This is a genomic window from Oribacterium sp. C9 (assembly GCF_002007235.1).
GTDB lineage: Bacteria > Bacillota > Clostridia > Lachnospirales > Lachnospiraceae > Oribacterium.
In genome coordinates, this window is record NZ_MUHW01000003.1 from 1 (window position 1) to 115343 (window position 115343).

106 protein-coding genes, 5 tRNA genes, 1 other RNA gene and 1 riboswitch (1 of these 113 running past the window's edge) are annotated in these 115343 nt (G+C 43.4%); of the genes, 15 read left to right on the top strand and 97 right to left on the bottom strand.

Features of this window, described 5'->3' with window-relative positions; genetic code table 11:
• Positions 1 to 374: 374 nt before the first annotated feature.
• From BXO88_RS02705 to BXO88_RS02710, 3 genes are all read right to left on the bottom strand, one after another.
• Positions 375 to 575: a hypothetical protein gene (locus BXO88_RS02705; protein WP_078036240.1), complete on the bottom strand. Its 201-nt coding sequence runs from the start codon at positions 573 to 575 to the stop codon at positions 375 to 377.
• Between the two features lie 136 nt (positions 576 to 711).
• On the bottom strand, positions 712 to 885 hold the full coding sequence (locus tag BXO88_RS16425; protein ID WP_168171596.1) for a hypothetical protein: 174 nt from the start codon (positions 883 to 885) through the stop codon (positions 712 to 714).
• A gap of 242 nt (positions 886 to 1127) precedes the next feature.
• Positions 1128 to 2084: a transposase gene (locus BXO88_RS02710; protein WP_330395065.1), complete on the bottom strand. Its 957-nt coding sequence runs from the start codon at positions 2082 to 2084 to the stop codon at positions 1128 to 1130.
• 2 nt (positions 2085 to 2086) lie between these two features.
• Between BXO88_RS02710 and BXO88_RS02715 the strand changes: the two genes are divergently transcribed.
• On the top strand, positions 2087 to 2719 hold the full coding sequence (locus BXO88_RS02715; protein WP_139355486.1) for a hypothetical protein: 633 nt from the start codon (positions 2087 to 2089) through the stop codon (positions 2717 to 2719).
• 35 nt (positions 2720 to 2754) lie between these two features.
• Here BXO88_RS02715 and BXO88_RS02720 read toward each other — a convergent pair whose 3' ends face one another.
• From BXO88_RS02720 to BXO88_RS17215, 22 genes are all read right to left on the bottom strand, one after another.
• The gene (locus tag BXO88_RS02720; RefSeq protein ID WP_078036243.1) at positions 2755 to 4953 is read right to left on the bottom strand and encodes an ATP-binding cassette domain-containing protein; all 2199 of its coding nucleotides are present in this window, start codon (positions 4951 to 4953) and stop codon (positions 2755 to 2757) included.
• 8 nt (positions 4954 to 4961) lie between these two features.
• Entirely contained in the window at positions 4962 to 7190 is a 2229-nt protein-coding gene (locus BXO88_RS02725) for an NHLP family bacteriocin export ABC transporter peptidase/permease/ATPase subunit (RefSeq protein WP_078036244.1), read from the bottom strand.
• Positions 7191 to 7211: 21 nt separating this feature from the next.
• Entirely contained in the window at positions 7212 to 7424 is a 213-nt protein-coding gene (locus BXO88_RS02730) for a hypothetical protein (protein ID WP_078036245.1), read from the bottom strand.
• A gap of 304 nt (positions 7425 to 7728) precedes the next feature.
• Positions 7729 to 9048 (bottom strand): IS3 family transposase, encoded by a 1320-nt coding sequence (locus BXO88_RS02735; protein WP_078036246.1) that lies wholly within the window; start codon positions 9046 to 9048, stop codon positions 7729 to 7731.
• A gap of 35 nt (positions 9049 to 9083) precedes the next feature.
• Positions 9084 to 9539, bottom strand: a complete 456-nt coding sequence (locus BXO88_RS02740) for a hypothetical protein (protein ID WP_078036247.1) — start codon at positions 9537 to 9539, stop codon at positions 9084 to 9086.
• Positions 9502 to 11475 carry an IS3 family transposase gene (locus BXO88_RS02745; RefSeq protein WP_168171597.1) on the bottom strand — a complete coding sequence of 658 codons (1974 nt, stop codon included), beginning with the start codon at positions 11473 to 11475 and terminating at the stop codon, positions 9502 to 9504. The genes BXO88_RS02740 and BXO88_RS02745 overlap by 38 nt, the downstream gene beginning before the upstream one ends.
• A 540-nt stretch (positions 11476 to 12015) precedes the next feature.
• Positions 12016 to 13557 (bottom strand): glutamine-hydrolyzing GMP synthase, encoded by a 1542-nt coding sequence (guaA, locus tag BXO88_RS02750; RefSeq protein WP_078036249.1) that lies wholly within the window; start codon positions 13555 to 13557, stop codon positions 12016 to 12018.
• Between the two features lie 322 nt (positions 13558 to 13879).
• Entirely contained in the window at positions 13880 to 15253 is a 1374-nt protein-coding gene (locus tag BXO88_RS02755) for an NCS2 family permease (RefSeq protein WP_078036250.1), read from the bottom strand.
• Positions 15254 to 15840: 587 nt separating this feature from the next.
• Positions 15841 to 17199, bottom strand: a complete 1359-nt coding sequence (locus BXO88_RS02760) for a phage tail tip lysozyme (protein ID WP_078036251.1) — start codon at positions 17197 to 17199, stop codon at positions 15841 to 15843.
• A 116-nt stretch (positions 17200 to 17315) separates the two neighbouring features.
• Positions 17316 to 17642: a ribonuclease gene (locus BXO88_RS02765; RefSeq protein ID WP_078036252.1), complete on the bottom strand. Its 327-nt coding sequence runs from the start codon at positions 17640 to 17642 to the stop codon at positions 17316 to 17318.
• Positions 17639 to 17953, bottom strand: a complete 315-nt coding sequence (locus BXO88_RS02770; RefSeq protein WP_078036253.1) for a hypothetical protein — start codon at positions 17951 to 17953, stop codon at positions 17639 to 17641. The genes BXO88_RS02765 and BXO88_RS02770 overlap by 4 nt, the downstream gene beginning before the upstream one ends.
• The gene (locus BXO88_RS02775) at positions 17934 to 18221 is read right to left on the bottom strand and encodes a ParB N-terminal domain-containing protein (protein WP_139355487.1); all 288 of its coding nucleotides are present in this window, start codon (positions 18219 to 18221) and stop codon (positions 17934 to 17936) included. Before BXO88_RS02775 ends, BXO88_RS02770 begins: the two co-directional genes overlap by 20 nt.
• A 172-nt stretch (positions 18222 to 18393) precedes the next feature.
• Positions 18394 to 18651, bottom strand: a complete 258-nt coding sequence (locus BXO88_RS02780) for a hypothetical protein (RefSeq protein ID WP_078036255.1) — start codon at positions 18649 to 18651, stop codon at positions 18394 to 18396.
• Between the two features lie 85 nt (positions 18652 to 18736).
• Entirely contained in the window at positions 18737 to 19021 is a 285-nt protein-coding gene (locus BXO88_RS02785) for a hypothetical protein (RefSeq protein WP_078036256.1), read from the bottom strand.
• Positions 19022 to 19023: 2 nt separating this feature from the next.
• Entirely contained in the window at positions 19024 to 19473 is a 450-nt protein-coding gene (locus BXO88_RS02790; protein WP_078036257.1) for a helix-turn-helix transcriptional regulator, read from the bottom strand.
• A 23-nt stretch (positions 19474 to 19496) separates the two neighbouring features.
• The gene (locus BXO88_RS02795) at positions 19497 to 19943 is read right to left on the bottom strand and encodes a hypothetical protein (protein WP_078036258.1); all 447 of its coding nucleotides are present in this window, start codon (positions 19941 to 19943) and stop codon (positions 19497 to 19499) included.
• Between the two features lie 151 nt (positions 19944 to 20094).
• Positions 20095 to 20259: a hypothetical protein gene (locus BXO88_RS16430; RefSeq protein ID WP_168171598.1), complete on the bottom strand. Its 165-nt coding sequence runs from the start codon at positions 20257 to 20259 to the stop codon at positions 20095 to 20097.
• Between the two features lie 156 nt (positions 20260 to 20415).
• Positions 20416 to 20730: a hypothetical protein gene (locus BXO88_RS02800; RefSeq protein WP_078036259.1), complete on the bottom strand. Its 315-nt coding sequence runs from the start codon at positions 20728 to 20730 to the stop codon at positions 20416 to 20418.
• A 175-nt stretch (positions 20731 to 20905) separates the two neighbouring features.
• Positions 20906 to 21250, bottom strand: coding sequence for a DUF5688 family protein (locus BXO88_RS02805; protein ID WP_168171599.1), 345 nt, complete (start codon positions 21248 to 21250; stop codon positions 20906 to 20908).
• Between the two features lie 4 nt (positions 21251 to 21254).
• Entirely contained in the window at positions 21255 to 21548 is a 294-nt protein-coding gene (locus BXO88_RS02810) for a hypothetical protein (RefSeq protein ID WP_078036261.1), read from the bottom strand.
• A gap of 20 nt (positions 21549 to 21568) precedes the next feature.
• On the bottom strand, positions 21569 to 21799 hold the full coding sequence (locus tag BXO88_RS02815; RefSeq protein ID WP_078036262.1) for a hypothetical protein: 231 nt from the start codon (positions 21797 to 21799) through the stop codon (positions 21569 to 21571).
• A 309-nt stretch (positions 21800 to 22108) separates the two neighbouring features.
• A complete protein-coding gene (locus tag BXO88_RS17215) occupies positions 22109 to 22333 on the bottom strand; it encodes a helix-turn-helix transcriptional regulator (protein WP_078036263.1) in 225 nt (74 codons plus the stop codon).
• Positions 22334 to 22496: 163 nt separating this feature from the next.
• Between BXO88_RS17215 and BXO88_RS02825 the strand changes: the two genes are divergently transcribed.
• The 3 genes from BXO88_RS02825 (at position 22497) to BXO88_RS02835 (ending at position 25010) form a co-directional block, all read left to right on the top strand.
• Positions 22497 to 23126 carry an XRE family transcriptional regulator gene (locus BXO88_RS02825; protein WP_078036264.1) on the top strand — a complete coding sequence of 210 codons (630 nt, stop codon included), beginning with the start codon at positions 22497 to 22499 and terminating at the stop codon, positions 23124 to 23126.
• Between the two features lie 15 nt (positions 23127 to 23141).
• The gene (locus tag BXO88_RS16690; RefSeq protein ID WP_206099954.1) at positions 23142 to 23888 is read left to right on the top strand and encodes a toxin regulator; all 747 of its coding nucleotides are present in this window, start codon (positions 23142 to 23144) and stop codon (positions 23886 to 23888) included.
• Positions 23889 to 24005: 117 nt separating this feature from the next.
• Entirely contained in the window at positions 24006 to 25010 is a 1005-nt protein-coding gene (locus BXO88_RS02835; RefSeq protein WP_078036265.1) for a site-specific integrase, read from the top strand.
• Between the two features lie 180 nt (positions 25011 to 25190).
• Here BXO88_RS02835 and ssrA read toward each other — a convergent pair.
• Positions 25191 to 25536, bottom strand: a transfer-messenger RNA (tmRNA) gene (ssrA, locus tag BXO88_RS02840).
• Positions 25537 to 25764: 228 nt separating this feature from the next.
• Between ssrA and BXO88_RS02845 the strand changes: the two genes are divergently transcribed.
• Positions 25765 to 26259, top strand: a complete 495-nt coding sequence (locus tag BXO88_RS02845; RefSeq protein WP_078036266.1) for a helix-turn-helix domain-containing protein — start codon at positions 25765 to 25767, stop codon at positions 26257 to 26259.
• Between the two features lie 136 nt (positions 26260 to 26395).
• Here BXO88_RS02845 and uvrA read toward each other — a convergent pair whose 3' ends face one another.
• The 27 genes from uvrA to BXO88_RS02975 all read right to left on the bottom strand — a co-directional run bounded on the left by uvrA (position 26396) and on the right by BXO88_RS02975 (position 51699).
• Complete coding sequence (gene uvrA / locus BXO88_RS02850) at positions 26396 to 29227, bottom strand: excinuclease ABC subunit UvrA (protein WP_078036267.1); 2832 nt, start codon at positions 29225 to 29227, stop codon at positions 26396 to 26398.
• 138 nt (positions 29228 to 29365) lie between these two features.
• Positions 29366 to 29839 carry a Gx transporter family protein gene (locus BXO88_RS02855; RefSeq protein ID WP_242945141.1) on the bottom strand — a complete coding sequence of 158 codons (474 nt, stop codon included), beginning with the start codon at positions 29837 to 29839 and terminating at the stop codon, positions 29366 to 29368.
• A gap of 230 nt (positions 29840 to 30069) precedes the next feature.
• A complete protein-coding gene (locus tag BXO88_RS02860) occupies positions 30070 to 30267 on the bottom strand; it encodes a cold-shock protein (protein WP_044996063.1) in 198 nt (65 codons plus the stop codon).
• Positions 30268 to 30432: 165 nt separating this feature from the next.
• Entirely contained in the window at positions 30433 to 31449 is a 1017-nt protein-coding gene (gene hslO / locus BXO88_RS02865; protein ID WP_078036269.1) for an Hsp33 family molecular chaperone HslO, read from the bottom strand.
• Entirely contained in the window at positions 31449 to 32000 is a 552-nt protein-coding gene (locus tag BXO88_RS02870; protein ID WP_078036270.1) for an SEC-C metal-binding domain-containing protein, read from the bottom strand. Before BXO88_RS02870 ends, hslO begins: the two co-directional genes overlap by 1 nt.
• 229 nt (positions 32001 to 32229) lie before the next feature.
• Positions 32230 to 33075, bottom strand: coding sequence for a 5-dehydro-4-deoxy-D-glucuronate isomerase (kduI, locus tag BXO88_RS02875; protein WP_078036271.1), 846 nt, complete (start codon positions 33073 to 33075; stop codon positions 32230 to 32232).
• A 230-nt stretch (positions 33076 to 33305) separates the two neighbouring features.
• Positions 33306 to 34622, bottom strand: coding sequence for an AI-2E family transporter (locus BXO88_RS02880; protein ID WP_168171600.1), 1317 nt, complete (start codon positions 34620 to 34622; stop codon positions 33306 to 33308).
• Between the two features lie 513 nt (positions 34623 to 35135).
• Positions 35136 to 35870, bottom strand: coding sequence for a thiamine diphosphokinase (locus tag BXO88_RS02885; RefSeq protein WP_078036273.1), 735 nt, complete (start codon positions 35868 to 35870; stop codon positions 35136 to 35138).
• The gene (locus BXO88_RS02890) at positions 35867 to 36388 is read right to left on the bottom strand and encodes a nucleoside deaminase (protein WP_139355490.1); all 522 of its coding nucleotides are present in this window, start codon (positions 36386 to 36388) and stop codon (positions 35867 to 35869) included. Before BXO88_RS02890 ends, BXO88_RS02885 begins: the two co-directional genes overlap by 4 nt.
• 5 nt (positions 36389 to 36393) lie before the next feature.
• Positions 36394 to 37167 carry a uridine phosphorylase gene (udp, locus tag BXO88_RS02895; RefSeq protein WP_078036275.1) on the bottom strand — a complete coding sequence of 258 codons (774 nt, stop codon included), beginning with the start codon at positions 37165 to 37167 and terminating at the stop codon, positions 36394 to 36396.
• Position 37168: 1 nt separating this feature from the next.
• Positions 37169 to 37870: a purine-nucleoside phosphorylase gene (gene deoD / locus BXO88_RS02900; RefSeq protein WP_078036276.1), complete on the bottom strand. Its 702-nt coding sequence runs from the start codon at positions 37868 to 37870 to the stop codon at positions 37169 to 37171.
• 112 nt (positions 37871 to 37982) lie between these two features.
• On the bottom strand, positions 37983 to 38402 hold the full coding sequence (gene cdd, locus BXO88_RS02905; protein WP_078036277.1) for a cytidine deaminase: 420 nt from the start codon (positions 38400 to 38402) through the stop codon (positions 37983 to 37985).
• A 182-nt stretch (positions 38403 to 38584) separates the two neighbouring features.
• A complete protein-coding gene (locus tag BXO88_RS02910) occupies positions 38585 to 41065 on the bottom strand; it encodes an AAA family ATPase (protein ID WP_078036278.1) in 2481 nt (826 codons plus the stop codon).
• Between the two features lie 13 nt (positions 41066 to 41078).
• Positions 41079 to 41990, bottom strand: a complete 912-nt coding sequence (locus BXO88_RS02915; RefSeq protein ID WP_139355488.1) for a hypothetical protein — start codon at positions 41988 to 41990, stop codon at positions 41079 to 41081.
• A gap of 51 nt (positions 41991 to 42041) precedes the next feature.
• Complete coding sequence (locus BXO88_RS02920; RefSeq protein WP_078036280.1) at positions 42042 to 45116, bottom strand: HD domain-containing phosphohydrolase; 3075 nt, start codon at positions 45114 to 45116, stop codon at positions 42042 to 42044.
• A gap of 410 nt (positions 45117 to 45526) precedes the next feature.
• The gene (locus BXO88_RS02925; protein ID WP_078036281.1) at positions 45527 to 46366 is read right to left on the bottom strand and encodes a hypothetical protein; all 840 of its coding nucleotides are present in this window, start codon (positions 46364 to 46366) and stop codon (positions 45527 to 45529) included.
• A 2-nt stretch (positions 46367 to 46368) separates the two neighbouring features.
• Positions 46369 to 46800 carry a Panacea domain-containing protein gene (locus BXO88_RS02930; RefSeq protein WP_078036282.1) on the bottom strand — a complete coding sequence of 144 codons (432 nt, stop codon included), beginning with the start codon at positions 46798 to 46800 and terminating at the stop codon, positions 46369 to 46371.
• Between the two features lie 294 nt (positions 46801 to 47094).
• Positions 47095 to 48453 (bottom strand): phage tail tip lysozyme, encoded by a 1359-nt coding sequence (locus BXO88_RS02935; RefSeq protein ID WP_078036283.1) that lies wholly within the window; start codon positions 48451 to 48453, stop codon positions 47095 to 47097.
• Between the two features lie 116 nt (positions 48454 to 48569).
• Positions 48570 to 48896 carry a ribonuclease gene (locus BXO88_RS02940; RefSeq protein WP_078036252.1) on the bottom strand — a complete coding sequence of 109 codons (327 nt, stop codon included), beginning with the start codon at positions 48894 to 48896 and terminating at the stop codon, positions 48570 to 48572.
• Positions 48893 to 49396, bottom strand: coding sequence for a hypothetical protein (locus BXO88_RS02945; RefSeq protein WP_078036284.1), 504 nt, complete (start codon positions 49394 to 49396; stop codon positions 48893 to 48895). The genes BXO88_RS02940 and BXO88_RS02945 overlap by 4 nt, the downstream gene beginning before the upstream one ends.
• Before the next feature lie 31 nt (positions 49397 to 49427).
• Positions 49428 to 49616 carry a hypothetical protein gene (locus BXO88_RS02950; RefSeq protein WP_078036285.1) on the bottom strand — a complete coding sequence of 63 codons (189 nt, stop codon included), beginning with the start codon at positions 49614 to 49616 and terminating at the stop codon, positions 49428 to 49430.
• A 3-nt stretch (positions 49617 to 49619) separates the two neighbouring features.
• Complete coding sequence (locus BXO88_RS02955) at positions 49620 to 49757, bottom strand: XkdX family protein (protein ID WP_078036286.1); 138 nt, start codon at positions 49755 to 49757, stop codon at positions 49620 to 49622.
• Positions 49758 to 49769: 12 nt separating this feature from the next.
• Entirely contained in the window at positions 49770 to 50126 is a 357-nt protein-coding gene (locus BXO88_RS02960; RefSeq protein ID WP_078036287.1) for a hypothetical protein, read from the bottom strand.
• Positions 50074 to 50907: a reverse transcriptase domain-containing protein gene (locus tag BXO88_RS02965; RefSeq protein WP_168171601.1), complete on the bottom strand. Its 834-nt coding sequence runs from the start codon at positions 50905 to 50907 to the stop codon at positions 50074 to 50076. Before BXO88_RS02965 ends, BXO88_RS02960 begins: the two co-directional genes overlap by 53 nt.
• A gap of 107 nt (positions 50908 to 51014) precedes the next feature.
• On the bottom strand, positions 51015 to 51146 hold the full coding sequence (locus BXO88_RS16930) for a hypothetical protein (protein ID WP_256363636.1): 132 nt from the start codon (positions 51144 to 51146) through the stop codon (positions 51015 to 51017).
• Between the two features lie 90 nt (positions 51147 to 51236).
• Complete coding sequence (locus tag BXO88_RS02970; protein WP_078036289.1) at positions 51237 to 51440, bottom strand: helix-turn-helix domain-containing protein; 204 nt, start codon at positions 51438 to 51440, stop codon at positions 51237 to 51239.
• Between the two features lie 70 nt (positions 51441 to 51510).
• Positions 51511 to 51699, bottom strand: coding sequence for a helix-turn-helix domain-containing protein (locus BXO88_RS02975; protein ID WP_078036290.1), 189 nt, complete (start codon positions 51697 to 51699; stop codon positions 51511 to 51513).
• 121 nt (positions 51700 to 51820) lie between these two features.
• Here BXO88_RS02975 and BXO88_RS02980 point away from each other — a divergent pair, with 121 nt between their 5' ends.
• The 3 genes from BXO88_RS02980 to BXO88_RS02990 all read left to right on the top strand — a co-directional run bounded on the left by BXO88_RS02980 (position 51821) and on the right by BXO88_RS02990 (position 53675).
• Positions 51821 to 52261 carry a helix-turn-helix domain-containing protein gene (locus tag BXO88_RS02980; RefSeq protein ID WP_330395063.1) on the top strand — a complete coding sequence of 147 codons (441 nt, stop codon included), beginning with the start codon at positions 51821 to 51823 and terminating at the stop codon, positions 52259 to 52261.
• A gap of 106 nt (positions 52262 to 52367) precedes the next feature.
• A complete protein-coding gene (locus tag BXO88_RS02985) occupies positions 52368 to 52601 on the top strand; it encodes a hypothetical protein (RefSeq protein WP_078036292.1) in 234 nt (77 codons plus the stop codon).
• A gap of 126 nt (positions 52602 to 52727) precedes the next feature.
• Positions 52728 to 53675, top strand: a complete 948-nt coding sequence (locus tag BXO88_RS02990; RefSeq protein WP_242945138.1) for an Abi family protein — start codon at positions 52728 to 52730, stop codon at positions 53673 to 53675.
• A 129-nt stretch (positions 53676 to 53804) separates the two neighbouring features.
• Here the strand turns inward: BXO88_RS02990 and relB are convergent, their stop codons facing one another.
• Positions 53805 to 54026, bottom strand: coding sequence for a type II toxin-antitoxin system RelB family antitoxin (relB, locus tag BXO88_RS02995; protein ID WP_078036293.1), 222 nt, complete (start codon positions 54024 to 54026; stop codon positions 53805 to 53807).
• A gap of 134 nt (positions 54027 to 54160) precedes the next feature.
• On the opposite strand from relB, the gene BXO88_RS03000 reads away from it, so the two are divergent.
• The gene (locus tag BXO88_RS03000) at positions 54161 to 55159 is read left to right on the top strand and encodes a site-specific integrase (RefSeq protein ID WP_078036294.1); all 999 of its coding nucleotides are present in this window, start codon (positions 54161 to 54163) and stop codon (positions 55157 to 55159) included.
• 162 nt (positions 55160 to 55321) lie between these two features.
• Here the strand turns inward: BXO88_RS03000 and BXO88_RS03005 are convergent.
• From BXO88_RS03005 to uxuA, 10 genes are all read right to left on the bottom strand, one after another.
• Positions 55322 to 55402: transfer RNA gene (locus BXO88_RS03005), tRNA-Leu, on the bottom strand.
• A gap of 168 nt (positions 55403 to 55570) precedes the next feature.
• Positions 55571 to 57283: a GGDEF domain-containing protein gene (locus tag BXO88_RS03010; protein WP_078036295.1), complete on the bottom strand. Its 1713-nt coding sequence runs from the start codon at positions 57281 to 57283 to the stop codon at positions 55571 to 55573.
• 298 nt (positions 57284 to 57581) lie between these two features.
• Positions 57582 to 57654 (bottom strand) — tRNA-Lys (locus tag BXO88_RS03015).
• A gap of 5 nt (positions 57655 to 57659) precedes the next feature.
• Positions 57660 to 57731, bottom strand: a tRNA-Gln gene (locus BXO88_RS03020).
• A gap of 20 nt (positions 57732 to 57751) precedes the next feature.
• Positions 57752 to 57825 (bottom strand) — tRNA-His (locus BXO88_RS03025).
• A gap of 58 nt (positions 57826 to 57883) precedes the next feature.
• Positions 57884 to 57957 (bottom strand) — tRNA-Arg (locus tag BXO88_RS03030).
• Between the two features lie 189 nt (positions 57958 to 58146).
• Positions 58147 to 58779: a bifunctional 4-hydroxy-2-oxoglutarate aldolase/2-dehydro-3-deoxy-phosphogluconate aldolase gene (locus BXO88_RS03035; RefSeq protein ID WP_078036296.1), complete on the bottom strand. Its 633-nt coding sequence runs from the start codon at positions 58777 to 58779 to the stop codon at positions 58147 to 58149.
• A gap of 237 nt (positions 58780 to 59016) precedes the next feature.
• Positions 59017 to 60201, bottom strand: a complete 1185-nt coding sequence (gene rdgB, locus BXO88_RS03040; RefSeq protein WP_078036297.1) for an RdgB/HAM1 family non-canonical purine NTP pyrophosphatase — start codon at positions 60199 to 60201, stop codon at positions 59017 to 59019.
• 178 nt (positions 60202 to 60379) lie between these two features.
• Positions 60380 to 61990: a mannitol dehydrogenase family protein gene (locus BXO88_RS03045; protein WP_078036298.1), complete on the bottom strand. Its 1611-nt coding sequence runs from the start codon at positions 61988 to 61990 to the stop codon at positions 60380 to 60382.
• A 1-nt stretch (position 61991) separates the two neighbouring features.
• Positions 61992 to 63098 (bottom strand): mannonate dehydratase, encoded by a 1107-nt coding sequence (uxuA, locus tag BXO88_RS03050; RefSeq protein ID WP_078036299.1) that lies wholly within the window; start codon positions 63096 to 63098, stop codon positions 61992 to 61994.
• A 352-nt stretch (positions 63099 to 63450) separates the two neighbouring features.
• Here uxuA and BXO88_RS03055 point away from each other — a divergent pair, with 352 nt between their 5' ends.
• Positions 63451 to 64179 (top strand): GntR family transcriptional regulator, encoded by a 729-nt coding sequence (locus BXO88_RS03055; protein ID WP_078036300.1) that lies wholly within the window; start codon positions 63451 to 63453, stop codon positions 64177 to 64179.
• 226 nt (positions 64180 to 64405) lie between these two features.
• Positions 64406 to 65179, top strand: a complete 774-nt coding sequence (locus BXO88_RS03060; RefSeq protein WP_078036301.1) for an SDR family NAD(P)-dependent oxidoreductase — start codon at positions 64406 to 64408, stop codon at positions 65177 to 65179.
• Positions 65180 to 65335: 156 nt separating this feature from the next.
• On the opposite strand, the gene BXO88_RS03065 is transcribed toward BXO88_RS03060, so the two are convergent.
• Entirely contained in the window at positions 65336 to 66352 is a 1017-nt protein-coding gene (locus BXO88_RS03065; protein WP_078036302.1) for an SPFH domain-containing protein, read from the bottom strand.
• A 378-nt stretch (positions 66353 to 66730) separates the two neighbouring features.
• Here BXO88_RS03065 and BXO88_RS03070 point away from each other — a divergent pair, with 378 nt between their 5' ends.
• Positions 66731 to 68416 carry a sensor domain-containing diguanylate cyclase gene (locus BXO88_RS03070; RefSeq protein ID WP_078036303.1) on the top strand — a complete coding sequence of 562 codons (1686 nt, stop codon included), beginning with the start codon at positions 66731 to 66733 and terminating at the stop codon, positions 68414 to 68416.
• Positions 68417 to 68761: 345 nt separating this feature from the next.
• Positions 68762 to 68861: riboswitch (glycine riboswitch) on the top strand.
• A 350-nt stretch (positions 68862 to 69211) separates the two neighbouring features.
• Entirely contained in the window at positions 69212 to 70591 is a 1380-nt protein-coding gene (locus tag BXO88_RS03075; protein WP_078036304.1) for an alanine/glycine:cation symporter family protein, read from the top strand.
• A 49-nt stretch (positions 70592 to 70640) separates the two neighbouring features.
• Here the strand turns inward: BXO88_RS03075 and carB are convergent, their stop codons facing one another.
• From carB to BXO88_RS03140, 13 genes are all read right to left on the bottom strand, one after another.
• Positions 70641 to 73958 (bottom strand): carbamoyl-phosphate synthase large subunit, encoded by a 3318-nt coding sequence (carB, locus tag BXO88_RS03080; RefSeq protein ID WP_078036305.1) that lies wholly within the window; start codon positions 73956 to 73958, stop codon positions 70641 to 70643.
• A 139-nt stretch (positions 73959 to 74097) separates the two neighbouring features.
• Entirely contained in the window at positions 74098 to 75111 is a 1014-nt protein-coding gene (locus tag BXO88_RS03085) for a TRAP transporter substrate-binding protein (RefSeq protein WP_078036306.1), read from the bottom strand.
• A gap of 63 nt (positions 75112 to 75174) precedes the next feature.
• Positions 75175 to 76461 carry a TRAP transporter large permease gene (locus tag BXO88_RS03090; RefSeq protein WP_078036307.1) on the bottom strand — a complete coding sequence of 429 codons (1287 nt, stop codon included), beginning with the start codon at positions 76459 to 76461 and terminating at the stop codon, positions 75175 to 75177.
• A complete protein-coding gene (locus tag BXO88_RS03095) occupies positions 76458 to 77195 on the bottom strand; it encodes a TRAP transporter small permease (protein ID WP_078036308.1) in 738 nt (245 codons plus the stop codon). The genes BXO88_RS03090 and BXO88_RS03095 overlap by 4 nt, the downstream gene beginning before the upstream one ends.
• A 38-nt stretch (positions 77196 to 77233) precedes the next feature.
• Positions 77234 to 78094 (bottom strand): shikimate dehydrogenase family protein, encoded by an 861-nt coding sequence (locus tag BXO88_RS03100; RefSeq protein WP_078036309.1) that lies wholly within the window; start codon positions 78092 to 78094, stop codon positions 77234 to 77236.
• Positions 78095 to 78282: 188 nt separating this feature from the next.
• Positions 78283 to 79458, bottom strand: coding sequence for an iron-containing alcohol dehydrogenase (locus tag BXO88_RS03105; RefSeq protein ID WP_078036310.1), 1176 nt, complete (start codon positions 79456 to 79458; stop codon positions 78283 to 78285).
• Positions 79459 to 79858: 400 nt separating this feature from the next.
• Positions 79859 to 81460, bottom strand: coding sequence for a xylulokinase (locus tag BXO88_RS03110; protein WP_078036311.1), 1602 nt, complete (start codon positions 81458 to 81460; stop codon positions 79859 to 79861).
• A 102-nt stretch (positions 81461 to 81562) separates the two neighbouring features.
• On the bottom strand, positions 81563 to 82261 hold the full coding sequence (locus BXO88_RS03115; protein ID WP_078036312.1) for an L-ribulose-5-phosphate 4-epimerase: 699 nt from the start codon (positions 82259 to 82261) through the stop codon (positions 81563 to 81565).
• 150 nt (positions 82262 to 82411) lie between these two features.
• Positions 82412 to 83842, bottom strand: a complete 1431-nt coding sequence (araA, locus tag BXO88_RS03120) for an L-arabinose isomerase (RefSeq protein ID WP_078036313.1) — start codon at positions 83840 to 83842, stop codon at positions 82412 to 82414.
• 93 nt (positions 83843 to 83935) lie between these two features.
• Positions 83936 to 84973, bottom strand: a complete 1038-nt coding sequence (locus BXO88_RS03125; RefSeq protein WP_442944900.1) for an ABC transporter permease subunit — start codon at positions 84971 to 84973, stop codon at positions 83936 to 83938.
• Positions 84970 to 86037 carry an ABC transporter permease gene (locus BXO88_RS03130; RefSeq protein ID WP_078036315.1) on the bottom strand — a complete coding sequence of 356 codons (1068 nt, stop codon included), beginning with the start codon at positions 86035 to 86037 and terminating at the stop codon, positions 84970 to 84972. Before BXO88_RS03130 ends, BXO88_RS03125 begins: the two co-directional genes overlap by 4 nt.
• Entirely contained in the window at positions 86037 to 87557 is a 1521-nt protein-coding gene (locus BXO88_RS03135; protein ID WP_078036316.1) for a sugar ABC transporter ATP-binding protein, read from the bottom strand. The genes BXO88_RS03130 and BXO88_RS03135 overlap by 1 nt, the downstream gene beginning before the upstream one ends.
• A gap of 178 nt (positions 87558 to 87735) precedes the next feature.
• Positions 87736 to 88887: an ABC transporter substrate-binding protein gene (locus BXO88_RS03140; RefSeq protein WP_078036317.1), complete on the bottom strand. Its 1152-nt coding sequence runs from the start codon at positions 88885 to 88887 to the stop codon at positions 87736 to 87738.
• 380 nt (positions 88888 to 89267) lie between these two features.
• Here BXO88_RS03140 and BXO88_RS03145 point away from each other — a divergent pair, with 380 nt between their 5' ends.
• Positions 89268 to 90380: a GntR family transcriptional regulator gene (locus BXO88_RS03145; RefSeq protein WP_078036318.1), complete on the top strand. Its 1113-nt coding sequence runs from the start codon at positions 89268 to 89270 to the stop codon at positions 90378 to 90380.
• A 43-nt stretch (positions 90381 to 90423) separates the two neighbouring features.
• On the opposite strand, the gene BXO88_RS03150 is transcribed toward BXO88_RS03145, so the two are convergent.
• From BXO88_RS03150 to BXO88_RS03240, 19 genes are all read right to left on the bottom strand, one after another.
• On the bottom strand, positions 90424 to 92025 hold the full coding sequence (locus tag BXO88_RS03150) for a response regulator (RefSeq protein ID WP_078036319.1): 1602 nt from the start codon (positions 92023 to 92025) through the stop codon (positions 90424 to 90426).
• 126 nt (positions 92026 to 92151) lie between these two features.
• Positions 92152 to 93246, bottom strand: a complete 1095-nt coding sequence (locus tag BXO88_RS03155) for an ABC transporter substrate-binding protein (protein ID WP_078036320.1) — start codon at positions 93244 to 93246, stop codon at positions 92152 to 92154.
• Positions 93243 to 94670: a sensor histidine kinase gene (locus BXO88_RS03160; protein ID WP_242945139.1), complete on the bottom strand. Its 1428-nt coding sequence runs from the start codon at positions 94668 to 94670 to the stop codon at positions 93243 to 93245. Before BXO88_RS03160 ends, BXO88_RS03155 begins: the two co-directional genes overlap by 4 nt.
• Positions 94671 to 94926: 256 nt before the next feature.
• A complete protein-coding gene (locus BXO88_RS03165; protein WP_078036322.1) occupies positions 94927 to 95292 on the bottom strand; it encodes a hypothetical protein in 366 nt (121 codons plus the stop codon).
• 362 nt (positions 95293 to 95654) lie between these two features.
• On the bottom strand, positions 95655 to 96206 hold the full coding sequence (locus BXO88_RS03170; RefSeq protein ID WP_078036323.1) for a flavin reductase family protein: 552 nt from the start codon (positions 96204 to 96206) through the stop codon (positions 95655 to 95657).
• 39 nt (positions 96207 to 96245) lie between these two features.
• Positions 96246 to 97103: a DUF3737 family protein gene (locus BXO88_RS03175; protein WP_330395064.1), complete on the bottom strand. Its 858-nt coding sequence runs from the start codon at positions 97101 to 97103 to the stop codon at positions 96246 to 96248.
• Between the two features lie 12 nt (positions 97104 to 97115).
• Entirely contained in the window at positions 97116 to 97511 is a 396-nt protein-coding gene (locus BXO88_RS03180) for a MerR family transcriptional regulator (protein ID WP_078036324.1), read from the bottom strand.
• Positions 97512 to 97903: 392 nt separating this feature from the next.
• Entirely contained in the window at positions 97904 to 98335 is a 432-nt protein-coding gene (locus BXO88_RS03185; RefSeq protein WP_168171602.1) for a phosphatase PAP2 family protein, read from the bottom strand.
• Between the two features lie 113 nt (positions 98336 to 98448).
• Complete coding sequence (locus BXO88_RS03190) at positions 98449 to 99927, bottom strand: nitrilase-related carbon-nitrogen hydrolase (protein ID WP_078036326.1); 1479 nt, start codon at positions 99925 to 99927, stop codon at positions 98449 to 98451.
• A gap of 27 nt (positions 99928 to 99954) precedes the next feature.
• Positions 99955 to 101676 carry a carboxylesterase/lipase family protein gene (locus tag BXO88_RS03195; protein WP_078036327.1) on the bottom strand — a complete coding sequence of 574 codons (1722 nt, stop codon included), beginning with the start codon at positions 101674 to 101676 and terminating at the stop codon, positions 99955 to 99957.
• Positions 101677 to 101801: 125 nt separating this feature from the next.
• Positions 101802 to 102593 carry a 5'-methylthioadenosine/adenosylhomocysteine nucleosidase gene (locus BXO88_RS03200; RefSeq protein ID WP_242945140.1) on the bottom strand — a complete coding sequence of 264 codons (792 nt, stop codon included), beginning with the start codon at positions 102591 to 102593 and terminating at the stop codon, positions 101802 to 101804.
• Positions 102594 to 102701: 108 nt separating this feature from the next.
• A complete protein-coding gene (locus tag BXO88_RS03205; RefSeq protein WP_078036328.1) occupies positions 102702 to 104153 on the bottom strand; it encodes a histidine-type phosphatase in 1452 nt (483 codons plus the stop codon).
• 959 nt (positions 104154 to 105112) lie between these two features.
• Entirely contained in the window at positions 105113 to 106309 is a 1197-nt protein-coding gene (locus tag BXO88_RS03210) for a THUMP domain-containing class I SAM-dependent RNA methyltransferase (RefSeq protein ID WP_078036329.1), read from the bottom strand.
• 188 nt (positions 106310 to 106497) lie between these two features.
• Positions 106498 to 107166 (bottom strand): HAAS signaling domain-containing protein, encoded by a 669-nt coding sequence (locus BXO88_RS03215; RefSeq protein ID WP_078036330.1) that lies wholly within the window; start codon positions 107164 to 107166, stop codon positions 106498 to 106500.
• A 161-nt stretch (positions 107167 to 107327) separates the two neighbouring features.
• Positions 107328 to 109142: an aspartate--tRNA ligase gene (gene aspS, locus BXO88_RS03220; protein ID WP_078036331.1), complete on the bottom strand. Its 1815-nt coding sequence runs from the start codon at positions 109140 to 109142 to the stop codon at positions 107328 to 107330.
• 146 nt (positions 109143 to 109288) lie between these two features.
• Complete coding sequence (gene hisS / locus BXO88_RS03225; protein ID WP_078036332.1) at positions 109289 to 110560, bottom strand: histidine--tRNA ligase; 1272 nt, start codon at positions 110558 to 110560, stop codon at positions 109289 to 109291.
• 310 nt (positions 110561 to 110870) lie between these two features.
• A complete protein-coding gene (locus BXO88_RS03230) occupies positions 110871 to 112136 on the bottom strand; it encodes a diaminopimelate decarboxylase (protein WP_078036333.1) in 1266 nt (421 codons plus the stop codon).
• Positions 112137 to 112343: 207 nt separating this feature from the next.
• Positions 112344 to 113774, bottom strand: a complete 1431-nt coding sequence (gene pyk / locus BXO88_RS03235) for a pyruvate kinase (RefSeq protein ID WP_078036334.1) — start codon at positions 113772 to 113774, stop codon at positions 112344 to 112346.
• A 42-nt stretch (positions 113775 to 113816) separates the two neighbouring features.
• Positions 113817 to 114464 carry a hypothetical protein gene (locus BXO88_RS03240; protein WP_078036335.1) on the bottom strand — a complete coding sequence of 216 codons (648 nt, stop codon included), beginning with the start codon at positions 114462 to 114464 and terminating at the stop codon, positions 113817 to 113819.
• A 374-nt stretch (positions 114465 to 114838) separates the two neighbouring features.
• Between BXO88_RS03240 and BXO88_RS03245 the strand changes: the two genes are divergently transcribed.
• A protein-coding gene (locus tag BXO88_RS03245) for a 2-hydroxyacyl-CoA dehydratase (RefSeq protein WP_078036336.1) crosses the window boundary here: on the top strand, positions 114839 to 115343 show its 5' end (the start). The gene runs 3875 nt beyond the window's last position; only the first 505 of its 4380 coding nucleotides appear in the window; its start codon is at positions 114839 to 114841; the stop codon falls past the right edge of the window.

The window sequence follows — 115343 nt, forward strand, 5'->3', positions numbered from 1 at the left end:
TGCCGAACGGCACGTACGGTGGTGTGAGAGGGGGATTATATTCCCCCTACTCGATTTCAGATCAGACACAATTTACCGTTCGCGGAGTTTTTCATACCGAAAAGGGAGAAAATCGACCGTTCGCGGAGTAATTGTCGCGGCTTTGGAAACACTTCGCAAAAGACGCATTTTGTGAAATATATTATCGGTATACTTATGGACGACTCGTTTTATAGCTTTTTATCGATATATGCCCGCCTGCTGCCACCTGATCCAGTTTTTGCAATCAAAAAGCCGATAAGATTTGACTCCTACCGGCATTGATATTATAACAAGAATGGTCTTTACCTCTTCTTCGGATTTTGCCCCATAAATCTTATTTTGAAGCTTCTCCGTCAATGAAAATTCATTCCTTTCATTAAAAAATCATTCATGAATTGTTTAGTTACTCCACCAGACACCTGATCCAGTTCCGCATCATCAAGGATGACACCCGCTTCTTCTACATTCTGCTTTGTTTCACCGAGGATCTTCTTTACTTCGTCCTCAGACTTTGCATTCCCTATCTTGTTTTGCAGTTCATCAGTCAACTTCATAGTGCTACCTCCATGGTTTGCGGTTAACTATCACTCTATGATTATATACGAACGGAATCCGGAAAGGGCAACAATCCCGCAAAAAATTTTACGCAAAATTTGTTATATTCCGTCAAGATTTTTTGGGTTTGAAGAATTACCCGTGGATAAGCCTATTGATCTCTGATAAAGATCCCATTGTTCCACCGCCTGCTACCTGATCCATCTCTTCGTCCGTAAGCTCCATCCCGGCTTTTTCGATTATCTTCTTTGCTTCTTCCTTTTTCTCAGCCTTTTCTACATCCTCTTTAAGTTTTCCGATAAGTTTCATTAGCACTATCTCCTTGATTTCCGCGGGCATTGAGCCTCTTTCTTCAACCTGTTCTATTTATTTATACGATGAATCCGGAAAGAGGGCAACATGAAATTTAAAAGTTTTTTCAAAATGTCTTCTGTATCTTCTGTATCTTCATACTTAGCGGTTACTGCTATTTCAGAAATGCCAATATCATACATACCAATTTACCTCCGGAAAGAATTATACACCTTTCCCACAGGTAATTCCGCATACCCCTATATTTCATCATCGCCAATTAAGGTTTCATCGAAGATTTCACCGGTTTCCGGATCGAAGTTTACTCCGGGGATCAAGCCTATCATTGGATCGTATTCAAAGCTGTCAAAGCGAATATCCTCTTGTGCATCAGGCGTGGCGGGTATGCCTTTAACCTCTTCATAATGGAAAAGAGGTCCCCTGGACGCAATCGGCGGCCCGAGAAGCATCGTGTTCTGTTCAATTTTTTCAAGATTTGCGTGTCTGTAAAGTGTTCTCCCTCGAAGTATTTCAAAGGAGTTTCCACGTCCACGTACGTTGTTTTCCCGAATTATGCGGTTTGAACACTCTGTAAATCCATTCGTGATTGAAATCGGACAATCCCAGTAATTAAATATCTGCTCATAGAAATTATGAACGGTGTTGGCCAACTTGCGGAAGTCTTCATAAATCGCTTCTGCCGGGATGCTTTTCTCCCATTCAACAAAAGCCTGTTGTGCATCTGATTTAGAATTACGATGTTCATCATAGATATTGAAAAAATCTTCTTTCAGGTCATATGCAACGGCAAGCGGCCCGTACACTTCATCCCCTCGACAAGCCCTGATCTGAGACGCCTCTTCGTCTGTCAAATCCCTTAATCTTGTCCGTAATGTATACGCCATACCTTTTTTTGTTGTTATACGATCTTTCTTTGTAAGCTTGCTCTGTACTTCTATGCGCACCTTATCCATAGCTCTGTTGGCATACGCTACCACATGGAAGTGATCAACCACCCATCTTGCATTCGGAAGAGCGGTATTGATGCTTTTTTCAAAGGGACGGTACATATCTGTACATACCCACAGAACATCGTCCGCATTCGGCATATTAGAAAAGTATGCAGTAAGTGATGGCTGATTTCGGCCAAGCATCATATCATACAATGTGCGGTGTTCGAGATCCGTTACAACTATACTGGTTCGAAATGACGTGATATATGAAAACTGTTAACACTCAAAGGGCTCTTATGAATGAGCTCACAGATGAAAAAACTCTGGTTATTTACAGACGAAATGGCTGTCTGGGATGTATTTATGTCTCTAAGCTCCTTGATTTTATCGACACACCTGATGCAAGGATCATCGCCTGTGAATGTGATAATACAAAAGAAAAATATCCGGAATTCGGAATAAAAAGTACACCCCTATGGGCTGTCTTTGAACATGGTGAAAAACTTTCAGAGATGAATCCGGCATCTGACAGAGAGGCTCTGTTTAGATTCCTGAATGAAACTGCGAGAATTGAAATACTGAGGCTTTTTTTTGATATGCAGCTCGATCTCGGACGTGAATACGCTGACAGAATGCAGGATGTGTTCGCAGAACTTATTGTGCGTAAACAGAAAGAGGATGCAAATGCCATCATATCGGCCACAAGGCTCAAAGTCATGAAAGCATGCATGTCAAAAAGCTATCCTGAACGTGAGGAATGTATCGATCAGGTTCTTAATCGCATTCATGTTATACTCAAAGAAAGAATGTCTGAACCGGACGGTGACACAGAAGTCAGGAGAAAAGCGATTGAAGAACTTCCTCGGTTAAAAGAAGAATTATTAAATTATACAGTATGAGCAGCTATCTTCTGATAGCTGCTCTGTTTTTAGTATCAACATTCTTCAGTCTTCTTCAAAACCTGCTGGCGTTTAACCAACTCTGCAAATGCCCCATCCTTTTCCATAAGCTCTTCATAGGTTCCGTCTTCTACGATTTTCCCACCATCCAGAACTATAATCCTGTCACAATGTTTAACGGTTGAAAGTCTGTGAGCTATGACTATCCTGGTGCATTTCAGATTGTCGAGAGACTCTGCTATCTGCTTCTGGGTTATGTTGTCAAGGGCACTGGTAGCCTCATCAAACATAAGTATCTTTGGCTTTGTGGCAACAGCCCGTGCTATCATAAGTCTCTGGCGCTGTCCTCCCGAGATACCGCCCATTCCATCCGTAATGAGTGTAGACATTCCCATGGGCATAGCACGGATATCATCGGCTATATGCACCATCTCTGCCGCCTCCCAGGCATCCTCCATGGTAAGCTTTGAATCCGAAACAGCAATATTGGAAAAAATGTCTCCGTAGAAAAGCTGACTGTTCTGAAGCACAGTACCTATCTTTGAACGGACAGACTTAAGGTCCAGACTTTCAAGGTCTCTCCCGTCGTAATAAACAGCGCCCTTTAAAGGCTTCTCGAATCCAAGCAAAAGTCTGAAGAGTGTACTCTTCCCGCATCCGGTTTTTCCTGTTATCGCCACATATTGTCCCGGTCGTATCTTCAAGCTGAGATCATCTATGATCATAGGCATATCATCATTGTAGCGGAAGGAAACATGGTTTAGCTCGATGGCTCCGTTCAGCTTATCCACAACCTGTTTTTCTTCAGCCACTTCCGGAAGGGTTTCGGTTATAGGCCGCACCATCTCAAGACATGGAAACACCTTAGCCATAGGCTCTATAATCATCTGCAAAGTTGCGTAAGCTCCAGTCAAAAAACCGAAGGCAGCATTAAACGCATAGAACTCACCTATGGTTACACCTGATTTTATTGCACAATAATAAATGATGATCAATCCTATGATGGGAAATGCCTCAGCTATCACCCTGCTTACTTTCACAAAAAGCGGCGGAGAGTAAAGCAGTTCAGCCTGTTCTGCATAACTTCTTCCCCATTTTGCAAATGCTCTTTTCTCGGCACCTGAAAGTTTTATTTTTTCAATGCCGGCTACAATTCCCACAGCCAGACCGCTTTCCTTTGCTTCGAGATCCATCTGAATAAGATTTATTTTTGCTTTTTCCCGGATAGCCATGATATCAACCAGCAGTACCAGAACCGTCACAACAAGACCGGGCCAAGCAAGAGCCGGAGAAAAAGAAAATATCTGAACTATATAAATAAAGGAAAACATAAATGTAACAAAGCCTGCCAGCCCGATTTCCACCAGCTGCTCAACCAGTATCGTCATATATTGCACACGTCTTGACAGATCTCCGGAAGAATACCCCCTGAAAAAAGATGTCGGGAGCGATAATACACGCATCATGGTTGCAGCTTCTATCTGAAGGTTCAGACTCATAGACAGATTTTTCAGATAAAATTCCTGCACTATCCCGAACAGAACCTTTCCCAGAGAAGCAGAAATCATGAATGCAAAAATGGCAAGAAGCCCCGAATACTGCCCCGAGGGTTCCACATCGGAAAAAAGACTACTTGCCAGATAAGGCAGTAAAGCCCCCACCAGAGTGGCTATCAATGCAAATACAAGATATCCAGCCAGTGATTTCCTGCTTACATTCTCAAAAATATAATCATATAACTCCCTTACCCCCATTATTACATTGGGGAAGGGCTTATAAAATACTATAGCTTCCTCCGAAAAAATAGCCTCATTTTTCCGGGTTATCCGCATCATGGATCCTGATACAGGATCGGTATAGTGATATCCTGTTACACTCTTAGGTATGAGAGCAACAGGTTCTCCTCTCTCCTTTAATGTCGTAAGCATTGCCCCATGGGCGCCTTTTATCCAACCCTTTTGCAGCTTTACATCTCTTGCAATGATTCCTGACGGGCGCAAAAGATACTCCATTACTTCTTCGAAGGTGTTCAGACTATCGGGAACCTCACGTTTCTTCACATGATAGTACTTAAGGATGGCTTCCACTGCATCCTCTGCCCGACCTCTTTCCTCATTAAGGGCACCGGAAAGCTTTTTTCCAATGACAGAACCTGCTATACGAAGACAAGAATCTTCAAATGCATCCTGATCATATTTTTTTCTTTGATTTATTTGTTCTTCAAACAGGCTCATTTGCTACCTCAATCGCTGGATACAAGATTTGTGTATAATCCATTTTTCGCCATAAGCTCTTCATGAGTTCCTCTTTCCACAACTTTTCCGTGATCAATGACAAGAATCTCATCGCAATCACGAATAGTAGATAAACGATGGGCTATCACTATACTGCTGATGCCTCTGTCCCGTATTGAACGGACAACCTCATGTTCTGTCTGAGCATCAAGGGTATTGGTGGCTTCATCAAGTATGATGAGAGTCGGATCCTGAGCAAGAACTCTTGCAATCTCCATCCTCTGTTTCTGCCCACCCGAAAAATCACAGCCTCCTTCAGACATCTGATACTGATAACCGCTTTTTCGCTGCATGATGTCATCATGAATCCTTGCATCTCTTGCAGCCATAATGATGTCAAAATCTTCTATGGAGCGGTCCCACATCCGTATGTTATTGGAAATTGTATCCTCAAACATAATGATATATTGATTAACAACCGCAACGGATCCGGCAAACACATCCCTGTCTATTTCATTTATTCTTTTACCATCAAAAAGGATATCTCCACTCCATGGCTGATACAGTCCTGATATCAGTTTTCCTATAGTACTTTTCCCGCAGCCCGAGGCTCCCACGAAAGCAATGCTTTTTCCGGGATAAAGCTCCAGGTTAAGATTTTCTATGGTAGGAGGCGAAAGTTTAGAATATCCGAAGGTGACATCACGGATACTGAGCTTTCCGGACAGTTTTTGTACTGATTTTCTGCTTTCGGCATCCATTGTGGATTTCACAGACTCCGTAACCTTGACGGGTTCTTTGTTTGTAAAGAACGGATCCAGGGGATAGCTCATCACGTCATCAATACGTTCCATCTCGGTACGCATTTCCTGCAGTTGCTGTCCTGCCATAACAAAAGACTGTGCGGGAGCAAAGAACTGTGTCAAAAGACCTGCAAAAGCGAGTACCATACCCGGAGTAAACTGACCTTTCATGACCATATAGGCGCCCATTACAAGTATGATGTCATTAACCAGCGAAATGATAAGCTCCGGCATTTTCAGGAGATAAATATCAAGCTTGTTGTAACCGGTTTTTTGTGAATTGACTCCTGCCTGATATCCTGCCCATCTTTTAAAATATCCGTTTTCTGCTCCGGCAGCTTTTAAAGTTTCTATGATCCTTATTCCCGCTATGGTTGATGAATACATCTTTGAAGAATCCCTCATCATCACACGGGTGATATTGATCCTCTTGTTACTGCTCCACCAGACCACAGCCATATTGATCATCACTGAAACGATCCCAATGACAGTCATGATAACTGAATGCTTAAGCATTACCACAAGATAAAACAGTAGCATAAAGGAATTGATCACAAATGGAGCCAGCAGATATATCAGACGATTTGCGATATTGGCACTTTGAGTCCTTCTTTGTTCAATGTCTCCTACCATACGCTGGGAAAAGAAGCTCATGGGAAGTCTCAAAACATGCCAGAAATACCGGGTATTTTCTGCAGCTGCAAATTTCCCGATGACTCTATAGGAGTAGATAGCCTGTACCCATCCCGCAGTGATTTCGATGATGGCAAATACCGTTAAAGCTGTGATGAAAGGTCCCACCAGATCAGGATTTTCACCTCCCAGCATATGATCCATAAAAAACCTGGAAAAACCTGTCATGATAAGCTTCACCAGAGAAATTATGGCTGTCATGGAGGCAACAAGTATTAAAGCAGGACCTGTTCCTTTCAGATGTTTAGCTGAAAATTCCATGATACTTTTCTTCTTTCCCGAAGGAGAAAAGTTTTCACCCGGAGAACAGATTATGGTAACACCTGTATACTCTTTATCCATTTCCTCTGCCGACACAACGATATCACCTTTTGCAGGGTCGTTGATATATACCTTATTATCACGAACTCCTCTAAGAACCACAAAATGATTAAATCCCCAATGAATGATACAGGGGAATGTGCCGTCGGTTTTTAGCTTATCAGGCTCAAATAAGTACCCCTTGGCCTCAAGTCCGTAGGCTCTCATGGTTCGTGCAAGGTTACCTGCTTTTACGCCGTCACGTGATACTCCGCAATCAACTCTCAGCTGTTCCAGCGGAATCCATTTATCATAATAGGCAAGGATCATGGCAACACAGGCTGCACCACATTCCAGGGATTCCATCTGCATGATAACAGGAACCCTTGCAACTTTTCCTTTGACAGGCTGCCTGATTTTTTTCTTAATGTCTTTTCCCATACTTTTGTCCCTTTAGAATCTTCAATGCAACAGATACTGTATCGGAGCAACATACTGTACTCCTTCCGAAGTATTAACAGCGATGGTTCCCAAAAAGCTCCAAATCAGGGTTCCGATAAGAATGATAAGTATCGCAATAAGAATCAGCCATACGGAAGGTGAAGAAATCTTTATGTAGTCATCTATATCATCGGGATTTGAAATACGATCGAGACTTTTTTTACGAAAAAGCATGTTATCCTCCATGTTGTCAAAATTATCTACTTATACAATATTATAATGATTTTGTTTGCGTTTTACACTTCGGAAATGATGATAGATTGACAAAAAGAAAACCTGCAGCAAGATACAGAATGACCCCTATCATTATAAGTACAACAAAAAGATCAGAGAGCCTCTGATCTAAAAAACTGTACCGTCAGAGGGTGAGGTGAACTCGCATTAGCGATAGGCCAGGCCCTTACTGCCACGATACAGCTGATTACATTATACAGTTGTAGATCGTTTTAAATAATTGGATTCTGAAAAATATATAGTTTTAGAACAGTTCGTTCATCAGGAACACATAGCTGAGTTCAGTATATTTCCTCCATGCAAGCGGCTCCCTTAATTCAGATAGTTTCTCTTCTGTAAGAGTTTTTATAAACTCAAGTGCCCTTTTTGCTTTTTCAAGGGCATCCTGCATTTTTGTGATCTGTATTGAGGCGGTTGTTTCCTTGTCCTTCCACTTATCTATCACAGCCTTAAGAACTCGCTGATCCCTTATTATCACCTTCTTCGGATCAACAAGACGTTTCCCTTCTCGTTTCTTCCTTGAAGCCTCTCTGCGGACCGCAGCTTCCTCATCTGCATATCTGCGTCTGATGCTTTTTAGATCACCACCAGTCATCATTACCGATGCCGGAACTCCAAAATAATTATCAAGAGGATATACTCCGGTTGTGGCATACTGGTAGAATTCCTCCGGAGTAAGACCGGCGAGATCATACTGATAATGTTCAGAATTATATGCATTAAGGTATCCGTTAACAAGCTTCCTTGCAGAAGAGAAGTCTCTGCACATAGCGACCATATCAAGGATTGCCGTCTTAAGTCTTCCAAAAAAACTCTCCATTGGAGCATTATCCTGGGAGTTCCCTCTGGCAGATACCGACTGTACAAATCCGTCATTATGTAACAGCTCTGTGAATGATGAAGCGAGATACTGACTTCCCTGGTCATGATGTACGTATACCTCATTGGCCTTCATTACTTCATCAAGCTCAGTTCCGTGACTCTTCATCATATACCGGTAAGCTTCTTCCACGAGCTGCAGCGACATATATCTCCCAATACTCCATCCAAGGTTTTCCCTGGTATATGCATCTCTGAACACACAAAGATAAAAGGGAGATCTGTATTCACCATAGTACAGATAGGTTATATCAGAAAGTATGACCCTTCTCGGTCCAATAAAGAAGTTCTGGTTAACTGCATTTGGTGGAGCTGCGCATACATGGTTATGTGAGGCCTGATGCTTATAGGCATCCTTATGGGGCATCTGTGCCTGAACGTTCATTTCTGCCATGAGTGAAGCTATCTTCTTAGTGTTTACGATCTTGTCAAATCTCCTAAATAGTTCCACCCGGAAAGTTCTCTTGCCGGGAACCACACCATTCCTTGCGATGATGATCCTTCTCATGAGTTCCTTGATAGCATCACGTTCAGACCTTTTCTCAGCCTGTTTTCCAAAAACATCTTCCCTGCGCCCCTTCCATGCATAATACCCGGAATCAGATACTCCAAACATTCGCAGACACTGGGATGTGTTGTAACCACTTTTGCTTACCTTTTGCTTATTTATAAATGAATCCACCATAACAAATCTGTCTGCACAGATTTCCTTTTCTTCGATCAGGTAAAGTACTCCTCCAATTCGGATCGGATTTTTTTTTGAGCCAAAAGCATCTCTTCAAGATAATGATTGCGTGCTATGAGATATGCACGTTCCTCTTCGGGAGTCAGGTTTCCCATCTGTTCCCGAGACACCGAGCCATCATAATTAGTCTCATCTATAGTGAAAAGTTTATTGTCCCTTGCCTTCTGCATGACACGTTTGCCTGCAGCGTTGGCACGGTCAACTCCTAGGATGTTTGTATCAAAGCCCAGAGCATTGTAAGCCTGTACATAAGTCATCCCTTCTTCTTTGATTTTCTTGTACAATGCAATATCAAAGTCCCTGGAATAGAAGAGTCTGTCCTCTTTAAAACCTGTGACAAACTCATTGTCAAGGAATGGGATTATCTTATCATCCGGTCTGTCAGTCCCGTCCTCATACTTGTACTTCTTCGAATGATCCACCAGCTTCATTATTCAGTCCCCCAATGCTTTTCTCTGTGAATTCCTTATAGCTCTTTGCTGCATTATGAGCTTTTTCTGCAGATTTTACCTTCATATCCGCAAAACGTTTTTCTTCTCTTGCCAGATAATCAGAAAAGTCTGCTTCACTCATCCCCTCAAGGAATCTTTCATACTCTGTGGGTGTCATTCTTCCCCTGTCCCACATGCCTCTCTCATTATTATAATAAAAGCTGTAGTCATCAATACATTTCTGCAATTCTTTAAGAGTTTTGCATTTTTCATAGTGACACTCATCCTTAAAGTGTCCAAAAAATGACTCCTGGACTGCATTATCCCAGCAGTTTTCACGCCTTGACATTGACTGTGTGAGTTCCTTTTCAACTACGGCAGTCTGAAAGTCATCAGTCATGTAAAGTATACCTTGATCACTGTGAAGGATTGCTCCGCTTTTGGCCGCATGGGAATCCATTGCCTCCAGTGTATCGAGTGCAAGCTGAAGATCATTATTCTCACTGACTATAAAGCATATGAGTCTGCCGGTAACAGGATCCACGGAAGCAGATCCATAAGCACGTTTTTCATCCCCATAATCGAGATATGTAACATCAGTAAGCCTTACTTCATTAGGTCTGTGAAGTTTAAATCTCCGCATCAGAAGATTAGCTTTCCTGTTACGTTCCATGAGTTCCCTCAATGCTTTCCTGTTCCTGCTTGGTCTACGGATATCTGTTCTGATGCCGTACTTGTTCATAAGTCTGCGTATTCTATATATGCTGAATGAATGCTCTGTTATCTTTGGCATAAGCATGTAAACCTGCATTATCCCTTTTTCAAATCCTTTATAGTTTAGAACATGTCTTATCACAGATATATCTATTTCATCCTGATCACGCTTTCTTATACCCTGCATGCCATAGTTCTTATTATTAAGAAGAGCATAGTAACGACTTTTTGAAAGCCCTATTAATGTGATTATCCTCTTGCATGTAAAATATCCATATGGATCTCGCGGAAGTTCATCAATCCATCTGCATATCTTTCTCTGTATCATTATCGGAGCAGCCTTAAAAGTATCGGCAACTTTTGAAAAATCATTCATCACAGCATTGTGCATTGCTGCAATCCGTCTGTTTTGTATCTTCAAAATCTCTTCACACACAGAAAAGTTAATCGAATCAGATGGTTTCCATTCCTTTATTTTTAAATGTATTCTGATCAGACTTTCCTCGCTTACCAGATTTGGTTCTATACCATAGATTTCGAGAAGTTTAGTAACTTTGTAAGGAAGCATATATACCTCATTATAAAAAGCATCGGTCATATATAGTATTCCGTGGTCAACCGTTTTTACATAGGGATTTCTCACTAGAACGGAGGGAGTTGTGAATCTTGGTATTGATTTCCTATCAACGGCTTCAGAAGCACTATACTCCTTAGCCAGCTCACTATTGAACTGATGTATCAACCGACGTAGTCTGATATATCCAACGTCTAATGGATTAACTCCCAATTGTTTCATCCTTGTCTCGATTGAAACATTCGGATATGTTTTTTTCAATTCCTGCTGAAATTCCGTATCTATCTCTAAGCCCCAACGCCTTATGCTCCTATGGAATCTTCCCGAAAGAATAAGAGGATTACTTTCATTGTAATTGACATCATTTTCAAATTCTTTCCTGTTCTTATGTCTAGGGTATCCACAGTTAAGAAACTTTTCGTTTATATTTTTGCTGAGCCATAAAGTGACATCATTAACCAGAATATTTTCCTCAGCAAGTACCATGGTTATAGTTTCTGGGCAAGGGGCCTCTTTCCATCTCTCAAAAAGCCGGATAGTGAACGATAACTTAAATTCAATGTTTCGACTATCGACTGTTTTGACCACAGGGTTTTGCTCTAACTTTTTTACGTTATTATCATGATACTTAAAACTTGATTCATCCAATTTGACATCCTCCTGATTGACAATAAAAAACACCCAGACGATGGGTATTTCAACTGTCATGTTGAAGTCCATCATCTGGGTATCAGTTTAATCCTTATATATATATTTGGGGTGATAAAAGTCGTATTACTAAAGCAAGGTAAAAATTTTTTGATAAAAATTGAATTAAAATAAAGATATAAAACAGAAATGGACATTATTCTTTGATAAATCCGATTCCATTTTATTTTAAAAAATAGAATCATTTTAGAATCATGCACAAAAAAAGGCCCGAAGTTGTGTGATTTAACACAACTTCAAGCCTTGAAATTACTATATTTGTGAGACAACCTCCAAGCCTGTGGTAGTGTCCCCGGGCAACCTCTTTTACCCTCAGAACCGTCTTTCGGTCCCAACCTATTTTTACCTGGATTTAGTTACCTAAGATTCATACAACGCCCGCTACTGCAAAGAAAAAGACCCTATAACCTGATGAAGGTTATAAGGTCTATTTTAGTTGGGTCTATTTAGGTTAGACGGTATTGCCCGGGGACAGGTAGGTCACTCGAGCTCTATCGTTCCAGGCGGTTTACTCGTAAGATCATAGAATACGCGGTTTACGCCCTTAACTTCATTTACTATTCGGTTCATGCACTTCTCGAGAACCTCAAAAGGAATGTTTGTGACTTCAGCAGTCATGAAATCATCTGTTTCTACTGCACGAAGAACCACTGCATAGTCATAGGTTCTGAAATCGCCCATAACACCTACGGAACGAACATTTGTAAGTGCTGCGAAGTACTGGCTGATCTGTCTGTCGAGACCTGCATTGGCGATTTCCTCGCGGTAGATAGCATCAGCTTCCTGAACTATACGTACCTTCTCAGGAGTAACTTCGCCGATGATTCTTACTCCGAGACCCGGACCCGGGAATGGCTGGCGATAGACCAGATACTCAGGAAGTCCCAGCTGAAGACCTACACGTCTTACCTCATCCTTAAAGAGAAGTCTCAGAGGCTCGATAATGTCTTTGAATTCTACCTTCTCAGGAAGACCGCCAACATTATGATGTGACTTGATCACTGCGCTCTTTCCGAGACCAGACTCAACAACATCAGGATAGATGGTTCCCTGACAGAGGAAATCAACGGCACCTATCTTCTTGGCTTCGCGCTCGAATACTCTGATGAACTGCTCGCCGATTATCTTACGCTTCTGTTCAGGCTCTTCTACACCCTGAAGCTTCTCGAAATACTCAGGACCTGCATTTACACGAATGAAATTAAGGTCATACTGTCCTTTCTCACCGAAGATAGCTTCGACCTCATCACCCTCATCCTTACGAAGAAGGCCATGATCTACAAATACACATGTAAGTTGCTTTCCTATAGCCTTTGACATAAGGGAAGCGGCAACAGAGGAATCAACGCCACCACTGAGAGCAAGGAGAACCTTGCCGTCTCCTACTGTCTTATGGATCTCTTCGATCTTGTCCTGTACAAATGTCTCCATCTTCCAGCTGCCTTCACATTTGCAGACATCATACAGGAAGTTATGGAACAGTTTACTACCCTCTACAGAATGCTGTACCTCAGGATGGAACTGGACTGCGTAAATCTTACGCTCAGAATCTTCCATGCCTGCTACCGGACAGTTTGCAGTATGTGCGATGATCTCAAATCCCTTAGGTGTCTCTGCGATGTAATCTGTGTGAGACATCCACATGATAGTGCTATCGGATGTTCCTGCAAGAACTGAATCCTGTCTGTCAATGATTACATCAGTGCGACCATACTCGGATACAGGTGCAGTCTTTACAACTCCGCCAAGCTCATATGCGATAAGCTGTGCACCGTAGCAGATACCAAGGATCGGTATACCCATCTCGAAGATAGCCGGGTCGATGTGCTGGGACTCCTCTTTATATACAGACTGAGGTCCGCCTGTAAAGATGATACCCTTTGGATTCAATTCCTTAATCTTATCTAAACCAATAGATGAAGCATACACCTCGGCATATACGCCAAGGTCACGTACGCGTCTTGCAATCAACTGGTTGTACTGACCGCCAAAGTCAAGTACTACAACAAGTTCTTTTGCCATGATTCCTCCAAACCTTAAAAGCCTTTAGATACTGTAATTCAATGTATAAAAAATCCACAAATAAATCAATATGCATTTGCCATAATATTTTCAATGTTTAAACTAAAAAAGCTGTGATATGCACTCCATTTTAATTTATTCTGCAATTTCTATAGAATATATCGGGGCCTTTGGCTTATAAGTACGGTATTCCAAAATCAATATTTTCTTAAACTGATATCCATGTTTTTTTCATGTAAATGCAGTATCAGACATAAATCAGGCATAAAAATAGAATAAGCCCTGAGAAGGATCTCAGAGCTTATTCCTATCTTATATTTTATTACTGGAAGTTTGTAACCAGAGTTACGATTCTCAGGCAGAAAAGAACGAATACTACCCACATGATAGGGCTTACGTCCTTTGCCTTCTTCTCGAATACCTTTACGATAACCCATGCAAGAATAGCAAACATGATACCTGTAGCGATTGAGTATGAAAGAGGCATCATAAGCATTGCAAGATAAGCACCTACAGTATCGGCGATATCACCGTCGAAAGTGATCTTCTTTGCTGAAGAAACCATGAGCATACCAACATAAAGAAGTGCCGGAGCTGTAGCGAATCCCGGGATTGCAAGGAAGATAGGTGAAAGAAGAATTGAAACAAGGAACATGCATCCTGTTGTGAATGCTGTAAGTCCTGTCTTTCCGCCTGCAGCAACACCTGCAGAAGACTCTACGAATGAAGTGATAGTTGATGTTCCGAGACAAGCACCTGCAACTGTTCCGACTGCATCTGCCATAAGAACGTTACCTACGCGAGGAAGCTTGCCATCCTCATCAAGAAGTCCTGCCTTATCGGCAACACCTACTACTGTACCTACAGTATCGAAAAGATCTACATAAAGGAATGAAAAAACAATAGCAATGAACTGAACGATATGTGAAGCAACCCAGCCGAAATTGAACTTAAAAGCTGTGTTTGCGATACCGCTGAGCTGTAAGCCCTGTGAGAAGTCAGGGATAAGGCTGTAAACACCTGCATCGATGTCAACCTTGTACCATCCTGTCATCTCTGCACAGATTCCAAGGAGCCATGTCGCAAGTATACCGATGAGAACTGAACCCTTGATATTATAATGAGTAAGAACGATTATAAGGAGGAAACCGATAAGAGCAAGTGCTACTTCAGGCTTTGCGAAGCTTCCGAGACCGATAGTTACACCGCTGTCGCTAGGTGTCAATGTTACGATGCTTGCACCCTGAAGACCGATATAAGCAACAAAAAGACCGATACCTGCTGAAATACCATTCTTGAGGTTCTGAGGGATACCGTTGATCATCTGCTCTCTCGCCTTGAAGAATGAAAGAATGATGAAGATAAGACCTTCCGCAAGAACTGCAGTAAGTGCGATGGTAAATGCATTCTCAACATCCGCAAGCTCACCGAGACAAACAGTGTATGCAAAATATGCGTTAAGTCCGAGACCTGCTGAAAGAGCGATCGGGTAGTTTGCGAAAAATGCCATGATGAATGTAGCAAATGCTGATGCAATAGCTGTAGCTACAAATACACCGCTTCTGTCCATGACTGAACCCAGGATGTTAGGGTTTACTGCAAGAATGTAAGCCATGGTCAGGAATGTTGTGATACCTGCAATGACTTCGGTCTTTACATTAGTACCGTGTTCTTTGAGTTTGAAAAACTGTTCCATAAAAATATAGCCTCCTTGTTTTGAAAACGTCATCTCGGTGGATTTTTCTTTGAGTGACGTCACATGTATGACTTCTCAAAAATCATACATGGTCTTTCAGAGATGATGATATGCATTGGTAGTTTGGCAAATAAAACAATACATATTCTCTTTTGAAAAGCATGGATAATTTTAACACATTAAATTTTAGAAGTCTTATTAAATAGGTTGACTTCTTACAACTTTGTTATTTTTTTATAAAATGAAATGTTTAGAAAGATAATCTTAGGTTATTTTTATTATTCTTGGATTTTAATAAAAAAAGACGTTAATCTACGGAGGTAAACCCTCTTTGAGATCAACGTCTTTTATAGTAGCTATGGACCAGACGGGAGTCGAACCTGTCTCGTTTTTCGTTTCTATATAGTGTTTATGCGGTTCTCCTCCCTTGGTGGGCAATCCGCTGGGCAATTTTCAATTTGCTTTCGGAATTATAGCAAATGCTATCTTCTTTTGCAGTAAAAAATAAGGTAGCGCCGAAGCGCCCCCATCATTATCGAGTGAAAATCGAGTGAAAATCGAGTGGAACTCGAAAAAGCTCGATCAAATCACTCCACATACCATACCGACTGTACTCCGGATCCGTCGGACTTCCAGCATGCGCCTTGAAGGTTATTGTCTTCCGACTCCTGAAGATAGTACTTCTTTCCGTCGATAGTCTGCCAGCCTTTCAGCATGTAACCTTTCTCGTCGAAATAGTACCAGTGGTGATTGATAACCTTCCATGTCTTCTTGAGGTATGTGTTTGCAGTATCCGCATACCACCATCCTTTATCGTCCTTGTGCCAGCCTACTGTGTACTTGCCTGCTGCCGGTTCAGTGTTTGTGCTTGTATCGTTTGTGTTTCCGGTTTCTTTTCCGGTCGTTCCGTCCCCATTTGTAAGAGCTACTACTGTGTGCCCCTTGGTCTTTGTTACCAGGATATCGCCGCGGAGCAGTCCGTACGGAAGACTTACTGATACCTCTTCAAAGGCTCCTGTTGCTAGGAGCGCATCTGCTTCGGTTGCGGTGTAGAAGTCTTTCACTTTAATTCCGGCATAGAGCACGCATACTCTCATGAGTCTTGCGCAGTCTGCTTCACATGGAGTTGTTACGAGGGAACAGTTAAACCCTAAAGGTGCCACCACGTTGTAAAGAGTCTGATTCTGTCCCTGATTATACCCTATATAATCATTAGCGCAGGCCCATTCCATGTTTTGGGCTATAGCCTCGCGGACTGCTGCATCCTTTGCCCTTATGACTCTCCATCCTTTTTTATGGGTGTAGTATTCCTGGATGCTCACTTCATTCCCTGTCTGATCTCCGGCTTTTCCTCCGGATGCATTGCCGTTTTCGTCAATTCTTGCTGATCCGATAATCACCATCTTTGCACCTCCGTACAATTTATAAAACTCCTCACTGTATCCTCTCCTAAGTTCCTTGTAGCTTTCGGCATTGGCCGGAGCTTCGAACTTAAGCAGAACAGCGTCGGACGCTGCGTTTATATCGTTAGTTCCCGTGAGAACCTGGTAGACATTTTTAAAACTTGTCTGTAGTTCATAGAGCAGATACTCGCACTGAGCCTGAAGGTCTCCGATTGAGACACCTTTTGATTTGATGTATTCATAGAGTCCCGTCTTTCTTCCTGTGGCTGTCCATTGAGCGAGGCCGTAGCCGTAGTGCTTGCCCATAGGACTTATGAATTCACTCTTGCTGATAGAACCGTCATCGACAGCATTGGTATAGGTGCTGTCCGTGTATATGATGCCTTGTTCGCTGTACCTCTTCCTGCAGAGCCTTTCCAGCACTTTTGAACCCACTCCGCTCTCTGCGTAAAGATTTCCCATTAATCCGGCTGTGCCTTCTTTTGTAAGTCCTGCCGCCGTAAAGAAATCCCACACATATCTTCTTTCATACGAATCAGTCATATTCAGCTCCTTTTTTATACTCAAAAGCCCCATGTCCACACGGACACAGGGCTATCACACAAGATTTATAGTTCATCCTATAACGCCAGGACTGCGAGATAAAGGATCACCTCCTTTCACTTGCTGTATTTAGTACGTTCCCAGATGTTTCTCAGCTTTTCCCATCCGCCTGTCGCTATCATGTATACGAAAAAGCCGGCGATTACTGCCGCAACTACGTAGTACCAAAGGATTAAAATCTTAAAATAATTGCACCCGGCAAGCGTCGCCACTATCGTGACAAGCTCTGCGATCACGAGAGCGATGAGCTCTGTAGGGACATCCTTCAGTCCCGGCATCTCTTTGATGCTCTGCACAATGACGCTTGTGACGAACGCAAGCACGCCCACCACGATAAGGGCCGTGGTTAAATACTCCATTACATTCTGGATGACTTCATTCATGATTCATTACCTCCTATGAAAGTGCTCTGCCTGTTATACCTGCGGTAGGCGTCTTTTACTGTAGACTCTGCCATCACCGCTTTTGAGTTCACAAACAATGGATGAAGTTTGCAGTAGTTGTCGTAGCTTGTAACGTCATCCATTGCGTTGCTTATCATTTCCCCGTCGTAATCTGCGCCGTGAGATATCTCGTAACTGGCTCTAAGTATGCGCCGGCGTGCGTCCAGTGCGTCGCTCAGCTCTCTTCTGTTCTTCTCATCTTCTTTCAGGGTGTCGAATTTTGTGTCGAGCTCACTTATCTTTGTTTGCATTTTCGACAGCTCTGTTTTGATCTCCGGAACGCCTATGATCCGGCTCATCCATCGGCCAAGCGCGGTCCATGGATTTATCTTTATCGGACTCACCTCTATCAAGGATGTGATTATGATTAACGCAACTAAGATTCTGCATGACTCCGTTCTTTTTTATGGAGTCCGCAAGTTCTTCTACATTACCTATGCCTTTTCTTGGGTTCTGAGGATGTCGGTGCAGGACGTCCACGCTGAGCATCACGCTCTCTCCGGTGCATTTTCCTTTCATTTGGTTTACCCTTTCTTTCTTTTATCTTTTCTTCCGCCCTCTGCCGGTGCATGCACTGGTGTATGCGTATGCTGGTCTCCGTCCTATCTCTGCAACCTTTTTCTGAGCTTCGGTAGGTACGCATTTCTCAAGACGCCATCTTTTATTCCTGTACGCTTGAATATATTTAGGGTCATATTCGGTGATGATCATTTTTTCTTTCCTCCCTCATGTAATCGAACATGGAGATCTGACCTGACGTCTGTTTTTTCCTGTACACTCTGGGAGTGTATTTATGTCCGGTTCCCAGTGCGTCTTCCGGAGTAAATTCGAATAGCTTGCAGTTGTTGGATGCCACCACCTGCTTTTCTGTCATTTCTTTCCTTTTCTGCTGGCAGAAACATGTATCTCCGCAGATCATGAATGCACAATATCTGCAGTATTGCCTCATTTTATCGACCTCCACATGAACCATACGACCAGGATCCAAACAAATACCGGCATCAGAGCAATGACCTCCATAGTGTTACCTTCTTCTATCTCATGCTCTGCATCCTGTGCAGACTTTCCTGCGCTATGTCATCCATGCTCCAGTTGTGAGCGGTGCAATACTCTGCAAAATACCAGAACATATCTCCCATTCTGTTCCTTTTGATCTGTTCCTGGTTTTCGTTCGTTCCCTGCTGCTCTCGAAGACATAAAGCATTTAGCTTTCCGAGTTCCGTGGCCATGCCATGAAGCGCATGGTCTTCCATAGCATTATTGAAAAAATACCGATCTATAGATTTTCCCGCTTCCACCTGATATTCGTTTAACCTCATAATTACCCAGCTTTCCTTATCTCGCCGATGTAATATCGGACAATGTATCTTTCTATGCCCATGTCCCTGGCAATGTCTTTCTCATCCATTCCTCTCGCGTACATCTGCTCTAGCATGTCTCTCTGACTTGGCTTCAGGATCTTTTTGACCTTATCCATGGTCATGACCATAGCCTTCGCATCGATCTTGGCTTCCTCAGTGAGCTCGTCTTTCTTCTCGGATACAAATGTCTCTAAATCCATATTGTGATGTGCGAACTCCAAGATCTCCTGCATGCACTTCTCGCAATAATCCCTCTCACAGTCATCCATCAGAGCCTTTTTGATTCCTTCCGAGATCTTCTGGTCTACCCTCTTCTCGTCTGCCCTCTCAACGTAGTCCGCTGTTAGCTTCATGGGATATCCCTTTATCTCAGCTCCGCAACGGTCGCAAATGATAACTATTTTTTTCATCCTTCCGTCCCCTCGTATAAGTCTCAGGCTTCAAGACTTCCTTCTGATATTTTCTTTACACTCACAACGATGTTTATTTTGCTTTTCTTTTTGATCGTTATCTTTTTTGTTCCGGATGTGATTACCTGACTCTCTATCTCTCCTGCTGCAATCAGGTCGATAGCCTTTTCGCAAAAGTCCAGAACCTTCTCCGAGAAATGCGTTTTTATTTGCTCATTCAGAGTCTCAAGATTCTTTTTTGATTCTTCAGCCGATTTTTGCATCCACTGCCACTCTCGTGCGGAAGGGCAATCGCATACCATCACTGCATCGTCATTCATCTGAGCGTCCGTCTCCGGCAGCTCGTTGTACTGTAGTGCATGTACCTGCCCGCAGAATCGGCACTCTACATACCTTGTGATCATTCCTGCGACGGTTCGCTTTACATCAGCCGGAACGACATCATCCTCTTTGGTTTTTACTAGTTCCATGGGTTTTACCTCTCTTAGATTTGGTTTCCTCCGGACTGGTCCTCCGGAGGCACCGATGAACAAATAGATATGCGGCACGTATCAGTATCTATCACCGCAAGCTTCCCGTTTTGGATGGGATTCCGTGATTTATTGTGATCTCTTTCGAGTATCAGCCTTTATTTGGTACGAGCTTATTGATATCGTCTATGATCTTGTCCATCTGAGGGATAAGATCTTCTACCTCTCCCTCGATGGGCTGTGGTACCTGGCCACAGAACAGTACAAGCTCAGACCGTATCTGCACGGCTTTTTCAATCTGCTGTTTTTTATTCATATTTTTCCTTTACCGCTCTGCTCATGCACCCCCTCGACCCATATGTATTCATTTGAGGAGGATGAAAAAAATATGTACTGCTGCATTCACGTACTATGTCAGACTTTTTTAGGGAGACCGAGCCGAGGAGATGCATGAGCGGAACGGATCTAATTATCAGGAGCGCATCCAGTTGAGTATTTTTACGCCCACCGTCAATGAGATGAGCCCGAATATCATTACAGCGGACAATGTATTGAGACTCTCGGTCGGTACGCTGTCAGCACATGCGGCACCGATTACCATCATCAATGCTCCGCCTGCTGCGAGTATTCCACCTATGATGTCTCCTGTCCCCTTTATCACCCTGTCGAGCTTATGATCCAAAGCGTCCAGATTTCTGTATATGTTCCTTTTGGCCATCCTTTTGATGGTCCTTAGCTCCCGTTCTGTGATATCCAGTGTCATATCCTGCCTCTTTCCTTTGTTCATACCGTTGACCCGCCGTATCGATCCCGAATTGAAGGAGATTCTTATTTTTTAACCTTATTGTTTAGGGACTCATGTCCCGAGTTGCAGTGGGTAAACTTTATTTATGACGTTAGCATCGTATTACGTCGCCCTTAGGAGATTGATCCGGTAGGTCAACGGTATGCCGTAATTTGACTCAACTTTCTAGTGCCTCAAGCTTTTTTAATGCAGCATCATATCTGTATGCATGATCCGAAAGGATTTCGCTCTGCTCCATACAGCTTTTATTTACGTCCCTGATATGCTCCCCGATCGGGACATCGTCATTTATCTCGCTTTCTCTCAGGACAATCACCTCATGTATGCTTGACGGGATGATGATGAGATTGTCTTTAAGTCTCTCGGCCATCTCTTCCAGAAATCCCGGATAAGCGATCACTGCTGCACCGTTGTTGTACATTGCGTTTGTCAAAATGAACATGTGAGCGTCCGCGGTATCCATTCCGAATTCTGAAGCAGCGATACCCATCTGACTTGCCATGAATTCAAGCATTGTCTCGACATGGGGGGGGATAGCCGACTATAGTGTTATTCAGCGCATCTTCCATGATCTGTTTCTCACTCACATCCATCTTTTCGCATATATTTTTCTTAATGTACCCGATCATCTTTACTTCTTCGCTGTTATCGTCCCTCTCGGCTTTTATCTGGATCACCGGAAGTAATGCCATATCACACAGCTCTGTGTGTATCGTATTGTCCAGCTTCTCGCCCTGTGATGCCTTACTTCTCAGCACCACTTTAAGATGTGGTTTCAGTTCTTTATATGCTTCATTCATATATCCCTCTCCTTTCCGTATCACCTCATCACTTCCAGCACTTCCGCGTCCGTATAATGCAGACGCTTAAACAGATCTCTAAGCTCCACAAAGTCAAAATTCATTTTGTTGACTCTGCTCCGGAAATTACGTTCCTCGTATCCGAGATATCGTCCTACTGCTGATATGCTTGTTAAATCCATGTTGACGCCATGGCTCAGTATCGACCTCCGGAGCTTATCCGGAACTTCAGTTGAATTAATCTTGCTCATGGTTTCCTCCTTCTATAGCAGCGCACATACGGCAATTCCTAATGCAGTAATTGATATGACCAGCGGAATAATCCATTTGATTTTTTCGTTGGTCGTTTTAATGTCAATCTCCAACTGCTCAACTTTGTATGATTTGACGTGAGTAACATTATTTATTTTTTGTTTAAGGTACCCATTCAGTCTCTCCAGCTCTGTTATCTTTTTTCCAGCTTTTCTATCTTCTTTTCCAGCTTTTTATAATCTTTCCTCGTGAGTATCATTTTCTTTGCCTTTCAACAGTTCATGCGTTCCTTCACTTTATAATCCCATTTATTGGGATACCTTGGGTATAAAAATAAAATCCATCGGTATTCCCGACAGTCTGCTTATCTCTTGCAGTTGTGTCGCACTAGGCTCAGTATTTCCTGCTTCCCAGCTACCAATAGTATTGAGAGTTACTGAGAGTAAGTCTGCCCATTCTCGCTGGCTCTTATCTGCATTTACTCGACAGGCTTTCAGTGAGATTCTTACTTTTGGATATAATTCTGATAACACTTATGTGCTCCTTTCTTAAAAATCCTTAAATTTGGGATTCCGTTGTAATCAACTATAATCCCACCATTTGGGATTGTCAAGAATAAATCCCATTTTATTGGTTATTTGTTGTATTTTTCTGTTAAAAGTATTATGATATGGGATATAAAGGAGAATAAATCCCATGTCAGACAATGAAGTAAAACAGATTTTTGCATCTAATTTGCGCAGGCTTTTAGCCACCTACAACCTTTCTCAGAAGGATGCCTCTCACACTCTTGGCATCGCTTCGCAGACATTTAATAACTGGTGCAAGGGCAATTCAATCCCATCTATAGATACGATAGATAAATTGGCTGAATTTTTTCATTGTACCCGCGCCGATCTGATCGAAAGCCCAGGATCATCTTCAATCAGAATGAGTGTCAGTATTCCAGTGTTAGGAAGAGTCGCTGCAGGAATACCTATTGATGCCATCAGTGAGATTATCGATCGTGAAGAAATCCCTTCGGAACTCGCTAAGACCGGTGAGTTTTTTGGTCTCCGGATTAAGGGCGATTCCATGGAACCTCGTATATATAACGGTGACACTGTCATAGTTCGCCGGCAGGATGATGCCGAATCAGATCAGATTGTTATTGCCTTGATAAACGGCAATGATGGAGTATGTAAGAGGCTCAAGAAGCTAGATAAAGGGCTTATGCTTATATCGCTCAACACCAAATATGATCCCATGATCTTTACTTCCCCGGAAATTGATACTATCCCTGTTAAAATCCTGGGGCGTGTTGTCGAGGTCAGAGGAAAATTATAATAAATGGAGGCTAATATGAAAAAACCATTTTATCTACTTTTCGCATTACTCTTGGTCGCTTGTTCCTCAGAATCATCTACCTCGGAAACCGAACCTCAAAAATATGCGTGGTTTAAGGAATCTAATGGGGAATGGGTAAGCAAAGCATATGAAGAACCAGAAACTCGTTCCTTGGAAGAAGAGATTGAGTTTCTAAAGGAGAAAAACGCTTCACTTAACAGTGAATTGCGAGAAAAAGATTCTGAGATAGAATCTCTCGAAGCCGTTTCTGAAGCATATCATGAATTCTATAAAGAGATGGAGCCCTACAGAGAACTTGCAGACGCCGAGATTGAAGCCCGCAAGATTGAGGCGGAATCTATTGTTGCAGAATCAAAAAAGGCGGAGGAAGAATCCATTGCCGCTGAGAAAGCTGCTGCCGAAGCAAAAGAAAAATTAGGATATGATACAGGCATTACTTATGAGCAGCTGGCAAGAAACCCCGAAGATTATAGAGGTGAAAAAATTAAGTTCACCGGAACAGTTCTGCAGGTAATTGAGTCTAGCAGTGAAATACAGCTCAGGTTAGCAACTTCCAAGGGCTATGATGACGTAATTTACTGCAAGTATTCTCCCGATATTGTTTCATCGCGAATTTTGGAGGATGACCGTATCACTGTTTATGGTAAATCATCAGGAACCGTATCATATCAATCAACGCTAGGCGGTAAAATTACCATTCCAGGTATGCATGTTGATAAAATCGATCTAAAAAACAAATAAAAAAGAGCTCCCTGATTTTGGCGAATCAGAAAGCCCTAAAAGGAGCATTGCTATAATGTCCCCCCCCCGAACAAGGCCATTATACCATGATGCTCCGCCACAAAAAAGGAGATTATCATGGCTACTATCGAAAAAACCGGACCGTCAACATGGCGGATATCCAAATACTACCAAGGTCGCCGCTATCGTTTAAGTGTCAGCAGGAAGCCGACTAAGAGCGAAGCTGAGCGGCTGATCTGGTCAATCATTGAAAAGGAACCTGAACAGGGCGCATATCAGAGCTTTGAGACTGCTGCCAGGAAGTACATGGATTCAAAATCTTCTGTTCTGTCCCCTTCCACCATCAACGCTTACGGCTCTATATTAAAGAACATGCCCCAAAAGCTCAAAAACAAGCCTGTAATGTCTGTTACGCGTGAAGACATACAAATATCCATCAATGATTATTCCAAGTCACACAGCGCTAAATCTGTGCGTAATCTGAGCGGATTTATCAGCACTGTTATGAAGTCTGTCAGACCGTCATTTTCTACCGCGGTCACTCTCCCACAAAAAGATAAAACTGATTTTTATGTGCCTGAGGATGAGGATGTAAAAAGAATCCTGGAATATGCCAAGGGTTCCCGCTACGAAATCCCTCTATGGCTTGCGACTTTCGGACTTCGCCGAGGCGAGATCTGCGCACTGCTCACATCCGATCTGTCAGAAGATAACATTTTGACGGTAAATAAATCAAAAGTGCTCAACGCCGACAGAACATGGACAATCAAGCAGACTAAGACAGTGGAATCCAACAGAAAGATAAAGATAGCCGACTATGTAGCCGAGCTGATCAGGAAGCTTCCGGAGGGTGAGGTGTATTCGCATTCCCCCGGACAGATAAACGAATATCTGCAGGCTGCTCAGAAGAAGTTAGGCATCGAGAAGTTCTCCCTCCACAAGCTCCGCCATTTTTTCGCAGCTACAGCCAGAGAGCTCATGGGCGATGCTTACGTTGAAAAGATGGGCGGATGGAAGCCTGGCTCTGAGATCATGAAAAAAGTATATGACTACACCAAAGAGAAACAAGCCAAAGAGGCTCAGGAAGCCTTCGCCCAGAAGATGGGCAAGATGATATCCTGATGGTAAAAATAATAATCGCCCGGTGGATTTTCCACCGGGCTTTTACTGGGCAATTTACTGGGCAATTTTTGGACAAAATATTGTTTTTTGACGGTATTTTATATTCCGCAAACAGCAATAAAAAAGACGCATAACCCTAGTAAAATCAACGTTCTACACGGCTTTGCGTCATTCTTGAAAATATGGACCAGACGGGAGTCGAACCCGTGTCCGAAAACAAATTCCCTCTCCTTCTACTATCATAGTACACTTCCGAGATTCCCCACCGTGTAGAAGATGTGCACGTCTTTACACGACCGGTATCCTCTTATACGCCCATCAGGTAGAGGAGTTCCTGAAGTCGTTTCTCACATGATCGAGGCCAGATTCTCAAAGTGTGAGTGCAATGAGGCTGACCACACAGCGATTAGGCTGCGTATGCTAATTCTGTTTTGTTAGCGTTTATATTTAAGTTTGAAGTTTAACGCGACTGTCTTTCGGATAGCTTCTAAAGCTGCATCGTCCCCGTCGAAACCGGTACTAGCCCTTATATCCACACATAATAGCTGATTTGATCACATTTGTAAATAAACCGCTGGTTTAAAAGTCCCTTTTTTTCTTATTTATACTTCTGATGTATATATAAAAGCGATATATTTAGCGGATAGATAAATTAATTTGCCCTAAATATACCTAATAGCTATATGACTATACCCATTAGAAAATGTTTTATTTCTCCATCTTCACTTAAAATTCTGACATAAGGAGAAAACATATGGGTATCATAAAAAGACGAGCTAAGCATATTAAAACATATACAGAAGACCCGATATACAATAATGCAAGTTATCGCTTTGATTGGAAGATTCTTGGGAAGAACATCGCGAGACGCAGGCTGGAGCTTGGGTACACTCAACAGGATCTCTCTGATATCACTGGTATCCCTGCGGTTATGATCTCACAGTTTGAGAATAACCTGAACGGTAAACATCCAAATAACAGTCAGATAGTCATACTTATGCATGCTTTAAATATGGATGCAAATGCTATATATAGCGGAAATGCGGATTCAGGTACATTGAGTACTACCGATAAAAATCTGGCTGAGCTGATGGAAAACATACGTGCAGAGATATATAAATCCGACATATATAAAAGTGCCCAGATAAATGACAGAAGAAATATACCTAAGCCTCTGGGACTTAAAAAAGCAGAGTATACACCTCCTGAACCTAATGTGGCAGAGAATAAAAGAGACAGCTACTGGTAAAAAGGAGGGGTTAGAAGGCCGAGAATTGATTTAACAGATATTAAACTCTCGGTTAATGTATAATCTTTCTTTTCTTGATAAAGCAAAGGTGAGCGGTTTGTCCGCTCACCTTTTAGTATTATACCATCAATGTGGTTTACTTTTTAAGGTACTGCTTTATATACCTGCCTGTATGAGATTCCTTAACCTTTGCGACCTCTTCAGGGGTTCCCTTTGCAATGAGAGTGCCTCCCTTGTCTCCACCTTCAGGGCCCATGTCGATGATATAATCCGCACATTTGATAACATCCAGATTATGTTCGATAACTATAACAGTATTTCCGGTTTCCGCCAGCTTATCCAGCATAACTACCAGCTTATGAACATCTGCGAAATGTAATCCGGTAGTTGGCTCATCTAGTACATAGATAGTCTTACCGGTAGGTCTGCGGCTAAGCTCTGTTGCCAGTTTTATACGTTGTGCTTCACCGCCACTGAGCTCGGTACTGGGTTGACCAAGCTTCACATAACCGAGACCCACATCATAAAGAGTCTGGATCTTACGTGTTATGGAAGGAACGTTCTTGAAGAAGTCCAGAGCTTCTTCTACAGTCATCTCCAGAACATCGTAAATGCTCTTGTCTTTATACTTAACGTCAAGAGTTTCTCTGTTAAATCTCTTTCCGTTACATATCTCACAAGGGACATATACATCCGGAAGGAAGTTCATCTCGATTTTTACTATACCGTCTCCCTGACAGGCTTCACAACGACCGCCCTTTACATTGAAAGAGAAGCGCCCTTTACTGTAACCGTGAGCCTTGGCATCCGGTGTTCCCGCAAACAGGTCTCTGATCAGATCAAACACACCTGTGTATGTAGCAGGATTGGAACGTGGAGTACGTCCGATTGGTGACTGGTCTATGGCGATGATCTTATCAAGCTGCTTTATACCTTCGATTCGTTTATGCTTTCCTGCGATGGTTCTGGCTCTGTTAAGCTGTTTTGCCAGAGATTTGTATAATATCTCATTTACAAGAGAAGACTTGCCTGAGCCTGAAACTCCCGTAACACAGGTAAATACGCCAAGAGGAAAATCCACGTCTACATTTTTTAGGTTATTTTCCTCGGCTCCGACAACCTTTATCCAGCCCGTAGGTTTTCTTCTTATCTTAGGTACTGCGATCTTAAGCTTTCCGCTTAAGTACTGCCCGGTTACACTTCGCGGATTCGCCATGATCTCTTCCACATTTCCGGTAGCAACCACTTCACCGCCCTCTGACCCGGCTCCAGGACCTATATCTACAATGTAGTCAGCAGCACGCATGGTGTCTTCGTCATGCTCTACAACCAGAACTGAATTGCCGAGATCACGAAGATGCTTGAGAGTAGCGATAAGACGGTCGTTGTCTCGCTGGTGCAGACCGATGCTTGGCTCATCAAGTATATAAGCTACTCCCACCAGTCCAGAACCTATCTGTGTTGCAAGTCTGATACGCTGTGCTTCGCCTCCTGACAGAGTCCCTGCAGAGCGCGCAAGTGTCAGATAGTCTAGCCCCACATCCAGCATGAATTTGATACGGTTTCTGATCTCCTTTATGATCTCGTCGCCTATCTTGTGCTGCATGGCTGTGAGCTTAAGTTCGGTTATCCACTTGTAGAACTTTTCTATAGACAGGGTAGTTGCATCGTAAATGTTCAGATCACCGACAGTTACCGCAAGGCTGGTCGGCTTCAATCTGGCGCCATGGCAGCTTGGACATGGTGTTATACGCATGAACTGTTCGTACTCCACCTTCATCTTATCGGAGAAGCACTCCTTGTAACGACGGGCTACATTGGCAACAAGTCCTTCAAATGCAACGGTATGAACATTACCCTTACCGAACTGTGACTCGTAGTAGACTGTAACTGTTTCAGTACCTGTTCCGTTTATGATGATGTCTCGTGCCTTTTCACTTAATTCGCAGAATGGAGTATCTAGACTGAAATCATATCTTTCTGCCAGTGCCTTCAGCATAGCGTGAGTATAACTTCCTTCGTCCTTTGAATTCATCCATCCCATTACAGAAATGGCACCCTGATTTATGCTGAGTGTTTCATCAGGTATCATCAGTTCGACATCAAACTCCATTTTGTATCCTATACCGAAGCACTCAGGGCAGGCGCCGAAAGGGTTATTGAAGGAAAAGCTTCTTGGTTCAATTTCTTCTATAGATACACCGCAGTCAGGACATGCAAAGCTGGTTGAAAAATTGATGGGTTCACTTCCTATCACATCTACAGTCAGTTTTCCATCACTTAACTGCATGACCTGCTCGATGGAATCCGCAAGTCTCTTCTCTATGCCTTCCCTGATGACCAAACGATCCACTACTATCTCGATGGTATGTCTGATATTTTTTTCGAGCTTTATTTCCTCTGATAATTCATAGAGGTTGCCGTCGATTCGTACACGTACATATCCTGAACGTCTCGCACTGTCCAGAACCTTCTCGTGCATACCCTTCTTTCCTTTGACGATGGGGGCGAGAAGCTGTATACGGGTTCCTTCTTCCATAGTGAGAAGCTGGTCGACTATCTCGTCCACAGTCTGTCTCCTGATCTCCCTGCCGCAGTTGGGACAATGAGGCACACCCGTACGGGCGTATAAAAGTCTCATGTAATCATAGATTTCTGTTACTGTACCTACAGTTGAACGAGGGTTACGGTTAGTTGATTTCTGATCTATGGAAATCGCCGGACTGAGTCCTTCTATCATATCGACTCTCGGTTTTTCCATCTGACCCAGGAATTGACGAGCGTAGGATGAAAGAGACTGCATATATCTTCGTTGTCCTTCGGCATAGATGGTGTCGAACGCAAGCGAAGACTTTCCGGAGCCTGACAGACCGGTCATAACTACCAGTTCTTCTCGTGGAATGTCTACATCTATATGCTTGAGATTATGTTCACTTGCACCGCGAATTTTTATGTAATTCTTACCCATAGTGACCTCATATTCTATATAATTAAATCCAATGAAAAATGATTATAAATTAACCCGACAAACATTTGTTTGCCGGGTTAATTTTATCATGACTGTAATTTTAAATCAATAACACGAATGTATGTTTCAATATATTTATCAGTTGACCGTTCTCAGATATGTCTGAATCCTTTCTGTGATAAGACCTGATACCAGACCGATAACAGCACCAGCCGCAACACCTGCAATCATAAGTACGGGAAGATAAAGAAACAGTATTTCGCTGTGAAGCAGTAATATTGCCGCCATAAGCTGACCTACATTATGCATCACACCTCCGGTTACACTTACCACTGTCATATGGAAGCCACCTATTTTTAAGAGAATGAGCATGGTAAGAAAGCTGAGCCCAAAGCCTGCGAGAGAATATGCGAGTGTCATGGTATTACCGAACATGAAGCTTACCAGGATGATTCTCAGAAAGCTGATGATAAGTGTCGGTACAGGTCCCAGTGAGTAGAGACCGATGACCGTAACTATATTCGGTAATCCCAGTTTGACTCCGGGAACTCCTATATTGATTGGAATAATTGCTTCTACGTAACTGAGTATCATAGCAAGGGCCAGAAGCATGCCATACAAGCTAGTCTTTTTAGATGTCATTTTCATAACGGTTATTATAATTGACGGTACGGTTATCTGCAAGGTAATGTGCATCCGACTCATACCGCATAAAACATTAAAAACAAAAATGTAAAGTAAAAGCGGTATCCAAAAGGATACCGCTTGCTTTTATTTAGTTCTCTATACTTTTCTTGCAAATAATATATTAATTACAATTAAGGTACTGTGAAATCTAAAAATTAAAGCTTAATTACGTTTACTGCCTGAGGTCCCTTAGCGCCATCCTGAACGTTGAACTCAACATTCTGACCCTCTTCAAGTGACTTGAATCCATCACCTGTAAGTCCTGAATAGTGAACGAAAACGTCCTTTCCTGCCTCATCAGAAATGAAACCATAACCCTTCTGATTGTTGAACCACTTAACTGTACCCTTCATTGTGTATACCTCCATAAAGTACCTGCAGAATTATTTCTGCAACAGGGTCAATCTTAGCATAAACAAAAATCGAGGTCAATCAAATGTCGTACAACTTGACATACATTTTTTATTTAGCCAGCTATAATTAAAAAAGATATCTGATTTTTTGGGCTAAAATTCAAATCATTTGGCGTTGTCATACAAATTCTGGAGTTCAGCGGTAGAGAAGCTATAATGCTTCTCACAGTAATCACAGAATACATCCTGTGGTTTTCCGTCTTCGATCAGCTGTTCAAGCTCCTTTTTGCCAAGTGATATAAGGGCTTTTGAAACCTTGTCACGGCTGCAGTTGCAGTGGAACCGGACAGGAATATGATCATTTATCTCCAGATCCATATCTCCGAGAATGAACTGAAGCATCTCTTCAGGAGTCATTCCTTCATCCAGCATGCTGGTAACGGATTTTATACCGCTGAGCTTTGCCTCGAGCTTGGATATAACCTCATCTGTTGCATCAGGCATAAGCTGAATGATGAAGCCTCCAGCCTGTCTTACTGTGTTGTTTTTGTTCATGAGAACTCCAAGACCTACTGAAGAAGGTATCTGCTCAGACACAGCGAAATAATATGTGAGATCCTCTGCGATCTCGGATGTCTGAAGGTCTACGGATCCGATATATGGTTCCTTGAGACCGATATCCTTGATGACGCTGAGTTTACCCTGCCCTATGGCACCGCCAACATTGAGATGTCCTGCCTCGTTTGGAGGGAGGAGTACATTGGGATTTGAAACAAATCCCTTAACGTTACCCAGATTATCTGCTGTTGCAGTAAGTCCCTTTACAGGACCTTCGCCCTTTATAGTCAATGTGATCACAGATCTTGCACCCTTCAGGTCTACACCCATCATCAGAGCTGAGCTCATTAGTCTTCCGATAGCTGCTGTACATATAGGGAAAGTGTTGTGAGTTTTTCTGCACTCTTCCACCAGATCTTTTGTTGTGCATGCAAATGCACGAATCAGTCCATTGGAGGCAGTTGCTCTGACCACATAATCATGACTGCCCTCGATTTTTAATCGAGGGAGCCTCGCGGCTTTGAGCGGTTCAAAAGAATCCGTAAGGATTCTATCCTGATAAATGCCGGTGGAAGCATCAGCTTCCGAACCGGCACTTGTATTTACGCGAATCTTGTCAGCCATTACTGAACTCCGGCCATTGCCTTGAGCTCATTTTCCTGGTCGATACGCATATGACACTTCTTGTACTTCTTTCCAGAACCGCAAGGACACTGATCGTTAGGGTAGATCTTCTTGCCTTCACGACGGATGGTGCCTGATGCCTTCTGCTGACGATAAAGCTCGTGGCGCTTCTCCTCTGAAAGGATAGACTCCCATGCAGGAAGACCATAGAGCCAGCTTGCCTTAGCCTCAACCATGTTGTAGTAAAGCTTCTCAGGATCGATCTCGATCTTAACCTGAGTGTTTTCATCCATTGAGTCGATAGGATTGTGATATCCCTTTAAAGACTCGTCGATACCGTCAAGTACACCTGTGAAGTGGAATACGTCGATATGGAAATGATCAGCAAGTTCCTTTACTGTTCCCTCATATACGTGTGATGGATCCTTGAGGATCTCCTCATAGAAGCCCTTCTCAAGTGCAAAATATTCCTGCCAAAGCTGCTCCTGCTCTGCCTTGGAAAGTCCGTCGCCGTAAGCCTGGGTTCTCCAGGTTTCAAGTAATGTTGCCATAAATTTCTCCTTACCCCTTGTAGGGGATCTTTTTTTATAATATGCGAATATCCGAAAAGTCCGGACAATCTTTAAAAAGATGTACGTACAAAGTATCAGATTTTCTAAAAAAATCAATATCCATACGGATATTGATTTTTAAATATATCTATTTTTATAGGACATTCAGACACGGAAGTCAATGAAGAAAATGTATGAAAAAATCTTAATTCTGTATACCTGTGGCATGTTATCTTAAATCAGGTGTATAGATATTGTCCATATCGTCAAATTCCTGATTTTCACCGCCCATAGCCCAGATAAATGTGTAGTTGTGTGTAGCTGATGCGCAGTGGATAGACCATGAAGGTGAGATCACAGCATCGTAGTTATGCATAACGATGTGACGTGTCTCCTGAGGCTCTCCCATGAAATGGAAAACTACCTGATCCTCCGGTACCTCGAAATATGTATAGATCTCCATACGTCTCTCATGGGTATGACATGGCATGGTGTTCCATACAGATCCCGGTTTAAGCTCAGTCATGCCCATGCTGAGCTGAGCTGTCTTCAGTACATCCGGATGGATGAACTGATTTATCACACGCTGGTTGGCAAGCTCCGCTTCACCGCAGGGTCTGTGATTTGCTTCTGCCATGGTGATGAGCTTAGTCTCATAGCTTACATGTGCAGGGGCAGAAACCATATAGAACTTCGCCGGCTTTTGCTTGTCATCAGAAGAGAAAAGAACTTCCTTTGCACCCTTTGTTATATAAAGACAATCCTTATATCCGAGCTTATACTCCGTTCCGTCTACACTGATCCTTCCGGAGCCTTCGCCTATATTGAAAATGCCTATCTCACGGCGCTCCAGCACATAATGTGTGCCGAAATTATGCCAGCAGTCGATGCCTTTGTCCAGTGGTACAGTTTCTTCTACAGGCATACAGCCAAAAGTGACCATTCGGTCAACATGTGAATAAACGGCTACTACTTCATCAGGCTTATATAGACCGGTGATCAAAAACTCATTCCGGAGTTCTTCAGTTGTATATCTCTTTACGTCTTTCTGATTAGCACTATAACGAATATCCATAAATCTCCATTTCTCCCCCGGTGTTGGGTGGAATAACAGGTGATGAAAAATATCTGTTCATACCTTTTTCTGCAAAACTAAATCACCTCATCAATTATACATGAGAATCACGGTTTTGCAACGTGTAAACCGGTTTTTCTTCTATCCGTTGATGAGAAGAAAAACCGGTTTTCTTAAAGATTTATTTGTGGATGTCAGAAGCCGATATAGAATCGTTTTACACTCTTATTTTATACTTCAGTCTGGGTCTGAACCTCGTCCGAAGACTCTTTCACGGGATACCCCTTATCGTCCAGTACTATCTTTCGTTTATTCCGAAGATATGCTGTAAGTTTGTCTGTCATCTTAAGTATGATTCCCCATATAGGAACACCTACTATCATTCCGATGAAGCCGAAAAGTCCACCGAAAAGAAGGATAGAGAAAAGGACCCAGAAGCTGCTTATACCTGTGGATCCGTGAAGGATACTTGGACCGATGATATTACCGTCTACCTGCTGAAGAATAAGGATGAATATCGCAAAGTACAGTGCCTGTATAGGACTGGAGATAAGGATCAGTATGATAGAAGGTATAGCTCCGATGAAAGGTCCGAAAAAAGGAATGATATTGGTAATGCCTACAAACACGGATACAAGCATGGTGTATGGCATGTTCATGATAGAGAGTACTATGAAACATATCACTCCCACTATCAGGGAATCTATTATCTTTCCGAGGATGAATCCGCCGAACATGCTGTCTATTTCATGGAAGGTCACAAGCATGTTTTCTGCAAATTTTTGCGGGAAGATCGCAAATATGATTTTTCTTGCACCTACTGCAAGGGTTTCCTTAGTATTAAGAAGATATATCATGACGATTACGCCAATGATGAAATTCTTTACCCAGTTGATCATGGACCAGATACCTGAACCCAGTGGAGCAAGGGAGGCAAGCAGCGAAGCGAAATTACGGAAATTAGGCATAAGCTGCTCAAAAGAAAAATTGGTCAGAAACTTATAAAAATCATTAAAAGACTGGCTTAAATACCCTTCTATCTCAGGATAATCATTTATAAGCTTCATAACATTGCTGTATATTTTAGTCAGATTTGATGGCAGGGAATTGGACAGACTGATGAGAGATCTGTGCAGTTCAGGGATGATCATCGCTACCAAACCGAAAATCAAAAGCAGGAGACATAGCACGGTTACTATGGTTCCGGCTGTTTTTGAAAGGCTGACAGCCCATACAGGAACAGCTTCAGATTCTTGATTCCCGATATTACCGTTCGTTTTAGAAAGGCTGACAGACTTCCTCACTTTCAGCTTTTTCTTGGTCAGAAGATTAATTGTATTTCTGTAAATAAAATCATATACAGGGTTTAAAAGGTAGGCCATAACTATTCCATATATGATAGGTGTAAGTATATCCAGAAGCTTGTTTACACCCTCTCTGACAGCTCCGAAATTATGCAATGCCATGATGATAAGGGCGCTGCATACCAATACAAGGAATGATGTCGTTCCCCAGCGTATCTGAGTTTCCCATTTTTCTTTTTTCAAAACTACCCTCCTGAGATGCAAATGAATATATATACTAATCATTATACTATAGTATTTTGGGTGAGACTATGAGGAATTGTATCAGACTTGAAGATGTTGAAAGAAGGAATCCATCGTAGAAAACTGATGTCAAAGCGCAATTATTTCACAAAAAAAACCGGTGATCACTCACCGGTCTAAAATCATACGATTTTTATGGAGTAAGACCAAAACGCCGTACCACACGCTTGACTCCTAGCCTGTATGCTAGGTGGGAGACCTCACGAATACCGCTATAGTCCTTGACCAAATGGAAGGCATTATATGAGCATTCAAATGTTGGAATCCCGTAGGTCTTATTTGTAGGTTCAATTTGTGCGGCCTCGAACGTTCCAGTTATTTACTTCTTGAATGGATTATATCAAAGCAGCTTTATCTATTCAAGTATAGTATAGATGTCTCATAGAAAATTTATAAATGAAGATTATTTTTTTATTTTATGGATTATTTTTAAGGATCCGGAATAAATCTTCCTTAAATTCCGTACACCAGTATCAGTGTTCCATCCTCAACGCTTATCTCAGCCTCTGTTCCCACAAATTCATTACTGAGTCCTGTGGGTGTGAGACTGTTCAGAGTCACATCGTTGATGATGTATTTAAAGCCCTTCTCCGTCACGCCATAGGAGTGATCTGAATATGAAAATGCCGAGAAATAACCCTTCATGGTGTCAGGGAACCGAACAGAGGTATTCTTTATGGCTGTTGTGACCTGAGAAACATTGTACAGATATCCTCTTGCACCCTGATCAGCCAGAAAAGCAAGTATCTGAAGATTTGCAATGCTGTGGTCTATCCGTTTTCCTGTCCCGCCGATGATATGAAACTCTCTTATCCCCAGCTCGAGGCCTATTCTCACACATGCCATCATATCCGGATCGTTTTTTACAGGGTCGATCACCCTTGTTTCTACCCCATCCAGATCGAGCTTTTTCAGGTGATGTATGTACTCGGCTTTCTCTGCGTCATCGTAAATATCCAGATCCTTTACATTCCCTGTGGTGCCTTGTACTCCGTCTACATGCATGGAATCAAAATCTCCAACGATGAGATCAGGTACGATTCCCATGATTTTCAGATTTTCATATCCTGCATCTGCCGCGATGATGTAATCACATTTCGCAGGCTTTACCGGCATTCCGAAAAAATCTCCGGCTCCGACTATTATACATTTTCTCTGCTGTTCTGTATCTTCTGTTTCCTGCATCATCCCTTGTTCTTTTCCCGTAATCCCTTAAAAAAATCCGTCATTAGTCTGGTGCAATCGTCGTAAAGGACATCCTTCTTCACTTCACACTGATGATTGAAGCGGCTTTCATGAAGCATGTCCAGCACCGAACCGCAGCATCCCGCCTTCTGATTCATGGAGCCCATGACAACTCTCGGCAGTCGCGCCTGAACTATGGCTCCGGCGCACATGGGACAGGGTTCCAATGTCACATACATGGTGCAATCCTCAAGCCGCCAGTCCTCAAATGCCTTACATGCCTTTTTTATGGCGATGATCTCCGCATGCATGAGAGAGTTGTGTTTTTTATTTCTTTGATTGTAACCTCGTCCTATGATCGTACCGGGTTTAATGTTGTGTGCTTCTGCATTTTTATCAGCCTTGCTGTCCGGTTTAGTCCCATCATAAACGATGACGCACCCTATAGGTACGTCACCGTTCTTATGTGCTTTTTGGGCTTCCCGAATGGCAAGCTGCATATATTTTTCATCCTGAGTCAGTTCAGTCATTTCGCATCCTGCTTTATAAGTAGTTTTATGGCCTCGATGGCTGTCTTTATGGCCTTGTCGGTGTCATGCTCTATCTCATTACTGAGACCCTGTTTTACACGTTCCTGGTTGGACATGATGAAAAGGACTGAGCCTACTCTTACTTTGAGATAGGCTCCAACCGTAAAGAGGGCTGCTGATTCCATTTCGGAAGCCTTACAACCGAGCCTGAGCCATGACTGCCATTTGTTAAGCAACTCATAGCTGACAGGAAGGTCCTCAGGCTTATGCTGTCCGTAAAAAGCATCCTTACATTCAACTACTCCCACATGATGCCGGAAACCAAGCTTCTCCGCTGCCTGATTAAGAACAGAGGTGATCTCAAAATCCGCAGCCGCCGGCCACTCTATAGGAGCATATTCCTTTGAAGTTCCTTCCATACGTATGGCAGCGTTTGCGATGACCACATCTCCTGCCTGAACATCCAGATCCATGCCTCCGGCAGTGCCGATGCGGATGAATGTATCAGCTCCGCACATCTTCAGCTCCTCCATGGCGATGGATGCGGAAGGACCGCCTATGCCTGTTGATGTCACAGACACAGGTACGCCATCTATTTTTCCTGTATAAGTCACATATTCGCGATTGTCAGCTACAAAGACAGGATCATCGAAATATGCAGCGATTTTTTTACATCGTTTCGGGTCTCCGGGAAGAAGGACATATCTTCCGACCTGTCCCGGTGCCACTCCGATGTGATACATGGTCTTATCTTCACTGTAATTGATCATATCATGCAAGCTCCAGCGCAATGCGCATCATGTCATTGAAACTCTTTTCACGTTCTTCAGGTGTAAGTTCACCCTCCTTGAAAAGATGGTCTGAAATAGTAAGGATACAAAGGGCATGCTTGTGAGCGGCTGCAGCATTCATGTAGAGGCCTGCTCCCTCCATCTCACACGCGAGACAGCCCATGTCTCTCCACTTCTCGTTTCTTTCCTTGCGTCCATCATAGAATACATCTGATGAGACAATGTTTCCGACGCGGACATTGACTCCTAACCTATCAGCGGCTTCCACTGCCTTTGAAAGAAGGCTGTAATCTGCGATAGGTGCAAATGTACCGGGAAGCTCAAACTGTGCTGCATAGTTTGAATCTGTGCAGGCGCCCATGCCGATGATAACATCGTTGACATTGACATCCTCCTGCAAGCCTCCGGCTGAACCGATACGGATGATGTTATCGACATCATAGAAGTGGAAAAGCTCATAGGAATAGATGCCTATGGATGGGATACCCATTCCGCCTCCCATGACTGAAACCTTCTTGCCCTTATATGTTCCTGTGTATCCGAACATGTTTCTGACTGTATTGAAGCATACAGGGTTCTCGAGATAGGTCTCGGCGATGTACTTCGCACGGAGAGGGTCTCCCGGCATAAGGACTGTTTTGGCAATGTCTCCAAGCTCTGCTCTGTTGTGTGGTGTTGACATAATATTTCCCTCCAAATTTAATATCAGTTAATAAGTTTTTAGGTGTTAAATGGTGTGATGTGTGAAAGTGAGGATTGCTTCGTTGCTTCGCAACTTCCGCAGCGCAACACTTTCATAATAGATTTTCAGGGCCGAAGCTTTCCGGAAGAAGCTGTTCAAGCGTATAGGTCTTGTAATCCTCTGTGCTCTTTGCGAGTATGATCTCAAAAGTGGCAGGATCACAGAATTCCCTCATGACCTGACGGCATATACCGCAGGGTGAAGCATACTGAAGTTCCCCGTCGTCAGCTCCTCCGGTGATGACTATCCGTCTGAAATCATGGACTCCTTCACTGACAGCCTTGAAAAAAGCGGTTCTCTCGGCACAGTTGGCTGCACCATAGCTTGAGTTTTCCACGTTGCAGCCGGTGAAGATCTGTCCGCTTGCAGCTTCCAGAGCTGCTCCTACTCTATAGTGTGAATAAGGCGCATAGGATGAATTACGCATATCCAGAGCCTTTTCAATAAGTTTTTTTAAATCTTTCTCTGCCATAATATGTCCTTTGTTTTAATATGTGTCTGAGAATTATAGCACATTCTCAGACACTTTTCAGTTCCAAAGAAACACTGATTGATCCAGTGCTTCAAAAGAAGCTCCGGCGCATTAACGGATCACTGGGGAAAACAGACGAATTATCCGAAGATAAGACTGTGAAATGATTTGATCGGCTGCTTCTAATCCGCGGACTCCAGCCTGAATCCCAATGGGTATTTTCTTGGCTCCTTTTTATTCAGAAGTTCGGCACTCTCTGCGGCTGCCAGCCTGAAATCCTGAAGATTTATCTCTCTTCCGTCATTCTGGTCTATCTCAGCGCGAAGCAGCGTCTTTGACCAGGTTCTGTCAAAAAGATTTCTCACGTATCTGGCATTGGTGAATTTACCGGACTTGGTTACATTTTCAGGAAGCTGTTCAAAATAGTTCATTATCTCCTGCCTGAGACCTTCGTCCAGATGGAATCTATTCCGCCTTGCCATGCGAAGGAAAATCTCTCCCAGCTCCTTTCTGCTGAAATCCTTGAACTCTATCTCTCCGGGCATGAACTTGTCGATATCCGGCGCATCCTTACGGACCTTTTCAAGTTCCTCTCTGGTCAGGGACAGGATCACCAGTATGTTCTCATTTGCCTGCATCTCAGAGATGAGTGTTTCCAATGCTTCCTTATGAAAATCATAGTCAGGCTTCTGTTTGTAATCCTCCGGTGCGTCATAGTCGTCGAAATCCTTACCCATTTCATCCTGATCCGGAACTATCTCTTTTATCTCAGGATAAGGCTCATCAATGAACAGAACAGAATCCGTTGCGTCTCTGCATATACTCAGAGTCTTAGGGACTGTCTCACCCGGAACCGTTCCCATGAGATCCTTCATGCTGTGTTCAATGATATCTCCTTTTTTGAGTATACCCTTTTCTCTCAGGATCTCACCCAGTATCCTCGCGATGACTGTTCTTCCCGTTCCCGGATTTCCTACGAATCTGAGGCATCTTGGTTTTCCTTCAGCTGTCATTTCCTGTATGAGGGCATCCAGCTGCTCTCTCACTTCCTTAACTCCTATCATATCCGATAGCTCGTTCTCGGGAGCTGTATGGTCATGGTGTCTGTTGGAAATAAGGCTTTCCAGATCTGAATCAGTGATTTCCTGTAGCTGAAGTTTTTCCTCATTTTGTGATTCTGCAGCATCAAGGGACGTTAGGGCCCCCTTTTCTGGCTTAACAGTATCACTTTTCGCGGGTTCTGCTGACTCACCCTGTTCGCCGATGCTCTTTTCAAGCTTTTTCAGTACCATCTCCTTTACTACCTTGCTTATGGTGTTCATACCATAAAAACGTCCGTCGGATTTTTCTTCAGCGATTCTTTTCCTGAAAAGCTCCAACGCCTCCGGCGATATGCTGTAACCATAGCGCTTAAGCTGTGACACCGCTGTTTCTTCGAGAAGTGCCTGGTTAAGGGGCGGCAGTGTCACTACCTCAACAGTGAAAATATCACCTATGACATCAGCCACCTGATTAAGGACCTTTTTTTCCACATAAGGAATCCTGAATACATATCTGTACATATCCTTTTGTCCGTAGAGGAAAAGCAGGAAATCCCTGAACTCCGGATCATCGATCTGACCGACCCATGAGCTGATGTCGATACAGAACATGCTCGCTTCTGTCTGGGCTATGAACTGCTTCGCCATGGAGGTTGGTAGCCCCAATGATCTGCCGCAGGCAAGCTGTATCTCACAGCCTCCGAACTCAGAAGGAAGAAGATCAGAATCTCTCATGAAATCAAAGAACATTGATACTCTGGCGTTGATCCCGATATCCTGTTCTGCCGAGAAAAGAAACGCCCTGTCTTCAAGTACATCCACAAATTCCTCCGTTTGCAGCACAGGTGCGATCTTTCTCAGCCTTTCACATAAATGAATGAGACTGTCGCTGCCTTTCAGTTCCTTTATTCGCTGGAATGCGGGAGCTACATCATCCTTTTCATCCTTCTTTCCACCGAAGGAAATAGGATTCTGCCCCAGCTTTTTCTCGCCCTTCTTTTTACCTGTTTCCTGCTCCCTGTTCTTTTTTTGATGCTTTCCCGAGGAAGTTCCTCCCTCCTCTCCTATGGTAACTATATCTATATCTTCATTCGATTCATCCTCAGAATCCTTTGTGGATATATCGGGAGCTGTTCTCATACGCTTTCTTGCCGGCTTTTCACTATCCTTCCTTTGATGATTTTCAGAAACAGTGCCTGTTTTACCATGCCCCTCATCTCCGGCTGCTTTTCCGGGGCCTCTGCTGAATGCCTCCTCTATACCTGTACTGTCAATGTCTACCGCCTCGGATGATGGATGCCCGACTGAAACATTGGCATCGGAAAGCTCTTCGTCATCCGTATCCGACAGGATGCTTATCCGGTAATTTACGATTGCCTCCTGAACCTCGTAGCTCATTTCAAATCGATTTTCCAGAACCTTCCGGAGGTAGTAAACCAGCTTTTCTTCGTCAATCTCATTTTCGTCGTAGACAAAAGTGGTCTTTGTGACGCCCAGATACTGCACTTCCACAGGAAGCTGATCTGTCATGTCTTCTGCGATGATGCTGCAGGGGACGCTCATATCCTTTTCTGATACGGCGGCCAGCCATTGCTCATCGATGAAAATGGTTAATGCTCTCATGAGCCCCCCTTTCTCAGCTTATTTTCATAAGCTGTCCGGCGAGAGTGCCGTCATAGTTGTAATAAACTATTGAGTTATATCCGTAAAACAGCAGATGATCGCCGGTTTTTCCTTTTTTGGGTTTCCACATAGTGACACCATTGTGGAGAGTATTGAGCCCTTCATATTCATAATCTGTGGTTGTAGCTCCTTCGTTGTCACTCACAGTGACGCTAAGCTCTGTCACTGACTTTTGAGCGACCGTTACTGTAAGGTATTTCTTCGTTGGAACAGTCTGTATCACTTCTTTCATCCCGGTTTTCGTCGCACGTTTACCCGTGACTTTTTTCTCTGTTGTATCGATGATCCCGGAGTAGATTCCATCGAAGCTGTTTCCGTGGAGAACTGCTGCTCTTTGTATGGCTGCCTGAACTGCATTCTGATCGTAAGCCATGCGGTGCATGATCATTCCGTCCACAGTCCACTGTCCATATTCGTTGACAGTTCGTCCGTCGGGTGTTATTCCGTTTGTGATGTATACATTTGGTCTTATAAGATAATATCTTTCTGCCACGCCATCATTATCCTGATCGATCCATGCCCATGCTCCCTTAGAATCCTCTATCTGTTGAAGAGTGAGATCAGATGCCTCTACGCCGATTGAACCGGCAGAGGAACCTGTGGGAAATTCCGGGGCAGAGGAAGCTTTGCTGGTATATCTAGGCGTCACACCTTCTCCGGCTATGGAATATGCATACATATGTCCGGGTACTGCTGCTGTAAGCAGAGATATGATTATAACTGTTCGGAGAAACTTTCCGGAGAAGCTCATATTCGTACCTTTCGGGAAGACATCCACGTGTTTGATACTATCTCTGATTACTGAGAATAATAGTGGATGATCATTATTTTTCTTTTTAATGTTTAAGTGTGAATTCGTCCTCATTCTGTCTGTTGTTCTCCTAATTAAAAATAATATAGCTTTATGTCATGGAACTTATTTTTTGATGTTGACTATATCTTCCGTGCTTCCGCCGCCGTCGTCTTCAGGATCCTTGAATTCACCCTTTTCCACAAGTCTCAAAAAGGCATCCACTACATCACTCGTAAGCTGCGTTCCTGAAACGTCCTTTATTATAGAGACTACTTTTTCAAAATTCATACGGTTTCTGTATGGACGGTTAGAGTACATGGCGTCAAAGCAGTCAGCTACTGCTATGATCTGAGCTACTCTGGGTATCTCCGTACCCTTGAGATGATTTGGATAACCCTTTCCGTCGGGTCTTTCGTGATGAGCCTGGGCTCCGATGGAAAGCTCCGGCATGATACTGATGTCTTTCAGAGCTTCATAGCCCTTTGTGGTATGAGACTGGATTATCTCGAACTCTTCATCGGTTAACTTCCCGGATTTGTTGAGTACCGTTGAGGGAACACCGATCTTTCCTATGTCATGAAGCAGAGCTATGCGGTAATATTTTTTCACTGTTTCATCATCATATCCAAGTTCCTTTGCAAGCATCGAGGTGTAATGCGCTACTCTTGATGAATGACCGTTTGTGTACCGGTCCTTCATATCGATAACCTTCGCAAATGCTTCAGTTATTTCTTCAACGAGAGTCATGGTTTCCTGATTTTTCTTTTCCAGTGCCCTCATCTTGCTGCGTATGTACAGTCTGACCATAAGTGCCAGAAGCGTAAAAACGACTACTGCGAAAAGGATATAGAACCATGGCTCCTCGTAATAGGCTTTTTTCTTGGTTATCGAAATGGATACTTCCTTATCGCCTCTGCCCATGGAATCCTTTATGTGCATGATGAAGTTATAGGTTCCTCCTCGGAGGTTCGTGTAGTCCACCGGAACGAGATTACTCCTTTCAACAGTCTTTCCTACGATATCGAATCCGTCCAGCTGGTAGGTGACCTGAGGGTTGATCAGAGAGTAATTGTACACGAAGCTGTTAACTGTGATCTTGTGGGTATCCGCAGGAAGTATGAAGGAACCGTTCTTTTCCGGATACAGTCTGACACCGTCGGCATCAATGAAAGGAACCGCTGCTTTCAGCTCGGAAACATTTTCAAAAGGAGTGTCGATGTTTACCTTAACAACACACTCTGAAGATGCTATATACAGCTCTCCTTTTTCAGTCAGTTCACTGTAGGAGTTGGCAGTGGTGATGGATGGAAGACCGCTGTCCAGACCGTAATATACCGGATTTATGCTTTCGTTTTTAACGAGTTCATCCACAGGAACAACATATATACCGTTACTTGACAGTATCCACATATCCCCGTTTTTGTTTTCATAAAGATCATAGTTATTGGAATACGGGAAGTTCTTTATGGTATGTACTTCATAGTCCTCGGTCATGTACTCTATAGAGTTGCTGGTGACCATCCAGTAAAGCTTCCTTTTATCGTCTCGCTTTATGCGCATAACTATTCCGGAACTGAGCCCGTCCTGAGTGGTTATGTGCTTTGTTTTGCCGTTATTCAGGACAAATATTCCCGCTCCATTGGAGCCAAGCAGTATCTCATCGTTGAAGCCCTGGACAACAGAGAGGTTTTCGGAAATGCTTATACCTGAGGATTTGTCATAGGTTTCAGTTACCCTGTCGTCTCTTATAACACTGATGCCACCTGTGTTAACTACCAGTATAGAGCCGTCCTTTGTCTCGCAGGCAGTCCTTATCCGACCTGACATGAGCCCGTCCTTTTCTGTAAAGGCCATCAGCTCTCCGGCGTCATAACGAAGAAGTCCGTCGCTGCACCAGGTGGATATCCACAGTCTTCCTTTACTGTCGCGAATGATAGAGCGAATACGTATTCCGTTGAGATACTCAATAAGATCCGTTGCTTGAAAGACATTCCCTGAGGCTGTCACCGCTTTTTTTAGAGGCAGCGACGATATAGGACCGTTATTGTCCATAACGATTAGTCCAGTGTCCGAACCTACAAACAGCTGATCTCCGTAGAAGCAGGTGGTGTTTACTACTGCATGAGGAAGGTCATAAGGTTCAAACAGATCGGTGAACTGATTGGGAACGATCTTCATGACTCCCTGTCTGGAGGATGTGAACCACAAATTACCGGAGTAGTCTGTGATCATGTTCTCTACAGAATTACTGAGGGGGAGATTTTTTATTTGTGTGAATCTGCCGTGATCGATGACTCCGATGCCGTTTTCGGTACATAGCCAGAGCTGGCCTTGGATATGCTCCATACTTGCGGTTCCTGACAGAGGCGATATGTCATAGACCGACCTTTTCTTTGCGATGCTGTTTAATTCGCCGTAATATACAATAGATCCTTCGGTTCCCAGATATACATAACCTGGATTTGCCTCATCAGGAAGAACATATGTGATACCTTCAAATCCGCTGGTTTCATGATCTATGAAATTCGTGATCTGACCGTTTTTTAATGTAAAAATATCGCTCGTACTTGTTGCACCGTAAACTGTGCCGTCAGAGCCTTGTCTTATTTTCTCGACTGAACTGTCTGCTATACGTTTATCATCCACATAATGAAGAGTCAGATCCTCTCCTACCATGGCTATGCCGGAATCTGTAGATGCATAAACATTGCCCTGAGCATCCTCGGAGATCGACATGATCCTGAGATATTTGAGGCCTTCTTTTTCACCCCACTTATGTATCTCATCGTGATCCAGCATGGCCAGACCGGCATCGTTGGTGCCTGCCCAAAGACGTTCCTTGCTGTCTACAAACAGACTGATGACGCTGGATATACCTGTTGTAGAGTCGAAACGAACAAAAGTGTTGCCGTCATATCGTATCAGTCCACTGTAGCTTCCGATCCAGATAAAGCCTTCGCTTGTCTCTGCTATGGTATTGGCCTCTGATGTGGGGAGACCGTTAGTGTTGTTATAGAGAACTGCGGAGAATTCCTGATTGATGCCGGCAGGATCTACGGATAAGTGAAGGTTTACCGTTCCGCTTTCACTGAAGGAAGTATCCGTATTACCTAAGGCTGAAAAAGTCGCAGTAATACACATGGTAAGAACTAAATAAAAAAGAATCAGTTTCCTGTTTTTGACGAATGGTTTTAACATGGCTGATCTCCTTTTATAAACAATCAGTCACTTGGTGTTTGATGTTTTTAGGTATAATACAATAATTACGTCGACGTTTATTTAACTTTAATTATACAATTTTTACAGGGTGATTTCACTAAAACCGTAAGAAAATAAAAAAGAGAAGGTTCCTGATTTCAGTTAAATCAGGAACCTTCTCTTTTCTGTATGGGGTCGAAGGGACTTGAACCCTCAAAATTGCGTTATAAAAGCACGCATTTAAGCAGATTGGTTTGCTTTTGGCGTAATTTTTGGCGTAATTTTGCAAAATATAATGATGTAATAAAAGTAGAATACAGCCTTTCCGTTTCTACTGCGTGAAGCCAAAGTCCTTAGTCTTTCCGAAATACCGGAATACCCGATCATCCTTATCAGAGAGACTTTTTATTTTAAGCCACTGTGATAATAAATACCAAAAAGATTATAACGTTGAAGAAAACTATATATGGGTATCTCCTTGTAAACTTGCTTATAAAGTCCTTATTTTGATATTCGTCAGGTAGCTTTGCTCCTATATCTTTGTCAATCATCCGGCTAACTATAAACAGAAACATGAATATCAAATTGAACATTATAAATCCAACAGCGCATATTACCGGCATTACTGCAAGCCATTTTATTTTATCCAAATTTGCAAAAACGTTTGAAAATACACTTGCTCCGCCGAAGAATACGATTACTATTGCTGCGAATATACCTAATATTCCAATAATCTGTGTATAGATATTATTTGTAGATTCTTTTATATGGTTATCGAAAATTCTTGCTTCTTTTTTTAGTGTATTGATACTGCGTTCGCTTATCTTATTTAACTCTTTTTTTCTATCGTTATTTTCGCAGATTCGTACAATTTCTAATTGTATATGATCGTATAGTTTTCTAACCCCTGCATATGTATCTGTATCATTTTTATTGATTTTTTCTCTTATAAGATTCATGCCTGTGGTCAGGTTATATAATTGCTTTTCGTCCATCATATACAATCTTAAAGAGATCGAATAATAGGAATGCCTGTATTTTCCTCCGTATATGTCTTTAAGGCTTATCATGATATTATTTAGATCTTGGGATATATCTTCGCTGTTAGAAATTGAATTTAATATCCGGATTAATTTTCCATCCTTGCCAGCATCTATTTGCGCCATCTCATTTGAATCAAAAAGAGGAGACTTGCTCGCCCCCTCTTTTTTGCTATTTGAATATATTACATTGTCTACACTTGAATCCATAATTATCCAATCCCATTTATAGCATAATCGCGAACCAGACTCATTTCAATTTCTGATTCCAGTTTTGTTTTCGACCATGGTCCGTCTGGTACATGACTTTTTGCAACAAGCTCCCATGGGTTCAAGGACCTGCATCTTTCTATAACCCAATCTGCAACTGTTTTCTCTTCGGAAGTGAACTCTGCCACATCATCATATAAAAGGCAAATCGGCATTGCTCCGTATATCTTATACTCCGCATATACATCGGAAACAACTGGCCCGTATTGCTTAGCTATCATTTTGTTATTAAAAGCCGGTGAATTAAACTGTCGGATAAAATTAACTTGGATAAAATACAATATCTTCTGGAGCTGTAAGTCAGAGATAGGCATTTCATCCAACGTGCATTTGTTAATGATATATTTTGCAATATCTAATGCATTATGAATCACAAAAACCACCTCCTCTTATACTTAACTATATTGTAGCATGATAATGATATTTTGAACTATTTTTTGTGAATTTAGCTATATAATTTATCACTGCCGCATAATCTTTGCAATAGGTAATTCATAATTTCTGTCGGTCGACTACTCAACGGTTGATTGTTTAGGAACTTCAGAATACAGCAGATTACGATGATCTAAAATAAAAAATAGGCGCAGGATTTCTCCTACGCCCAAAGTCTAAATGGCCGCATAGCTCACAGCCTCATGCGGTTCCTCTCTTCTGCTTATATCATGTTCTCACTCTACATACCACGCCGACTGTGCTCCGGATCCGTCAGACTTCCAGCATGCGCCCTGAAGATTGTTGTCTTCCGACTCCTGGAGATAATACTTCTTGCCGTCGATTGTCTGCCAACCTATCAGCATATAACCTTCCTCGTCGAAATAATACCAGTGGTGATTGATCACCTTCCAGGTCTTCTTCAGGTATGTGTTTACAGTGTCAGCATGCCACCATCCGTTGCCGTCCTTGTGCCAGCCTACTGTGTACTTGCCTGCTGCCGGTTTCTGATCTGGAGTTGTGCCTGCTGCGGTACCGGTCTCTTTTCCGGTGGTTCCGTCTCCGTTTGTGAGCGATACCACTGTGTGTCCCTTTGTCGGTGTTACCAGGATATCGCCGCGGAGTAGTCCGGATGGAAGCGGAATAAACACCTCCTCGAATGCTCCTGTTGCAATAAGTGCATCAGCCTCGTCTACTGTGTAAAAGTCGCTTACCCTTATACCGGCATAAAGTACGCACACTCTGACGAGCCTTGCGCAATCCGTATCACATGGAGTGACAACGAGCGAACAGTTAAATCCTACATACTGAGCTACATTGTACAAGCTCTTATTCTTTGCCTGATTATAACCTATGTAGTCATTTGCACAGGCCCATTCCATATTCTGAGCGATAGCTTCGCGTACTGCTGCATCCTTTGCTCTGATGACTCTCCATCCTTTTTTATGGGTGTAGTACTCCTGGATGCATACTTCGTTACCGGTCTGGTCCCCGGCTTTTCCTCCAGATGCATGTCCATTCTCATCAATCCTTGCTGATCCAATAATTACCATCTTTGTACCTCCGTATAGTTTATAAAACTCCTCGCTGTATCTTCTTCGGAGCTCTTTGTAACTCCCCGCGTTATCCGGAGCTTCGAAGTCCATCAGAACTCTGTCTGATGCCGTGTATATGTTCTTTGTGTTGCTTAAAATCTCATATATTACTCTGAAGGATGTCTTAAGCTCGTTTAAAAGATACTCGCACTGAGACTGTAAATCCCCGATGGATTTACCTCTGCCAACTGTATAATCGTAAAGTCCTGCCTTTCTTCCGGTCGATGTCCACTGAGCGAGTCCATAGCCATAGTGTCTCCCCATAGGCTTAATAAACTCGTCTCTGGTGATTGAGCCATCATTTACAGCATTTGTATAAGTGCTGTCCGTATAGATGATTCCTATCTCGCTGTACCTCTTCCTGCAGAGCCTTTCCAGCACTTTTGAACCCACTCCGCTCTCTGCGTAAAGATTTCCCATTAATCCGGCTGTGCCTTCTTTTGTAAGTCCTGCCGCCGTAAAGAAATCCCACACATATCTTCTTTCATACGAATCAGTCATATTCAGCTCCTTTTTTATACTCAAAAGCCCCATGTCCACACGGACACAGGGCTATCACACAAGATTTATAGTTCATCCTATAACGCCAGGACTGCGAGATAAAGGATCACCTCCTTTCACTTGCTGTATTTAGTACGTTCCCAGATGTTTCTCAGCTTTTCCCATCCGCCTGTCGCTATCATGTATACGAAAAAGCCGGCGATTACTGCCGCAACTACGTAGTACCAGAGGATTAAGATCTTAAAATAATTGCACCCGGCAAGCGTCGCTACTATCGTGACAAGTTCTGCGATCACGAGAGCGATGAGCTCTGTTGGGACATCTTTAAGCCCCGGCATCTCTTTGATGCTCTGGACTATGACGCTTGTCACAAACGCCAGCACGCCCACCACGATAAGGGCTGTCGTTAAATACTCCATTACATTCTGGATAACTTCATTCATGATTCATTACCTCCTGTGAAATTTCTCTGCCTGTTGTACCTGCGGTAAGCGTCTTTTACTGTAGACTCTGCCATCACCGCTTTTGAGTTCACGAACAACGGATGAAGTTTGCAGTAGTTGTCGTAGCTTGTAACGTCATCCATTGCGTTGCTTATCATCTCCCCGTCGTAATCTGCGCCGTGAGATATCTCGTAGCTCGCTCTAAGTATCCGCCTTCGTGCATCCAGGGCATCGCTTAGCTCTCTTCTGTTTTTTTCGTCTTCTTTCAGTGTATCGATCTTTACATCGAGCTCACCTATCTTCGCTTGCATTTTCGACAGTTCTGTTTTAATTTCCGGAACACCTATGATTCGGCTCATCCATCGGCCAAGCGCGGTCCATGGATTTATCTTTATAGGACTCACCTCTATCAAGGATGTGATTATGATTAACGCAACTAACATAAAACCTCCGCCATAATCCACTCGTGTTATTAATTCCCAGATCTCTTTTAAGCTCATACTCTTCCCTTCTTCTGTTTGAACTCTTCACTCAGGATATATTGTCTAGTTGTCTCTTTGCTTTTGAACCAGCAGCTCTCGCACGGCTCCTGGGAATACGGGATGATGCTATGCGTACAGTTCTGGCATGCATATTTAAGACTGCAGTCTTTCTTGCATCTGCACGCGTTTCTGTCGCATCTCCCGTCTCCCCGCCTGTGCCGGCATGTGAAATTGTCATTCATCATTCCTCACCGGGGTAGTCCTCTCCGGAGATCAGCTTGTATTCATCCTCTGTAAGCCAATGCTTCTTTACTGCATTCTTGAGTCCGTTCTTGGAAAGCCTTCCCTCGTCATAGAGCTTCTTTAGTCTTTTAAACATATCCCTTCCTCCTTATTCCAGTGCGCCCAGGAGTAGGTCTGTGATGACGCTGTCCTGTTCTTTTATGAGAGTTTCCAGTTCCTTGATACGTGTCTTCATGGTCTTTGGGTCTTCGCTTCCCTCATTCTCCATTGCCTTTTCAAGCCATTCGCTTCTATTGGCTTTCACAAGATCAAGAAGTCCTTCACGGTAACGGGTCTTAACGGTGTAGTGGTCTGCTTCGAATAAGGTTATGACGTTTCCTTCTCCGTCATCCTCATCCACTGTCGTGATGTTCTCACAAAAGTGGAGCGTGCACTCTGCTCCGGGCTTCTCGTTAAGCGCTTCGAGCCATGTTGCCTCGGGTCTTACTGAGTATTTTTCCTTCATTGCTAATTATCCTCCTTAATTTTTTGATGCTTAATTTGCCTGTCAGGTACTTCTTTGTGAAGAAATGAGAATCCGATCTCTTTATCCATCCCGTATAAGAGATCATGCTTGATGCATTCCTTACCGATATCTCCGGTGCCCGGATGAGCTTCCTGATCTTACGCTTAATGCGCTTCATGATGGTCTTCCGCATCTCCGTATGCGCGTCCTTATAGAATTTGAATCCAAGAAAATCAATAGGACGTTTATCCAGTCTGAATATCTGCCAGTTGCTCTTTATATGCAGCTTCAGTTCCAGAAGACGTTTATCAAGGAATTTCTTTAACCTGCTGAGCTTCCTCTTATTAGGACCTATCACCACGATATCGTCTATATACCTTGTACAGAAGTAGTCTTTCCCGAGCATCTTCCGTATATCATGGTCAACCTCTTCAAGATAGAGATTGCAGAGCCAGCGTGACGGGTCTATGCCTATCGGAATGCCATAGCCTTTCCGGAATACCTCATGCTTCTCGGTGGATACTTCCGGATCTATCGCGTCATAGCTGTCAAGGATAGTGTGGTAAAGCCAGAGCACTTCCCTATCTTTTATCTTTCTTTCAAGGATCTCCATCATCTTTTCATGGCATATGGAATCGTAGTATTTCCGGACATCCATTTTGAATACATACTTAGATTTCTCCGGATGCTTCTTTATGTAGCGTTCTATCCCTTTCTTTGCCCGGGCAGGTCCTCTTCCTTTAACTGAGCCACAGCAATAGTAGTCCATTCCTTTCGTCATGATCCTTTCCATCACTCCGTCCAGTGCATGATGCACGCACTGATCCGGCCAAAATCTGGCTTTCGCAAGGCGTCTCCGTTTCAGTTTTATCCCGTCATTGATGTATCTCACGGAATAAGGCGAGGGTAGCCTGAACCCGTTCCGGGATTCCCGATCAGGACATTGAGCCCTTTGCTCTGGTAGTCGATATCCCTGAGATCTCTCAGCAATGTCTTTTTGAATTCTTCATAGTTCATCATGATTTAGTCCTTTCTGTTCACACCTTCAGACTATCATTGCCATTTTTTTGTCAAGCGATATTTTTACATTCTCCTGCTGCTCGGTGTTTCTTAATCCTTTAGGAAGTCTTCGATTTTGCATCCGAAATAAATTGCGAGTTTCAAAAGCTTATCCATCTTTGGGTGGGTGCTTCCATGCTTCCAGCCGGAGATGCACGACTTGGCAATGCCCGTATCTCTTGCAACCTGAATATCCCTCACTCCGTGCCGATCACGAATATCTGCATACTTCTCATAGCTAACTGTTGCTTCCATATTCACTTCCTTCCCGGCATCCTTTCCGGTGCCAATGCTTCACTGATACATCATCTCTGAACGTTGACAATTAATCTTTTAGGAAGAACTCGATAGAGACGCCGAAGTACTCTGCAAGCTTCATAAGCTTGTCGGCTTTGGGCTTGTACTTTCCATTCTTCCATTCACTGAACGTCGACTTCGGTATTCCTGTGTCTTGAGCCACTTTGTAATCAGTCAGTTTTTGAGTTTCCCTCAGCTGTACATACTTCTCGTACATTTTTCCTCCTTCTGATTCTTATTGTGTATGGTTCGGATTTCCGTTATAATGTTATTGCTAAAAGTCATTATAGAGTACTGAAACCCGAACCTTGATTTTATATTAAGACGGATAACAGTACTTGTCAACACTTAAAGTTCACAATGCCGAACTTTTTTATAAACGTGGGGAAGGAATTGTTATGAACGCTTACGAAAGATATTGTGAAATCAGAGATTCTTTAGGGTTTAAGGACTCAGATGTAGTAAAAAAAACAGGGATTGGAAAATCTACATTTTCAGATTGGAAATCAGGGCGCTATGTCCCTAAAGACGAAAAAATGCAAAAAATAGCGGAAGCTCTGGGAACTACCGCTGATTTCATTAGATATGGAGTTGAGTCTCCAGTAGATGATTGCAATGCTTATTATGTCAACGAAGAAACTGCCAAGGCCGCACAGGAAATATTTGAGAATAAGGATCTTCGCATACTGTTTGACGCCGCACGTGATGCAAAGCCTGAAGATCTAAAGATGGCGGCTGAAATGCTCAGAAGATTTAAAGAAACTAATCCGGACGGCTGATGACTGATACCTGCTGCCGCGATAGGACATTTTAAATGTCTGGACATAAAAATCCCCCGGATCTCTCCGAGGGTACGGGATGAACAATATAAGGAGACGTGTTTGAATGGCTAGTTTTGAAAATGCTTATGTATACTTTACATCCTTGCCGGACGGCATCAATGAAATGGTGGTGCCCTGTACCGATGGCTACACGATCTATATCGATGAGAGCCTCAACGATGATGACCGCATGCGTGCATACAAACACGCATTGAAACATATTGATAACAGAGATTTTGAAGGAGGTGACGAAAAGAGCGTCCAGAAAATAGAAAGCAGAGCACATAAAAAGAACTAAAAGAAGATATTTGGGGGGCGAATATGATCAGGCAAAAATTCAGTTGTTGCAAATTCTGCAATAGCTGAATTGAAAGGAGCTAATGAAAATAGGATCCAAAGCGCATGAGCAAAGGAGGCGAAGCCATTGGGCAATACAATATTAAAACCTAAATTAACTATAGATGAGCAAATCGAGCACATGAAAAAGAAGGGGATAACTTTTTCGTGTGGTGTTTCCGAGGATGATGCAAAAGAATTTCTCCGGAATAATAACTATTATATGAAGTTAAGCTCTTATAGAAAAAATTTTTATAAACGATCAGAAGGAAAGAAAAAGGGACAATACTCTAATCTGGATTTTGCTTATCTCAAAGAACTGTCTACCTTGGACATGCATCTCAGATATTTAATTATTGAGATGTGTTTGGATATAGAGCACTCCATTAAGGTTGTACTTTTGAATCATGTATCTTCTGACCCTAACGAAGATGGTTATAGTATTGTGAATAACTTTCTCTCGTTTAATCCAAATAATATGAAGATACTTAGCCGTATTCAAACACATAAGTCCGGAGAATATTGTAAAGACTTAATAAAAAAGTATTATCCCAATTTCCCGGTATGGGTATTTTTAGAATTAATATCTTTCGGAGATTTGATTTTCTTTTGCGATTACTATGCCCAAACTACTGGAATCCGTATTGTCGAAAACAAATACATGAATGTTGTTAGAGATCTGCGAAATGCTGCCGCACATAGCAATTGCATTCTTAACAATATTACAACCCGCATTGATCCTTCAAAGCAAATTGATTCAACAATTGTGGCTTTCATACCTGATAATAGAGGTATTTCAAAAGCTTCAAAAAGGAATAACTTAAATTACAAATTTGCATATAATTTCACAACATTATTATATGTGTATGATAGCATTGTTGGAAAATCTCTAAAATCAACACGGTATTCTGAATTGACCGAATTCTTAAAAACGCGTGTATGCCGCAACAGATCTTATTTTTTAAAAAATGATAAATTAACGGGGACGTATCACTTCATTGATAAATTGGTTGACATTTTATCTTCCAGAGTGTAATGTTAAAGCACAATTGAAAAGCATTTTTGCTTTTGTACGGAGTGATTCGTCCCACAAGGGAAGTTTCGCTCCTTATTTTTTTATCTGCGAATTTCTCCCAACCTAGTCTCAATCCACTCCTATATTACCCTAACAGAGCCCAAGCTCCTTTTCAACTTCACCCAGAGTATAGGTTGTAGGATCGGACTTGCGTGACTGCATAGCTCTTTCATAGCACTGCAGGTCATGCTCATCCTCTATCTTCTCCATGACAGCCTGGTGGAACAGCTCAGATATGCTTATGTTGTGGAGCGAAGCATAGTTTTTTATTAATGATGTATCTTCGTCGCTGAGCGTTAATGTAATAGTCATAGCACAATCCTCCGTATGTAATACATTTTATTACATCTTATTCTTTCATCCATTAATTTTTTCTAAAACATCGGGTTTTACTCTATTAATTCAGACATCTGCTGCACATTCGGAATTTTAGAAAGGATATCGTCATGTCAACTATCAGAAAGCGCGGTAGTTCTTACCGCATAGAAAAGATGTATAAGGGTGAGCGCTATAGTCTCACCCTAGACCATAAGCCGACTAAATCAGAAGCCGACAGGCTCATGTGGGAGCTTATAGAATCCACTGACGCTTCCATGCCTCCGGATTCATTCGAGGCTGTCGCAAACGACTATATCAAATCAAAGGACTCTATCTTATCTCCTGCCACTATCCGGGGATACAGGTCCATGTTAAAAAATCTTCCTCACGAATTCAGAAATGCCCGTTTAAAGGCTATTGACCGCAAAAGGGTACAATTGTTGCTTAATGATGTTTCGAGTCGCTCCAGCCCTAAATCCGTTCGAAATCTGAGCGGTTTTATCTCATCCGTGATAAAGTCTGTAAATCCCGAGTGGAACAATAACGTCACTCTGCCCCAGAAGAAAGTTGAGTTATTTTACGTTCCCGAAAAAGAAGATGTGAAAAAGATCCTGGAAGCATCAAAAGGCACGCGCTACGAGATACCTTTATGGCTTGCCGTATTTGGTCTCCGCCGTTCCGAGGTCCTTGCTCTTGAGACCACTGATCTGAGAGATAACATAATTACGGTGAATAAGGCGCTTGTTCCGGACGGCAACCATAACATGGTGCTAAAGACTACAAAGACAACAGCTTCCACCAGAGAAGTCACTATCACGCCTTACGTCGCCGATCTGATACGTGCTCTTCCCGAAGGGCGTATATTTAACGGTAATCCCGACACCATACTAAACTATCTGCACAAGACTCAGGATAAGTTAGGCGTACCGAGATTTAAGCTGCACTTCTTCCGGAGGTTCTTTGCTTCTACTGCAAGGGAATCCATGGGTGACGTATATGTGGAACAGATGGGCGGATGGACAAAAGGCAGTTCTGTCATGAAGAAGGTATATGACTATGCTCAGAAACGTGAAGCTGAAAAGCATCGAGAAGAGTTTGCGAAGCGCATGGGAAACATGTTTGACTGAGCAGTGAAACCTCTGGCGTAATCTTGGCGTAATTCTTGGCGTAATTTTTTTCTAAAACCGTATAAAATACTCTCTTTTGGTAGAGTAACATAGGCAAAACAAAACGGCTAAATACCTAGTATTTTCTAAGGAAATAAGGTATTTAGCCGTTCTTTTGAATTATGGGGTCGAAGGGACTTGAACCCTCACGTCATGGACACAGGAACCTAAATCCTGCGCGTCTGCCAATTCCGCCACAACCCCTTATAAAAAGATGAATCATCTTATTGTCAGCCTCTATATAATAGCAAATGACAATAAGATAATCCACCATTAATTGATATATGATGATGCCTTCAAAGATAGATACCTGAGCATTCAGGTTTTATTTCGCTCTATTTGAGAGCCTTTTGCGTGTTTTCCTCCGTTCAGTCATATGATGCTTTCCGACTTGTATATACGGCTGTACTTTGTCTCGAAATCCATGACGGAAACCGGCTTTGAATAAAGGTATCCCTGATAGATATCGCAGCCCATGGAGCTGAGTTCCTCATACTGCTGAGGAGTTTCTATGCCCTCTGTAACTGTGCTCATACCGAGCCGCTTAGCCATATATATAACTGAATCAATAATTATCCTGCTACGGTCTTCGTTATCAGACTTGCTGAGGAAGCCCATATCCAGCTTTACAATATCAGCCCTTATATCCTTAAGCATATTAAGTGATGAATAGCCGCTTCCGAAATCATCGATTCCGATTATAAATCCATCTTCCTTAAGCCGGAGTATCATCTCGCTCACACCGCTCGGGTTACGCATCAGGGCGGTTTCTGTGATTTCAAGATGAAGCTTTTCCGGATCGATGCCATATTTCCTCACAAGACCGGTTATGACTTCGTATACATCCATGAATTCCATGTCTCTGGGAGAAACATTGATCGATATGTACAGGTCTCTGAATTCAGTATGCTTCCACTCCCTTAGTTTAAGGGCAGCCATCTCCCATACATATGCATCCAGATGACTTATGAGGTTTGATTTCTCAAGCACCGGTATGAAAGCATTGGGAGGAATAACTGTATTGTCATCTCTCTTCCATCTTACCAATGCTTCGCATCCTATAAGTTCCTCATTCTGATTTACCTGAGGCTGCAGGTAGATTCTGAATTCCCCGCCTTTGAGAGCTGATTCAAAGTGTGTTACTACTATCTTTTCGGTGATAGCCTGTTTCATCATCTCCGGATCATAAAATGCAAATGTTACCGGATCTTCCGAGTTGATGGAATTAAGTGCCATCATGGCTCTGTCACACATGGCGCTTACATCGTCCGTCATGGTATCCATCTTGTACACTCCGGCCTGTATTCTCAGTGTCTGCTTCTCGGAAGCTATCTGACTGCGGATGAGATTTATCATGCTGTGATACATGGCTTTGTCATAGTTCTTCTCAGGTACAAGAATCGCGAATTTGTCTGCATAAAGGCGTCCGTAGATATCATCTGCATACATAAGTGATTTAATGATTCTTCCTGTAGTCTTTAGTATGGAATCGCCGAATTTATCTCCATGGATCTGGTTAATGAGTTTAAAATCCCTGATGTTAGTTATTATGAGATAATGTGCACCGCTGTCGGATCGGTGGAAGCTGCGGTATTTTTCCACAACATGACAGAACCCCTCACGATTTAAAAGACCTGTTAAAGGGTCGTGCATCTGTCTGTATCTGACACCGGCTTTTCCGGTGGAACCCGGAATGCACTCGTCTATAATGTATATGGTGCTTCGAAGCTTTCCTTCGGAACTGTTCATATGATGGCAAATGATATCGAATACCTTCTCTCCTTCGTAGGATTCAAATATCTGGCACCAGTTTGAATACTCGATCTGTTTCGACGGAGTCTGAATCCATTCGAAAAAGGTCTTCTCCAAACTTTCGCTGCTGGTTACATTAAACATCTCAAATGCCTTTGAATTGGCATATGTCAGTCTGTTTTTATCGTCAAAACATATTAGAGTCAGATTACTGGACTTGATTGCCTGCTGCAATATACCAACAAGCTTATCGTTGGTTAATGTAGTGTCCGAAAATGAATCTCTGTAGCCTATCAGATTCCCAAAGCGAAAGTAAGCATCGTCGTTAAACATATAAGTCTTCCTGATTTCTGTAATAATACAAGTCTTTAAAATATATCATACGCAACTGTATCTATAAATAGAAATGCTGCTGAATGATTAAAAACATGGATATTTTTTAGTATCATGTCTTAGAAAATAATATACTACAATTTTCCTGCAAATTAAATCTACGAAAAAACTTAAAAAAATTAATTTTTTGGCATGATTGCCATAACTATGGCTGAAATGGTTTATATAACATAATTCTTAATATAACAAAAAAACGATGTAACAAACGTTACACCGGAACAATCATTATATAAAAAGATGAGGCTGACGGGATTCGAACTCGCGACAACTTGATTAAAAGTCAAGTGCTCTACCGACTGAGCTACAGCCTCATAAACAGGGCCAGTTGGATTCGAACCAACGAATGCAGGCGTCAAAGGCCTGTGCCTTACCGCTTGGCGATAGCCCCACTTTAGCCTGCTGGCTAAGGGTGGGTACCGGAACTCGAATCCGGGATCTCCAGAACCACAATCTGGCGCGATAACCAACTACGCTATACCCACCATATTACGGCCGCATTTGCGAACCTTTGTTGTCATCCTCTTTCTCTCGAAAGAGAAATGAGCCAGAAGGGATTCGAACCCCCGACCCACGGCTTAGAAGGCCGTTGCTCTATCCAGCTGAGCTACTGACTCATTCGTTTTTTGTGTCGCTCGCTTCAAGCGACTCAGTTATATTAGCGAATACCTGCTCTAATGTCAACAACAAATTTAAACTTTTTTCAAATATTTTTTTGAGCCGGCTTTTCGCCTTGATTTTATCTATGGAAAATATAGTAAAAAAGCCGTCCTGCACCTCTTCCTGGTACAGGACAGCGATATATATCAGTGTGTGAGATCGTAAGCTTCCTGACAGAGCTTTGTGATACCTGCCCAGTCCTTTGCTGCAACAAGGTCCTTCTTGCATACCCATGTTCCGCCTACACTGATGATCTTGTCGAAACCGAGGTACTCGTTGACATTATCAACGTTGACTCCGCCTGTTGGCATAAACTTGATCTGAGGGAATACGCTTGCAAGGGACTTGATGGTCTTGAGTCCACCGTAGTTGCCTGCAGGGAAGAACTTAACCATAGGAAGATTGTATCTGAGAGCGTTTGTTATATCAGTAGGAGTACATGTGCCCGGGCAATATGCTACTCCGTGTCCGATAGCACACTGAGCAACTTCATCAGAGAATGATGGAGCCACGATGAACTGAGCACCGGCCTTGATGGCACGTGTGCACTGTTCACGATCAATAACCGTTCCTGCACCAACCACTACATTAGGGCACTCCTTAGCTATACGTGCGATAGCATCTGCAGCTGCAGGTGTTCTGAATGTAACTTCAGCCATAGGAAGCTTTCCTGCCTCAAGAGCCTTTGCAAGAGGAACGGCATCCTCTACATCGTCGATAACAACTACAGGACAAACCTTAAGTTCAGCAAGTCTTGCCATAAAATCATTCTGTGTCATAACATATCTCCTTTATATAACAATTAAATACCGGATTTTTTGAATGTAAGCGGATTTGTAACCGCTTACACCACCCTATTATATATTAAATCATTTTCTCTTACAAGTAAAAATACGTCCGATTTTTAAAGAACCAAACCGGTTTACAGAATCACATAGCAATTACATCAGAACAGCAGAGACTGATTTTACAAGACGCAATATATCAAGCCTTATTACCGGCACAATATCTTCTGTTCAATTCCTGTCGAGGTACACCTGATGATACTTGAAATCACCCTCTTCGCTTATATCTATCACCATATAGGAAGGGCGACGGTCCATCTGTCTCGGGAAGCTGATCGAGCCCGGATTTATACAGGTCACTCCGTTTACCACCTTTAAAAAAGGCTTATGGGTATGTCCGAACATGGCTATATCACATCCGCGGATCTTTGCCTCTTCAGCTAGCTGAGTGAGATCAAAGTTCACTCCGTAATAATGACCGTGGGTCATGAAACACTTGTGCTTTCCGAATTCTGCAACTATATCTCTCGGAAGATCATTGAAGAAATCATTGTTTCCCTTTACGAAGTAGCACTTTACACCGTCTCCGGCATACTGCTGTATCATACCTTCGGTTCCCTCTGCATCGCCGAGATGAACCAGGAAATCTATCATCCCGAGACGGCTCAGAACATCCCTTAGATTATCGTCCCTATGATGAGAATCACTGACAACTAGGATCGACTGAAAGGGGCGGACAAGTCCGCTGTCCTCCTCATTCTCGGGGAATGCTGCCTGATTGATTCCCTTTTTTTTATCCTCATCAAAAACCTTTTTGAGAAGATCTCTCATGGCTCGGAGAGCTTTTCCTCTGTGGGAAATGCTGTTCTTTTCCTCAGCTGTGAGCTCTGCCGAAGTCTTTCCGTATTCCGGAAGATAAAGTATTGGATCGTAGCCGAAACCGTTTTTGCCTTTAGGTTCTTCGGAAATGAGACCCTCAAACAGCCCTTCAGTATGGAATACTCTTCCATCGGCGAAAACGGCACATATATTGCAGGTGAAGTGGGCGGCACGCTCCGTTCCCTTTGCGAATCTCAGCTCGTGTATGATACGGGCATTCTTCTCTTCGTAGGAGGTTTCCTCCCCCAGATATCTCGCACTGTAGATTCCGGGAAGTCCGAACATGTAATTTACACAGAGACCCGAGTCGTCTGACATTATGATGTCATCGTCCTTCAGCATACCGTGAGCCAGCATGTAGCTTCTGATGCCTGCTGCCTTCAGCTCGGCATTGTCTGCAAATGTTTTTCCCGTTTCAACAGGTTCAAAATCGATACCGAGTTCGCTTTTTGCGACTATGTCGCTTGCCACTTCTCCGAGTATCTGTCTTACCTCGATAATTTTGTTTTTGTTATGTGTAGCAAAAATAATACGCATATCCTGTCTCTTTTCTTAGAGTGATTTGCAGGAGCCTTTTATATGTAAAGCCATCCTGAAAATAGGACTATGCTTTCTGCTTATAAGGCTATACCTACAGTATTTAATAATACCGTAAGTATAGCCCTTCATAAAAGTCAAAAATGATAATTACTAATTTTTAAGTCTATTTGTAATTTTAACCGAGATACTTCACAAGTGTAGCCCTTACTGCACCCTTGCCGGCTATCTCTTCCTTGAAAAGTTCCTCTATTCTCTCACCGAGTCCTACAGCGTAGAGATCTGAGCCAAAGATGTTGGCATTGGAAAGGACAGGCTTTAATTTGTTGCCTACAGTCTCAGGCTTGCCGAGCTCGATGCCCTTTACAGCCTCTGTAAGAGACTCGAGCATAGGATCTGATGAGCGTTCAAATGCTTCGCCCTGATCATCTACCCCGAGAAGATATCTGAGCCAGCCTGCGATAGCAAGTGGAATAGCCTCGAGCTTCTTTGCATCGCCGTATTTAGCAACATAGCTCTTGATGGTCTCACCGTAACGGATGCCTACCTTCTGAGAGGTATCTGTCGCGATACGCTGAGGTGTGTCAGGCATGAACGGATTTGGTATTCTTTCGTTGATTACTTCATTAACAAAGCTCTCAGGTGAAAGGATTCCCGGATCTGTAACTACAGGCATGCCTTCAACAGGGCCGATACGGTGAACAAGCTCCTTGAGCTCCTTGTCCTTCATCTCATCCGCAATGAGGTCATAGCCGAGAACACAGCCGTAAACAGCAAGTGCTGTATGAAGAGGATTGAGACAGGTCGTAACCTTCATACGCTCAACCTTATTTACTGTGTCACGGTCTGTCATGTAAACACCGGCCTTCTCAAGTGCAGGACGTCCGTTAGGGAACTTATCCTCGATAACGAGATACTGAGGTCCCTCTGCGTTGACGAAAGGAGCGATGAATGTACGCTTCGATGTAACTACAGGAGCCATGTCCTCGATTCCGAGCTTTTCAAGCTCAGCTTCAACTGACTCTGCAGGTCTCGGTGTGATCTTGTCGATCATGGACCATGGGAATGCAACCTTTGACTCATCCTTTAAGTAATCGATGAAATCTGCAGGTACAAAGCCCTTCTTTGCCCACTCTTCCGCCATGGTAACGATTGAAGACATAAGCTTCTCGCCGTTGTGTGAGCAGTTGTCACAGCTTACTATAGCTACAGGATATTTTCCTGCCTTGAAACGCTCAAACAGAAGTGCTGTAACGATAGCCATGGCTGCGCCCGGCTTCTCAGGACCATTGTCGATATCTGCCTGTACGAACGGGAAATATTCGCCGGAAGCATTCTTAAGAGCGTAGCCCTTTTCTGTGATGGTGAAGCTTGCCATCTGGAACTCGGGGTTTGTGAAGATCTCCTTTAAACGGTTCCAGTCGGCAGAAACCTGTGACTGAGCCTTTATGGCTTCTGTAAGAGAACCGATGACTCTCTTCTCTGTTGAACCGTCAGCCTTGAGTGTTACGCCAAGTACCAGGTTATCGTATGGAGTATAGATCTTATCTACTACATCGAAGTCGAAGGTCTCTACGCAGGTGATTCCCTTCTGAAGTTCACCCTTCTCGATGAGGGTGTCGGCGATTCCTCCGAGGAAGATACGGAAAATGTTTCCGATTCCGAAGTGCACCCATACAGGTGACTTCTTTGTATTTTCAGCGACAGCTTCTATGTCATATGCTGGAAGCTGAACACCGGCCTGCTTCCATGCTTCCTTATCCTTTAATCCTTCAAGTGTTAAACGCATTTTAGTTTCCTCCCAGTCTCTTCTCGCTCTTCTCGATGGCTTCCCAAAGTCCCTGAATATATGTTGCGCCAAGGGCTCTGTCGTAAAGTCCGTATCCCGGCATTACACCCGGCTTGCCGACTTCATCCCAGATGTTACGTCCGTGGTCAGGTCTGATAGGTCCGTCGAAGCCTGTCTCATAAAGAGCGCGAACGATCTCGTACATATCGAAGTTTCCGTCACTTGAAATGTGGCATGCCTCCTGGAAATCGTAGTTTTCACGTGATGTATCGTTGAATCTAAGGTTACGAACATGAGCGAAGTGTATACGTCCCTTGAGTACACGGATCATATGTGGAAGGTCGTTCTCGAGATTTGTGCCGTATGAACCTGAACAGAAGGTCACGCCGTTGTGAACATCATCAACTGCCTTCATAAGGCGAAGGATATTCTCCTCGGAATTGATGATTCTGGTTAGTCCGAATACTGACCATGCAGGATCATCCGGGTGAATAGCCATCTTGATGTCATACTTGTTACATACAGGCATGATTGCCTTAAGGAAATATACGAGATTCTCGAAAAGTTTCTCGCCGTCTACATCCTTGTACATTGCGAAGAGATCATTGAGCTTCGCCATACGCTCAGGCTCCCATCCAGGAAGAACTGTTCCCTGAGACATCTTCTCCATAGAAGCTGCAAGATCATCAGGATTGATGGCATCGATAGCCTTCTGGTTATATGCAAGACCTGTTGAACCGTCTGCATTCTTACGCGCAAGCTCAGTTCTTGTCCAGTCAAATACAGGCATGAAGTTATAGCATACAAGGTGAATGTCTTCTTTACCGAGGTTCTCAAGAGTCTGTATGTAATTCTCGATGTACATGTCACGATCCTTGTCACCTACCTTTATGGAATCGCAGACATTAACAGATTCGATACCGCTGATATGAAGTCCTGCAGCCTCGACCTCTTCCTTTAATGCGTGAATTCTCTCCTGTGACCATACCTCACCGGGTGTTGTGTCATAAAGAGTTGTGATAACTCCTGTTACGCCCGGAATCTGGCGGATCTGCTGTAAGGTTACAGAATCAAACTTTGATCCATACCAACGAAATGTCATTTCCATAATGTATTCTCCTTTATATTACGCCTAAAAGTGTATACCAGTTTTTACGAAGCTAATGTTAAATCCTATTTCCTGTGATGTCAATGCTGTTTTTTGACTTTTTTGCATTAATTTCGAGCGATAACGAACAGGATTTAGTTGAATTGGTACAATGTTTGCCGGTATATCCCTATGGGCATAAATAATATGGATCTTGAACCGGACAGATGATATACAGCAGTCATCTGTGATATGAACGTCCATATAGTGGCTTATATGTATACCACATGCTATGAATCAAGAGTTTACTTGATTTCTTTCAGATTTTATTTTATGTTTATTCTATATTTGTATACCAGATTAAGAGGTTGATATGGAAACATCCACTACTGAAAACAGAGATACTGCCATCGAGGCACCTAAGCTTCCGGATGAGATACATTATTTCCTGTGGAACAGGATCGCGACTCTGGAATTAAAGCCGGGAGTCAAGCTCAGTGAGCTTGGACTCGCCGAACAGTTCAATTGCAGCCGTATCCCTGTAAGGGAAGCCGTAAGAAGGCTCAATGTAGAAGGGGCTTTGGACTCCCAGCCCCAGAGAGGCAGCTTTGTAAGCCGCATAGATCTCAATGAAGTTAAACGTGTAAGGTATCTGCGTGAAGTCCTTGAAACCAGAATAGTCCTTGATGCATATGATGCAAATCTTTTGGGACCGCTGGTTCCTCTTCTTCGTGGTATGGTACGTGATCAGAAAAGCATGCTTTCCTTTAATGAGCTCGAGAAGCTTACAGATGCAGACACCCAGTTCCATGATTTTTTCTATCATTTGGAAAACAAGGAGTTTGTTCAGGCACATACAGGAAGATATGATATCCACTATATCAGGGCACGACGTCTGGCTCTCGGTATAGAGCGGAGTGATAAGCAGCGATACGATGACAGCTTAAATGTTGTTCTCCAGCATGACCGGATGATAGATGCCATAGAAAACGGGAATCGTTCTGCTCTTGAGGACGAGCTCATAAATCACTTCAGAAACATTAACCATACCCTTGAAGATATACTTCACAGGAACGAGTACTCAGATTATTTCCTTATATAGGGTTGGTTTTGATATCCGTTTTGATGAAGATCATGGCTGATATTTTGTTGAAAAATTCGTTTGTTGAGAAACTCTTTAACATGGCAGCGGATCAGCACAGTAAAATCACCCAAGTAATACCTTATAACCCTTTAAAAATTATTAAATTTGACCATTTTTTATCGAAAAGGTATAATCGGAACTAATGAAAATATATCGTCAGTTACTGACAGGAAAGAGGTTTAGAATGAAAGAGTATTTTGACTTAAAGGGTCAAGTTGCGATTGTTACCGGTTGCTCAACAGGTCTTGGAGTTCAGATGGCCAGGGCTTTGGCAAATCAGGGTGCAATTATCATTCCGGTTGCTCGTCGTCAGGAAAAGATCGAAGCCGTGGCTAAGGAACTTACTGAAGAGTTCGGTGTAGAGACATTACCTATCCGTTGCGATATTACAGATACAGAAGCAGTTGAATCATTGATCGATAAGGTTCTCGAGAAATTCGGAAGAATCGACATCGTTATCAACAACGCCGGTACAGGCGCTGTTGCTCCTGCAGAAGACATTACAGATGATCAGTTTGCTGACGAGATCAACATCGATCTTTTTGGTACCTTCAAGGTTGCACGTGCAGCTGCAAAGAAGGCTATGATCCCTGCAGGCTACGGACGTATCATCAACATCGCTTCCATGTATGGTCTCGTTGGCAACAAGATCGCTCCTGCAAGCCCATATCATGCCGCAAAGGGTGGTGTAGTCAACCTTACCAGAGCTCTTGCTGCTGAATGGGGCAAGCTCGGTATCACTGTCAACGCTATCTGCCCCGGATATTTCTGGACACCTCTTACCAAGGAAACTCTTGATTCCGAATGGTTCCAGGAGTATGCAAAGGCTTCTATTCCTATGGAGCGCTATGGTAGGGAAGGCGAACTTGATACAACAGCCCTTTTCCTGGCATCAAAGGCTTCAGGTTATGTAAACGGTGTTATGATCCCTGTTGACGGCGGATACACCTGTGTATGATGATCATCAGTACTGAACTTTCTTAATTTATATAGAAAAAATCCGGTAAGGCTATTCTGCTTTACCGGATTTTCTTTTGCTTATTTTTTAACGGAAGGACCTCTTCAGTAAGTTTCGTTACTGAAGAGGTCGAAATTCTTCATGATGCTGGAATCATCATTTTACCGGCCTCTCGAGGAAGTCAGGTTCCTTGTGAATATCGGAATTCTCTTCCTGTGCTTTGGTCTTCACTCCGGCCTTTTCCTTTGAAGTCTCAAATGTTTCTGCTGCAACAGAAGCAAGTGACGCTACCTTGGTAAGGTCAGACGGGATAAAGATCTTTGTGGAATTACCATCCGCCACCTTTTCAAGGGTCTCAAGACTCTTGAGCTTGATGACAGAATCGTCTGCTCCTGCCTCTCTGATCATACGGATACCGTCCGCAGTCGCCTGTTGGATCTGACGGATGGCCTCTGCTCTACCGGCTGCCTTATCTATGAGGGCCTGCTTCTCTGCCTCTGCTTCGAGGATTCTCTTCCTCTTGTCTGCTTCTGCATCGAGAATAAGAGCCTCTTTATGACCTTCGGCCTTCAGGATATCAGACTGCTTGTGACCCTCAGCCTCAAGGATCTCAGCTCTCTTGTTTCTCTCTGCAGTTACCTGCTTTTCCATAGCCTGACGTACATCGGCGTTAGGAGTAAGTGACTTGATCTCTACTCTTCTGACAAGTACGCCCCAGTCATCAGTAGCCTCATCGAGGACTGTTCTCATGGTTCCGTTGATTCTTTCTCTGGAAGTAAGAGCTTCATCGAGAGTCATCTCACCCACTACATTTCTAAGGGTGGTTGCCGCAAGAAGCTCGATAGCCTTCTCAGGATTTGTTACACCGTATGCATATTTTTTGGGATTGTCATCGTTCTCACGTACTTTATAGAAGACAACGCTGTCTACCTGCAGCATGACATTGTCCTTAGTGATAGCTTCGATGGCAGCAAAGTCACCTACCTGCTCCTTGACGTTTACACGTCTTGCAACTCTTTCAAAAAAAGGAATACGGAAATGCGGTCCTGCATACCATGTTGAATGATACTTACCCAGCACCTCAGTCACGTAAGCGAAGCCCTGCGGGACGATGACCAATGTTGATACCGCAGCGCCTATCAGGATGATAAAAAAGAATAAAACCAAAACCATATTACCCCTCCATCACAGCAAATGCTTTTTGATAATACTGAAAAATTATCCAGTGATTTTTCATATTATCTTCACTGTTTTTTTAAATTTCTTTATTTATTTTAGCTGTTTTTTCAGCAAAAGTCATAAGCATGGTGTAAAATTATAAAATAATTCATGGTTTGTAAATAATATTAAATATTTTATGTTTTGCAGTGCTTTTAATCATTGCCCGGATGTAAGCGGTGCCACTAAAGCATTGTTATTAAATTCACAAAGATAACTGATTATTTTAAATGTTGCTATATATTTTTTAAATAGTATAATAGAAACAGTGATTTGTTGTACTTGCAAAGATAAAAAATCAGTACTTTTTCACATTTTATTTCGGAGGGTCATATGAAGTATTTAAGCGAGCCCTATATTTCTATACAGACTAAGTTCGCCACTTTGATCCTCGCATGTATTTTCTTCACGATATTGGTCATTGGCGGTGTTGGTATAAGTACATCAGTTTATATACTTGATACCAATTCAACAAAGGTAATGAATGTCACCGCCCTTGATTCTGCAAGTAGTTTGAATAACAAGATGCAGAACATCATTCAGAATGCAGAAAAGAGCTCTTCCTACGCTCTTTCCAAGCTGAATGACTGGCGGGATCTAAAGGATCCCACGTTCAGACGTAGTTATATCAATGATATTGATGACGTATTTAACATCATCGCAAGCACTGAAGATATCATCTATTCCTATGGCATCCAGCTGAATCCTGAGATTTCATCCAGCGATTCCAATGTTTATTACTACAGACCGGCAGGCGGAGAAGGCTTCGTTCAGGCAGATAAACTTGATCTGACGAAGTATGATGAACAGGACAGTAAAGTCAGCTGGTACTATCAGGCAAAGGATGCGGGGACGGATATTTGGATAAAGCCACATTATGATGATGTATATAAGAGCTATGTCATTTCTTATGTGAAGCCTATATATAAGGACGAAGTATTTATCGGCGTTGTAGGCATGAACATAGACTTTTCATATATCACCGAGTATGTGGACAGCATCATGCCGTACGACGGAAGCATTGCCTTTCTGCTTGATACGAAGGGACATGTGGTATACCACAGATTTTACGATGCCGGTACGAATTTTGCGTCCCTGAGCCAGGACATAAGTAAAGTGACTCAGCGCATACGTACAGAAAACCACAACCAGGAGCTTGCCACACTGAACTGTCCGGATGGCGAAGAATGCTACAGGATCAGCTGGTACACCCTGAAAAACAAAATGAAGCTCGTGATCGCAGCTCCGTCTGAGTCCATAAATGCCGAGAGAATCATTCTCATGAAGCATATCGCCGCAGCTTCAGTTTTTATCACAGTGGTATTTTTCACTTTGACTATGGTCATGGTGCAGCATATCATACGTCCTATTCATAAGTTGCAGGAGTATGCTTCGGAGATAGCCGATGGAAAGCTCGATCTCATTCTGGAACCTGAGTCCAATGATGAGATTGGTGATCTGACTCTTAGCTTCACCAAAAACGCTCAGGCTTTGAAGGAATATGTTGAGCAGATAAAGGTGCTTGCTTACAAGGATGCTCTTACAGGCACCAAAAGCAAGGCTGCATATCAGGAGTACCTCTTAAATGCGGAACGTATCATGCAGGACAGGAGCAAGCCTTTCTCCATCGTGGTTTTTGATGTGAATAACCTGAAAAAGATAAATGACGCATACGGACACACTTACGGTGATAAGTACATCATCAACTGCTGTTACTGCTTCAGGAAGAATTTCATTCACAGCCCATTCTTCCGTATAGGCGGTGATGAGTTCGTTGTGTTCCTCTATGACAGCGAAGATTACGAAAAGCGCTACAGTATACTGAAGGTCATTGAGCGTGAGATGTCAGAACAGAATGTTCCGAATAATCCGATTGAAAGCCGTATTTCAGCGGCGTATGGAATAGCGGATTTCGATCCTGAAACTTCACCTGAACATATGCATTTTGCCCAGCTTTTTGATATTGCCGATGAGCGAATGTATCAAAAGAAAAAGGAAATGAAAGGGAGGGCCCTTTGAGTGATTCACTCGGGGCGCCACCCTTTTTTTGTATCGTAAGCTATATAATTGATTGTTTACAAACATATAACCTCGAGTTATTTGAACCCCACGCAATACACCAATAATATATCTCTTATTCATAGTATTAGCTTCTATATTGACGCATGGTTTTACCGATGTTACGATTAGCAAACATAATATATACGTAGAAGTTATTAGAAAAGTGGTTTGCGATATTTCTAAGTTATCGTTCCGATATAGGAGATATCCGGTATCCGTATGAAAGCTTTCTGCTTTTTATGAGTACCTGCCTGCCGAAGGAGTAAAACTCTCAGGAGTCTGTAACAGACGGAGACTAATAACGGAGTAAACTCTGGAGAAGCTCTATACAGAGTGCCGAAGGTGCAAAGGCTCAGGATTATTCCTGCCCCAATCTCTCAGGCAAAAGGACAGAGAAGATAAGAAAGTTTCGATTTGCGGATGTTCTCATATTTCATATCTATCATGTTATATGGTTTGCTGCAAAGCGGATCATACATAAAGTGCTTCACCGCATTTCATGTCACGGTACATTCCCCGTACCTCTCTGTACTATGTCGGTCTATGCTTCATAGGTACCGGCGTTATCTTCACTGAGTTTTCAGTTATTCTATATCTGATTTTTTCCGTTTAGTTTTTTCTTCGTTCACATTGATTGTGTCTGAACAGTTACATCTTGAGTTGAGGAAATTTACACATCTTTTTTGTACATCGTTTATTTCTTCTTATTTCTTTAACCTCCACGAGTAAATCTATCAAGAGGGAGTATGAGTTATGGACGCAATTAACAGTATGGTTTCACTTTTGGATGACAAAGTATGGTTTATCCTGCTTTTTCTCCTTGTAGGAAGCGGTGTATTTTTTTCTATCCGCACAGGTTTTGTGCAGGTCAGAAGATTTCCAAATGCATGGAAAAGAGTTTTTGGAAGCTTCTCTTTAAAGGGTGAGACTTCAGGGACCGACGGAATGAGCTCTTTTCAGGCACTTGCTACCGCCATCGCAGCACAGGTCGGAACAGGAAATATCGCAGGATGCGCTACCGCCCTTGTAGGCGGCGGACCGGGAGCCATCTTCTGGATGTGGATCGCAGCCTTCTTCGGCATGGCAACTATCTACGGTGAGGCTGTTCTTGCTCAGAAAACAAAGACAAAAGATGAGCACGGAGAAGTGATCGGAGGCCCTGTTTACTATATAACCAAAGCTTTTAAGGGACAGACAGGAAAGTTCCTTGCAGGATTCTTTGCTGTCATGATCATTCTTTCACTCGGAATCATGGGTAATATGGTTCAGTCCAATTCCATAAGTGATGCGTTCTATACAGCTTTTGGAACACCAAAGTGGCTTGTAGGTATCTTTGTGGCATTTATTTCCGCATTTATATTTGTCGGAGGTATCAGCCGAATAGCTTCTTTCACAGAAAAGGTTGTTCCATTTATGGCTGCGCTTTATATCGTAGCTTCCATCATTATCATATTTATCAATCATGCAAATATCATACCGGCGATAGTTTCTATCTTCACCGGGGCATTTACTCCGGAGGCTGTTGCAGGTGCCGGTGCAGGTATCACAGTTCGTCAGGCACTCCGTCTCGGTGTTGCACGCGGTCTCTTCTCCAATGAAGCAGGTATGGGTTCAACACCACATGCTCACGCTCTTGCGAAGGTAAAGAATCCTCAGGAGCAGGGTGAGTTCGCCATGATCGGTGTATTTATCGATACTTTTGTAGTACTTACACTGACAGCCCTCGTTATACTCTCTTCAGGAGTTTTGGGTTCAGATGTGCCATATGCAGGAAGCATCACAGGTACTCCTGTAGCTCAGCTTGCATTTTCAACAGGTTTCGGTAATTTCGGACCTATGTTCGTAGCCATCTGTCTCCTATTCTTCGCATTTTCAACAATCATCGGATGGTTCCTCTTTGCAAGACAGAATATCACCTATCTTTTCGGCAAGAAGGCAGTCATCCCTTTTGCACTTCTCGATGTAGTATTTATCTTTATAGGTTCACTCCTTAAGGTTGAGCTCGTCTGGAATCTTCAGGATCTCCTGAACGGTATCATGGTCATACCTAACCTTATCGCTCTTATAGCTCTTTCCGGAGTGATCTCAATTATGTCACGAGGAAAAGATGTAGAACTTGACGAAGCTGCATAAACTCATATTTAAAAAAAATTCCTGCATCAATCTGATGCAGGAATTTTTTTTAAACGATGGATGCATGCCACTCCTGAAGTGACATGATATGTGCATCACCATGTGCCTTCACATAGGATATGCCCTCTGCCGCTGCTTTTGCAGCCGCGATAGTAGTGATATAAGGGATCTTTCCCTTGATGGCCGCCTTTCTCAGATAGCTGTCATCATGAACGCTGTCCTTTCCTATAGGTGAATTGATGACGAGATCGATATTTCCGTTAGTCATCATGTCGAGGATATTCGGCCTTCCTTCATAAAGCTTCCTCACCTTCTCTGCAGGTATTCCGGCATCTGTGATAAGCTGATGTGTCATACCAGTGGCAAGTATTCTGAAACCGGCCTTATGGTAGAGCTCAGCCACTTCAGCGGCATACTTATGGTCTCTTGTGTTGAGAGATATAAGTACGGTGCCCTCTGTGGGAAGCTCGGATCTCGCGGCTTCCTGCGCCTTGAAGAAGGCCTCTCCTGTTGACTGTGAAAGCCCCAGAACCTCTCCTGTTGAACGCATCTCCGGTCCAAGGATCGGATCCACCTCAGGGAACATATTGAACGGGAATACGGCTTCCTTAACACCGTAGTAAGGTATGGCTTTTTCGGTTAGTGAAGGAACCGGTGAAGGTCTTCCCGTAAGCTCTCCTGTGATAATGTCTACCGCCAGAGGTACCATTCTGATTCCGCAGACCTTTGAAACCAGAGGTACTGTACGGGATGCCCTCGGGTTTGCCTCGATAACAAATACCTTTCCGTTCTCGATGGCGTACTGCATGTTCATAAGCCCTACAACATGCATCTCCTCAGCGATCTTTCTCGTATATTCCTTGATGGTGGCGAGATTCTCTTCCGATATGTGCTTTGACGGTATGATGCAGGCCGAATCACCTGAATGGATTCCGGCAAGTTCGATATGCTCCATAACAGCCGGAACATAAGCATTGGTACCGTCACTTATTGCATCTGCCTCACACTCCGTAGCTTCATTGAGGAAACGGTCGATAAGTATAGGTCTGTCAGGTGTGACGCCTATTGCGGCATTCATATAGTCCGTGAGACTTTCATCGTCATAGACTACCTCCATGCCGCGACCACCGAGAACGAAGGACGGGCGAACCATGACAGGGTAGCCGATTCTGTGAGCATTATCGAGAGCCTCTTCCACTGTTGTAGCCATGCCTGCCTCAGGCATAGGGATGCCCAGCTTGTCCATCATAGCTCTGAAGAGGTCTCTGTCCTCAGCGAGATCTATAACATGAGGAGTGGTTCCGAGTATCTTTACACCGTTCTTTTCCAGGCTGTCGGCAAGGTTGAGTGGTGTCTGTCCGCCGAATTGTGCGATAACTCCAACAGGCTTCTCCTGCTTGTAGATGCTGAGTACATCCTCAAGAGTCAGAGGCTCGAAGTACAGCTTGTCAGAGGTATCATAGTCAGTGGAAACAGTCTCAGGGTTACAGTTAACTATGATGGTTTCGAAACCAAGCTTCTTAAGGGACTGTGCTGCATGAACGCAGCAATAGTCAAACTCGATTCCCTGACCTATACGGTTTGGACCGCCACCAAGGATCATCACCTTCGGGCGGGATGAAGCTGTATCATCACCGGTACTGTTATCTGCCTTGCAACAGGAAGTTTTTTTATCACTGTCAGAGGATGCAGTTTTAGCTTCTTCTGAGCATGATGTGTCCTGAGAGACATTAAGCTCATTTAATGCATAAGTGCTGTAATAGTAGGAGCTGTCTTCTGTTCCGCTTACGTGTACACTGTCCCAGCTTTCGTTAATGCCAAGCTCCTCTCGTCTGTGGCGTACATCATCCTCTGAGATCTCCAGTATCTTTGCGAGATATTTGTCGGAGAAACCGTCCTTCTTAGCCTGTATCAATGCTTCATCGGAAGGTAGTGAGCCCCTGCTCTCGAGAAGCTTCTCCTCCTCATCAACAAGCTCCCTCATTTCTTCTATGAAATATCTCTTTACCTTTGTGATCTCAAAGATCTCATCCACAGTGGCACCCTTTCGAAGTGCTTCATACATTATGAAATGTCTCTCGCTTGAAGGTGTGATAAGTGCTTTAAGAAGCTCTTCTTTTGAGAGACTGTTGAAATTCTTTACATAGCCCAGACCGAAACGATCCTTTTCAAGGGAGCGAATTGCCTTCTGGAATGCCTCCTTATAGGTCTTTCCGATACTCATGACCTCACCTACGGCACGCATCTGGGTTCCCAGCTTGTCTTCCACACCCTTGAACTTTTCAAAAGCCCAACGGGCGAACTTTACTACAACATAATCTCCGTCCGGTACGTACTTATCGAGAGTTCCATACTTACCGCAGGGGAGCTCCTTTAGGGTAAGACCTGTTGCAAGTTTTGCCGAAACGAGCGCTATAGGGAAGCCTGTTGCCTTTGATGCAAGGGCTGAAGATCTGGATGTACGAGGGTTTATCTCGATTACAACTATACGGTCTGAAACCGGGTCATGGGCGAACTGAACATTGGTGCCGCCTATGACTCCGATATGCTCTACGATCTTGTAAGCCTGTCTCTGAAGCTCATCCTGAAGCTCCTTTGAGATGGTAAGGAAAGGTGCGGTACAGAAGGAATCGCCGGTATGAATGCCCACAGGATCCACATTCTCGATGAAGCAGATGGTGATCATGTTGTTATCCTTATCACGGACAACCTCAAGCTCCAGCTCCTCCCATCCGAGGATTGATTCCTCTACAAGTACCTGATGGATAAGACTTGCCTGGAGACCTCTTGCACAGACAGTTCTGAGCTCGTCCTTGTTATATACAAGTCCTCCGCCGGCACCGCCCATGGTATAGGCAGGACGAAGAACCACCGGATAACCGAGTTCATCAGCTATTTTCAGGGCTTCATCGACACTGTAGGCAACCTCACTTCTCGCCATCTGGACGCCAAGACTGTTCATGGTCTCCTTGAACTCAATACGGTCCTCACCGCGCTCGATGGCATCCACCTGAACTCCGATTACCTTAACCCCGTATTTGTCCAGCACGCCTTCCTTATAAAGCTCTGAACAGAGATTAAGTCCTGACTGTCCTCCGAGATTCGGCAAAAGAGCATCAGGTCGCTCCTTCGCGATGATCTCCTCTACACGTCTTACGTTAAGCGGTTCAATGTATGTGATATCCGCCATTTCAGGATCCGTCATGATGGTGGCAGGATTGGAATTTACCAGAACGATCTCGTAGCCAAGGCTTCTCAGAGCCTTGCAGGCCTGAGTACCCGAGTAGTCGAACTCGCAAGCCTGACCTATTACTATAGGTCCCGAGCCGATAATAAGTATTTTATGAATATCTGTGCGTTGTGACATACATAGCCTCCCTATGAATTTTTAAAAAATGACCACACCAAATTTCATTATAAACGGTTTAGCTTGAAAATGTGATATAACGGTTGATTATGGGTGAAATAAAAAAAGAAGGGGCGGTTCACTGGGAACCGTCCCTTAATTAATTTCCTGTGTAGGCACTGAACAGCTCATCATCGTCGACCACAGTCCGTATATGCTCATATACATCCTTTGATGCATCCTTCATGGCGCTGTACATTTCCTCTGACAGTGGAACGATCTCCGCTCCTCCCGCAATGATCTCTTCTATACGTGAATCGGCTCTTGCAACAGCCTGCTCTCTTGCACACTGCTTTGCGATCTCAGCCGCCTCATCCACGATCCTGCGGTCCTCTTCCGGAAGATCATTATAGAACCTGTTGTTCGTTACAAGTGCCAGAAGATGCGGCAGGTGATTCGTCTCCACCACGTAATCCTGAACCTCATAGAACTTGTTCGAGCAGATCACCTCGTAGGGATTCTCCTGAGCATCCACAGTGTGCTGCTCAAGTCCTACATAGAGTTCTGCAAATGCCATAGGCGTAGGATTTGAACCAAGGGCCGACCAGAAAGCCATATGGTTTGAGTTTTCCATGGTCCTTATCTTTATCCCCGAAAAGTCCTCCATGGTCTTGATGTTTCTGTCAGAGGTCATGACTCTGAAGTTCTGATCCGCCATGGCAAGAAGATGGAAGTCTCCGTCTTCATATATATCGTTTATCCTGTTCATGAATTTTTCATCATCGAGTACCCTGTGGAGGTCATCAAGATTCGAAAAAACACAAGGAAGATCAAAAAGTGCCAGCTTAGGCATGTAACTTACTTCCGGTGCAGTATTCTGAACTACAAAAGGAATGTCTCCGCATTGTACCGATTCTATAAGTTCCGTATCTCCTCCCAGAGTGGAGCTGTGATATACCTGAACCTTCAGTCTACCGCCGGAAAGTCTTTGAACCTCTTCGGCGAATTTGTTTGCAAAGATTCCTGTTACGGTATCCTCAGGGCTCGCAGTAGCCACTACCCATGCATAGGTCTGACGTCCTCTTTCTTCCACACAGCCCACGAGTGCCATGACAAAAGCTATGACAAACACAGCTATGAGTGCCGGAAACATTAACCTGTTTTTACTCTTCATTTTCTATCCTTTCATCAACATCAGCTTTAGAAATCATTCCGCCTGCAAAACCGATTACTTATTTCATATCAGGCAAAGGCTAAGTGTTGGAATATATGTCAGCATTATAAGTACTACAAAGAATAGAAGTATCATTGGCACCGCTTTTCTCGCTATATGCATGACCGGAATCTCACTGAGGGATGATGCAACAAAAAGGTTCACACCTATTGGCGGGGTAACGAAACCTATGGCGAGATTCACTACCATGATGATCCCGAAATGAACCGGATCCACGTCAAAGACCTGTGCCGCAGGAAGAAGGATCGGAGTCATTATCATGATGGCAGGTGTGGTATCCATGATCATACCTACGAGAAGCATGATCATGTTCATGGCAACCAGGATGGTTATCCTGTTAGAGAAGTCTCTGGTTATCCAGTCTGATACAGCCTGTGACACCTGCATAAGTGTGAGTATACGGCTGAAGGCAACGGAGGCAGCCATGATGAAAAGTATGGGACCGTAGGTCTTTACGGATTCTGTAATGATCTTTGGAAGATCCTTCGGTCTGAGAGTCCTGTATACAAAGATTGAAATGATAAGTGCATAGAACACGGCAATGGCCGCGGCTTCTGTAGGGGATGTGATACCTGAGTAGATACATCCCAGTATGATGACAGGTGTGAGAAGAGCCCAAATGGAATCAAGAAATACCTTCATGAAGGACTGTTCTCTGAGCTTACCTACTACTCTGTCTATGGATTCTTTGTCCTCCCCATGACGTTTACAGTAGAACACCGAATATCCCATGAGTACGAAGGCAATGATGAATCCCGGAATGATTCCGGCCTTAAAAAGATCTGAAACCGAAACTCCCGCAGCCTGTGCATAAAGAATAAAAGGGATCGATGGTGGAATGATAACACCGAGACCTCCTGCAACCGCCACAAGAGCAACGGAGAACTTTTTGTCATAGCCCATTTCCAGCATGACAGGTATGGTCATGGAACCCACAGCCGCAACCGTCGCCGGGGCAGAGCCTGAGATGGCTCCGAAAAAGAGACAGGTAATGACTACAGCGCAGGGTATACCTGCAGTCCTGTCTCCAATAAAATAGGCAAATACATCAAAGAGGCGCTTGGATACTCCGCCTTTCGCCATGATTATTCCCGACATCACGAAAAGAGGGATGGCGAGAAGTGTTGTCTGATTCACTCCTCCTATCATGGAACGGAGGATGAAAACACCGGAAACCGTGAAGGAGTCGGTCAGCAGTGATGGAAGCATGGATGTCATGGACACTGCTATACCGAGAGGAACAGCCAGACAAAGAAGTGCCGCGAATATTACAAAGATGAATAGAGTCATTTGCTGTCCTTCCTTTCTGCAGAATTTTCATAATTTGATTCAGATTCGTATCCTTCAAAAGAACCTTTAGATTCATCAGAGGATGTCATGTCAGGCTTATTGCTCTCTATGGTGAATCTTGCGTTCAATGCTGTATCACTTTCACCGCCAAGCTCCTTTTCGGCCAGCTGTTTCCACTCTGCCTTCTCCTTCTCCTCTTCCGCCTTCAGCTCTGCCAGTGTCTTCGGCTTCATGCCATCGAAGACGGACTTAAGCATTGACATACTGCTCTTTTTGAATTCCTTTATCCATGCCTCAAGAGTCCTTAGCGCAAGAAGTGAAAAGCATACCAGCGGTGCTGACTGTATATAATACATGGGTATACGAAGCGCTGCGCTTGTGGCATGGCTGCTTACGGACTGTCTTAACAGTGTCAATGTATAGGGAATCATGATCAGCGAAAAAATGAAGACCAGTGTATGGCGTAGCATCTTTATCCATGGAATGATGTCTTCAGGCAGCATGTTCTGAAACTGATCGATCTTTATGGAGATATGATTTTTGATGCAGAAGCTCACTGAAAGAAATGTGGACCACACAAGAAGATATCTCGCAAGCTCGTCCGACCATGACAACGAATAGTTAAATCCGTATCTGCATATGACCTGCAGTATCATAACAACCGCAATTCCTGATAGAAGAACCGAAAGGATCAGTTCCTCCAGATGTTTATCCATCCACTTGATAATCCTCATTTCATCGCCCCTTTCTTTTTTACACAAAATCTGCTGTTCTATCTGTTTTCGCCTAGTATCTCCAGAAGCTCCTTCCTCATGGCCTCTACCGGCGCCTTCTTTCCCGTCCAGAGCTCCACCTGTGCGACTCCCTGATAGAGTGACATCTGAAGACCATTGATGACCCTGCATCCTTTTTCGTGAGCATTGAGCAGGAACTGAGTGCGGTCCGGATTGTAGCATGCATCAAAGTAGAACTGCTCTTTCCTGATATGCTTTGGAGGCAGGGGGGTCTCACCAATAGTCTTTCCCATGCCTATACCGCTTGCGTTCATAACGACGGTACATTCAGGAAGTACATCATAGCTTCCGTAAGGAACAGCTTCCGCTACTTCTGCAAAATTTGTATTTATATCATTTACCAGACTCTTTGTACTTTCTTCAAAAATATCCGTAATATATATCTTCCCGGCTCCTGAGTATGCAAGTATACTTGAGATCGCTCTGCCGGCTCCACCTGCACCGAAGCAGAAAAAGGTATTATCCTTTACCTTTATTCCATGTTCCTGTATGGACCTGAGAAAGCCAACTCCGTCTGTATTGTATCCTGTAAGCATTCCGTCCTTGTCTCTAACGACTGTGTTGCAGGCACCCATCTTCTCGCAGAAGGGATCAAGCCTGTCAAGATACTTTACAACCTCAACCTTGTTGGGCTTTGTAACAGCAAAACCTGCAAAGGATGGCATGTACTTTATGCCTTTCACTATTTCCTCGAGATGTTCACTTCCTGTTTCAGTATAGAAGTATCTAAGGTTCATTCCCGCAGCATCATAACCTGCATTCTGCATCCTTGCAGCAAAAGACTGTGCCAGAGGATCTCCTATCAGAGTGATGAATTTTGTGTTGTAATCTATGTTCATAAATGCTTATTTCTTTCCTGACTTATTAAATATTCAAGTTATTATAACCGAAGTGTTCTATGAATAGAAGTAATACGCTATATCGGTTGATTATGTGTTTCATTACATACAAAAAGTCCGTCGAAACCGACGGACTGATTATATTCAGAAACCATGTGACGTTTGAAGAAACTCTCGAATATCACTTATTAACACATATCTTCGTAAATATTTTTTACATCTCTCTCATCCAAACGCACAAAGCCTTCGATGTATCCTGGTCTGCCGTCGCCAAAAACGCAACGTCTGGCCATCTCCGGGATGTCCTTTGCATTGGCACCAAGCTCCTCTAAATTCTTAGGCATTCCTATAGAGCACAGGAAGTTCTGGAGGCATTGGATACCTTCAAGAGCTGTTTTTTCAGGATGATCGAGATCCATGGAGCATCCCCAGACTCTTACTGCAACCTGAGCAAATCGATTTACATCCTTGTCCATTACATAACGAAAAACAGCAGGCATGGTCACTGCAAGTCCCGCACCATGGGCACAGTCATACTGTGCCGAAAGCTCATGTTCTATATTGTGGCTGTTCCAGTCCTGAGCACGTCCTACGCCACAGCAGTTATTGTGAGCCATGGTGCCTGCCCACATGATATTGGCTCTTGCATCATAGTTATGAGGATCTTCAATAACTCTTGGTCCTTCATGGATCATGGTGAGAAGAAGCCCCTCTATCATTCGGTCTGTCACCTCCACTTCAGTGGTGGTGGTAAGATAACGCTCATACAGATGCGCTATGATATCGGTTATTCCCGCCGCAGTCTGATATGGAGAAAGACTTTCCGTAAGCTGAGGATTCAGTATGGAAAAGCGAGGTCTGAATGCTTCTCCGCTGGCACCTCTTTTGAACTTGCCATCCTCTTTAGTTATTACAGAATCAGGAGAACCCTCACTTCCTGCAGCTGCTATGGTGAGAACTGTTCCTATCGGAAGCGCCTCGGTCACAGGCTTTCCCTCATAGAAATCCCAGAAATCTCCATCATACAATGTTCCAGCAGCTATGGCCTTGGCAGAATCTATGACACTTCCGCCACCTACAGCGAGAATAAAGTCTATATTCTCTTTTTTGCAAAGTTCGATACCTTCATAAACAAGTCCGCTTCTGGGATTCGGTTTTACTCCGCCAAGCTTCACATATGGTATTCCGTCACGTGCCAGAGCGCCTTCAACTCTTCCGAGAAGTCCTGATTTCACACAGGAACCACCACCATAGTGGATCAGTACCTTGCTGCCACCGAATCGACGTACATAATCGCTTACTTCATCCTCTTTTTCTCTTCCGAAAACAAAACAGGTAGGTGCATAAAAAGTAAAATTCTCCATAAATCCTCCTGAAAATGATATCCTGGACACTCTACACAGGCAGTCTTAATGAATTTCATAAACTGCCATATATAGGATACTTAAGAAAAAACAATACAATTAAATTGTATCATATCTAAAGATCCCACGGGTGATTTTGTGGATAAAAAAAAGACACGACATCTGTCGCGTCACAATAAGTCCCTATTGAAGCATTGTACGGTTCATAAGACTGTATATTATTTTTCTATTGCAAGGCTTGGGAGTTGAAAGAACAGACTGCGAAGCTCTGTACGTATCCGGGTGCACGTAGTGCAAACGGGACGAACAGAGCAAGCAGGATGTACTTTCAATCGAGTGGGCCGGTGTCATTCCACTGCATTTTCGTATTATTATATATCGTATTTCTTTATTATGAGTATCACCACTTCATCGCTTCAACAGCAGATCTTTCCACAGCTATACCTTCTTTGTAATGCTTTGTAAAAGTCTCAAATCCTTCTACATCCTGAGGGTCAGGCTCAACAGTAGTACCTGACTGATCTGCGAAGATCTCCTTGGCGAGGAAATCTCCCAGAGTTCCCGCATCCTTACCGCGAAGCATATACAGTGCAAGCAGGGCTTCTCCCCATGGACCGCCTTCACTTGCAGTATCCATAACCGTAACAGGAGCATTGACTGCAGCTGCAAGATAATTCTGTGCAACTCCCTTGGTCTTAAATAGACCTCCATGACCGGTAATGCTCTTTACAGGCACCTTCTCATCCTTTAAAAGGATATCGAGTCCAAGCTTTACAGCACCGAGGGAAGTATAAAGATGTGCCCTCATGAAGTTCGCCAGTGTGAACTTACTGTTCGGAGTACGTGCAAAAAGCGGACGCCCCTCATTTAAATGAGTGATGCCTTCTCCCGAAAAATAACCATATGGAAGAAGTCCTCCACAATCCTTATCACCCTTTAGAGAGTTGGTATAAAGCTTTCCGTAAAGCTCACCCATGTCAACGCTGTATCCCATAAGCTCTGAAAACTCTTTGAAGAGATTTACCCACGCATTGAGATCGGAGGTTCCGTTATTTGCATGGGACATGGCAACAGGATAACCATCCGGTGTAGTCACCATATCTATCTCTCTGTAAAGCTTTGAAAGCTTCTTGTCCTGCTGAAGAACCAGCATAGCGAATGTACTGGTTCCGGCAGATATATTTCCGGTTCCCGGAGCTACCGAATTTGTAGCAACCATTCCGGTTCCCGCATCACCCTCAGGAGGACACATCGGCACGCCGGCCTTTAATGTACCTGTCTCATCAAGAAGCTTTGCTCCTGCCTCTGTAAGTTTACCTGCCTCCTGTCCTGCAAGAAGAACCTTTGGCAGTATGTCACGAAGAGTCCATGGATAGCCTTTGCCCTTTATGAGAGCATCGAACTTACCAACCATTTCCTCATCATAATCAAGCTTCTCTGAATCAATAGGGAAGATTCCTGCAGCATCTCCTATACCGGTGACCTTACATCCTGTCAGCTCCCAGTGAATGAAGGAGTCCAGTGTTGTAACAAAAGAGAAATCCTTCACAAAGCTCCTGTCCTCCAGAACCATCTGATAAATGTGCGCGATGGTCCAGCGGAGAGGAATATTGAACTGGAAATCTTTTGTCAGGGCATCCGCTGCCTGCTCGGTATTACTGTTTCTCCATGTCTCAAACGGACTGAGAAGTCTGCCGTCCTTATCAAAAGCGAGGATACCATGCATCATGGCACTGATTCCGAGAGCCCCGTAGGTCTCCGGTATGATATCATACTGCTCCTTTATATTCTTTACTAATGAGCTGTAGCAACTGCGAAGCCCTCCATGGATATCCTCCATGGTATAGGTCCATATATCATCGATCAAACGGTTCTCCCAATCATGAAATCCGGTTGCAAGAACATGACCCTTTTCATCTGTAAGGACTGCTTTTATTCTGGTAGAACCAAACTCGATACCAAGAGCGGTCTTACCTTCCTGAATGATTTCTTTCGCTCCCATAATTCTGCCTTTCTCTTAATCAAATAAATACTAACATGAGTCACCCACGAGCCGAGTTTTCTCAATCCCGTACGTGACTCATTGATTTAACCAACCTTTGTTTCAGCTCTTCTGTCCGTAATAAGCGTTAGGACCATGCTTTCTCAGGAAATGCTTATCCAGGATGTTCTGAGGTCCACGCTGTACGTTAGGATCCAGAATTCTCGTATAAATATCCATACGTGCGACCTCTTCAAGAACCTTCGCATGGTAAACAGCTTCATTTGCATCTTTACCGAATGTGAAAGGACCATGGTTCATGCACACAACTCCCGGAACATAGATGGGGTTGAGATGCCTTTCTCTAAAGGTCTCTATGATTACCTTACCGGTATTTGCCTCGTAGTCTTCCTGAATCTCCTGTGTGGTGAGAGCTCTCGTACATGGAACATCACCATAAAAGTAATCAGCATGTGTGGTACCGTAAAAAGGTACATCCTGTCCTGCCTGTGCAAATGCAACTGCATGTGGCGAATGAGTATGTACTACACCACCGATTTCCGGAAAAGCATTGTACAGTTCAAGATGGGTCTTTGTATCTGTAGAAGGACTAAGCTCCCCCTCTACCTTGTTTCCCTTGAGATCCATGACTACCATATCTTCCGGACGAAGTTTCTCATAGGATACCCCTGACGGCTTGATGACAAACAGCCCATTCTCACGATCGATGCCGGAAACATTACCCCAGGTAAAGGTCACGAGGCCAAGTGCAGGAAGCTGCATGTTGGCTTTATACACTATTTCTTTTAATTCCTCTAACATATATCTCTCCTCTAAACAGACAATTTCCACCCTGATATCCTTTGGACGCCGGTCTGTTGTCTATATACTTCCCTGATTACTTTCAGAAAATTTATACGGCTTTAAGCATGTAGAAGGAATCCATAGGGATTCCTTCTTTTCAAGTCTTAATCAGAAACGAAGAAGATCTGCTTCTGTTGTGTCATCGCCGATGGTTACCAGTTCTGTATTTGTAAGCTTTGCAAAAAGGGCAATGTCTTCTCTTGTCAAAGCTGTGGAAATAACACTGTGATGCGCTCCTCCTGCATAGCACCATCCTTCTGTGCCTATCTCGAAGTTCGGCTTATGACGGAACATTATTCTCGCTACAGGAAGCTTAGGCATAGGCTCCTTCTGCTGAACGAGCTCAACATCAGCACAGATTATACGGAAACGATCTCCCATATCTACCATTGTAACCTGAATAGCGTCACCTGTGATACCATCAAACACAAGACGTGCAGGATCTTCCTTTCCGCCGATTCCGAGAGGATGTACCTGGATTTCAGGCTTTGTTGCTGCAAATGCAGGCGGAACCTCAAGCATGTGAGAAGCAAGCTCAACTTCCTGTCCATCAGTGAGATCATAAGTGTAATCCTCGATGAATCCTGTTGCACCCTTTCTGCATTCGGACATCTTCATAAGTACTGATGATAATGCTGATACCTTATAGTCTCCCTCAGGTCCGAATCCAACACCCTTCGCCATGAGGTTCTGAGCTGCAATACCCGGAAGCTGCTTGAGACCGTGAAGATCCTGGAATGTGTCAGCAAAAGCTCCGATTCCGTTCTTTGCAAGGAACTTGTCAAGTGCCACTTCCATTTTTGCCTGTTCACGTACTGCCTCGATATTGTCGGTTTTCATGGTGTAACGGCTTTCGTACTCAGCCATCTTGTCATCCACTTCTTTGTCGGTGACAGTATCCATCAGTTTTACGAGATCACCGATACCGAAGTAGTTGCACTCCCAGCCGTAACGGATCTGTGACTCTACACGATCACCGTCTGTAACTGCTACCTCACGCATGTTGTTTCCGAAGGAAGCCACACGAAGATGATGTGAATGATCGATAGCCTTTGCAACCTCTGCAAAACGACGGATCTTTGCAAGTACCTTTTCGTTCTTGAAATATCCGGCAACTACCTCGTGAGGAATTCCGAGACGTGCAACGATGAATCCATATTCACGGTCACCGTGAGCTGACTGGTTCAGGTTCATGAAATCCATATCGATGCTGTCGTAAGGAAGCTTCTCATTGTACTGTGTGTGAAGATGCAGAAGAGGCTTTCTAAGCTCCTGTAATCCCTTTATCCACATTTTTGCAGGTGAGAAGGTATGCATCCATGTGATCACACCGATACAGTCGTCATCAACTGATGCTTTTCTGAGATCCTTGATACAGGTCTCTGAATCGATAACTGTAGGAAGAAGCTCTACAGAAACCAGACCGTTAAGCTTCTCATTTAAAAATGCTGTCATATCAGCAGCATCCGCTGCAACCTGACGAAGACATTCGTCTCCGTAAAGATCCTGACTGCCGACTACAAAATATAATTTCTTCATTTTATCTCCATTCCGCCGCTCTGCCGATCTTCTTTTAGCGGCACATATTGCATAGAAAATTTACTTTTAACTTCTTTTTCTTTATCAGAAAGCTTATTTACTGCGGTTCTTTACATATGCAAATACACTCTGCAGGATGATAAAGAAACAGAGAAGCGCAGCCGTTGCGATATTTGCCCAGCTTGAAAGAAGCTTACCGTTTGTATTAACCAGTGTTGTGATAGTTCCTGTGATCATTACACCAAAGAAGGATCCGATGACATTACCGACACCACCTGTAAGGAGTGTACCTCCGATAACTGATGAGGCGATGGCATCCATCTCAAATCCTGAAGCCTGCTGTACTGAACCTGACATGGTGTTCAGGCAGTAGCATATACCACCGATCGAGCAGAGGAAGGATGAAAGAATGTATGCCTTCATCTTGATCTTACGGGTATCCAGTCCCATCATGGCTGCGGAAGTCTGGTTTCCACCGACAGCATAGAGTGAGCGACCGAACTTTGTGTACTTTAAAAGGAAGAAGGTTGCTGCAACAACCAGAAGTGCGATGATAACCGAAATACGGATGAATGGCACCTGAAGCTTTCCTTTTTTATTGACATATCCGAGGAATGCCGGAAGCTGGATCTTGAAATTTGCCCATGCATAAAAGAGTTTGTTTGTAGTTTCTGTGATGGAAATCTGATCCGTACAGATAACTGCAGTCATACCTCTGGCAAAGAACATTCCTGCCATAGTGATGATAAACGGCTGGATTTTCATATAACCGATGAGGAATCCCTGCACTGCTCCGAATACGAGACCGATCACAAGGATCATAAGGATAAGAGGAATACATGGAAGATTCAGCTTACCCATACCATAGGCGAGGATCATACAGTCCATGGCCACAAGAGAACCTACGGAAATATCTATGCCGCCGCACAGCATGACACAGGTCATTCCGCTGGCAACACATATAAGTCCTGCATTAGTGATAAGCAGATTTAAAAATGTCTGAAGGTGAGTGAAACCTTTTCCACTGTAAACTATGCAGCCGATGATATACATAAAGAAGAACAGGCAAATGGTGATCACCAAAAGCAGTGTATTGCCGTTTAATTTGTCAAAGACCTTCTTGTTCATTATGCGGCCTCCTTATTCTGAGTTTCATTTACCTGTACAAGCTTCTTTGCCTTACGTTCTGCAAGGAAAGCTTTAAATGCAGGAGCCTGGGCTGTTACGATCAGAACTACGATGATAGCCTTGACTACAGGAGCCTGGTCAGTGGATACGCCCATTGCAAGAAGTGTTACGGTTATCGCCTGAATCGTGTATGCGCCGATTATGGAACCGGCCATATTGAAGCGTCCGCCTCCGAGGGAGTTTCCGCCCAGTGCTACAGCAAGGATCGAATCCAGCTCATAGTTGCGACCGATGTTGTTGGAGTCTGCGGAATAAATTCTTGAAGAAGCCACAATTCCTGCTATACCTGCGCAGAGTCCGCAGATAAGATAACACATGAAGCAGATGTTGCTTGAATTGAGGCCAGAAATTCTGGCAGCTTTTTTATTGATACCAACTGACTGAATGTAAAGCCCCATGGCTGTTTTCTTCAGGAAAAGCATTACTACGGCTACTACAACGATAGTAATGAAGATCGCAGTAGGTACAGGACATCCCGGTATGAAGTTTCCGAAATATTTGTACGGCTCATAACGTATATAGGTTATCTGATTGTTACAGAGCAGAAGTCCGATGGCTCTTGCAGCTGTAAACAGGATAAGTGTCGCTACCATAGGCTGAATGTTGAGCTTTGATACAAGGAAACCATTGAAAGCACCGCAGCACATAGCAAGGATAAGTCCGAAAAGAAGTCCTACTACAAGTGGTACTGCAAGTGTTGTGGTACTGTTGACTCCATATCCTGCAAGCAGCATACATGTTCCGCATGCTGTAAGGCTCATTACCGAACCAACGGAAATATCAGTTCCGGCAGATACCGCTACGACCAGTGTCTGTCCGACTGCCAGTATCGCAATCTCGGATCCACGGTTCAGGATATCGATGAGACGCCCATACAGAACTCCGTTCTGTATATTGATGGCAAAGAAATCAGGGCTCTTTATCAGATTTATAAGAAGTACCAGCACCATCATCGCAAATGGCAGAAAAAGCTGATTTTTTGTTAATGCCTTTATTTTTCCGCTCATTATTTTTCACCTCCTGCAATTGCTCCCATGACAGCCTGCTGAGTCATGGCTCCTTCTTCAGAAGATATTTCTCCAACCTTCTGACCGTCACGCATTACGCACATCCTTGTGCATGTACGGATCATTTCTTCGATTTCCGAGGAAATAAAGATCACACTCATACCCTGCTTAGCGAACTCGAGTACAAGCTTCTGGAATTCGGTTTTTGTACCGATATCAATTCCTCGTGTCGGCTCATCAAGTATCAGGAAATCAGGATGTGTGCACAGCCATCTGGCAAGGATGACCTTCTGCTGGTTACCTCCGGACAGCTGATTTATAGGTGTCTCACGGGAGGCGGTTTTTATCTGCAGCATTTTGATAAATTCATCTGCAATACGGTTCTGTTCTTTTATAGGAATTCTCTTGAACATACCGTTTCTTGCCTGAAGTGCAAGAATTATATTCTCACGTACGCTGAGATCTCCTATACATCCATCAGCTTTTCTGTCATCAGGAAGATAACCCATACCTGCACGTATCGAGTCTATAGGTGCTTTTGCCTTTAGCTCCTTACCATGCATACTGAGTTTTCCGCCTGTAGGCTTATCCGCTCCGTAGATGCAACGTACCATTTCAGAACGTCCGGAGCCGAGTAGTCCTGTGACTCCAACAACTTCACCCTTATGGATCTTGAAGTTAAACGGCTTAATGGTTCCCTTGTGGCTGAGCTCCTCAGCTTCAACAACAACTTCATCTGAGAAGCTGCTGTGTCCCTCAGCCTTGATGGCTGCAAGATCATCAAAATCCTTTCCGAGCATCGCAGCTACAAGCTTTACACGGGGAAGCTCCTGTACGGAATAATCTCCAACAAATGTACCGTTTCTCATTACAGTAATACGGTCACATACGGCATATACCTGCTCAAGGAAATGTGTTACAAAAAGGATGCCTACGCCCTTATTTTTTAGATCTGTCATAAGCTTGAAAAGCTTCTCGACCTCGTTGTCATCAAGTGAACTTGTGGGCTCATCCAGTATCAGGACACGGCAATCCATATCTACAGCACGGGCAATGGCTATCATCTGCTGTATTGCCAGTGAGTAATTATCAAGAGTTTTTGTTACATCGATCGGAATCTCAAGATCATCCATGATCTTCTTGGCTTTACGGTTCATGGTCTTCCAGTCAACTGTTCCGAGCTTTGTTTTCGGTTCACGACCGATAAAAAGATTTTCAGCTACGCTCAGATTCGGGCAAAGGTTAACCTCCTGATAAACCGTTGCGATACCGATATTCTGGGCATCCATTGTTGAGTGGTTATAGATATTGCCCTCAACCCCCTCCATATGCACCTCACCGGAATCACGTTCATAGACACCGGTCAGACATTTAATGATGGTTGATTTACCGGCACCGTTTTCTCCCATAAGTGCGTGAATCTCACCCTTTCTGATGGTAAGCTGAGCATGATCAAGTGCCACTACACCCGGGAAGGTTTTTGTGATATCCCGCATCTCTATCAATACGTTATTAATCATTTTCCTCATCCTTTATAAGTAAAATCTCTCGAAATATTCGGAAACGATCATATGATCCGTGTTTCCTTTGAATCATTTATAAAGGGGATGGCTCTTTGGAACCACCCCCGATTGGCTTCTTCGCACTGATGTACGCAGCCTGTGAGCCGCACTGAGGCTGTCTTTTCATTCAATTAAATTAGTAAGCTGCGTCAACTACTGCCTGATCAACAACTACGAGTGGCTCTGTAACTTCCTTGCCTGAGTTGTTTGTATAAGTGATATCCTTAAGCTTATCTTCAGCTACATACCAAGGCTCTGCCATGAATGTCTTCTGGTCAACAGTCTCGCCTGCTTCAAGCTTCTTGATGATGTTGAGACAGTCAGGTCCCTGAAGAGGATTGCACTGGAAGTCTGCATTGATCTCACCTGCAAGAACCTTCTGAAGTCCTGCTGTACAAGCATCAAATGAAATAACGATTACATCGCCGTCTACACCATAGGAAACACCTGCTGCCTTCATAGCATCGATAGCACCAAATGCCTCGTTATCGTTCTGGCATACAACAACGTTGAACTTTCCTTCATATGACTTTAAGTAAGACTCCATAACCTTCTGGCCGCCTTCCTGTGTGAAGTCACCGGTCTGCTCATCGATCTTGTTCCACTTCTCTGATTCAACGTACTTATCGAAACCGTTTGAACGTCCGATCTGTGCCGAAGAACCTGTTGTACCGGAAATTACAAGTGCGTTAACCTCTGAAATTCCCTTATCAGCAACATAAGCCTTGAGCCATGCACCTGCTGCAAGTCCCTCATTTGTGAACTCTGAACCTACCCATGAAACATACTTGTCTGAATCATCGATAGTACGGTCAATTACGATAACAGGAATACCTGCATCATCGGCCTCTGTAAGAACTGTATCCCAACCTGTAGATACGATAGGATCGATTACGATGTAATCAACACCCTGCTGGATGAAGTTACGAACAGCCTCGAGCTGTGCTGCAGAATCGTTATCACAATCTACGAACTGAAGGTCGATTCCGTTCTCCTTGCTGAGTGCAGCCTGAACTGAATTTGTTGAAGCTGTACGCCAGTCAGACTCGTGACCAACCTGTGCAAAACCAACTGTGATAGTATCACCGCTAGCTGCAGCTTCCTTGGCAGCCTCTGTAACCTCTGCAACTGTTGTCTCAGCAGGAGCTGCTGTTGTAGCTGCCTGAGTCTCTGCAGCCTTTGTTTCAGCAGGAGCTGCTGTTGTAGCCTGTGTGTTTGATGATCCACAAGCTGCAAGCATTGATGTTGCCATAGCGGCTGTTAACAGAACTGATAATGTTTTTCTCATAAATCCCTCCTAAAAAGATATTCGTTCTTCGGAACTTTTTGTTCCTCTTTCTGTAACTATTATCCTATTATTAGTGGTTTTACTCAATACAACAGATACATCATGCACAATAATCATCGTTTTAACAGTACAAATAATCGCCTTATGTGTATAATAAGAGTACAAATTATTTTGACCTGATACTAAAAAGGTAAAATATTTAGATAATTTCATAGGAATGGGTGAAATTTTTCGTTTTGTATCTTTGATTTTGTAGATTTAACATGCGCAAGATGCATAAATTACATGTTCAATTTACTTTTTTTAAGCAGATTTCTTTCTTCGCTTAAAAATAACTGCTGAAATTTTTCACTTTTTTAATTTTATTAAGGGGGATCTTCATGATTCAGGAAAATACTCATACCCATAGGATCCTATCTGTTCCCGGTATCCGTAAATCCGAACAATTAAAAAAACATCTGCTCATGGAGATAGAACAGATGCTTAAAGAAAAAAAACATACACTTGATACTGAACAAAAACTGATGATGCGTTACGGGGTCAGTCGTCAGACGGTGCGTAAAGTTATAAAAGAACTTATCTCAGAAGGTTATCTCAGCTCACGTCAGGGTAGTGGAACTTATCTCACCGGGAAATCACCCAATGATAGGGAAAATGTGGTGGAGATTTTGTTAGCTACTCCTGACGACTACATTTTCCCTGAGCTTATCGCCGCTCTCCGCCAAAAGCTGGGCGGACTTGGATTCCGTGTATCACTCACTGAGAATATGGCTGACTTCTATTCTGAACGAAAAATACTTGAAAGCTTTCTCGATAATCCTCCCCGGGCGATCATCTCAGAATGTTTCTCATCACTTCAGAATCCTAATCTTGATCTATATACGAAGCTTCAGCGCAGCGGAACTACTCTCCTGTTCTTATATGGTCTGTATCCGAATTTTCCTGCATGGTCAGTAGTAAAGGATGATAACTATCATGGCGCTTATGAGCTTGTACAGAAGCTGAGCAGTCGCGGGCATCGCTCCTTTGCAGGTATTTTTCTTTCCGATACTGTTCAGGGCCTTGAACGTTATCAGGGGTACATAGATGCTCTAAGGGATATGGATATGGATTTTTCCAGATCTCATATACTTATGCTTAACAAACAGGATCTAAAGGATCTGCTGGACCCGGCACTTCAGCTTAAGCTACAGAACTTCACCCGGGATGTTCTTTATGAAGCCACTGCCCTCGTCTGCTTTAACGATGAGATAGCATACAGACTTCTTCCTATCCTTACTAGGCTTCATATCAATGTTCCTGAGGACCTGAGCATAGTCAGCTTCGATGACAGTTATCTTAGTCTGATAGAGCAGATACATATAACCTCGTTGGCCCATGAAAAACACAGCTTTTCCGATGCTGTAACCGCATCTCTTACCCGTCTTCTCTCTGATCCGTCATCAGACACCATAATCGTGCCCTGGATACTGACGGAAGGGACAAGTGTTTGATCAGAAGTTTCCTTCGGGGTATCGAAAAAGGCATCCTTCTCGATTATACAGAATTCTGTGTCCGGTACTCCTTTGGAGACATTCCCTGGGTCTTTCTGAATACAAAGCTGAAATAATGTGCGTCCTTGTATCCTATTGCCTGTGCAACCTCTGCAGTATGAAGCTTTTGTGTGCTCAGAAGCTCCTTTGCCTTATTCATGCGAAGCTCTGTAAGATACTCCGTGAATGTCTTTCCCATTTCCTGTGAGAACATGGAGCTGAAATATGTGCTGGAGATCCCCGCCACCGTTGCTACTGAATTCAATGAGATATCTTCTTCCATATAGTGCTTCTGGATGTAGGGCAATGCTTCCTGCACTACTGTGTGACCTTTATTTTCAGATTCCTGATCCCTGAGGGAAAAGGCAAGTCTGAGCATGCTTATGACATAATCCGGAATCTTATCACTGTCTCCTTCCAGATCATGAATGTCAAAAGGAAGTTTCTCAAGGAATTCCTTCTGATCCATGCCGTAGTTCTCTACGAAACGTATGACTGTAAATCTGATGTTCAGGATTAGATAGCTTCTGAATATCTTAGATTTAAGTACATCCTTTAAGCTCTCCAGATATCCATTTACGAATTCCGTGACATCACTAACGTCACCATCCCTTAAGAAGCCGGTAATGATGGATGGATCCACGTTCTCAGCATTGACACCATCTATACTTCGTTTTTCATCTGAGATCGTAAGGCTCGCATCTTCAGGACGTAATATATTTTTTTCCGGTCTCCAGAAACGTTCAGCAAAACGGTGATTTGTCTTTTCGAAGCATTCCGTAAGCTGACTGAAACGGGCCACAGGCTCACCGGCAGCTACATACCAATGCATAGGACATCTGGGATCGGATGCGATTCTTTCAATTTCAGCTATTCCCCGAACTGTGAAATCCCTTACCACATCCTTTTCTCCACGCACTATAACACAGTAGGAGCTGAGACTCCATTTGGACAGAATATACTCCGGGAATCTCAGGAAAAAAGCGAGGATATCATTCTGTCTCAGCCTGAACTCTTCACTTTCATCCCTTTTCTTATCATTCATACTGAAGAGCAGAATGTTGTAACAGGCCGCATTGACATTGAACTGAAGTCTCTGAGCCTCCTCATACATCTTTTCAACCGTAAGCCTTCTTCCAAACAGAGCTTCCAGAAAGCTTCTTCTCTGGTACTGCTCATATTCTCTGGATTCCAGGCGGAATTTCTCCTGGTAGCTTTTCTGCTCTCTTTCATGGTCGATCTTGTGCCTGACCTCATCCAGCGCCTTCTTTATGGTCTTACGGGTGATGGGTTTACTGAGATACTGGTCAACACCTTCCTGAATCGCACGTCTCGCATATTCAAAATCATCAAAGCCGCTCATGATGATCATCTTCATCTTCGGAAATTCCTGACCGACTATATGACAAAGAGTCAGTCCATCCATAAACGGCATACGTATATCTGTGATCAGCACATCAGGTTCAGTCTTTCTGATCATAGGCAGTGCCATCTCTCCGTCGGAGGCTTCTCCTGCAAACTGGAACCCGTATTCCTCCCATGGGATATTATCGCGTAATCCCTCACGCACAGTCACTTCATCCTCAACCAAGAAAACTTTCAGCATACCCTATAACTACCTCCGCCACTATCATTATGTCACAAATACAGTAATTACTTATTTATATCCTTCATCAAAAACTGAGCTCTGATGAAAATGCATTAAACCATTTTTTTCACTGATCGTACTCTTTCAATATGAACGGTCATCCACAAATCTGGAAGCATTGTCCCTTGTGAACACTTCCTCATTCATAAAATAGGCTTTTGCCACCTGATTACCCTGTTCCATCTCATGTATAACTTCGGAAAGCTGGGGACCGCTCGCAGGATTACACTCCACATCCACATCTATGATTCCCTGCATCACCATTTCAAGTCCCTGACGGCTTGCATCAAACGAAATGATGATGGGCTTCTCATCACTGTAAAGATCTATGCCGGCATCCTGCATAGCCTGTACCGCTCCTATGGCCATATCATCGTTCTGACATACCACAACATCGATATCATCATATTTCTCCAGAAATCCTGACATGATCTCCTGTCCCTTAGCTGTAGTGAAATCACCATCATCTCTATCAAGGAGAACCCAATTCTGATGCTTGTCACAAACGGTGTCAAAACCGATGCTTCTTCCTATCTGACTGGAGGATCCTCGCGTACCCAGAAGCTCGATGATATTTATCTTGTCATGACTTTTTCCGAGTTCCTCCAGCTTCTTTGAAAGCCATATGCCGGCATTTTCTCCCTCCTGCCTCATGTTCTCTCCTATCCATGTGGTATAAAGAGATGAATCTGCGGATACCTGACGATCAACGATAATGACAGGGATATCCGCATCCTTCGCTTCTCTGAGAACTGTGTCCCATCCGTCCTCGGTTACCGGACAAAAGGCAATGTAATCAACCTGCTGGGAAATGAATCCGCGGATAGCCTTGATCTGATTTTCCTGAGTCTGCCGTGCATTGTTAAACTGAAGGAAAAAACCGTTATCTACTGTCAGAGCATCTTTTATGCTAATGCTGTTGGCACGGCGCCATTTGGATTCAGATCCAAGCTGTGAAAAGCCGACCCTGATCAGATTTTCAGCGGGTTCCGGTTCAAGGATCTGCATATTACTGCTGGTTTCTTCCACATTAAAGGGAGAACATGAAATGCAGGATGCAGTCAGTAGAGTAAAAGCCGTTCCAAGTGCTATTGCTTTTTTTACTGCATTTCTTTTACATGCATTCCATCCTTTATTATCCGGGAACAACTTTATATTTCCTTTATTCAATCCTGTCATGACGATTCTCCATTTTCTTCAGTAGTTCCATCATTTATTCGCTCCTTAGGAATACGTACTGTTACCATGGTTCCGCCTCCCGATGAAGAATCAAGTGTAAGACCGTATTCAGGTCCAAAGTTCATACGTATGCGTTCATTAACATTGGCCATACCAAAGCCGGAATCTGTATCCTTGCAGGGCTTTGTAATGGCGATCCTGAGCTTCTCAAGAGTGGCTTCATCCATACCTATTCCGTCATCCGTCACCTTGAAAAGGATATCTTCATTACGAAGCTGCCCTGTGATACGGATCATACCAAGCTCACGCTTGTTTTTTATGCCGTGATACAATGCATTCTCTACCAGTGGCTGTAAAGTCATCTTCAGTATCCTATACTCATAGAGCTTAGGATCCATGCTGATCTCATATTCCAGGATATCGTGGTATCTGAACTTTTGAATTTCGAGATAACTTCTGATGTGCTGTTCCTCTTCCTGGATACTGATGTACTCATGACCGTGGCTCAGAACCAGACGGAAGAAATTACTGAGCGATACCAGCATATCCTCTGCTTCATCCAGCTTACGTCCTTCTATGAGCCAGATAATGGTATCCATAGTGTTGTAAAGAAAATGCGGATTGATCTGTTCCTGTAAAAGCCGAAGCTCAGCGTGACGCATCTTTTTTTCATCATCACGTATCTTCTGCATCATTTTTTCGAGACTTTCTGCCATCTCATTGATACGCTCTCCCAACGCGGAAATTTCGTCTTTGGAAGTACAGTCAGCCCTTGCCTGAAAATTACCAAGGGATATTTCCTTTGCCACATGACCGAGATTTTCCACCGGAACGGTGATACTTCTGGATATATGAATAACGATCATCAGGAGGATGCCAACGATAAAACTCAAAAGCAGTGCTACAAATACTACGAAATAACGCACGCGCATCTGGAGCTCTGTCTTCATTCGCTCCATTATCCTGGTCTGATAGTAAAGATAATACTGGATATCATCCTGAATCAATTCAGTAAGGATGTAGACATTGTCATTTAACATATGAATGTTCGCATCATAATGACTTCCATCCGAAAGGTTCCTCTGAATGTCACCTATACGAAGCTCCAGGGTGTTGACATTTCTGAGCAGATTATTTAACCAGTTACGACTTTCGAGATCCTGTGTATTTGCCTCCAATTCGGAAAAGCTTTTACGGATATCATGAAGAGCATCATATGGATCCACAAGTTCCGGATCAGAAGATATCTCGTCAAATGAGACTCCACTGACTACGATCTTATAGAGATTCTCATCCACAGACTCTTTAAATTTCAGATTGTACTGGTTGGCAACCGCCATGTTGCTGACTATGGCATCATAGGCATAGCTGTAACTCTGAAGCGCACCTATCAGATATGCGGCTACAATTATCAACGGAATCATCGAGACAGCTCCCAAAAGAGCCAGCCTCTTTCGTAGTGACATATTACCCAAGACTTCATCCATCCTTTGTGCAAAATGTACATATTTTTGCAAAGATGCATTAATTTTATCATAAATGATGAAAAATTTACACAATGAAATAAGGTCTGAATAATGTGGGTCTATTCATATAATATTTATATGAATAAAAACATATTATAATAAGCGTCTCACCCTGAATTCAGATGAGACGCTTACATATAATTCATTTATATAATTAATCGTGATTCTTTTTATGTTCAACTAATCCGATGACAAAACCTGATGGTGAAATCATTCCCATTGATTTTGCAGATTTTTTATCGAGAACTCTTGGACCATCCTTGAAACCATGTGCAAGTAATATTTCATGGGCTTCATCGAAGTTGTCAACGTTCATGCGTATAACCATCTTATCTTTTTCTGCCTCGTCCATTTGCACACAATCAACGTAGAATCCGTCAGGATGCTTTAATCTAAAACTTTCCCTGTCTTCCACTTCCACATTGTGATGATGCTTTTCAAAGCCGAGTTCTTCAAAAATCTTAACGACATCATCTGATTTTGAAGAGATGATAATAGGGTTAAATGTTGTGATTTTCATAGTGTTTACCTTCCTTTCCTTAAACCATCATTTACAAAATAAAGTTCATTAATGCGTGATTTTTGTAATTTTCACAGTTTTCCCTAAAACAGTTTCACTGAATACAATCGACATATTTACCATGAGGTATAAATCAATATCGTATAATTAAAATGTGTTATGTGGTATATATTCTCGTCAAAAGGATTTAAGCATATCATAATAGTAGGGATTTCTGATTTTAACCCTTAGCTGCTTTCATACCACACTGCCTGCGCCTATGAGATTAAAAATGGCTTCACACCAAAGAAAAAGCTCGCTCGACAACCTTATCGCGAAAAAAAACACCTGTCACTAAAAATGGCAGGTGCAGATTATGATCTTTATTTAAGAGTCATTCCATCCTTGAAAGCATTTCCAACTTTCTCGCCAACGCTAAAATATGCATTCCCAAATGGATCAAAACTGATAGGCTTTACTTTTGTTATATCCACAGTTCCGTCTGTTACAACACTCTCATCGGCTGAGACATTAACGATTTCTCCAATAAGGATACCATTTTCAAAATTTTTTACCTTACATTCCATGGCAAGAGGGAGCTCATCAATTAGAGGTGCATCTACAAACTCGCTCTTAGTAGCATGGAAGCCCGCCTTTGCAAACTTGTCAGGAACCTTTCTTCCGGATTCTACACCTACATAATCACAAGGTACGACCTGTGCTTCTGTAGCCATGCTGACTGTGAATGCTTTCTTTACCTTCAAGTTATCCGTAGTCTTATGATCTGAAAGACTGATAGTAATCTCCTTAAAGTCAGTTGTGATGCCCCATGCTGCATTCATGGCATTCGGAACACCATTTTCATCATATGTTCCGATAATAAGTACCGGCTGTGGGTACATAAGTGGTTTTGCTCCAAAATTAACTCTGCTCATTTAAATGTCCTCCTACTACTTAGTTTGTCGTTTTATTTCTCAGGCACATTCCGCCTTTATATTAATCTTTATCTCACCTTTTGCCTCAGAGTCATCCATTATTATCTCTGATACTTCCGGAACAGAAATCGTTCCTGCCTTAGGGTTTTTTATACTGATGACAGGTGTCAGGACAGTTGCCTCAACCTCAGACTTTTCAAAAGCGAGATCTGTGTCTATCATCTTACAGTCAATCAGTTTAAGCCCCTTGCAATAGCATAATGGCTGAGTTCCGATTATTGTGCAGTTCTCGAAGGTAACATTCTCGCAGTACCAGGCTAGGTACTCGCCTTTTATTATGCTGTTTCTTACCACAACATTCTTTGCGTGCCAGAATGCATCCTTGGTATCAAAGTTGCAGTTCTCAAATACTGAATCAGTGATGTACTGGAAGGAGTACTTTCCTTTCAGAGTCACATTATCGAACTTGAGCCGCTCTGACCTCATCATGAAGTATTCTCCTTGAACAGTCGTGTCCTTCATCTCTATATCCTTAACAGACCAGCCAAACTCCTGTGAATTGATATCGCAGTCAAAGATTCTTATATCAGAACACTCTCTCAGGGCCTTGATGCCATAGAGATTTGTTTCTGTGATTGTTGCATTGCTTGTATACCACAGTGCTGCTCTGCACTTATCAGTCATCTCACTGCCCATGATCTTAAGGTTATCATCATGCCAGAAAGGGTATCTTAAGTTAAAAAAGCTATTATTTACCTGAACGTCTCTGCTCTCCTTTAAAGCGCTCTCTCCGTCTGCCGGTCCGTCAAATCTGCAGTTGTCCACCACAACACCATTGCTTCCATATAGAGCTCTTTCCTCATCAAAATTCCGGTCTTTATAAATCTTTATATCCATATGTTCTGCCTCTTATTTCTTTGAATCTTCGTAATCATCCCAGCTAAGAACACCGGTCTTTATAGCTTCGTCATAACGGGATATCTTGTAATTAAGTTTATCCATGGTAACCTGATACTTATCAAGATTTTCCTGAACTGCGACTCTGGCTTCCACAAGAAGATCTCTTCTGGCCTTTATCGTTGAATCTCCCTCCTGGAAAAGCTTCACATACTCGATCAGCATCTCCACAGGAACACCTGCGCTTCTCATGCACACTGCATTCTCAACCCAGCTTATGTCCTCCTCTGTATAATCCCTGTTACCTCCCTTTGTACGATGAACCTCAGGGATAACGCCCACACGCTCGTAGTACCGTAAGGTATCAGGTGTAATGTTATATTTTTCGCAAACTTCTTTGATCGTCATGGTTCTTGATCTCCTTTTCGCGGGCACATTTTTATTTTCAAATCTATTCGTGTTTTTCCTTTATATGAACTATACTTCTTAGAGTTAACTCCAAGTCAATAACTTAATAGAATTTTTATATTTCCTCAACTAAAAAAAGCAGGTGCATAGGCTGTTCAAAATAGCTTCGCACCTGCATTTTATGCATCACCTATAGTCTTACTCATGCTTTCTTGTGCATATCGAGAATATTTTCTTTACTTAAACTTCCCACATAAATAGTGGGCATCGCACCTTGAAAACTCTATATTTTAGACTAGAAAAATACAATCAAGCTATCCTTTGTCTCAGATGCTGTAGTTCTAAGTCCATTTAAGTCAGCGTTATCAGATGGAGTCAAATCCTGCTTATGGTCACCCATAGTAGTAAATGACTCCAGCCAGAACATCTGTCGGATAGTGCATGCCGACCACTATTCTGGAAATACCTACCGATAAGGTCAGGACTACCGCAATGATCCAGAGCCATTTCTTTTTTGCTTCATTTGCCAGAGGAAAGTATAGTGCAGGTATAGATGCGCTGTGCATACTGGGGAAGGAATATCCTTGAGCTGCCACATCCATAGCAGCCCCCTCCTGATCCAAAACCAGTGGCTTTAATCTGTCGGGAAATTCCATATAGGGTCTTGGCCTGAGAACTATCGATTTGATCATTGGAAGCCACATATTTACAGCTACTACGATCAATGCCAGCCTCTGCCCAACTTTCTTTTTCCAGCAAAACATCACGATCAGCACAGAGATAAGCAGACCGGTCTCCGCGCCAAGAAATGCCAGCAACTTCATAAGATTTCCAAAATTGCTGAAATTTGCCTGCATCTACTCAATTAAATCTGCTTCCCATCCCATATTATGTTTCATCCTTTCGTTCAAATATCATAGACACGAACGGAACTTTTTTAACCTAAAGCTGTCTTACTGATACTTTTTTTGATAATAAAACCACTGACTATTGCGAAGACAATATAAAGGGCGCATATCCACGGGAACCAATTGCCAGTAGCACCATAGATAGTTTGTCTGCCTTGCTTTGGAATATCAAGATAAATCATACCCGAATGTACACCCATGACATTTTGCATATGAAGCGGTCTTCCAAATACATCATAAAGTATAATGTTGCCGTTGACAGGATTTCTTAGAACTGAGAACCCACATTCGATAGCACGAGCTTGTATTCCATAGGATGTAAAGTACTGGAAGGCTTTCCAATCGTAAGATGGATTTAAAAAGATATCCGCCTCTCTGCCATTATAGGCATATTTATTCGAAGTATAATCGGCACAGATCAGATAAGTGTATTTTACGCCATCTACTTCAATGACCGGTGTTTTGCCATCGCCTCTTTCTGTATCAGGTTCTTCCACCACCGGCACAAGATGATTCTTTAGATAAGTATTTACAAGTTGACCATTACTATCTATAAAATTCAGTGTGTTCTTTTTCTTTCCATTTTCCGGTAGCCTGAGAAGAGGCAGTAATATATTGATTTTGTTTTCTTTGGCAATGTCCTGCACCTGTTCAATAAATTTTTCACTGGATGCTTCCGGACAGAAGAATGCGTCTTCCGGAAACACCAGCAGCGTAGCTCCATTTTGCACTGACTGTTTTGCTCTTCTACTGATGATATCAAAGAACGCCTGAAAGATTTTCTCTTCATCCGAGCCATCATACTGAGCAAGAATTGATTCGTCCTCAACCAATAGATTGAGGTCTTCTATACTCGCAGCAACTTTCACTGTCTGATCAGTTGTGGTGATTTTCTCAATTGTGGTCATACCTATACCTGTAACGGCAACAACAACCACTCCGTAACAGATTGCGTATATAACGGTCGCTTTACGCATTCCTTCTTCCCAGATGTAATTAGCGACAGAGGCAAACATTGTCACGATAAAGGAAACTCCAACAACACCCGTAATACTAGCGACCTGCATAAGACCCAAATTCCAGAACTGTGATACTGAAAGCGAAGTCATGACTGAAACAAACGGATTATCTATGAAGAACTCAGCTACAGCCACTGCCGCCGGAAACGCATGGTAAGCAATGATTCTCTTGGTGCCAAACTTTCTGCAAAGAAAATATACAAAGAACGGGAACCAAATCCTGATGCCATTGAAAGTGCAAAATATTTGATTCATGAGGTTGAAGCCATCTTCAACAAGCCTGTAAAAAGTTATGTTGGCAACAAGGATCATCCCAACAAGCATCAAAAGAATGGATGACCATTGGGTGCGATTGTTAATAAATCGAATCAACGGTATGGCAAATATCCAGGCACATATGCCTGTGTTAAAAATGCCATAAGAAAGCATTGTCAGGATCAGCCCCAACACCAACCAAAAATATGGATATTTCTTTTCAAATTCGTTCATGGTATCTCCTCCTCGTCTGAACCCACGTTAGCAGACTCTCTTGGACGAACCGTTCCCAAGGCGCTCTGCCCATGACATCATCAGGTCCTCACGCCTTCCGAATATATCCTTCTGCATGCCTATGGTGTCGTCAAAGACCATCGTCTGGCGGTCATCCCCCGAGAACTTCGTCCACTCGTATTTGTCGGTGGAAGGATTACCTGTCCGGGCGAAGTTGGTCCACATCTCCTTTACAACATGGCGGAACTCGCAATCCTCGGTACTAACTATCTCTCCGCTCCCCATCGGATCCGCTATGGAATTGTCAAACAGATACGGAAGCTCGGCCGAGTGCATTACGCCAAGATAGGGTGTTGTCACCGGATTCTTCATAAAGTACATATAGGTGTTGCCTCCGGCGGCAGAGTGCCTGATGGCCATATTGGTGTTGCCGGCACGGAAGTTGATGTCGTTGCAGTACTGCTCCAGCCTGCTTAATTCACTTTCGTTTACCAGAGTGGTCATGAACTCGTCGTACATGGCCTTCTCCTGAGTGTTAAGAAGCGCGCGATCCCTCTTTGCAATCCACCTCAGCGTATTTGTAAAGGCTTCTTCGCCGCCCTCGAGCGGAAGGAAGTACCTGATTTCATCCTGGGTAGACCCGATCATTAAATCAATCTTAGCCCTCTTCTCGTCTCCCCACATCTCATACATGACTGCTCGATCTTCCGGAAGGGTAACGCCGTCCAGGAGCGGGAAGTTAGCAGCTCCCAGAAGGCAGTTTGCATCAATGTCAGCTGCTTTCTGATAGGCTTCTATAAGCTCCTCTGTAGTGAGTTCCATCAGCTCGTCCATGGTCTGGCATCCCGTTACACTGAGGAAGTTCTGTGTGACGTGGATGCCGTGCTCCATCGTGTCGCAGTAGGCGATGTTGGCACTTTGTGCGATACATCTCTTGAAGAGCCCCTCGCTTCCTTCTATGAGAGGGAGGAACGTGACGCTTGCCGAGCCTGCCGACTCGCCGAAAATCGTCACGTTGTCCGGATCGCCTCCGAATCCTGATATGTTCTTCTGTATCCACCTTAATGCCTCAAGCTGGTCAAGAAGGCCAAGATTTCCTGCCTCTTTGTAGTTCTCTCCGCCCGGAACCCGCTCAAAGTTCATGAATCCCATGAAGCCGAGCCTGTAGTCGATGGACACAAACAGGATGTCGGGGTACTGTCTCGAGATGTTGGTAAGGTCGTAGAGGGGCGACGCCTGGGATTCAGCGACGAACCCGCCGCCGTGAATCCACACCATGACCGGCTTCCTGCTGTCGTTTGAACTGGTATCGCAATAAATGTTCAGCACGAGGCAGTCCTCGCCGAATTCCGCCGTTCCCTGCGAGTCGTTCACAAGCCCGATGGGAATGTGACCGGGTTTTGTGGCGTCGTACACGCCGTCATCGTCTGCGGCAGGAAGTGCCTTCTTCCAACGAAGCTCACCCACCGGCTGAGTTGCGTAAGGGATGCCTTTCCAGATGATCTGCCCGTCTGTCTCCTTGCCTAAGAAGGTACCATTGTTGCATTTGACCTCCAATGTCTGCTCATCAGCGCTGAAAGCGCCTGTAGTATGGGTGGACTCTTCTTTCATTGTTCTGTTCTCCTCAGAATCAGTTTCGGTCTCCGTCGCCGGTATAGCTGCTTCAGGCATAGATAATTGAGTGCTGCAGCACACAAGACATAAAACCATAAAACCGGAAATTACCAATGCTATAAGTTTCTTTTTCATATATCTTCTCCCTTAACATAAATGAGACCCTTGTCAAATAAAAGGAAGTTTTTTATAATCAGATAACCTTTCCTGCGTTTGAACTTTTAAAAGCCCATATTTAAAGCGGTGCTTCATGGTATCCCTCAAAGTTTTCCTACCATGTATTGAACAATCCTGGCACAGTTAATAGCAGCGTTCTCCATAAAAAGATCGTATTCCAACTCATCTGAAGTATCTGATATAGCTCGTATGATTACAAAAGGTGTTTTATTTAGATAGCAAGCCTGAGCAATAGCGCCACCCTCCATCTCACAGCACAATCCACCAAAATCAGACAGAATCTTCTCCTTTTGCTCATTACCGGAAATGAACTGATCTCCGGTGCATACCCTGCCCTCAAAAACCTGAGTCTCCGGCGTCACGCTCTTAGCCGATTCCACAGCTGTTTTACGCATTGTTTCATCTGCAGGGAATGCATAAAGACCGGTATACGGAATCTCCCCCTTCGCAAATCCTATAGCTTCCACCGTAAAGTCATGCTGTACCGCATCAACGGAAACAACAATGTCACCTAAACCAATTTGATTCTGTAGAGAGCCGGCAACGCCGGTATTTATGATCTTTTCACAGCCAAATTGGTTGATCAGTGTATTGGCACATATTCCGGCATTAACCTTACCGATTCCACATTGAACAATTACCACTTTTTTTCCTTCCAGTGTCCCTTCGCAAAATTCCATTCCTGCGACTTCTGTGATTTTCTTATTTTCAGTTATGTTTTTCAGATAACTGACTTCCTCATCCATTGCACCGATGATGCCTATACTTCCATTGGATTTTCCATCAGGGATTTGACTGCAACCAGCGGCCAGAAGAATAACCGCTAAAAGTGCCGTCATGATAAAAGTTGAAAAATTCATGCGCCATCTTTTCATCTGTTCACCGCCCTTTTTTCCATAAAACTCATTACATTAATCTCAAAGCATATGACCGTAACAGCCATTTCCTAATTTAGAAAGATCGCTAAATCCAAAGTATTATGATCAAGCTGCTTTATCCAATGTCTTTTCCGTGTACTTAGCGACAAGTTCTTCATAATCGTCTATTGTGCGGTCGAACATACCGAAAAGATCTTTTTCGGAGATCAATCCATCCTCATTGGTTTCTATGCCTTTAAAGCTAAGGTTATATCTCATCGGAGGATTATCCAGAGAAAGTACCGCTGATTCACGGATCTGCTCAGTGCTTCGGTATATCAGGTCTACACGATACCATGCCTGACCTTCATAGTCACGCCACCGCTCAAACAGGATCTTAACACCAATCGGTGTTTTCGTTTCAATACTATCGGGAAGAGTATAGGGTTTCACTCCAAGAGCACATAATGTCGTATAAACAGTGCAGTCATGTGCGCACAGGAAGCTGAATTTTCGTTTATCATTCTTAAGTTCACTCTCCAGTTCCTGAATAAGGGGATGTGTAATGCTTACTGAGACCAGCGGTGAGCCAAATTTTATTTCCTCATATTTTGTAAGTAAACCTGCGATCTCAGCCCAGTCAGACTGAGTAATGTCATGTCCGAAAGCTGCCTTTTTGACATCAGGCTCTTCATAATACTGAAGAACCAGTGCATCAGCCACCTGGCTTGCGGTCTTGATAGCTCCTGTAACATCAGGCTCTTCGTCCGCTGCCATCTTATATCCGGATCCATCAGTCAGCAGATCGCCATATTTCCCGCTCTTGTAGGCTTCACTGTCCTGCATATCGACAGTATCCATGATAAGTTTAATGGCATCCCTTGTCTCATCGGCAAGGCCATCAAACCCGGTGTCCCCGCCCATTGCTTTTACCTGTTCCATGGCATCAGAAGCAAACGTATCAGAATAGAATTTCAGGTTTGGTTTCATAAAATCCGGGAGATCATTGGAGTCAGAAGGATACTCTACTTTAATATCAGCAAGGGGAAGCATTCCTGATGCAAAGTATCTGGCTGTTGCACGGCATCGCTGCTTTTCACGGGCGTTAAAGCGTATCTCTCCTTCTTCAGGGATACTGTTTTCCCGAATAAGGCCTTCCTTATCAAGCCATTTTCTGAAGTACTGGCCCATGTTAGTTTCCTGAATGCCACCCTTAGTTGTCAGTTCACTGGATTTCGCTGTCCATTCGATCCACTGATGAGGAGTTAACTCCTGCGGAACAGATCCGTTGCTGGACAAAGGTGCACGAAGATTGTGACGGCTCAGTACGACAACCTGCTCAAGCTGATAACCTTCCGTGGCAACATCAGAGCCTTCAACTGAAACAACAGCATCCGAAACATCGATGACATCCTCTCTTTCCTGAGATTTGTTTTCTGCTGTTTCGAATTCCTCAAGTGACTCATTACTCTCTGTGTTTACATGATCTGAACCCGCAGCCGGAACAGAAACGGCTTCACAGGAAGTAAGGCAAAAAGACATGGTCAATACAAGTGTCAGGGAAACAAGTTTTTTCATAAAAATATCCTTTCTGATTTATACGAACGGCTACACATTATCCGGTATATGGCTTTCTGCCTAAGACAATGAGTGAAGATTGCCGTATCTCTTCCACTTCACGCCCTTGTCTGACATACAGAAGTAACATCCCATGGGGATCCATGCACAGTTTTTGGACATCTATTTTTGGTATTATCTGACTATATCGACACATATGTATTGTTTCTTAAACATTCAGATATATTATTTTGTAAGCATTTACGGATTATGGTAAAGAAAAAGCAGTCCACAAAGGGTCTGCTTTGTTTGTATTATATTCGCTGGTGGTCTTGTTGGATTATAGTAAGAAGTAAACTTTTCCATGGTTTTACACGCATATCGAATAATACATGATGTACATCGTTAACGATATCAAAGGGATCTGAATACTCAATAGACTGTCCGCCTAGAACATCCTCTTCCTTATAAAAACAGAAGAATTATCATATAGATAAGGATCACGCATCAAGAGGCTCCTTCATCTTGTATTTCTTATCCAGAAATCTTTTTGCATCCTCCATGGTTACTTCGCCTTTTTTTCTTTTTCAATATACTCTTTAAAGTCTTGTGTTGGTTCTAGCCCATCAACTTTTATCATTCTATTGCATAATCCCATGCTTGTTCATTAGTCATAGTGTTGTACCTCCTAGTATCGGTATATGGGTATTATCTCAAAAATGATAAACTATTGTGCATTCAATTCAGCCGTATGTTTACTCAATTTTACCTATCTGTATCATGGGCCGTAGTATTTAAGTGATTTACTTGCTTTTCTCGCTGCATTTGGTCACTATATAGTAATACTTTCTTACAGTTTCCGGCCAAATCCGGCCAATTTTTTGCCTAAATCCGGCCAAAATAAAAGTACTTCTCTAGTACCTGATAGATACTTTTGAAGTACTTTTTGATCATTTCATGGTCTCAAAACCCACGGAATTTCAAGCTTTTTTCTCGAAATCATGAGGCTTATTCTGGTTCTGCATCCTGCCTGTGTATGAATAGAAATAGGTCTTCATCATACCATTGTAGATCTTACGGTTCTTGTCAGCCTTTCCGAGATACTTCTGGGAATCCTCCCAGGCTGTTATCACATGCATTGCCCAGCTGTCGAGTCCCTGGTAAGCCTCCTTAAGCTCTGTGTAGAGCATCGGAAGATTTCTCTTGTCCTCGATACGCTCGCCGTAAGGAGGGTTGCTGATGATGTATCCGAACTTACCACTGTGGGAGAAATTCGCAACATCACGAACCTGAAGGTGGATGATCTTGTCAACACCTGCGCGCTCAGCATTCTCTCTTGCAACAGGGATAACATCAGGGTTAATGTCATAGCCCTGGATGTCTATCTTCTTTCCGGACTTTGTGACACCTGTCTCGAGAAGCTCAGTGTCAACCATTTCGTTTGCCTCGTCGAGAGCATTGTACCATACTTTCTTGTCGATGAAGTTAGTCCATGTCTCTGAAACAAAGGCTCTGTCCATTCCCGGAGCGATATTGGCTGCGATCATAGCTGCCTCGATGATAAATGTTCCTGATCCGCACATAGGATCAACGAGAGCATGCTCCTTTGTCCAGCCAGACTGCATGATGAGCGCTGCCGCCAATGTCTCTGTGATAGGCGCGAGACCCTGCTTCAGACGATAACCTCTCTTGTGAAGAGACTCTCCTGAGGTATCGAGGCATACAGTAAACTCATCCTTGTATGCAAAAACCCTGATAGGATACTTGGCACCGTGCTCCTCGAAGTTTGTGATGCCGAAGTACTCTCCCAGTCTCTTTACCATCGCCTTTTTCATGATGGACTGGATATCTCTTGTGGAGAAGAGCTTTGACTTGACTGAGCTTGCCTTGGTTACCCAGAAGCTTCCGTCCTTAGGGATGTACTCTTCCCACGGAAGTGCCTTGGTTGCCTGGAACAGTTCTTCCCAGGTCTCTGCCTTGAAGGAGCCAACCTTGAGAAGGATACGCTCAGGTGTACGCATGAAGATATTGGCACGTGCGATAGCGTCCGCATCGCCGATGAAGCCTACACGACCGTCTGTTACTGTTGTGATATCATATCCTAAATCTATAATTTCTTTTTTTGTTACTGCTTCAAGTCCAAAATGACATGGTGCAACAAGTTCAAATGTTTTCATATATTACTCCATTCCTGCATCATAGAGTGTTTGGAAGATCCTCCCACCCTCAAAGCATCATAAAAATTGTATCTACGACTTTCAAATGTACATTCGTGCAGGCACGATGTCCGCTCGAAAGCCTTTTGCAAAAAAAACGGATCTGAAGTCCCGGAAATATCCTCGGCACTTCAGACCCGTATCCGTCACTAACTCATAAAACGATATAACACCCAGGCGATGACTCCTGCTATCATCATCGGTCCGAGATAAGGAGCGATGAAATAAAGTATGCCGCCTATAATGTTTACAAGTAATTCAAGAATTAGGAAGAAGATGATCATAAATATGAGACATCCCCAGCCACTTGTGGTGAAGACATGCCCATAATTCCTTTTGCCATCCTGCGTGCGAGAACTATTATCGCCAAAAAAGCTGTTGAAAGCGGAATGCCCGTTATCATTTCTGACTCCGTCTTCCGAAAAGCTTTCCTGTTCATGACGACTTTCATTTTCATAATTCTGATCCGGAGTTTCCGAATCTGTCTTTGTTTCATATGCTCTGTTCTGATCCGTTCCGTACGCGTGGGAACGCTCATAGTCAAATGCATCTGTAAAAGGTTCTGTGTCTATAGTTCCTCTGATCTCTTCGTCCTGATTGGCAACAGGATCACCTGCAGCTTCAGCAGTATCGATAATGGTCTTTGCCAGAAGTCTGGGAGAACCAAGTTCTGCCACTACTTCAGCTTCGCTTCTGCCCTTCTGAACTTCACCGCTTATATAGTTGTCATAGTAAGCAAGCTGGTCAAAAATCAACTGATCGGAAACCATAAGCTTCAGCTGTACGGTAAGATCATGGAGGAATTGTTCTTTTGTCACGTAAGTACCTCTCTCTCGAGTATTAGTCACTAGATAGAATAAACCGAGACCTGCATACTATGCAAGTCTCGGTGACAAAATTCAGATAAAATTCACAATGAATAACAGAATCGTGATGATCTAAATCCGGAAACATTGGCATCATAAGGATATGAAATACCTTAGTTCTCCTCGCCGGTAGGCTCTTCATCAGGTACTACTGCAATTCCGAGATCAACGAGCTGCTGCTCATCGAATACAGGTGCAGGTGCCTCCATCATAGGATCTGAACCATCCTTAACCTTAGGGAAGGCGATAACATCACGGATAGTATCGGATCCAACCATCCACATGGCGAGACGGTCGAGACCGTATGCAAGACCTGCGTGAGGCGGTACACCATACTTGAATGCCTGCATAAGGAATCCAAACTGCTCCGACGCCTTCTCAGGTGTGAAGCCAAGCTTCTCAAGCATCTTCTCCTGAACATCAGCCTGGTGAATACGAACAGAACCGCCGCCCAGCTCAGTACCATTAAGAACGATGTCATAAGCCTTGGCACGTACTGCACCCTGATCTGTGTCAACAAGAGGAAGATCCTCATCCATAGGCATAGTGAACGGATGGTGCATAGCCTGGAATCTGCCAAGCTCCTCTGACCACTCGAACATAGGGAACTCTGTAACCCAGAGGAACTTCCATGCTGTACGGTCGATGAGGTCGAGATCTGAACCAAGCTCGAGACGAAGTGCACCGAGGGAATTCCATACAGTTGTCTTCTTTGTATCGGATACGAACATAAGGAGGTCGCCGGCCTGTCCGCCCATAGCCGAAACGAGAGCCTTAAGCTCCTCTTCTGTCATGAACTTTGCAAATGATGACTTGTATGTGCCATCCTCATTGATAGCGAGATAAGCAAGGCCCTTTGACCCATAACCCTTAACGAACTCTGTGTACTTATCGATCTGCTTACGAGGCATCTTGGCCTGTCCCTTGACATTGAGACCCTTGATAACTCCGCCATCCTTCGCACAGTTTGCAAATACTGAGAAACCGCAGTCCTTAACAACCTCGGTCACATCCTGAAGAAGCATGTCAAAACGCATATCAGGCTTATCTGAACCGTAGTTGTTCATGGCATCTATCCACTTCATACGGCGGATAGGAAGCTCGATATCTACATTACAGATCTCCTTGAAAATATACTTAAGGAGTCTCTCGTTTACTTCGATAACATCATCAACATCTACAAAAGAAAGCTCCATATCCACCTGTGTGAACTCAGGCTGACGGTCAGCACGGAGGTCCTCGTCACGATAGCATCTTGCAAGCTGGAAGTAACGGTCGAAACCGGATACCATGAGAAGCTGCTTGAGAAGCTGAGGTGACTGTGGCAACGCATAGAAAGAGCCGTGGTGCATACGTGAAGGTACGAGGAAATCTCTAGCTCCCTCAGGTGTTGACTTGATAAGAGTAGGTGTCTCGATCTCGAGGAAACCGTTATCCATCATGAACTTACGGATGAGGAAAGCAAGCTTTGCTCTTGTCATGATGCGCTGTGCAAGCTCAGGACGGCGGAGATCCAGATATCTGTACTTGAGACGAACGTTCTCATTTGTGGCGATACCGTCCTCGATCGGGAATGGTGGAGTCTCAGACTCGGCAAGGATACGAAGCGATCTTGCTGAGATCTCGATGGAACCTGTCTTCATCTCCTTGTTGGCGTCCTTTCCACGGGAACGAACGATACCGGTAACTGCGATAACGAACTCTGAACGAAGCTTTGCAGCCTTCTCGAATACATCGCTTCCGCAATCAGCCTCTTCAAAAATTATCTGTAAAACGCCGGAACGATCACGAAGATCTGTGAAGATAAGACCACCCTTGTTTCTGGACTTCTGAACCCAGCCCATCATGGTCACTTCTTTTCCGATAAATGATTCATCAAGTTCTGTACATCTGCATGTTCTGTGCAGACCTTTCATTGACTCTGCCATAAGAAATACCTCTTAATATTCATTGGCTTTCGAATAAAAGAAAGCCTTAGTATATGATGATACAAGGGATAAAGCCCACACAGCATATGCTATATGCTGTGTATATATAGCTCCCTCATAAGATTTTGTTGTTATCTGTATCTGAATTAATTCAATGCGTCCTGATAGAACTCCCTGAACTCTGTGTAACCTTCCTCTGTGAGCTGCTCCTTCTGGAACTTCTTGTTTTTGTTCATACGGGAAACAAGAACAGTCTCACCCTTGAGACGGAGTGACATAGCCTCATTGAGAGCCTTCGAAGTCTTCTCTGCATCAAGATTCTTATCAAGAAGGAATGCTATCTTCTTTCCTTCACCCGGAACCTTCTCGTCAGCATCAAGCATGATGGTGATGATACGCTCAAAACCGATGGAGAAACCGACTGCAGGAGTATCCTGACCTGTGAACTTTCCTACCATCTTATCGTATCTTCCGCCGCCGCCTACAGAGCCGCTGAAGCCCTCTGCACGGATCTCGAAAATAGGACCTGTGTAGTAGCCCATACCGCGTACAAGTGTAGGGTCGAACTCTACATTGACCTTAACACTGTCAACCTTTGCAACAGCCTCTACGATCTCTGCAAGATTACCTGTGACTCTCTCAGGAAGAACTTCCTTAAGCTTCTCTCCCAATGAGCGTATATCCTGAGACTTTGTACCGATACCTGCAAGAAGCTCCTGATACTTATCGATAACGGCTTCCTCGTATCCAAGTGAAAGGAGCTCTTCCTTTACACCCTCGTTTCCGATCTTGTCTGCCTTATCGAGACTGATACATACCTTCTCGAAATCCTCCTCAGGGAAGCCTGCGTATGCCTGCATACCACGAAGGATCTCACGATCATTGATAACGATCTTGAAGTTGTACTTCTCACCGAAACCTATACGGTTAAGCAGTGTAGAGATGGCGAGGATAAGCTCTATCTCGGAAACATTGGAACCATCGCCAAAGATATCTATATCACACTGCACGAACTCTCTGAAACGTCCCTTCTGAGGACGGTCTGCTCTGAATACAGGTCCGATCTGAAGTGCCTTGAAAGGACTCGGAAGCTGTGCCTGATTCTGGGAATAAAAACGGCTTAAAGGTAAAGTGAGGTCATATCTCAGTCCTGAATCACTGAGGTCATCGAGGCTGCCGTTCTGATATGCAGATTCCAGCTTGTCACCGCGCTTCATAACCTTGAATATAAGCTTCTCATTATCGCCGCCCTGCTTGCTGAGGAGGTTCTCGATATGCTCAACTACCGGAGTCTCGATCTCTGTAAAACCAAACTCACGATAAGTCTTTCTGATCTCGCTGAGAACATACTGTCTGAGTTCCATTTCACGAGGGAGAATGTCCTTCATTCCTGTGACAGGTTTCTTCTTTAATGCCATTTTTAATACCTCTAAAAATAAATTTACACGGTTGATTATTATAACAATATTCCATAACGACTTCAAGACCTCCGCATACGAGTTTTGACCCATTTACACAGGTCTTGAAGTCCTCTGTCATACTACAGAATGGCAGATTTCACTGCTAACACATTCTTTCTTACATACAATCGAGTAGAGAAAAGTACCCTACTCGATTCCGCGTTGGCCGTCCTATGTCCTCTCGAGCCAGCCCTGCGCCCGCATGACGGCCTTGTCGCAAAAAAAGAAGCACCTGAAATCCAAAATGATTTCAGGTGCTTCTTCTATATCAGAGATACTTCTTCATAGTGTCGTCTATATCAAGTGTAGCGAAGTAATCTGCCGGAGTCTGTGCACGGCGGATAAGCTTCACTGAGCCGTCTTCCCTGAGGAGAAGTTCACTGGACCAGAGCTTTCCGTTGTAGTTATAACCCATGGAAAATCCATGAGCTCCGGCATCATGGATGAAGAGATAATCCCCCTTCTGAAGCTCCGGAAGCTCACGATCGATTGCGAACTTATCGTTATTCTCACAGAGCGAACCTACTACATCATAGGTCTTGTCACAGGCCGCATCTTCCTTTCCCAGAACTGTGATATGGTGATATGCACCATACATGGCAGGTCTCATGAGGTTAACTGCACATGCATCTACTCCTGCATACTCCTTATAAGTATGCTTGAAATGGATCACCTTTGTGATAAGTGCTCCGAAAGGACCTGTCATAAAACGTCCCATCTCTGTATAGATACTTATGTTTCCGAGTCCGTTAGGAACGAGGATCTCATCAAATTCACGGTGTACACCTGCGCCGATCTCCTCTATATCATTTCCTGTCTGATCAGGCTTATAAGGGATACCTACTCCTCCTGAAAGATTTATGAAGTCCAGAGAAACTCCGGTCTCTTCCTTGATTCTTACCGCAAGCTCGAAAAGCTGTCTGGCAAGTGTAGGATAATAGTCATTTGTAACTGTGTTGGATGCGAGGAAAGAATGCATACCAAAATGCTTTACTCCCTTTTCCTTAAGGATACGGTATCCCTCGATGATCTGATCTGTGGTAAGACCGTACTTTGCATCCTGTGGATTATCCATGATTGTGTTGGCGATGGTGAAATATCCGCCCGGATTATAACGGAGTGACAGAGTCTCAGGCAGATAACCTAGAGTCTCTTCCAGCTCCTCTATATTTGTAAAATCATCGAGATTGATTATGCCACCAATCTTCTCACAGAACTTATATTCACTGAGTGGTGTTTCGTTGGAGGAGAACATAATCTCATGACCTGAAAATCCACATGCATCAGACATCTGAAGCTCTGTAAGTGAACTGCAGTCTGTTCCACAGCCCTCTTCTCTGAGTATCTTGAGGATCGTGGGATTCGGGCATGCCTTTACGGCAAAATACTCTTTAAATCCCTTATTCCATCCGAAAGCCTTATGAACTTTTCTGGCATTTTCTCTTATGCCTTTCTCGTCATAAAGATAAAAAGGAGTGTCGTAGGTCTCGTTTATTTTCTTAACCTGCTCAAGTGTTGCATATGGTGTTTTCATTGTTTTCCTCCTCAAAAACTTTAAAAATAAAACCCCACAAATATATATTTGTGAGGTCTTTATCCTCATCATGATGATATATCATCTGAAAATTGTGAACGCCTTCACGCGTCACTCAATGATGATACACCGCACTCTCATTGTGTGCAATGAATTTCATCTTTACATGATATACCATCTTGATGAATTTGAGAAATAATTTTTTGTTTATGCTCCCATTACTCGCATGATATTTGTTGCAGTAACAGGCTGATTACGTGTAAGTCTTGAAAGGATTCCGGCTGTGATTACACAAAGGTCGCCCTTCTCAACGATTCCGCGGTTACGAAGCTCATCCATTGAATTCTCGAAAAGCTCGTCAGTTGTATCTGATCTTCTCGCCCAGATCGGAGTTACACCCCATAGAAGCATCATCTGTCTGACTGTTGCCTGACTTGGAGACATGGAATAGATAGGTGTTGCAGGACGATACTTTGAGATAAGTCTCGCTGTTGAGCCCGTGAGTGAAGGAACGATAAGTGCCTTTGCCTGAAGCTCTGAAGCAGTTGTTACGGAAGCGGCACAAACTGCGTTTGAGATATTGGCATAGGTGTTGCTGTCAACTCTGCGTTCCTTGTACATATTGTAATCAAGGAACTGCTCTGTGTACTCAACAATGGAAGCCATCATCTCGAGAGCCTCTACAGGATACTTGCCCGCAGCTGTCTCTCCTGAAAGCATAACCGCATCTGTTCCGTTATATACAGCGTTGGCAACGTCTGTAACCTCGGCTCTTGTAGGACGAGGGTTACGAATCATGGAATCAAGCATCTGAGTTGCTGTGATTACAAGCTTTCCTGCGTAGTTTGCCTTGTTGATCATCTCCTTCTGAAGCTGAGGAAGGCGCTTTGCCTCAACCTCAACGCCGAGATCACCACGGGCTACCATGATACCGTCAGCAGCCTCAATGATAGCATCAAGGTTATCAAGTCCCTCCTGAGACTCGATCTTTGCGATGATCTTCATGGTTGAACCTGCATTGTCGATGATCTCACGGATCTCGCGGATAGTCTCAGCATTACGAACGAAGGAAGCTGCTACGAAATCAAAGCCCACCTCGATACCGAACTTGATGTCCTCGATATCCTTTTCTGTAAGACCGGGAAGGCGAATGCTTACATTAGGAACATTTACACCCTTCTTTTCTCCGAGCTCACCGCCGTTTGTGACTTCACAATGAATATCCGTACCGTCTACGCTCTTAACCTTAAGTCCGATAAGACCGTCATCAATGAGGATAACACTTCCCTCTGAAACATCTTCGTTAAGACCGTCGTAGTTTATGTAAACCTTATCCTTTGTTCCCACGCACTCTACTGTTGTAAGGATAATCTCGTTACCAGCCTCAAGAGTAACCTTCTTATGATCCTCAAGCTCACCTGTACGGATCTCAGGGCCCTTTGTATCGAGAAGTGCTGCGATCTCACGTCCGCTGTCCTTACGCGCTTCCTTAAGAAGTGCAAGTCTTTCGAGATGCTCCTTATGACTTCCGTGAGAGAAGTTGAAACGGGCAACATCCATATTATCAGCAAGCTTTCTCAAAATTGTATAATCATTCTCATTGGGTCCGAGTGTACATACGATCTTAGTTTTTCTCATTAATTAGCCTCCTAAAACTTGTTATCTTGTGTTCAATTACTATTATCTGAAATCATTAATATGGAAAACATTGCGCTTCTTAGGTTTCTGATTTGAAAGGTAGAAGAACAATGCCACATTTAAAAGTGAAAGGGCGATAGCAACTCTGGTTCCGAGATCAGGTGTTCCCAGGAATATGAAAATATAGAGAACGACCTCGGCTATCGCAAGCCAGCGCGCTTTTATCGGGATGATGAAGTAAAGCATAAATGTCGCATCCGGAAAAGTAAGCGCATATGCAAGGAATATGCTGAATGTCATATATGTCGGATAAAGCTGAAGCGATACTCCTGTGACGATATATATGAGAAGTGCTGACAAAACCAGCATTATGGCACCTGAAAAGAAAAAGAAATTGTACTTAAAGGTACCCCATAACTGCTCCAGAGTCATACCGAGACTGTAGTAGACAAACACAGCCACCACCATCCATATCATACTTGTGGACGGAGGATAAAAAAGAAAGGTCACGATACGCCAGATATGCCCGTGCAGTATAGCTTCAGGATCCAGATCCAGGTAGTAATAATAAAGTAATGGATTAAACATCTGGATGAGGAAGCCCACCACATATATAACGCAGATATACTTCATAAGATCCGGTATGGCATACCGTCCGAATTTCCGTTCAAGCTTTTGAAATAATGTCAAATCTAATCTCCTTATTTTAACAGAATGTAAAAGTACATCCCAAAAATTTTCATAAAGTATATAATCTGAGAATTTCTTTTTCAAGGCGAAATGTGCTTAAAAAAATACATTTCACCCTTTTTTCATAATTTTAAAATGTATACAGTTCACCCTGTGTTCACAAAAGTTTTACATTATTACGGTTGAACGCAATCTAACTAAATGTTAAGATTACATTTTGGTTCACACACTATTAATATAGGAAAGATTCTTATGCATGTGTCCTTAATTCGCATCGTGACACTTGCATCATCGTATAACTATTCGGCAGATTTTAGGGAGAAAATAATTCTTTTTGTCGGATAGTAACTTATATAAAATGGGGTTATTTATTTATGCAGCAATACAGACTTGGAATTGATATAGGTTCGACTACTGTCAAGATCGCTATTCTGAATTCCGAAAAGAATCTTATGTTCTCAGATTACCGCAGACACCATGCAGATATACAGGGAACTCTTGCGGATATTCTTGAAGAAGCGAATGACAGACTCGGCGAGATCAGCCTTTCCGTTGTCATCACAGGCTCCGGAGGACTGACCATCAGTAAGCACATGGACGCTTTCTTCTGTCAGGAGGTTGTAGCCGTAGCCACAGCTCTTAAAGATTATCGTCCTGACACTGATGTTGCCATCGAACTCGGAGGAGAAGATGCCAAGATCATATATTTTAAAGGCGGTATAGATCAGCGTATGAACGGTATCTGTGCCGGAGGCACAGGTTCCTTCATCGATCAGATGGCCTCTCTTCTTCATACTGACGCAGCCGGGCTTAACATACTTGCTAAGGACTATCAGATGATCTATCCGATAGCGGCCCGTTGCGGAGTATTTGCAAAAA

What these genes read in the sequence shown, in the direction of transcription:
- BXO88_RS02705 (WP_078036240.1), bottom strand. Translation starts at nt 575, where the DNA reads ATGAAGTTGACTGATGAACTGCAAAACAAGATAGGGAATGCAAAGTCT.
- BXO88_RS16425 (WP_168171596.1), bottom strand. Translation starts at nt 885, where the DNA reads ATGAAACTTATCGGAAAACTTAAAGAGGATGTAGAAAAGGCTGAGAAA.
- BXO88_RS02715 (WP_139355486.1), top strand. Translation starts at nt 2,087, where the DNA reads ATGAAAACTGTTAACACTCAAAGGGCTCTTATGAATGAGCTCACAGAT.
- BXO88_RS02720 (WP_078036243.1), bottom strand. Translation starts at nt 4,953, where the DNA reads ATGAGCCTGTTTGAAGAACAAATAAATCAAAGAAAAAAATATGATCAG.
- BXO88_RS02725 (WP_078036244.1), bottom strand. Translation starts at nt 7,190, where the DNA reads ATGGGAAAAGACATTAAGAAAAAAATCAGGCAGCCTGTCAAAGGAAAA.
- BXO88_RS02730 (WP_078036245.1), bottom strand. Translation starts at nt 7,424, where the DNA reads ATGCTTTTTCGTAAAAAAAGTCTCGATCGTATTTCAAATCCCGATGAT.
- BXO88_RS02735 (WP_078036246.1), bottom strand. Translation starts at nt 9,048, where the DNA reads ATGGTGGATTCATTTATAAATAAGCAAAAGGTAAGCAAAAGTGGTTAC.
- BXO88_RS02740 (WP_078036247.1), bottom strand. Translation starts at nt 9,539, where the DNA reads ATGAAGCTGGTGGATCATTCGAAGAAGTACAAGTATGAGGACGGGACT.
- guaA (WP_078036249.1), bottom strand. Translation starts at nt 13,557, where the DNA reads ATGGCAAAAGAACTTGTTGTAGTACTTGACTTTGGCGGTCAGTACAAC.
- BXO88_RS02755 (WP_078036250.1), bottom strand. Translation starts at nt 15,253, where the DNA reads ATGGAACAGTTTTTCAAACTCAAAGAACACGGTACTAATGTAAAGACC.
- BXO88_RS02760 (WP_078036251.1), bottom strand. Translation starts at nt 17,199, where the DNA reads ATGACTGATTCGTATGAAAGAAGATATGTGTGGGATTTCTTTACGGCG.
- BXO88_RS02765 (WP_078036252.1), bottom strand. Translation starts at nt 17,642, where the DNA reads ATGAATGAAGTCATCCAGAATGTAATGGAGTATTTAACCACGGCCCTT.
- BXO88_RS02770 (WP_078036253.1), bottom strand. Translation starts at nt 17,953, where the DNA reads ATGCAAACAAAGATAAGTGAGCTCGACACAAAATTCGACACCCTGAAA.
- BXO88_RS02775 (WP_139355487.1), bottom strand. Translation starts at nt 18,221, where the DNA reads ATGAAAGGAAAATGCACCGGAGAGAGCGTGATGCTCAGCGTGGACGTC.
- BXO88_RS02780 (WP_078036255.1), bottom strand. Translation starts at nt 18,651, where the DNA reads ATGAGGCAATACTGCAGATATTGTGCATTCATGATCTGCGGAGATACA.
- BXO88_RS02785 (WP_078036256.1), bottom strand. Translation starts at nt 19,021, where the DNA reads ATGAGGTTAAACGAATATCAGGTGGAAGCGGGAAAATCTATAGATCGG.
- BXO88_RS02790 (WP_078036257.1), bottom strand. Translation starts at nt 19,473, where the DNA reads ATGAAAAAAATAGTTATCATTTGCGACCGTTGCGGAGCTGAGATAAAG.
- BXO88_RS02795 (WP_078036258.1), bottom strand. Translation starts at nt 19,943, where the DNA reads ATGGAACTAGTAAAAACCAAAGAGGATGATGTCGTTCCGGCTGATGTA.
- BXO88_RS16430 (WP_168171598.1), bottom strand. Translation starts at nt 20,259, where the DNA reads ATGAATAAAAAACAGCAGATTGAAAAAGCCGTGCAGATACGGTCTGAG.
- BXO88_RS02800 (WP_078036259.1), bottom strand. Translation starts at nt 20,730, where the DNA reads ATGAACAAAGGAAAGAGGCAGGATATGACACTGGATATCACAGAACGG.
- BXO88_RS02805 (WP_168171599.1), bottom strand. Translation starts at nt 21,250, where the DNA reads ATGGCAAGTCAGATGGGTATCGCTGCTTCAGAATTCGGAATGGATACC.
- BXO88_RS02810 (WP_078036261.1), bottom strand. Translation starts at nt 21,548, where the DNA reads ATGAATGAAGCATATAAAGAACTGAAACCACATCTTAAAGTGGTGCTG.
- BXO88_RS02815 (WP_078036262.1), bottom strand. Translation starts at nt 21,799, where the DNA reads ATGAGCAAGATTAATTCAACTGAAGTTCCGGATAAGCTCCGGAGGTCG.
- BXO88_RS02825 (WP_078036264.1), top strand. Translation starts at nt 22,497, where the DNA reads ATGTCAGACAATGAAGTAAAACAGATTTTTGCATCTAATTTGCGCAGG.
- BXO88_RS16690 (WP_206099954.1), top strand. Translation starts at nt 23,142, where the DNA reads ATGAAAAAACCATTTTATCTACTTTTCGCATTACTCTTGGTCGCTTGT.
- BXO88_RS02835 (WP_078036265.1), top strand. Translation starts at nt 24,006, where the DNA reads ATGGCTACTATCGAAAAAACCGGACCGTCAACATGGCGGATATCCAAA.
- BXO88_RS02845 (WP_078036266.1), top strand. Translation starts at nt 25,765, where the DNA reads ATGGGTATCATAAAAAGACGAGCTAAGCATATTAAAACATATACAGAA.
- uvrA (WP_078036267.1), bottom strand. Translation starts at nt 29,227, where the DNA reads ATGGGTAAGAATTACATAAAAATTCGCGGTGCAAGTGAACATAATCTC.
- BXO88_RS02855 (WP_242945141.1), bottom strand. Translation starts at nt 29,839, where the DNA reads ATGCTTCTGGCCCTTGCTATGATACTCAGTTACGTAGAAGCAATTATT.
- BXO88_RS02860 (WP_044996063.1), bottom strand. Translation starts at nt 30,267, where the DNA reads ATGAAGGGTACAGTTAAGTGGTTCAACAATCAGAAGGGTTATGGTTTC.
- hslO (WP_078036269.1), bottom strand. Translation starts at nt 31,449, where the DNA reads ATGGCTGACAAGATTCGCGTAAATACAAGTGCCGGTTCGGAAGCTGAT.
- BXO88_RS02870 (WP_078036270.1), bottom strand. Translation starts at nt 32,000, where the DNA reads ATGGCAACATTACTTGAAACCTGGAGAACCCAGGCTTACGGCGACGGA.
- kduI (WP_078036271.1), bottom strand. Translation starts at nt 33,075, where the DNA reads ATGGATATTCGTTATAGTGCTAATCAGAAAGACGTAAAGAGATATACA.
- BXO88_RS02885 (WP_078036273.1), bottom strand. Translation starts at nt 35,870, where the DNA reads ATGATGCAGGAAACAGAAGATACAGAACAGCAGAGAAAATGTATAATA.
- udp (WP_078036275.1), bottom strand. Translation starts at nt 37,167, where the DNA reads ATGATCAATTACAGTGAAGATAAGACCATGTATCACATCGGAGTGGCA.
- deoD (WP_078036276.1), bottom strand. Translation starts at nt 37,870, where the DNA reads ATGTCAACACCACACAACAGAGCAGAGCTTGGAGACATTGCCAAAACA.
- cdd (WP_078036277.1), bottom strand. Translation starts at nt 38,402, where the DNA reads ATGGCAGAGAAAGATTTAAAAAAACTTATTGAAAAGGCTCTGGATATG.
- BXO88_RS02910 (WP_078036278.1), bottom strand. Translation starts at nt 41,065, where the DNA reads ATGAGAGCATTAACCATTTTCATCGATGAGCAATGGCTGGCCGCCGTA.
- BXO88_RS02915 (WP_139355488.1), bottom strand. Translation starts at nt 41,990, where the DNA reads ATGAGGACGAATTCACACTTAAACATTAAAAAGAAAAATAATGATCAT.
- BXO88_RS02920 (WP_078036280.1), bottom strand. Translation starts at nt 45,116, where the DNA reads ATGTTAAAACCATTCGTCAAAAACAGGAAACTGATTCTTTTTTATTTA.
- BXO88_RS02925 (WP_078036281.1), bottom strand. Translation starts at nt 46,366, where the DNA reads ATGGATTCAAGTGTAGACAATGTAATATATTCAAATAGCAAAAAAGAG.
- BXO88_RS02935 (WP_078036283.1), bottom strand. Translation starts at nt 48,453, where the DNA reads ATGACTGATTCGTATGAAAGAAGATATGTGTGGGATTTCTTTACGGCG.
- BXO88_RS02940 (WP_078036252.1), bottom strand. Translation starts at nt 48,896, where the DNA reads ATGAATGAAGTTATCCAGAATGTAATGGAGTATTTAACGACAGCCCTT.
- BXO88_RS02945 (WP_078036284.1), bottom strand. Translation starts at nt 49,396, where the DNA reads ATGAGCTTAAAAGAGATCTGGGAATTAATAACACGAGTGGATTATGGC.
- BXO88_RS02950 (WP_078036285.1), bottom strand. Translation starts at nt 49,616, where the DNA reads ATGACAATTTCACATGCCGGCACAGGCGGGGAGACGGGAGATGCGACA.
- BXO88_RS02955 (WP_078036286.1), bottom strand. Translation starts at nt 49,757, where the DNA reads ATGTTTAAAAGACTAAAGAAGCTCTATGACGAGGGAAGGCTTTCCAAG.
- BXO88_RS02960 (WP_078036287.1), bottom strand. Translation starts at nt 50,126, where the DNA reads ATGAAGGAAAAATACTCAGTAAGACCCGAGGCAACATGGCTCGAAGCG.
- BXO88_RS02965 (WP_168171601.1), bottom strand. Translation starts at nt 50,907, where the DNA reads ATGACGAAAGGAATGGACTACTATTGCTGTGGCTCAGTTAAAGGAAGA.
- BXO88_RS16930 (WP_256363636.1), bottom strand. Translation starts at nt 51,146, where the DNA reads ATGATGAACTATGAAGAATTCAAAAAGACATTGCTGAGAGATCTCAGG.
- BXO88_RS02970 (WP_078036289.1), bottom strand. Translation starts at nt 51,440, where the DNA reads ATGGAAGCAACAGTTAGCTATGAGAAGTATGCAGATATTCGTGATCGG.
- BXO88_RS02975 (WP_078036290.1), bottom strand. Translation starts at nt 51,699, where the DNA reads ATGTACGAGAAGTATGTACAGCTGAGGGAAACTCAAAAACTGACTGAT.
- BXO88_RS02985 (WP_078036292.1), top strand. Translation starts at nt 52,368, where the DNA reads ATGGCTAGTTTTGAAAATGCTTATGTATACTTTACATCCTTGCCGGAC.
- relB (WP_078036293.1), bottom strand. Translation starts at nt 54,026, where the DNA reads ATGACTATTACATTAACGCTCAGCGACGAAGATACATCATTAATAAAA.
- BXO88_RS03000 (WP_078036294.1), top strand. Translation starts at nt 54,161, where the DNA reads ATGTCAACTATCAGAAAGCGCGGTAGTTCTTACCGCATAGAAAAGATG.
- BXO88_RS03010 (WP_078036295.1), bottom strand. Translation starts at nt 57,283, where the DNA reads ATGTTTAACGACGATGCTTACTTTCGCTTTGGGAATCTGATAGGCTAC.
- BXO88_RS03035 (WP_078036296.1), bottom strand. Translation starts at nt 58,779, where the DNA reads ATGACACAGAATGATTTTATGGCAAGACTTGCTGAACTTAAGGTTTGT.
- rdgB (WP_078036297.1), bottom strand. Translation starts at nt 60,201, where the DNA reads ATGCGTATTATTTTTGCTACACATAACAAAAACAAAATTATCGAGGTA.
- BXO88_RS03045 (WP_078036298.1), bottom strand. Translation starts at nt 61,990, where the DNA reads ATGCGTTTAACACTTGAAGGATTAAAGGATAAGGAAGCATGGAAGCAG.
- uxuA (WP_078036299.1), bottom strand. Translation starts at nt 63,098, where the DNA reads ATGGAAATGACATTTCGTTGGTATGGATCAAAGTTTGATTCTGTAACC.
- BXO88_RS03055 (WP_078036300.1), top strand. Translation starts at nt 63,451, where the DNA reads ATGGAAACATCCACTACTGAAAACAGAGATACTGCCATCGAGGCACCT.
- BXO88_RS03060 (WP_078036301.1), top strand. Translation starts at nt 64,406, where the DNA reads ATGAAAGAGTATTTTGACTTAAAGGGTCAAGTTGCGATTGTTACCGGT.
- BXO88_RS03065 (WP_078036302.1), bottom strand. Translation starts at nt 66,352, where the DNA reads ATGGTTTTGGTTTTATTCTTTTTTATCATCCTGATAGGCGCTGCGGTA.
- BXO88_RS03070 (WP_078036303.1), top strand. Translation starts at nt 66,731, where the DNA reads ATGAAGTATTTAAGCGAGCCCTATATTTCTATACAGACTAAGTTCGCC.
- BXO88_RS03075 (WP_078036304.1), top strand. Translation starts at nt 69,212, where the DNA reads ATGGACGCAATTAACAGTATGGTTTCACTTTTGGATGACAAAGTATGG.
- carB (WP_078036305.1), bottom strand. Translation starts at nt 73,958, where the DNA reads ATGTCACAACGCACAGATATTCATAAAATACTTATTATCGGCTCGGGA.
- BXO88_RS03085 (WP_078036306.1), bottom strand. Translation starts at nt 75,111, where the DNA reads ATGAAGAGTAAAAACAGGTTAATGTTTCCGGCACTCATAGCTGTGTTT.
- BXO88_RS03090 (WP_078036307.1), bottom strand. Translation starts at nt 76,461, where the DNA reads ATGACTCTATTCATCTTTGTAATATTCGCGGCACTTCTTTGTCTGGCT.
- BXO88_RS03095 (WP_078036308.1), bottom strand. Translation starts at nt 77,195, where the DNA reads ATGAGGATTATCAAGTGGATGGATAAACATCTGGAGGAACTGATCCTT.
- BXO88_RS03100 (WP_078036309.1), bottom strand. Translation starts at nt 78,094, where the DNA reads ATGAACATAGATTACAACACAAAATTCATCACTCTGATAGGAGATCCT.
- BXO88_RS03105 (WP_078036310.1), bottom strand. Translation starts at nt 79,458, where the DNA reads ATGGAGAATTTTACTTTTTATGCACCTACCTGTTTTGTTTTCGGAAGA.
- BXO88_RS03110 (WP_078036311.1), bottom strand. Translation starts at nt 81,460, where the DNA reads ATGGGAGCGAAAGAAATCATTCAGGAAGGTAAGACCGCTCTTGGTATC.
- BXO88_RS03115 (WP_078036312.1), bottom strand. Translation starts at nt 82,261, where the DNA reads ATGTTAGAGGAATTAAAAGAAATAGTGTATAAAGCCAACATGCAGCTT.
- araA (WP_078036313.1), bottom strand. Translation starts at nt 83,842, where the DNA reads ATGAAGAAATTATATTTTGTAGTCGGCAGTCAGGATCTTTACGGAGAC.
- BXO88_RS03130 (WP_078036315.1), bottom strand. Translation starts at nt 86,037, where the DNA reads ATGAGCGGAAAAATAAAGGCATTAACAAAAAATCAGCTTTTTCTGCCA.
- BXO88_RS03135 (WP_078036316.1), bottom strand. Translation starts at nt 87,557, where the DNA reads ATGATTAATAACGTATTGATAGAGATGCGGGATATCACAAAAACCTTC.
- BXO88_RS03140 (WP_078036317.1), bottom strand. Translation starts at nt 88,887, where the DNA reads ATGAGAAAAACATTATCAGTTCTGTTAACAGCCGCTATGGCAACATCA.
- BXO88_RS03145 (WP_078036318.1), top strand. Translation starts at nt 89,268, where the DNA reads ATGATTCAGGAAAATACTCATACCCATAGGATCCTATCTGTTCCCGGT.
- BXO88_RS03150 (WP_078036319.1), bottom strand. Translation starts at nt 92,025, where the DNA reads ATGCTGAAAGTTTTCTTGGTTGAGGATGAAGTGACTGTGCGTGAGGGA.
- BXO88_RS03155 (WP_078036320.1), bottom strand. Translation starts at nt 93,246, where the DNA reads ATGACAGGATTGAATAAAGGAAATATAAAGTTGTTCCCGGATAATAAA.
- BXO88_RS03160 (WP_242945139.1), bottom strand. Translation starts at nt 94,670, where the DNA reads ATGATTCCGTTGATAATTGTAGCCGCATATCTGATAGGTGCGCTTCAG.
- BXO88_RS03165 (WP_078036322.1), bottom strand. Translation starts at nt 95,292, where the DNA reads ATGAAAATCACAACATTTAACCCTATTATCATCTCTTCAAAATCAGAT.
- BXO88_RS03170 (WP_078036323.1), bottom strand. Translation starts at nt 96,206, where the DNA reads ATGAGCAGAGTTAATTTTGGAGCAAAACCACTTATGTACCCACAGCCG.
- BXO88_RS03175 (WP_330395064.1), bottom strand. Translation starts at nt 97,103, where the DNA reads ATGGATATAAAGATTTATAAAGACCGGAATTTTGATGAGGAAAGAGCT.
- BXO88_RS03180 (WP_078036324.1), bottom strand. Translation starts at nt 97,511, where the DNA reads ATGACGATCAAAGAAGTTTGCGAAAAATATAACATTACACCTGATACC.
- BXO88_RS03185 (WP_168171602.1), bottom strand. Translation starts at nt 98,335, where the DNA reads ATGAAGTTGCTGGCATTTCTTGGCGCGGAGACCGGTCTGCTTATCTCT.
- BXO88_RS03190 (WP_078036326.1), bottom strand. Translation starts at nt 99,927, where the DNA reads ATGAACGAATTTGAAAAGAAATATCCATATTTTTGGTTGGTGTTGGGG.
- BXO88_RS03195 (WP_078036327.1), bottom strand. Translation starts at nt 101,676, where the DNA reads ATGAAAAAGAAACTTATAGCATTGGTAATTTCCGGTTTTATGGTTTTA.
- BXO88_RS03200 (WP_242945140.1), bottom strand. Translation starts at nt 102,593, where the DNA reads ATGAAAAGATGGCGCATGAATTTTTCAACTTTTATCATGACGGCACTT.
- BXO88_RS03205 (WP_078036328.1), bottom strand. Translation starts at nt 104,153, where the DNA reads ATGAAAAAACTTGTTTCCCTGACACTTGTATTGACCATGTCTTTTTGC.
- BXO88_RS03210 (WP_078036329.1), bottom strand. Translation starts at nt 106,309, where the DNA reads ATGAAAACATTTGAACTTGTTGCACCATGTCATTTTGGACTTGAAGCA.
- aspS (WP_078036331.1), bottom strand. Translation starts at nt 109,142, where the DNA reads ATGGCAGAGTCAATGAAAGGTCTGCACAGAACATGCAGATGTACAGAA.
- hisS (WP_078036332.1), bottom strand. Translation starts at nt 110,560, where the DNA reads ATGGCATTAAAGAAGAAACCTGTCACAGGAATGAAGGACATTCTCCCT.
- BXO88_RS03230 (WP_078036333.1), bottom strand. Translation starts at nt 112,136, where the DNA reads ATGAAAACACCATATGCAACACTTGAGCAGGTTAAGAAAATAAACGAG.
- pyk (WP_078036334.1), bottom strand. Translation starts at nt 113,774, where the DNA reads ATGAGAAAAACTAAGATCGTATGTACACTCGGACCCAATGAGAATGAT.